This is a genomic window from Algorimicrobium echini (assembly GCF_900115185.1).
Classification (GTDB): domain Bacteria; phylum Bacteroidota; class Bacteroidia; order Flavobacteriales; family Flavobacteriaceae; genus Algorimicrobium; species Algorimicrobium echini.
The window spans coordinates 7,501-122,843 of record NZ_FOVN01000004.1 but is presented as its reverse complement, the minus strand read 5'-3'; the positions used below and the strand labels follow the sequence as shown (position 1 = coordinate 122,843).

The window sequence follows — 115,343 nt, the reverse complement described above, 5'->3', positions numbered from 1 at the left end:
TTTAATGTGATGTTTTATAACGTACTAAACTTTCCTTTGGAAAACGCTGTACCCAATCGTTTAGCATATTTAGAGGTTATTTTAAACGATTACCAACCAGACATTTTCATGGTTTGCGAACTCAATAATGCCTTTGGTGCTAATAGCATTTTGCAGATGATTCAAGATCGGGTAAATAGCAATTTTGAAATGGCAACCTTTCAGCTAAACACTTCGGATGATACCATAGGAAATCAGAACGATTTGCAGAATTTGATATATTTTAACAGTTCTAAATTCATATTAGAAAGTCAGACAATTGTACCTACTATCTTTAGAGATTTCAACCATTATCGCTTAAAATTAAACACAGTAAATCAAGCTAGTAATCCTATTTATTTAAATGCTATTGTCTGTCATTTAAAAGCCTCTAGTGGCACCGAAAATCAGGCTTACCGCTTACAAATGGTAAACGACTTAACAAGTTATTTAAGCACGTTGCCTGCAAATAGCAATGTGCTGCTTGCAGGCGATTTTAATGTGTATACCAGTTCGGAACCTGCTTTTCAGGAATTGATAAACCCTACCAATACAATTACATTTACAGATCCTGCTAACAAAATTGGCAGCTGGCATAACAATACTAACTTTGTGGATGTATTTACACAATCTACCCGAACACAAACTGGTTTTGGTGGCACAACTGGTGGTTTTGATGACCGTTTTGATTTTATCATGACATCAGAAAACATGCTTTCCAATACAGACCTGTATTATGAACCTAATTCCTATCAGGTTTATGGAAACAATGGTAATACTGATTGTTTTAATCAATCCATAATCGATTCTGAATGTGCTGGTATTAAGTTTTCATTTAATATCCGTGAGGCACTTCATTATTTTAGCGACCACTTACCGGTAACCTTACAAATTTCAACAAATGCCTCATTATCCATTCCAGAGTTTTCAACAACACTATCAAAATCTATTGAAATAGTGGGTTCAAATTACATTCAAAATAGTTTAACACTAAAAGTAAATAAGCTTTTTCATGACACAGATATCCTAAAAATATACAACACACTAGGACAACAAGTAAAAACCATTCCTGTTCAAACTGCGTATACTTATAACGTATCCTTAACAAATTTATCAGCTGGCATCTATTATATTGTAGCCAGCAACACACAGGTTGAACCTTTAAAGTTTATTAAAACACATTGAGCATTAAAAATCTATTTAGTAGCATCTTTTTATTTTTTGGCATTGTAGTATTTGGACAAAATACCATGGATGTTAAAGCAACCTTTGATGTGACTAAAAATCAGATCCGAATTTCTCAAACCATTACCTATTTTAATAAAACGAACGATACACTTCAAAGTATTTATTTAAATGATTGGAGTAATAGTTTTGCTACCAAAAACACACCGCTGGCCAAGCGTTTTTCAGAAGAATTTAAAACAGAATTTCACTTTGCAAAAAATGAAGATCGTGGCTATTCCGTAATTACTTCCATTCACCAAAACGAAGTAGAATTAGAGTTTGACCGTGTTAAAGATCATATTGATGTTGTTAAAGTTGAATTAGAAACTCCTTTACTACCAAAGAACTCTTATACCATCCATTTAAATTATATTGTACAAGTTCCTAACGATAAGTTTACAAGATATGGCGTGAGCACATATGGAGACTACAACCTTCGGTATTGGTATGCAACACCTGCTGTATACAATGGCGAATGGCAATATAGTAGCCATAAGGATTTGGATGATATGTTTGTACCTGAATCAGATATTCGGCTAGAAATTACTTGTCCTTTAAATTATTATATAGAATCTGAATTAGATAAAATTGATTATTACCACGTTAAAGACAATCAAACAGTTGTTTTTTCAGGTAAAAACCGCTTGAACTCCAAATTGTTTCTAAATAAATTATCCCTATATCGAGAAATTGAAACCGATAACTTTACATTAATCTCCAATGTAGATGATGAGAATTTAAATGCCATGAACAAGGCTTTGGTAACAGACAAAATAGTACAATTTTTAACCGACAATTTAGGAGACTATCCGCATGAACGCTTATTAATATCAGATATTGATTACAGAAAAAGCCCTATTTACGGTTTGAATTTATTACCAAGTTTTATCAGACCGTTTCCCGATCACTTTCAGTATGAATTGAAAATTTTAAAAACAGGACTTCGCAATTATTTAGAGAATATATTATTAATTAATCCGCGAACGGACCAATGGTTAATGGATGGAATTCAAACCTACTATTTAATGAAATATGTAGATGAAAATTATCCAGACATGAAATTAGCTGGAACACTTTCCAATATCTGGGGTATTAAATCTTTTCATGCTATGCAATTAGATTTCAATGCTCAATATAGTTTTCTGTACATGCACATGGCGCGCCAAAATATAGACCAACCACTAACCATGCCGAAGGATTCATTAATAAAATTTAATGAAAATATAGCTAACAAATACAAGGCTGGTGTAGGTTTAAAATACATGAATGATTATTTGGGAAATCAACTGGTTGATTCTATACTCACCGAATTTCTAATTACAAATAGACATAAAGAAGTCAATACCGAACGTTTTGAACGCTTTGTAAAATCAAAAACTGACAAAGATTTAGAGTGGTTTTTTACCGATTATATTCACACCAAAAAATATATTGATTACACCATTTCTAAAGCCATTCGCGAAAACGATTCCATACATGTAACCATTAAAAATAATAGTGATATAAGTGTCCCTATTTCCTTGTTTTCATTTACCGATAAAACGGTCACGTCTAAAATTTGGTTAAATAGTATTAAGGATTCCCTAACCGTTACAATTCCCGATACCCAAACAACCAAGGTCGTATTAAATCACGATCAAATTGTGCCTGAATTTAATGTCCGGAATAACACCAAGACACTTACCAAAGCTCTTTTTAACAGACCCTTACAAATTAGATTAATAAAAGATATTGAAGATCCTGATTACAATCAGATTTTCCTAATGCCAATTGTGGAGTTTAATAATATTTATGATGGTATTGTTTTAGGTGTTAAAGCTTACAATAAAACCGTGTTACGAAAACCTTTTTATTACAAAATAGCACCACAATATGGTTTAAAATCACAATCACTTACAGGATCTGTAACATTAAATTACATTCAGTATATTGATGATTCCTCACCATTATTCAATATTAATTATGGTGTAGGTGCAAGCTATTCTAGTTATGCAGAGGATTTGTTTGTCAGAAAATTCACACCTGCTGTTCAGCTTTCGTTTAGAGATAAAAATAATTTACGCTCTAACAAACGTCATTACTTAAACTTACGTTATGTAGATATTAATAGAGATTCAGATCCTTCTGCTTTATTAACTTCCGAAACCAACCAACCAAACTATGGCGTTCTTAATTTACGTTATAATCATATAGACAAAGATTTGGTAAATTATTCCTCTTGGTTTGCAGACACGCAGTTTTCTGAAAAATTTGGAAAGGTCGCCTTAAACTATGAGTACAGAAAGCTAACCAAAAATAATAGGCAGTATAATTTACGTTTTTTTGCAGGTGTTTTTCTGTACAATAAAACGTTTAGGGATTCTGATTATTTTAGCTTTGCTCTAGATAGACCAACCGATTATTTATTCGATTACAATTACTATGGACGCTCGGAAAGTGATGGATTATTTAGTCAGCAACTTATTATAGCTGAAGGCGGTTTTAAGTCGCAATTACAACCAAGTTTTGCAAACCAATGGATAACCACTTTAAATGGCAGCATGACTATTTGGAAATATATTTTGGCTTATGGTGATGTTGGTTTGGTAAAAAATCATGACACTGGTGCCGAATTTGTTTACGATACTGGTGTTCGCGTGAGTTTAATTGAAGATTATTTTGAACTCTATTTTCCTGTTTATTCAAATTTAGGATGGGAAATAGCTCAACCGCAATATGCCGAGAAAATCAGATTTATTGTCACCTTAGATTTTAAAACCTTGTTAGGATTATTTACCAGAAGATGGTATTAAACAATTTCCCAATCACTACAGAATCTGTAACAGATTTCTAATTTAAGCTTATTTACTGATAAAAATGCAATAAAAACCCCTTTTATTTCATAATTAATCAATTTTATAACAGTTCAGGTCGTTGTAAATATTAGTTATAATAACTACCTTTGCAAAAATACCTAGTCACCTATGAAAGCAAATCCTGAAATAAATAAAGACCTGTCTTTTGAAGATTTTAAAACCGAAGTTTTAAACGATTATAATCTAGCCGTTACTTCCCGTGAGTGTAGTTTGTTAGGACGTCGTGAAGTATTGACAGGTAAAGCAAAATTCGGGATTTTTGGCGATGGTAAAGAAGTTCCGCAATTAGCCATGGCAAAAGCGTTCAAAAATGGCGATTTTCGTTCAGGATACTATCGTGATCAAACCTTTATGATGGCCATTGGCGCTTTAAACATTGAACAGTTTTTTGCCGGACTTTATGGGAATACGGATTTAAAAGAAGAACCAATGTCTGCTGGTCGCCAAATGGGTGGACACTTTGCTACACAGAGTTTAGATGAAAATGGGAACTGGAATAACCTGTTAGAGCAAAAAAATTCGAGTGCCGATATTTCACCTACAGCTGGACAAATGCCTCGTTTGTTAGGATTGGCACAAGCATCAAAAATATACAGACAAGTTACAGGCATTGATACCACCAATTTTTCAAACAAAGGCCACGAAGTAGCTTGGGGAACTATTGGAAATGCCAGCACTAGTGAAGGTTTGTTTTTTGAAACCATTAATGCAGCTGGCGTATTACAAGTGCCGATGGTTATGAGCGTTTGGGATGATGAATACGGTATTTCGGTTCATGCAAAACACCAAACAACCAAAGAAAACATATCAGAAATATTAAAAGGCTTTCAGCGCGAAAACGACCAAAAAGGATTTGAAATTTTACGCGTTATGGGTTGGGATTATCCAGCTTTAATTGAAACCTACCAAAAAGCCTCTAATGTAGCTCGTGAAGAACATGTACCTGTTTTAATTCATGTTCAAGAATTAACTCAACCTCAAGGTCACTCTACCTCTGGTTCGCATGAGCGCTACAAAAATGAAGCACGACTATCTTGGGAAGCTGAATACGACTGTAATGTTAAATTTCGTGAATGGATTATTGCTAATGGTATAGCAACCGATGATGATTTAACAGCTCTAGAAAAAACCATAAAAAAGCAAGTTCGCGATGGTAAAAAAGCAGCCTGGACCGCATTTTCACAACCTTTAAAGAACGAACAAAACGAATTGATAGCTTTATTAGAAACCGTTGCTACAGCAAGTTCTAACAAAGTATTTATTGAAAAACTAAAAAATGATTTGGCTGAAATTTCAGAGCCAATCCGAAAAGATATACTATCTACAGCTCGTAAAGCCTTACGTTATGTTGTGCATGAAACATCGGAAACTAAAGATCAATTAACCTCTTGGATTAATAATTATATTGATGTTGTTCAACCTAAATACAGCTCGCATTTATATTCACAATCGGAAAAATCAGCTTTAAATATTAAAGAAGTAAAACCAACTTATGATGATTCTAGCGAAAACGTAGATGCTCGTTTAGTAATCCGTGACAATTTTGATGCTATTTTTAGCAAGTATCCAGAAGCGCTTATTTTTGGTGAGGATGCTGGCCATATTGGCGATGTCAATCAAGGTCTGGAAGGTATGCAGGAAAAATATGGTGAATTGCGCGTATCAGATGTTGGTATTCGTGAAGCTACTATTTTAGGGCAAGGTATTGGTATGGCTCTTCGTGGTTTACGTCCAATTGCCGAAATTCAGTATTTGGATTATATTCTATACGCCTTGCAAATTATGAGTGATGATTTAGCAACGTTACAATACAGAACTAAAGGTCGTCAAAAAGCACCTTTAATTATTAGAACAAGAGGACACAGATTAGAAGGTATTTGGCATTCTGGCTCACAAATGGGTGGTGTAATTCATTTAATTCGTGGCATCCACGTTTTAGTGCCACGTAATATGACTAAAGCAGCTGGATTCTATAATACCTTATTGGAAAGTGATGAACCTGCTTTAATAGTAGAATGCTTAAATGGCTACCGTTTAAAAGAGAAAATGCCAACCAATATCGGTGAATTTAAAACCCCTTTGGGTGTGGTAGAAACCATTCAAGAAGGTAATGATATTACGTTAGTATCTTACGGCTCCACACTTCGCGTAATTGAGCAAGCTGCTAAAGAATTACTAGAAGTTGGTATTAGTGCCGAAATTATTGATGTACAATCGTTATTACCATTCGATTTAAACCATGACATTGTGAAAAGCGTAGCGAAAACAAATCGGTTAATGGTAATTGATGAAGATGTTCCTGGAGGTGCTTCAGCCTTTATTCTAAACGAAGTTTTAAACACACAAAATGCCTACAAATATTTAGACAGTAAACCTGAAACACTAACAGCTAAAGCCCATAGACCAGCTTATGGAACTGATGGCGATTATTTTTCTAAACCATCTGTTGAAGATGTTTTTGAAGCTGTTTATAACCTGATGCATGAAACAAATCCGCATGAATTTCCAAAATTAAGATAAACAATATTTTATAAAACAACTATCTAAAGACCTGATTGTAAAAATTTACAATCAGGTCTTTTTGTTTTAGTATATTTAAGCTCTAACTCTAACTAAAACAATGATGCTTTTATTTTAATAATCGCTTCACAAAAAAATTTAACCTATGCTGACAAAAAATTATACCAATTTAGCTCTAGCTATTTTAAGAATTAGCATTTCTGGCATGATGCTCGTTCATGGCATTCCTAAAATAGAACGCCTGTTTACAAGTCCTATTGAATTTGGCGACCCTATAGGTGTTGGCCCAACAGCATCTCTAATTTTAGCCTTAATTGGTGAAGTAATTGCTCCTATATTTATTATCATTGGCTATAAAACCAAATTAGCAGCTATTCCTGCAACCATAACCATGTTGGTAGCTGCATTTATTGTTCATTTAGAAGATGATTTTTATACCAAAGAAAAAGCCCTTTTATATCTTGTTGGATTTTTAGTGCTATTTTTAACTGGACCTGGAAAGTATTCTTTGGATAAGCACTAATTTTAAACCGAATAAAAATAAACAATCTTTTTTCTTTCGAGAGATTACATGCATTTAATAAAACTAAAAGATTCCCGTTTTAACGGGAAATTAATATGAAAGCTGTTTCTGTAGTTACCATAAAAAAAGAGTTACAACATAAGTCCAATAAAGATTTGATGGAATTGGTGCTACGGTTGTCTAAATTCAAAAAAGAAAATAAAGAGCTACTCACCTATTTATTATTTGAATCTCATGATGAAACAGGTTATATAGAATCGGTTAAAAACGAAATCGATTTACAGTTTTCAAACATAAATACCAGCAGCTATTTCTATATTAAAAAAAGTGTTCGTAAAATCTTGCGACTCATAAAAAAGTACGCGCGTTATTCCTTAAAGAAAGAAACCGAAGTTGAGCTTCTGCTCTATTTTTGTGAATGTTTAAAAAACATGACACCTTCTATATCACGAAATGTAACGCTTACCAATATTTACGAAAGACAAATTTTAGCTATTGAAAAGATTGTGAAAACGTTACATGAAGATTTACAGTATGATTATAATTTAGTACTGGAAACTTTAAAGTCATAAAAAAAACGCAAACCGTTTGGTTTGCGTTTTTTATAAGATTGACAAAAATATTATGCCATCTGTTCTTCATGTTTACCTTCATAAACCTCTTCAACTAATTTAGAATTAAATGCCGGTAAATCTTTTGGTGAGCGGCTTGTTACTAATCCGCTGTCTACAACAACTTCTTCATCTACCCAATTAGCTCCTGCATTAATAATATCTGTTTTAATTGAGTCATAAGAGGTTACTTTTCTTCCTTTTAAAACACCTGCTTCGGCTAATAGCCAAGGTGCGTGGCAAATAGCTGCTACTGGCTTGTGATTTTCAAAAAATGATTTCACAAAATTCACCGCATTTTTATTTTTTCTCAACAAATCAGGATTAATAACACCACCTGGTAGCATGAGCGCGTTATAATCGCTATGAGATACACCATTTAATGTTTTATCGACTTCATAGGTTTTACCCCAATTTCCATCTGTCCAAGATTTTATAGTTCCAGATTCAAGACTCACTATATCAACATGAGCACCTGCTTCTTCCAATGCTTTTTTTGGTTCTCTTAATTCACTTTCTTCAAAACCATTCGTAGCTAAAATTGCTACTCGCTTTTTATTTAAATTCTCCATTTTAAGTATTTTTAAGATTATTAATTCGTTTACCTTAATATAATAGATATCTAGGCTTTCAACGAATTTGAAAGACTGTTTAACGGAAGTTTAATAAAAAATGTTAAAGGATGGGGTTATCATGTTAAAAACAAAGAAAACTGTTAATACATGATACGAACCATGAGCTCTTTTAATAAGTCGCTTTGAGGCACAGCATTAGCACCGACACCTTTCCCCTTGACATCAAATGCACGTAAATCCGAGATAATTGCACTTACTTTTTTCATAGGATAATTACGCGCTGCAACAATATATTCCTCTGTAAAATAGGGTGATATTTTTAATGCTGCTGCCACGCTTCTGGATGATTTATCCTTCAAACCATGCAAATGTAATACACGGCTAAAATAGGTGTATAAAAACCCAACGGTAAGAACCATAGGATTATCCTTGGGGTTTTCTCCAAAATATTTAATAATCTTATTCGCTTTAACCACATCACGATAACCAATGGCTTTGTGCAATTCAAAATTATTATAATCTTTACTAATTCCTATGTTTTCTTCTATCAGCTCTGGCGTTATTTGAGTACCTTCAGGCAAAACGATTATTAATTTATCTAATTCGTTACTAATTTTACTCAAATCTGTTCCTAAAAATTCTGTAAGCATTTGAGCACCTTTTGGTGTGATACTATAATTTTTACCGGACAATACACGGTTTATCCAACCCGGAACTTGGTTGTCGTATAATTTTTTGCTTTCGTAAACAATAGCAGTTTTATTTAGTGCCTTGTACAACGATTTACGCTTATCAATTGTTTTGTATTTGTAATTAAAAACCAAAATGGTTGATGGCTGCGGGTTTTTTGCATACTCTACTAAATTTTCAATAGTTCGGGATAAATCCTGTGCTTCTTTAACAATAATAACCTGATATTCAGCCATCATGGGAAAACGTTTGGCGTTTCCTACAACTTCATCAATAGTAACATCACGACCATATAAGACCATTTGATTAAAACCACGTTCATCTTCTGTTAAAACGGTTTCTTGAATATAATCGGAAATTTTGTCAATATAATATGGCTCTTCACCCATTAAAAAATAAATGGGTTTAAAGTTCCGTTTCTTGATATCGGTTACTAATTGTTTGATTTCGTCCAAAATACTGACTTTTCGAAATTTAATATACCTGTTCTTAAAAAAGAGGCCAGGCATTTGGTTTTTGATTATTGAACGTTAACTTTGGCAAAATCATAAGCGGCAACCATGCAAGCACTCAATTTTCCGAAGTTTTCGTTTCGTTTCAAAAATAGCGAAAATAAAGTTTCTATATTCGATCCTATTCGGAAAAAATTTGTGATTTTACAACCTGAAGAATGGGTGCGCCAAAACTGTTTACAAGTTCTATTACAAGAAAAAAAATATCCTAAATCGCTTATAAACGTTGAGAAAGAATTGCGTGTCAACGATTTAAAAAAGCGCTACGATATTGTAGTTTATAATCCAGATGGTAGTATTCACTTAATTGTTGAATGTAAGGCTCCTAGTATTCCCATTACGCAAAGCACATTTGACCAAATTGCACAATATAATTTAACCTTAAATGCCACATATTTAATGGTAACCAACGGTTTAAATCATTATTATTGCCAAATGGATTTCAAGGCAGAATGCTACACATTTTTAAAAGACATACCTGATTATATTTAATGAAAATAGCAGTTGTTATATTAAATTGGAATGGACAAAAGCTTTTAGAACAGTTTTTACCAGCCGTTTTAGCTTTTTCTAAAGAAGCTATTATTTATGTTGCCGACAATGCATCAACCGATAGGTCTGTCATGTATATTAAGGAAAACTTCCCAACTATTCAGATAATTGAAAATTCTGAAAATGGTGGTTATGCCAAAGGCTATAATGACGCTTTAAAACAGGTAAACGAGGACATCTATTGCTTATTAAATTCTGATGTAGAAGTTACTGAAAACTGGTTAAACCCAATTCTTAAGGAATTTGAAAACAGTCGGGAAACAGCTATTATTCAACCAAAAATTTTAGATTATAAAAACAAGGATTATTTTGAATATGCTGGTGCTGCAGGCGGATATATTGACAAATACGGTTATCCGTTTTGTAGAGGTCGTGTGTTTAACACTGTTGAAAAAGACTTTGGACAGTATAATAATAAAGCCAAAATATTTTGGGCATCGGGTGCCTGTTTATTTATTCGGAAATCCGTTTTTGATACTTTAAATGGTTTTGACGAATCATTTTTTGCTCATATGGAAGAAATTGATTTATGCTGGCGAGCTTTTAATCGAAATTTAAAAACGGTTTATATCGGAGCCTCAACAGTGTTTCATGTTGGAGGCGCAACACTTAAAAATACAAACCCAAAGAAAACCTATTTAAATTTTAGAAATAGTTTATTTGCTTTGACAAAAAATGCATATGGCAATTTATTCATTCTGATTTTTACGCGACTTTTATTAGATGGTATAGCAAGCGCCATGTTTCTAATTACTTTTAAGTTTCATCATATTTTAGCCGTTTTAAAAGCGCACATAAGCTTTTATAAACACCTACCATTACTGCTAAAAAAACGTAAAAACCTAAAACAAAAAACACACTACTTTAATACAAAATCTATTGTTTGGGATTATTACATCAAGCGTAAATACCAAGTTTAAAATTAACGATACTTTTTTAGAGTCCGTTTCTTTAGCTTTTAAGTTAAAATTTACGTATTTTTTAATTTATTATGTTGAAAATTAATTGTTTATAAATTTGTTAAAGTTTTTGTTAATAGAGACAAGATGAACTAATCTTTTGTATAATTTTGATCTGTTAATAAATAACATCTAAAATCACATTAAGTATTATGAAAAAACTAATTTTATTGAGTATTTCCGCCATGTTTCTACTTGGCTCATGCGTTTCTAAAAAAGAATATGCAGCTCTTGAAGCCAAGCAAAAAGAAACACAAGATTTATTAAATACTGCAACGATAAAGTTAAACTCCTGCTTATCTAAAGCACAAGGTTTAGAAGATCGTATTGCCGATTTAAAACGAACCAACGACAACCTTATTACCAGCAATGAAGCTTTAACAATGCTTACATCTAAAGGTGCTAGTAATGTTGAAAAAACACTTGAAAGTTTAAAAGAGAAAGATTTAAGAATATCTCGTTTACAAGACGCTGTTAGCAAAAAGGATAGTGTTATGTTAGCGCTGGTTACCAGTTTGAAAAAAGAAGTTGGTATCAACGATCCAGACATACAAGTGAATGTTGAAAAAGGTGTCGTATTTATTTCTATAGCTGATAAAGTATTATTCCAAAGTGGTAGTTACAGTGTAACAACTAGAGCTCAAGAAATTTTAGGAAAAGTAGCTACAGTTGTTAAGAGCAAGCCTACATTTGAATGTATGGTTGAAGCGCATACAGATCCTGTTCCTTATAACAAGCCTCCATTAATTGATAACTGGGATTTAAGCGTTAAGCGTGCCACATCTGTTGTTCGTGTATTAGAAGATTTAGGCGTAGCACCTAAACAACTTATTGCTGCTGGTCGTGGTGAATACCAACCATTAGTAGATAATGACACAGCTGAAAACAGAGCTAAAAACAGACGTACAAGAATTATTGTATTACCAAAAATTGATGAATTCTACGAAATGATTGATAAGGAAATGAAAAACCTTGAAGCAGACGGCAGATAATCGTTAAAATCTAAACCTATTAAAGCTCAATCTAACCGATTGGGCTTTTTTTATTGCCAGGATTTAAAAAAAACTCACTAAATGAGTCAATAATTACTATCATTTATGTTAAATAAATAAGATATTTATTATAATTTAACTTAAACATAAATAGTTTAACAGATAAATTGTACAATTTGTAGACTTTTTATTATTTAAAGATTATAATAACTTAAATTTAATTAACCCAAACCTACTGCAACACGTTTTTTGTAAAAGATTTTTGAAAACCTACTTAAAATCTAATTTACTATGAAACAGACATTACACTATCAGTTTAAAAGACGCTCTAAAAACCATTTAGATTGGCTCATTAATGTTATTAAATCTGAAAAGTATTTTCAGGCAGATTCAATAATTTTAACCAATAATCAAACAAACCGATTTTCAAGAAATTTAAAATCAGCTTAATAATTAAAAAAGGTAGTTTATAGAATTCTAAAAAATCTCTAAACTACCTTTTCCTTCTCTAACAATTATTGGAGATTCTTCCGATAAATCGATAACGGTAGATGCTACATTATCGCCATAACCAGCATCAATTACTAAATCTACTAGATTATCCCATTTTTCAAGAATTAATTCGGGATCTGTAGTATATTCTAAAACATCATCTTCGTCACGAATGGATGTAGAAATAATAGGGTTTCCTAATTGCTTCACTATTTCAAGCGCAATATTATTGCTAGGCACACGAATACCTACTGTCTTTTTCTTTTTAAAAACAGAGGGCAACGATTTGGCTCCTGGCAATATAAATGTATATGGACCAGGAAGCGCACGTTTTAAAATTTTAAATGTCGTGGAATCTATCTGCTTAACATAGTCGCTTAAATTACTTAAATCATGACAAATAAAGGAGAAATTAGATTTTTCTAGTTTCACCCCTTTTATTCTAGCTATTTTTTCTAACGCCTTCACATTTGTGATGTCACATCCTAATCCATAAACGGTATCGGTTGGATAGATAATTAAACCTCCCTTTTTTAAAACTTCTACAACACGCTTAATCTCTTTTGGATTAGGGTTTTCTTCATAAATTCTAATAAATTCTGCCATAATAATTGGGTAAAATGATGCTATACAAATTAAATATTTTTATTTGAATTACCTATCACCATCATAACATTTCAAAAATTAAACTTAAATTTATAAACTGTTGGGTAAATTCTGTAACATTTACCTTTTTTTTCAGTCTTAATAATATGCCAAGAATACTATTATTTATACTAATTACATGCTATTCAAGCTTATTGAAAGCTAATGACATAAAGAGTAAACGGTCTATTATTTTTCCAAAATCTGAAAAAATCAATGAGTACACGACACGAATTCCTTTTAAACTTGTGGATCATCTTATTGTTGTAGAAGCTCAAATTCACGGTCAAAATGGAAATTTCATTATTGATACGGGATCAGAAACCATGATTTTAAACAAAGTACACTTCAAAAACCTTTATAAACACCAGAAAAAAGACAATCAATCATTTGGCGTATTGGAAGCAATTGATAATCCATATGAAAAACAAGTAAAGGATTTTGTACTTCAAAACTTTAAACTGGAATCATTAAAGTCAGATGTTATCAACCTCTCACATATAGAAAAAAGTAAAAAAATAAAACTATTAGGGATTATTGGCTATTCTGTATTAAAAGATTACGAAGTTTTTGTTGATTTATATTTGAATCAAATTACATTATCAAAAGTTAATAAAGACGGAAATAAGCTCGATAAAAAAGTTTACATTGAAAAAATTGTTGATAGTTTAAATTTTTCATTAAAAAATCATACTATAACACTGGTTGGAAATATCAACAATAAAAAAGTGACGTTTGGGCTGGACACCGCAGCAGAATTCAATCAAATAAGCAAAAACCTTAATAAAGAAATACTCAAATACTTTACACCAAAAAAACGCTTAACTTTAATTGATGCTAGCAACAATAAAAAAGAAGTTATTGCTGGAAAACTACATCGCGTAAAATTAAGCGAAACTATATATTTTGGCCCTATGGATACTGTTTTAACAAACTTGCGAGGTATTAACCAAGCTTTCGGCACAGATTTGGATGGTGTTTTAGGCTATGAATTCTTCAAACAAAAAAGAACCATTATAAATTATCAGAAAGAGAAATTGTATTTTATAAATTATCCCATACAAAAACATTGAAACTAGTTATATCACAAATTATCAGTATTTTTTACTTTCTCACTTGCGCCTCAAGCTTTTCACAAGAAGAAAAAATTTTAGGCTACAAGATAGAAGGCGATGATATTGTATTTGTGTTTGACATTAGCAATTACAACAGAATCACTTCAGACGACGAAGGCAGCATTAATGACTTTGACGATTTAAATATAAAAGAAGTTATTGTGTCTGGGCAATTTAACGATTGGACTCGTGACAAATGGAAAATGAAAAAAATTGGCATTAACACCTTTGAATTAAGAAAAAAAATAGCCGATTTTACTAATGAATTTTCTTGGGAATTTAAATTCTTAATCAACGGAAAATACTGGGCTGAACCTAACGATAACATTGCCAATATAGCACCAGCAAAAACCCCAAGCGGAAGCCCCTTAAATGTCTATAATTTAAAGTTTTATACAGCCTATCAAAATGAAGATGGTAATGCTTGTTTTAAATTATATGGTCATAAAAATGCAAAAAAAGTAATTCTGGCAGGCTCATTCAATAAATGGGATGAAAACCTTTTTTCTATGAAAAAAGTTGAGAATGGCTGGGAAATAACATTAGAAATTAAACCTGGATCCTATCAATATCGTTATATAGTTGACGGAAATTGGATTGAAGACCCTTATAATCCTAATAAAGTTGAAAATGAATATGGCGAATACAATTCGGTAATTAATATCACCAAAGAAGTAACCTTTGAATTACGGAATTTTTTGGATGCTGAAAAAGTCATCTTGTCTGGTAGTTTTAATAATTGGTCTGAAGATGCTCTAAAAATGAAAAAAACAGATTTTGGCTGGACACTAAACTTGACATTAACTGGAGGAAAGCATCATTACAAATTTATTGTGGACAATGAATGGATAACAGATCCTGACAATCCAGTAAAAGAATATGACGGGAAAGGCAACATTAATTCTGTTTTTATGGTAAAATAGTTTTTTTTAACTGATTACCTCCAATTTAGCAAAACGTAACAATAGTTTTTTAACACCACCATTATTGAATTTAATTTCGGCTTTCGTATCAGCGCCTGCACCTTCAATTTTTAAAACTTCACCTTTTCCAAAGCGCAGATGCTCCACCATATTACCAACCACTAAATTACTATCAAATAAGTTGGTATTCCCTTTGGTTTGACTAACAGGTTTTAAATTTTTAGAGGCAGGCAATACTTTCTTTTCTACTTTAGAAACTGGCGCACCTTTCTTTTTGAAAGTTGGTTGAACTGGTTTTTTAAAGCGGACTTTATTCGGTTCTGGATCGCCAAAAATATCAGCATCTAGCATCGGATTAAAACGGCGTTCCTCAATAGGTGTAATAATATCTAGATATTCCTCGTCTATTTCTTCAATAAAGCGACTAGGTTCCGAATCAATCAGTTTACCCCAACGGTAACGCGATAAAGCATAAGTTAAATAAGCCTGTTTTTCTGCACGTGTTAAAGCCACATAAAATAAACGACGCTCCTCCTCCAACTCACTACGAGTTCCCATACTCATAGCTGAAGGAAACAAATCTTCCTCTAGACCTACAATATAAACATACGGAAACTCCAAGCCTTTAGCCAAGTGAATGGTCATTAAGGCAACATGATCAGCATCACCTTTATCTGCATCTAAATCGGTCGCCAAAGCCACATCTTCTAGAAATTCTGCTAATGAAGCTGTAGCATCCACAATTTCTTTTTGCCCTTCAACAAAATCTTTAATACCATTTAAAAGCTCCTCAATATTTTCCATTCTAGCAACACCTTCAGGCGTGCTGTCTTTATTTAATTCACGAATAACACCACTGGCTTTTACCACGTGGTCCGCTAACTCAAACGCATTGGCTGTTTGATTCATAACTTGAAAACTCTCAATAAGCGTGGTAAAATCACGCAATTTGTTACGCGCACCAGAATTGACATTTATTTCTACTTGATCAATATTTTGTAAAACTTCAAATATGGTTTTACCATAACTGTTTGCTGCTACTACCAACCTATCCATGGTTGTTTGCCCAATACCGCGAGCCGGATAATTAATCACTCGTTTTAAAGCTTCTTCGTCAGCTGGGTTAATAATCAAGCGCAAATAGGACAAGACATCCTTAATTTCCTTTCGTTGATAAAATGACAAACCACCATAAATACGATACGGTATATCGCGTTTGCGTAAGGCATCTTCAATAGAACGGGATTGCGCATTAGTTCTGTATAAAACAGCAAAATCGCTATTTGGTAATTGATTTTGCATTTTATTTTCAAAAATAGAACTCGCTACAAATCGCCCTTCATCACCATCGGTTAACGAACGGTTAACTTTTATTTTAGCACCTTCATCATTAGCTGTCCAAACAATTTTATCGAGCTTGGTTTGGTTTTTATCGATGATGGAATTAGCCGCATTTACAATATTTTTTGTAGAACGGTAATTCTGTTCTAATCGGAATAACTTCACATCATCATAATCTTTTTGGAAGTTTAAAATATTATTAATGTTAGCACCACGGAAGGCATAGATACTTTGCGCATCATCCCCTACCACACAGATATTTTGAAAACGATCTGATAAAGCACGAACAATTAAATACTGTGAATGGTTGGTATCCTGATACTCATCCACCAAAATATAACGAAATTTATCTTGATATTTTGCCAAAACTTCTGGAAAACGCGTGAGCAATTCGTTGGTTTTCAACAACAAATCATCAAAATCCATTACACCTGCTTTAAAACAGCGGTCTACATAATTTTTATAAATATCGCCTAATCGTGGACGTCTAGCCATTTTATCGGCTTCCATTAATTCTGGATTCCGAAAATAAGCCTTTACGGTTATTAAGCTGTTTTTGTAAGATGAAATTCGGGAACGAATCTGTTTGGTTTTATAGATTTCCTTATCCAGATTCATTTCTTTAATTATGGCCGCAATTAGCCGATCGGAATCTTGGGTATCATAAATGGTGAAGTTGCTTGGATAGCCTAATTTATCAGCTTCAAAACGCAAAATTTTAGCAAAAACCGAGTGAAAAGTTCCCATCCATAGATTTTTCGCTTCGCTTTCACCTACAATAGTTGCAATACGTGCTTTCATTTCACGTGCTGCTTTGTTGGTGAATGTTAATGATAAGATATTAAAGGCATCCACACCTTGACTCATGAGGTACGCAATACGATAGGTTAACACACGTGTTTTGCCAGAACCAGCTCCTGCAATAACAATCATCGGTCCATCTTTCTGTAATGTTGGCGCAAGCTGCGCTTCATTTAACTGGCTTAAATACTTCTCCAAACTTCTATAATTTTTTAAAGTGTAAAAATAACTATTGTTAGCCGTTTAGGCAGTCGGATATATGATTAATTATAAACAAATTTTAATAGAAAAGTGGGAATCCTACTCAAACGTCATGGCTTTAAGCAAACCTGCTCGTGTATTAATCCAGATATAATTGAAAACGGATTGATTTTTATTTCTTTCAACTCCTTGTTTGGTTACTTCTACAAATTGAGATTTTCGTTTGTTACTATTTTTGGAAACAAAAATATTGACTACATCCGATAAAAATTTATTCTTCTCTTTTCCATCTTCGCGAAGCACTACCACATCAAAATTTTCATATTTCGTTTTGAAATCAATTTGCGATGAGTTGTCGTTACCATCAATTGTTAGATAGGTTTTTTCCAATTCGCCTTCCAAACGGACGTTTAAATTAGGTTGTAAAAATGTATTTAAATAGGAGGCTTTCAATAAATCTATTTCAGCCTGAAATAAAAACCTATCCTGCATATTATTTACATCAAACTCCCAATTAGCATGCAATGGAGCATGATTCATGAACTCTGTACGTATATCCAATGTTGTTTTGGCTGGTGACACATAGGTATTACTGACATTTTTGATTATGGCTTGAAAATCGTTAAAATTAACCGTTCCGGCTTGACGGTCTGCCTTTACTTTTTCCGAATAACTAATTTTGGTATCTACAATTTTAACCTCATCAATTGCTAAATCAAACTTCAAATCGCGTAACATTTTACTGTAAAGTGGCTTGATAGACATATCGTCGGCCACCAGTTTATCACGATAAATGTCTGCATCAATTTCGGTTATCAAAACCTGTGGACTTTTAATTTGAAGGATGGAATCCTGACGGAAACCATAATCAAATTCGTTTAGCTCTATGGATGCCATTCTTATATTATAATGGTCACGCTCTTTAGGGATAATACGAGATAATTCTTTTTTAGCGTATTTTGTTTTTATGGTTACATCTTGCAAGTTAATTTGCTTATTCTCAATTTCAGATTTTCCTATTCTTAAGTCATCGTAATCACTCATTCTAAAAAACAAACTATCAAACATCAAATGCAAACCGTTATAAGCTATTGGAATTTTTTGTTTTTGTGTCTTTGCATCAAAACGAATATTTTTCAATGAAAAATGGGTGTTTTTCACATGAAGCATTAAGGAATCTGTTTCCAAGTTGTACATATTAATATGCCCATTTTCCATATTAAAACCATCCACAATTACCGTTTTTTCAAACGAATTATTGGATTCCGATTTATAAGCTGATTTTTGAACTTTAGGATTGTGGTTGTAGTAAACAGTTGGATTCTCTAATGCAACATCTGAAACATGAATTGTATTTTTCACCAAATAACTCCAGTAGCCAACATTTTTAACTAATAACTGATGTAGTTTCAACTGCATTAGCGTATCATTAGTAGTTTGGCCTATTCTAAAAAATTGAAGCTCATTAACCTCCAGACTACCTGAAAAAATATTAACACTTAAATCCGAATAGGAGACTTTCATGGTTTTTGGAAGGTCGTTTTCAATATAGCTTGTTAGTTTGTTTTTTATATACCATTGCGCAATAAACAACATTATAAAAACGCCAATTAATATTCCCAAGCCTATTTTTAACCACTTTTTTCCAGTATTGCCCATTTCATAAAGATATCTAATTTTTAAGATTAATTTTAAATATATTTACCTAAAAATTTAAATCTATGAATGCTTTCCTTGATTTTTTGGCCAATATATCTTGGTGGATGTGGATCTTAATTGCTTTAACTTTAATTGCTATTCGCGATGTGTTTTTACAAAAGCGACACACTATTAGTCATAACTTCCCTATAATTGGTCATTTTAGATATATGTTGGAGAAAATTGGCCCTGAATTAAGACAGTATTTAGTTGCCAATAATAGGGAAGAATTACCATTTAATCGTATAGAACGCAGTTGGATATACGCCTCGGCAAAACACGAAAACAACTATGAAGGTTTTGGAACCGATCGAGACATTTATGCCCATCAGCATATTTTTATTAATAATGCCATGATGCCTTATAAAGTTTCAGACAACCATCCCAACGCAACGGACAACACATTTTTACCATGCGCCAAAGTTATGGGCCTCCATAACAATCGTAGAAAACCGTTTAGACCCGCTTCTGTTATTAATGTAAGTGCTATGAGTTTTGGTTCGTTATCTGCTAAAGCTGTAGAATCAATGAATAAAGGCATAAAAATTGCTCATGCCTATCATAACACAGGAGAAGGTGGTTTATCACCATATCACTCTCATGGAGGCGATGTTATATTTCATTTTGGCACTGGATATTTTGGTGTTCGTAATGATGATGGCACGTTTTCTTTAGAAAAATTAGTGGCATTAGTTAATAAAAACCCGTTTGTAAAAGCTATTGAGATTAAGCTTTCACAAGGTGCCAAACCAGGAAAAGGAGGTGTTTTACCTGGAGCTAAAATCACACAAGAAATATCAGACATACGAAGCGTTCCGTTAGGAAAAGACGTCCTCTCTCCTCCTAATCACTCTGCGTTTTCAAACGTTTCAGAAATGTTAGAGTTCATAGAGCAAATTGCAGAAGCTACAGGGCTACCTGTAGGTATTAAAGCAGCTATTGGAAAACTAGACCAGTGGGAAGAACTTGCCGATTTAATGGTAAAGACTGGAAAAGGTCCAGATTTTATAACAGTTGATGGTGGCGAAGGCGGAACAGGCGCTGCACCTCCTAGCTTTGCGGACCATGTATCTTTACCATGGGTTTATGGATTTAGTGATTTATATAAAGTGTTTAAAAATAGAAATATTACCGAGCGGATTGTTTTTATTGGAAGTGGCAAGTTAGGTTTCCCTGCAAAAGCTGCTATGGCATTTGCCATGGGAGCCGATTGCATTAACGTGGCTCGCGAAGCTATGATGAGTATTGGTTGTATTCAAGCCCAAGTGTGCCATACTAATAGGTGCCCAAGTGGTGTTGCTACACAAAACAAATGGCTACAAAGTGGTATAGACCCAACACTAAAGTCAGAAAGATTAGGCCAATATTTTAAAACATTCAGAAAAGAATTTATTGAAATAACCCATGCTGCAGGCTACGAACACCCTTGCCAATTTAAAATGAGTGATGTGGCTGTAAATGTTGACGATCATAATTTAACCAAAGAATTGGACAGAACATACATGTACAACAAAACAACAGTTCCTTTTAACGGTATGCAGGAATTAAAAGATTGTATATATTTGGGCGGTCACATAAACAAATTAGAAAATTAATAAACAGAATACCTATTAAGATGGAGATTGAAAAATTATTTGAACTTTTTTTATATGCCGTTCCAACAGTTATCACAGGAATGATTGCCTATTACTTTTTTAAAGAACATACCAAAAATGAAGATGGGAGACGCCGATTTTTATTACATAAAGACATGCAAGCCAACACCATGCCTATCCGTTTACAAGCTTATGAGCGAATGGCACTTTTTTTAGAACGCATTACACCATCAAAATTACTAATTCGTGTGGCTCCACTTTCTGCCAATAAGGAAGATTATGAATCGTTATTAATTCAAAGTATTGAGCAAGAATTTGAACACAACTTATCCCAGCAAATATATTTGACGGACGATTGTTGGAATATTATTACAGCAGCAAAAAACGCCACTATGCAACTTATTAGAAAAGCTGCCTTGCTAGAAAAAACAGACTCTGCCAACAAACTACGTGAAGTAGTCCTAACAGAAATGATGGAAAAGCGTGCGCCTAGTGATGCCGCTTTATCATTTATTAAACAGGAAGTTGCCGAAATGTGGTAGATAATTATTGTAAGAGGCGTTGTAAAACATTTAAAATGAGAAATACAACGTCCCTTTGATAATTATTCATTGCTCCTTATTTTATAAACATGTTATATTAAGTGCTTTTTAGCAACACAAGAAATAGACTACATAACAATTTTGTAAAAAATTTAAACTTACCAAAAGCCATATAGTTAATAAATAAAGGCCGATAAAAAAATAAACTAACTTCACATATTATAACGTCTTAAAACAACTTTATTCCTTAAAATTTGTATGCCGTTTTTCTGCATACTCATAACCTTGCTGCCACCATTTGGTCATGAGTCGCTTACTAAATATTAAGGAATTTTCTGTTAAACTGGATGGTGTGTAATACAAGTTAAGCTTTACACCTCTATTTTTAGCAGCTAACTTACCAATAAGAATATCATTCCGTTCCACCTGATTTAATAAATGCCCAAATAGATTAATCATTAATGAAAATGGATTTTTCCCAAGCACTTTTTTATGTTCAATATTTTCAGCTTCTAAAATAATGGCATCCACTTCTGTAGCACCTCTATTTATGGCTTCCCGAATTGGCACCACACATCCTAAACCGCCATCAGCATACTCAAATCCGTTGACTTTTGTAATAGACATAAACGGAATATAATTACAGGAAATCCAAATCCAATTACAAAATTCATCATAAGTACAATCATTAATCGACTTATATTCCACCGAATTTTTAGATAAATTGGAAACCGTGGCAACAACGTCTTTTTTTTCAGATCGGATTTTAAGATACTCATCTTTAGTAAAATTTCGCTTAATATGGCGCCTTAACGCTTTACTTTCTCCAAAGGTTCTTTTTCTGCGAATAAACTGCCAGATAGAATTCACAAAATCAATAGACACATACTCCCTATCGCCTTTTTTACGTTGAACAAACGGACTAACGCTAAAAATATCATGCTGCTGCACATTCGTGTACATGTCATAAAGCTTTGGAATATCTCCTAATGCCAAATGCGGGATTAATAAACTTCCAGTAGAAGTTCCTAAAAACATATCATACGTTTTACCCTTTTCCTCCATTAAATATTGTGCTACACCTCCTGCATATGCACCTTTACTTCCTCCTCCTGATATAACTAATGCTTTCATTATTCTGGTTTCGTTTCGGTTTCTATTTCTAACGGGCTTGTTTCTTGGTTTTTATATTTAGCAAATTCAAAACCACTTTGCCACCATTTGGTCATTTTTTCCTTATCAAAAACAAGCGAGTTGGTTGTTAAAACAGTTGGTGTGTAATAAAAATTGATAATCGCATTCTGATTATTTGCAACAAACTTACCTATTCGCACATTTTGACTTTCAATTCTATCTAACATAAACGCAAACATATTAGTAAGTAAAGAAAAAGCATTAATAGATGGCATTCTATTAAAAGCTGTTACTTCTGTTTGTAAAATAATAGCATCCACCGTTGTTGCACCACGCTTAATAGCTTCTTCTATAGGAACCATAGAACCTAAACCACCATCAGCATACTCACAACCATCCTTTTTAACCAATGTCATAAAAGGCGTGTAATTGCACGAAATCCAAATCCATTCGCAAAATTCATCGTATGTAAAATCGTTAATCGACTTATATTCCACTTGGTTTAAGGATAAATTTGAAACCGTTACCACCACATCTTTCTGTGATGCTTTTAAAATATCAAACTCGCTTTCAGAAAGTGTTTTCTGTATCAATTTCTTTAAATGGTGACTTTCGCCGAACGTCTTACTACCACGCAACAAATTTCGAAGGACATTAAAGTGATTAATCCCAATAGTTTCAACCCCTTTTTTCTTCTTGATGGTGAATGGACGACGATTAAAAATAGCATGTTGATTGACATTGGTATATACGTTTTTTATTTTCTCGACATTTTTCAACCCTAAATGCGATACGAGCAAACTCCCTGTTGAGGTACCTATAAGCAAATCATATTCATGTCCTTTTTCTTCAATTAAATATTGTGCCACTCCTCCTGCAAATGCACCTTTACTTCCTCCTCCTGAAATAACTAAAGCTCGCATATTTATTGATTTTTTTTAGTTAATCGCTGTATAATAAGCTCATATTCTTCTGTGTTTGACAACTGATTTAATACATTTTTAGCAAACGATTTAAATTGCCAACTATGATGATTGGTAGCCTCTATTAAGTTTACAATAGCGGTTTCTGGAAATACCTGTAAAGCATTTAGATACGAAAATGCACCTTGACGTACTTCGAAGCCATAATCTGCCGATGTATATGCTACTAACTCATCAAAAAAAAGCTTTTTGTTTTCGGCTTCATAATCTGGCGTAGAAAGCGCCAAAACCAACCATAACAAACGTACATTTTTATCGGGCAACCCAACTATTGATTTTGTCTTATTTAAATAGTCTGCGCGGTTCTCTGGAAAATTAACCCATAAATTATAAAGCGCAGATTCTATCGTAATGTAAGATTTATCAGTCAATAGCGATTCATATTTCGACTTTAATGTTAGTGGAATTTTTACAAGGTTTTTAGCAATGGCTTGACGCACTTTTAAACCCTCATTAAAAACATCTCCTGAAATCAGTTCTGGTACTTGAGCAACAATTTTAGCTTTTGCTTCAGCAGACAATGGTGCAATTAGGTAATAATCGCATTTAGCGTTTTTAGCTTCGCAATCCGCCATGAGAAATTCCTGCATATATTCCAATTGCTCCAAACTTGCCATAGCTACATTATATGGAAATGTATCTGCCTCCAACCAAATAGCCACAAAAGCATCTAGATTTTGACCACTTACCTTTTCAACTTCTTGAATAAAGTTGGTTGTTTCTACGTTTTTAAACTGATAGATTTGTAAATAGTTTTTAACGGCTGTTTTAAACGCCTCATTACCTATTTTTTCGCGTAAGGCGTGTAAAACCCAAGCCCCTTTTTTATAAAAGGTAGCGCTACTGGATTTCGGATTCAACAAAGAAGTTCCTTCATTACGACTATCTTGCTCTAATAGTTCTTGAGCGTATTCATACAAACGCATATAGTAATAATTCTCGCCAAAAACATCCTGCTCAACTAATAGTGCATAATACGTAGCAAAACCTTCTTGCAACCAATGATGTGTTCCAGAGGTTTCTGTAACCAAGTTCCCAAACCATTGATGTGCTAATTCGTGCGCATTAACATTTACATAATTTCTGTCGTTAAACGCAATAGAATCTATGACAAACGAATCTGCAAAAATGGTAGTTCCTGTATTTTCCATACCGGAATACAAAAAATCATGAACAGGAACTTGCTTATAATTTTGCCATGGATATGGAACACCAATTTCAGTTTCTAAAAAATGAAACATTTGCTTGGTATATCTGTAGGTTGGTTCTACCTTAAGAGAATCTTCAGGATAATAATACATTTCTAACGGAATGCCACTTCCTGATAGGTCTTCATTTTTATCATATTTTCCAATAGCTAAAGCCACTAAATAACTAGCCATTGGTTGATTCATATTATAACTCCAAATAGTGTTAGCACCATTAATCTGCTTATCAATTAGTTTTCCATTTGAAATAACGCTAAAGTTTGAATCGAATTCAACGGTTAAATCAAATTCTATTTTATCATTCATATCATCTATACTTGGCAACCAATTACTGGTGTATTTACCTTGCCCTTGTGTCCAGACTTGATTTGGAGCGTCGTTATCCCAACCAACAAAATACAATGCTTTTTTTGGTGTAGCCGTATATTGAAACGTTACAATATTTTCTTTTGAAACTTTAAAAAGATTAAATAAAATGAGCTTTTTTCCATCATTCTTATAGGTAATTGTGCTTCCATTCAACAGCACATTAGAAAATGTGATGTTTTGAGCATCTAAAAAAATAGAATCAGTAGATTTTAAAACATCAAAAATAATGGTGAGATTTCCCGAAACACTTTTAGTGGAAACATCTGGCACAATGCGTGCTTGAATCTGTTTAAAATCCACAAAATCTGTTTGTTGCGAAAAAACAATACTGCTGAATAAAAAACCTAAAAGAACAAATACATATTTCATAGCATAATTTAAGCAAATACTGCTCCAAAATACAAAAATTTGCATTTTATGAATTGATTGAAATGACTTAAATTCGCTTTTATGAATACCCATTTACAAACTCCCATCGATTACCTCAAAGGCGTTGGTCCTAATCGTGCTGATTTACTTCGGAAAGAACTCGGTATTCATACCTATCAAGACTTAATAAATTTATTTCCAAATCGGTATTTAGACCGAACCAAATACTTCAAGATAAACGAACTACAGCAAAACAACGCTGAAGTCCAAGTAATTGGAAAACTGATAAAGTTTGAGGAGATTGCCCAAAAACGCGGTAAACGATTAGTCGCCACATTTCAAGATGAAACTGGTACTATGGAATTGGTTTGGTTTCGTGGGCAAAAATGGATTCGCGACAGTTTAAAGCTTCAAACACCTTATGTTATTTTTGGAAAAACAAATTTCTACGGTGGCAAATTTAGTATGCCACATCCTGAAATGGAACTTTTAACGGAACACCAAACCAGTTTACGTTCGGCCATGCAGCCCATTTATCCATCTACTGAAAAATTGAATAATAAGGGAATCACGAATCGTGTGGTTAATAAAATAATGCAACAATTGTTTGTTGAAACCAAAGGCAGATTTATTGAAACCTTATCACCAGAACTTTTAGAAAGTCAGAAATTAATCTCAAAAAGTGATGCACTTTTCAATATCCATTTTCCGAAAAATCAAGACCTTTTAGCTCGTGCCCAATACCGATTAAAATTTGAAGAATTATTCTATATTCAACTCCAATTAATTTTAAAAAACCTTATTCATAAATCAAAAATAAAAGGACTTCCTTTTGAAAAAGTTGGAAACTATTTTAACACCTTTTACGAGACCTATTTACCCTTTGAATTAACCAACGCACAAAAACGTGTTTTAAAAGAAATTCGTCAAGATTTAGGTAGCCACGCACAAATGAACCGGCTTTTACAAGGCGATGTGGGTTCTGGAAAGACCATTGTAGCCTTCATGTCAATGCTCATGGCACTTGACAACGGTTTTCAAGCCTGTTTAATGGCTCCAACTGAAATTTTGTCAGTACAACACTATAACGGATTACTTGAATGGTGTAAACAATTAGATATCAGTATAAAAATACTAACAGGCTCAAGCAAAACTTCAAATAGAAAAGAAATTCATCACGCGTTAGAAAATGGCGAATTACAAATACTTATTGGCACTCATGCCCTATTAGAAGACAAGGTGAAATTTAAGAATTTAGGTCTCGCAATTATCGATGAACAGCATCGGTTTGGTGTAGAACAACGGAGCAAATTATGGCACAAAGGACCAAAAATAAGCCCTACTCAATCCTCCGAAAATAATGAACCAAAAGGCGCTATTCCACCACATGTTTTAGTTATGACAGCCACGCCTATTCCGCGTACTTTAGCGATGTCTGTTTATGGCGATTTGGACATATCAGTTATAGATGAATTACCTCCAGGAAGACAAGCTATAAAAACGGTACATCGCTATGATAAAAACAGGTTAGACGTCTTCCGTTTTATACGTGATGAAATTGAAAAAGGACGACAAATTTATATCGTTTATCCACTTATTCAAGAAAGTGAAAAAATGGATTACAAAGATTTAATGGATGGCTATGAAAGTATTTCACGTGATTTTCCAATGCCAAAATATCAAATTTCCATTGTACATGGCCAAATGAAAGCTGCCGATAAAGATTTTGAAATGCAGCGCTTTATAAAAGGTGAAACTCAAATTATGGTTGCCACAACCGTTATAGAAGTGGGAGTAAATGTTCCAAATGCTTCTGTTATGATTATTGAAAGTGCGGAACGCTTCGGGCTCTCGCAACTTCACCAATTAAGAGGTCGTGTTGGTCGTGGTGCCGAACAGAGTTATTGCATCCTCATGACGAGCCATAAATTAAGTAACGACAGCAAAACGCGTTTAGAAACAATGACCAGAACCAACGACGGTTTTGATATTGCAGAAGTCGACTTAAAACTACGTGGTCCAGGAGACATTATGGGTACGCAACAAAGTGGTGTTCTAAATTTACGTATTGCCGACATTGTTAAAGATGGTAACATTTTAAAAACAGCACGCTACTATGCTAAACACGTTTTAAACTCAGACCCCAATTTATCTAAACCCAATAACCAAGCTATTTTATTTACATACCAACAAATGAGTAAATACAAGAACATCTGGAACTATATTTCTTAATTTGAAATAAAAACTCAAATAAAAAGCACTTTTATCCAAACTAAAAAACACATTAAAAAATGCCTTTAAATATTGTACTCATAGAACCTGAAATACCAAATAATACTGGAAATATTGGACGATTAGCATTAGCAGCTGGATCCAATCTTCATTTGGTAAAACCGTTCGGTTTTGAAATTACAGATTCACGACTGAAACGAGCTGGTTTAGATTATTGGCAGCATTTAAATCTTCACTATTATGAGAGTTTAGAGGACTTCTTCATAAAAAATAAAGATGCTAACATGGCATTTTTATCCAGTCATGGCGAAAAAAACCATTGGGATATTCCTTATGAAGATCATATTTTTTTAATATTTGGCAAAGAATCGGTTGGTTTACCAAAAACACTTTTAAAAAAACATGAAGACAACCTGTTTAAAATACCTCTTTTTAGCTCACAAGTAAGAAGTTTAAATCTAGCTAACGCAGTGAGCATAGTCGTTTACGAAGGGATTCGGCAAATTACCTCTTGATATAAAATGCTAGTTTACGAACTTCATATTTATACAAACAATGTTTGAATGCTAGTGTCAATATTTTATCTTTGCAGACTTAATTAACCCATGATTCATGAAGATTTCTTACAACTGGCTTAAACAATTCATTAAAACGGATTGGAGTCCAGAACAAACTAGTGAGCTTTTAACCGATTTAGGTCTTGAAGTAGAAGGCCTTACCAGCTTTCAATCTGTAAAAGGTGGACTTGAAGGTATTGTTGTTGGTGAAGTATTAACATGTGTACAACACCCAAATGCTGATAGATTAAAGATAACAACTGTTTCTGTTAGCACAGATGCACCGTTGCAAATTGTTTGTGGTGCACCTAATGTAGCTGTTGGACAAAAAGTACCTGTTGCAACTATTGGCACTACGCTATATACAGAAACTGGAGAAGCATGGACCATTAAAAAAGGTAAGATTCGCGGCGAGGAAAGTCATGGAATGATTTGCGCAGAAGATGAGCTAGGTTTAGGAAAAGGGCATGATGGTATCATGGTCTTGGATGAGAAGTTAAAAACAGGCACCCTATTAGCAGAGGTGTTTAAAATTGAAAATGATCAGGTTTTCGAAATTGGCTTAACACCAAATCGCGCTGACGCTATGAGTCACTATGGTGTAGCTCGCGATCTACGTGCTGGTTTCACGCAAAAAGACATTAATACAGAACTTATTACCCCTTCAGTTAGCGCCTTTCATGTGGACAACCGCTCATTACGTATAGATGTAGACGTTGTTGATAAAAATTTAGCACCACGATATTGCGGTTTAACCATATCTAATATTAAAGTAGCCGATTCTCCTGCTTGGTTACAAAACCGACTTAAGGCCATTGGCCTAACACCTATAAATAATGTGGTTGATGCCACAAATTATGTCCTTCACGAATTAGGACAACCACTTCATGCTTTTGATGCTAATAAAATTACAGGCAATAAAATAATAGTAAAAACCCTACCTAGTGGCACCAAGTTTACTACGCTAGACGGTGTTGAACGTGAACTTCATGAAGAAGATTTAATGATTTGTAATGCTGAAAAACCTATGTGTATTGCTGGTGTTTTTGGCGGAATGGATTCTGGTGTTACTCAAAGTACTACCAGTATCTTTTTAGAAAGCGCATATTTTAATCCTGTAAGTGTTAGAAAAACAGCCAAACGCCATGCGTTAAATACCGATGCATCCTTTCGTTTTGAACGTGGAATAGACCCAAATATTACAGAATACGCTTTAAAACGGGCAGCACTTTTAATTGAAGAACTTACAGATGGTGTGGTTACGAGTGATTTAATTGATTTTTACCCAAATAAAATAGAAGATTTTCAAGTACGCTTAAGCTTTGATAATGCCAAAGATTTAATAGGCGAAGAAATTCCCAAAGACATCATCAAACGCATATTAATGTCTTTAGATATTAGAATTAATAATGTTACAGAAACCGGATTAGGCTTAACGGTTCCTGCCTTCCGTAATGATGTTCAGCGCGAAGCTGATATTATTGAAGAAATTCTGCGTGTATATGGTTATAATAATATTAAAACCACTGAAAAGCTGAATGCATCTATTTCAAATACATCTAAGTTTGAAGATTATAAGCTTCAAAACATTGTTGGAAATCAGTTGGTATCTCAAGGCTTCTTTGAAACCTTAACCAACTCTTTAACAACACCAGATTACATTAAATTAGATTCAGACTTAAAGCCAGAACATCATGTTGAAATGCTGAACCCCTTAAGCGCAGATTTAAGTGTTTTAAGACAGTCTATGTTGTTTTCGGGTCTTGAATCCATTCGCCACAATGTTAACCGTCGTCGTGAAGATTTAAAATTATTTGAATTTGGAAAAACCTATCATAACTTCACTAATAATCGTGAAGAATTCAAACACTTATCAGTTCTAATTACAGGTAATCGGCATGAAAACCGTTGGAATACAGAAACTAAACCAAGTGATTTTTATTATATGAAAGGAACTGTTGAAGCTATTTTAACACGTTTAGGAATTCATAAATTAAAAGCATCTCCAATCCAATCTCAAGTATTTAGCGAAGGCTTAACCCTGTCTTTTGGTAAAACGAAATTAGTTGAATTTGGCTTGGTTAAGAAAGCCATTTTAAAGCATTTTGGTATTTCTCAAACCGTTTTATTTGCGGATTTTAAATGGGACGCCATCATTGAAACCGCTAAATATAATCGGATTTCATTTACTAGTATTTCTAAATACCCAGAAGTACGACGGGATTTTGCGCTATTAATAGATCAATCTGTTAGTTTTGAAAGCATATATAAAATAGCGAAACAAACAGAAAAACAATTACTTAAAGGCGTGAATCTGTTTGATGTATATGAAGGTAAGAATTTACCAGCTGGCAAAAAGAGTTATGCGGTTAGTTTTACCATTCAAGACGAAAGCAAAACGCTTACCGATAAACAAATAGATAAGATTATGAATAAGTTGCAAACTAATTTTGAAAAACAATTAGGAGCAGAGTTGCGTTAAATAGTAAAAACAAATAGGCATAAAAAAACCTCGAATTTAATTCGAGGTTTTTTGTGTTCAATAAGTTAAATATAAATTATATTACTTTAACGTTTACTGCATTCAGTCCTTTTCTTCCTTCTTCTAAATCAAATTCTACTGCATCACCTTCACGAATTTCGTCAATTAATCCAGAAATGTGAACAAAATGTTCTTTGTTTGTGTCATCTTCAACGATAAATCCAAATCCTTTAGAATCGTTGAAGAATTTTACTGTTCCTTTACTCATTGTAATAATTTAAAAATTTTAATATTAAACAAATATAATTATATAAAATGACGTTCTGAACTTTTTAGAACATTTTTTTACAGGTGAAACGTTTAAATTGATGAAATTAGTCGTTTATTTCATTGCTTATTTTAGCCTAAAATCAAATAATAACAAGGTTATTTTGTATCTTTAAGCGTATTAATTTTGAACTTATAATTATGGATTCTGACTATAAAAAAATTTACACTGGTAGCTTTATTATTGCTCAATTGATTGTTGATAAACTAGAAGCTTTAGGCATTTCAGCAATTGTTAAGGATGAAAGTGAATCTGGACGACTAGCTGGTTTTGGAGCTTCTATTTCTGGTTCGCAAGATATATATGTTAATATTGAAGAGTTATCTGAAGCCATCCCTATTGTAGAAAGTGTGACTTCGGAGCTTGAAGCTCATTAGTGAAAAATACATTTAAAATCAAAACAAAAAAAATCTCTAGTTAAACACTAGAGATTTTTTTAATTATACTGTAACTGCGTACATTTTCTGACGCATTTCCTTAATTTTAGGATCCTGCATGTATTCATCAAAAGTAGTATACCTATCAATAACACCATTTGGAGTTAATTCTACCACACGGTTGGCAACAGTTTGGGCAAACTCATGATCGTGAGTTGAAAATAACACAGTACCCTTGAAGTTTTTAAGCGAATTATTAAAGGCTGTAATACTCTCTAAATCCAAATGATTTGTAGGTTCATCCAACATTAGGACGTTAGCACGCATCATCATCATGCGGCTTAACATACAGCGTACCTTTTCACCTCCTGATAAAACATTCGATTTTTTCAAGGCTTCTTCACCGCTAAAAATCATTTTCCCAAGAAAACCACGAATATGTACTTCCTCCCGTTCTTCCTCTGTTTTTGCCCATTGACGTAACCAGTCAACTAAAGATAAATTATTTTCGAAAAACTCACTATTATCAAGTGGCAAATAAGATTGTGTGGTTGTTATACCCCAATCAAAAGTTCCAGCATCTGGTTTTTCTTTATTATTTAAAATTTGATAAAATGCTGTTGTTGCTCTAGAATCTTTAGAATACAATACAACTTTATCGCCTTTATTTAAGTTTAAATCTATATTTTGGAAAAGAACTTCTCCATCTATAGAAGCAGCTAATCCTTGTACATTTAAAATCTGATCACCAGCTTCACGTTCCCGTTCAAAAATAATAGCAGGATAACGACGACTAGTTCTTCTAATTTCAGATATATCTAATTTATCAATCATTTTCTTTCTACTGGTAGCTTGCTTACTTTTTGCTACGTTGGCAGAAAAACGACGAATAAATTCTTCTAATTCTTTCTTTTTCTCTTCAGCTTTTTTGTTTTGTTGGGCATGTTGCCTTGCTGCTAGTTGAGAAGATTCATACCAAAATGTATAATTTCCTGAAAAATGATTTATTTTCCCGAAATCAATATCCGATATATGCGTACAAACTGCGTCTAAAAAGTGCCTATCGTGAGATACAACAATGACACAGTTTTCATAGTTTGCCAAAAAGTTTTCTAGCCAGGAAATGGTTTCATAATCCAGGTCGTTCGTTGGCTCATCCATAATTAACACATCAGGATTTCCAAATAAAGCTTGAGCTAATAATACACGTACTTTTTGTTTACCATCTAAATCTTTCATTAAGGTATAGTGGTGCTCTTCTGAAATTCCTAAATTAGATAACATGGCAGCTGCATCGCTATCTGCGTTCCAACCGTTCATTTCTTCAAACAATACTTGGAGTTCACCAATTTTTTCGGCATTCTCATCGGTATAATCTGCATAAAGAGCATCAATCTCCGTTTTTAACTTATAGAGTGGTTTATTACCTTTTATTACAGTTTCTAAAACGGTATCATCGTCATGTAAGTTATGATCCTGTTCTAAAACTGACATACGCTTACCAGGCTCCAAATGCACATGTCCTGAAGTAGGATCTTGCTTTCCTGATATAATTTTTAAAAATGTAGACTTTCCGGCTCCATTAGCACCTATAATTCCATAGCAATTACCATTATTAAAAGTAGTACTAACTTCATCAAAAAGGACGCGCTTACCAAATTGAACCGATAAATTTGAAACTGATAACATGTATTGTTCTTTAATTTTTGCAAAAGTAAAAAAAAGCATCCATAAGGCGAAACAAATCCCAGTATATTAATATTTAACAACGAATTAACAACATGTCACAAGTACAACTTTTACATTTGTGATTATAAGTCCACTATCTATTTGATTACAAAATTATGAAGGAATTAAAACTTATTTGTGCTTTAATTGTAACGACTCTTGTCTTTTTATCTTGTGAAAAAGATTCTAAAACAGATGAAGGAGCTGCATATTTTGGTGGCGAAGTTGTAAACCCTAAAAATAATTTTGTAATTCTATCCAAATCAGAAAACGTTTTAGATACCATTCGTTTGGATGAAAATAATCGGTTTCTGTACAAAGTTGATCATGTTGAAAAAGGACTCTACACCTTTCGCCTTTGGGCATCTGAAGGTTTGGAATACCAAATGGTATTGTTGGAACCTAATGATAGTTTATTATTTAGATTAAACACATTGGAGTTTGATGAATCTTTAGTTTACACTGGTAATGGTGCCAAAAAAAACAACTACCTAATAGATTTGTTTTTAGATGGCGAGGCTGAAGATAAAACCATATTGGGTTTTAGTCAATTACCACCAGTGGAATTTGAGCGTCTTTTGGACTCTATTAGAAACCACAAGTTAATGAGGTTAAAACAGTTTAATAGTAAAAACCCGTCTTCAGACACTTTCAACAATTTAGTAAAAGGCAATATTAATTATGATTATTACTTAAGCAAAGAAGTATATCCATTTGTAAATTATGGAAATACTGAACGCGCTAACTTTAATGACCTTCCTGATGATTTTTATGACTACAGAAAAGATATTGACTATAATTACTGTGAATTAATGGATTATTTTCCATATTATTCCTTTTTAAAACATCATTTTGAAAATTTAGCCCTTTCCGAACATTTTAAAAAATCCGACGATAGCGTTTTTGATTTAAAGTCTTTAAACTACAACCTAATAAAGTTGAATTTAATTGACAGCTTAATGGTTAATGACTCTATTAAAAATTCATTATTAGTTCAAACTGCTGTTGAGTTTATCAGTAATAGTAAGAATACAGATGATTATGATTTAGTATTACAATCTTACACCGCAAAAAACACCAATAAGAAAAACCATCAATACGTTACCAATATGGTAAATTCTTTAAAAGGGTTGAAAGCAGGACAACGCCTGCCAGAAATTACAGTTTTAAACTACAATAATAACGAGTTATCTTTAAATAAGATTATTAATAAACCAACTGTTGTTTATTTCTGGTCTTCAGCCTATCGGTCGCATAATGATAGCCATAGAAAAGCAACAGAATTAAAAATTAAGTATCCAGAAGTCGATTTTATAGCTATAAACGCAAATGCTAAAAATGTAACGAATTGGAAAAAACAATTATCTCAATTTAATTACTCCAAACATGACGAGTTTATGTTTAAAGAACCCGAAATAGCTAAACATAAATTAGCTATTTCACCAATAAATAAAGTGATGATTATTGATCAGGATGGTAAAATTGTTAATGCACATACCAATATGTTCTCTATTATGTTTGAAGAAGAGTTATTAGGACTACTTAATAAATAACATACAAATAAAACCCATAAAAAAGCCTTAACGTAACTGTTAAGGCTTTCTTTATTTTTTAGATCTTTGAAATTAGTTTCCTTTTTTAAAATCTTCTAGAAATTTGGCTAACCCAATATCGGTTAATGGATGTTTTAATAAGCCTTCAATAGCACTCAATGGCCCAGTCATAACATCAGCTCCTAATTTAGCACAATCAATAACATGCATGGTATGACGAACAGAAGCTGCTAAAATTTCTGTTTCAAACATATAGTTATCATAGATATGGCGAATTTCAGAAATCAGATTTAGTCCATCTGTAGAAATATCGTCTAGACGACCAATAAATGGCGATACATAAGTGGCTCCAGCTTTAGCTGCTAAAAGTGCTTGACCTGCTGAAAACACTAAAGTCACATTAGTCTTTATCCCCTTATCTGAAAAATATTTACATGCCTTAACACCATCTTTAATCATTGGTAATTTCACGACAATCTGCTCATGTAGTTCTGCTAGTGCTTCGCCTTCACGAATCATACCTTCAAAATCTGTTGCAATAACTTCTGCACTTACATCACCATCTACAATGTTGCAAATGTCCACATAATGCTTCATAATATTGTCATGTCCTGTAATGCCTTCTTTAGCCATTAATGATGGATTTGTAGTAACACCATCTAAAACACCTAAATCCTGTGCTTCACGAATCTGATCTAAATTGGCTGTATCAATAAAAAATTTCATAAGTAATTGTTTGTCTATTCTGCTTAAGCAGACATATTAATAGTTTGTTGTAAGTAGTTCCTTAATTTGCGATTACAAAATTACAATTTATAATGATTCATGAGGAGTTTTTCATAAACTTTATCTGGTAAAATTCGCTTTAAAACAATGGAAAACTTCTGCATAAATTCCCCAACTTTATAATGCACTTTAGGGTTGGCAGTATTGATAATTTTATGAATAGCTTTTGCCATTTCTAAAGGATCTTTTCCTGCGTCTACATGCGAATCCATTAACTTTAAAGTGCTACCATAGGGTCCCTTATATGGCGAACCATCTAATACTGGCGCATGGTAACGACCCGATGCTATATTGGTTGCAAAATCGCCTGGAGCAACATTTGTCATATGAATATTAAAAGCCTTGACCTCCATACGAAAAGCTTCCGTAACCAATTCCAAAGCCCCTTTACTTGCTGAATAGATACCACGATAAGGCAGTCCCATATAACCAGCTATGGATGTAACATTAATAATTAAACCAGATTTCTGCTTACGCATCTGTGGCAAAACTGCTTTAATGACATTTATTGGTCCAAAAAAATTAGTTTCAAAATTGCTCTTAATTTCTTGTTCTGGAATTTCTTCAATGGGTCCTGTAATTCCAACACCTGCATTGTTTATAACCACATCTAACCTACCCGTTTTAACAATAACTGTTTTAATAGCTTCAGTAATGGTTTCTGGTTTGGTAACATCCAGTCTTACAATTGGGAAATTACTTGAAGCGTGTTTTTCTGGTGAACGACTTGTACCAAACACCATAAATCCTTGGAGTGTTAAATAATCACCTACTGATTTTCCAATTCCAGATGAACCACCAGTAATTAAGACAACTTTAGACATATATATTCTAACTATAATTTAATGACCGTAAAATTAAGAATGTATTGTGTAAAAAGTCTATAAAATGAAAAAGATTTGTAAACTAACAGCTTACAAATCTTATTTATAAATGAATCCCTTCTTAATTTTGAAAGGAAAAAGTAAAGGCACAAAAAAAGGCAAGCTACCTACATCACACCGCTACGACCGTCTACCTTTGCTGCGTTCCCGCCCTGGAGGATTCAACAGGAGCTGGTTGTGTAGGACTTGCCCGCGGCAAAGATACAATCTTTTAAATTTTTCACAATGATTTTTTAAACTGAATTTTAATAAATATCTTGCTACAAATAATTAACTAATCATGAAGCTTTATAAGTCTCTTACTATCATAATTTTATGCCTTACTTTAACATCTTGTGGCACCAATATTAATGAAGAAAAAAAAGATATTTCAATCAAAACAAATGCGTCAAATGATGCTTTTACACTTGGTAAAGACTTGAAATTATCCATTTCAAATCCTAAAAACCATAAAATTGGCTCCGTAAGTTATACGTTGGACGGAAAAGATATCCAATCATCGGAGACACTTAACAACATGAAACTAGGGATACATGAATTAGTGGCTTCTTTCAGTTTGAATGGTGAAAGCACGAGCATTTCTAAAAGTATTACCATTTTAAATAATCAAACACCTAAAATTTACACCTATACTATTATTAACGAATATCCACATGACCAAACGTCCTACACACAAGGGTTGGAATTTCATAATGGCGAATTATATGAAGGTACTGGACAATATGGTGGCTCCAAGCTTCGAAAAGTAGACTATAAAACTGGTGAAGTTTTAAAAAACATCAATTTATCAAACGAATATTTTGGCGAAGGTATTACCATACTTAATGATAAAATATATCAACTTACGTGGAAAAAAGGCACAGGCTTTGTTTACGACGTGAATACCTTTGAAAAAACAGGCAGTTTTAAATATGGTGAAAGTTTAGAAGGCTGGGGAATTTGTAACGATGGCTCTAAATTATATAAGAGTGATGGCACCGAAAAAATTTGGACGCTTAATCCAGAAACTTTAGCCGAGGAAGGTTACATTCAAGCTTACCATAACAAAGGAAAAGTAGTAGAGTTAAACGAATTAGAATGGGTAAATGGCAAAATATATGCAAACCGCTGGAACAAAAATGGTGTTGCAATAATTAACCCTAAAAATGGCGCTGTAGAAGGTGTGATAGATTTTACACCACTTCATAATATGGTAACCAAACACCCGAAATTAGATGTATTAAATGGAATTGCCTACAATCCAGACACCAAGACCATTTTTGTAACGGGAAAATATTGGGATAAACTCTTTGAGGTTGAAATAACTGAAAAGTAATTTGAAATTTGTCCATTAAACGTTTCAGGTTTGCCTTATGCTACAATGGATGCATTAGCTTTGCCAGGAAAACAACATAAAACTATGCAAATTTTTGAAACTAAAATTATAGTCACTTCAGACGATATTGACAATTTAAATCACGTTAATAACGTACGGTATGTGCAATGGGTTGAAGATATTGCTAAAATGCATTGGTTTACAAAAGCACCTAGTTCCATAACAGATCATTATTTATGGATAATGTTATCGCACCATATTACCTATAAAAAACCAGCGTTTTTACAGGATGAAATCACACTAAAAACTTACGTTCCAAACTCTGAAGGCGTAACATGCACACGTGTTGTTGAAATATTAAATAACGACATATTATTAGCAAAATCTGAAACTACATGGTGTTTTATGGATAGCAACCGTATGCGGCCTACAAGGATAACGGATGAAGTAAAAAACATATTTCTCTAATTTTTATAGTTTTCATACGAAATCATCAATACAAAAGTTATATTTTTGAACAAATTGATATCATCTTATGAAGCGTATTATTTACTTTCTTTTTTGCCTTGGCTTTCTAATGCTTTGGAGCTCTTGTCGTAAAGATTTGGAATTTTCTCGAAGCACTGGTAATTTAGAATTCTCTAAAGACACTGTTTATTTAGACACCGTTTTTACAAACATTGGCTCTAGCACATACAATTTAAAAGTCTACAACCGCAGTAATGAAGATATTAGTATCCCAAGTATTACACTGGCAGCTGGTATCAATTCTGAATACCGACTAAACGTAGATGGTATGTCTGGAAACTCATTTGAAAATGTTGAAATTCTTGCTAAAGATAGTATGTTCGTTTTTATCGAAACCACAATAGACATTAACAACTTACCAAATTCGGGTGAGTTTTTATATACTGATAAAATTGTATTCGATTCTGGAGCTAATATGCAAGATGTGGATTTAGTAACCTTGGTTAAAGATGCCGTATTTATTTATCCAAACCGCGATAATAGTACTGGGATTATAGAAACACTCACCTTAAACGTTGGGGGAGAAATAATAGAAACAGATATCCAAGGACGTTATTTAATGCCTGATGAACACACATTTACAAACGAAAAACCATACGTTATTTATGGCTATGCAGCCGTTCCTAATGGGGAAACACTAACAATAAATGCGGGAGCACGTGTTCATTTCCACGCTAACTCTGGGTTATTGGTTTCGGAAGGCGCCTCACTTAATGTGAATGGTGCTTTAAGTTTGGACCAAGACCTACTGGAAAACGAAGTCATTTTTGAAGGCGACCGATTAGAACCAGGATTTAGCGATGTTCCTGGGCAATGGGGAACGATTTGGTTATTTCAAGGAAGCGTAAACAATAACATTAACTATGCAACTATTAAAAATGCAGGAGTTGGTATTTTAAGTGATAGTAATCCCAATGATCCAACAGCGAAATTAACCATAACCAATTCCCAAATTTATAACAGTAGTAATTTCGGAATTTTAGGAAGAAACACCTCCATTGCAGCAGAAAACGTTGTCATTAATAATTCAGGTCAATCCTCATTTGCAGGAACCGAAGGTGGCAGCTACAATTTTACGCATTGTACCATTGCTAATTACTGGAACAATAGTTTCAGACAGTTCCCTTCCCTACTCCTTAATAATTTTCGCGAAACAGAAGATGCTATTTTGTTATTCGATTTGACTGAAGCTAACTTCAACAATTGCATTATTTACGGTAACGATAATCCAGAATTTATTTTAGATGAAGTTGCGGACCCTGGAAACATGTTCAATTTTAAATTCACTAATTCGCTGGTACGCTTCCAAGATCCGAATAATAATTTTTCAGATGATAATTATGATTTTGATAATGTAACTCATTATGAAAACATGCGCTTTAATAATGATCCGGATTTTAAAAACCCAAACAATAATGAAATGATTATTGGTAATAATTCTGGAGCTATTAACATTGGTGTGAATCCATTTTCAAACAATGTGCCTCTAGATATTTTAAATGTAAGTAGAACAGCTACTCCAGATGCAGGTGCTTATCAACATACCGAGTTTTAATAGCTAAAGTTAACAAAACGTTTTATTCACATATTCAGAATTCAGAAGAAAACTACTATATAGATTCTTCATCACGTTCTAAACAGCAAAAAACATCAAAAAAAAACCTGCTTAAATCAACAAGCAGGTTTTTTATTTTTATAATATAAATTGTCTTAAACAAATAGCGGTAAGTCGCTCATCATGGCATTTACTTTGTCGCCAATAGCTTCTAGTTTTGCTTCGTCTTCATAATTCATGATCACCTCATCAACCAAGGCAACAATAGCATCCATATCAGCTTCTTTTAAACCACGAGTAGTAATAGCTGGAGTTCCAATTCGGATTCCAGACGTTACAAATGGACTTTTATCATCAAATGGCACCATGTTTTTATTAACCGTAATATCCGCTTTAACAAGTGCTTGTTCAGCATCTTTTCCTGTAATATTTTTATTACGTAAATCAATTAACATCATATGGTTATCGGTTCCACCAGAAATAATATGGTAATCACGCTCTACAAAAGCTTTTGCCATAGCAGCTGCATTTTTCTTCACTTGTAACATATAATGCATAAACTCATCCGTTAAAGCTTCACCAAAGGCAATAGCTTTAGCTGCAATAATATGTTCTAATGGTCCACCTTGATTTCCTGGAAACACACCAGAATCTAGTAACGAAGACATTTTACGCAGATTGCCATTTTTCAATTTTAAACCAAAGGGATTATCAAAATCTTGACCCATCATAATCATTCCTCCACGAGGACCACGTAAGGTTTTATGGGTGGTAGTGGTAACAATATGACAATGCGGTAAAGGATCATTAAGAATTCCTTTTGCAATTAATCCTGCAGGATGTGAAATATCTCCTAATAATAGAGCACCAACACTATCTGCAATTTCGCGAAAACGTTTAAAATCCATATCACGAGAATAAGCAGAAGCTCCACAAATAATCATTTTAGGTTTTTCGCGTTCTGCAACTTCTGCCACATGATCATAATCTATTAGACCCGTTTCTTTTTTAACACCATAAAAAACAGGATTGTATAGTTTTCCAGAAAAATTAACAGGCGATCCATGTGTTAAATGACCTCCATGGGATAAATCGAAACCTAAAATAGTATCACCAGGTTTCAAACAGGCTGCAAAAACAGCTGTATTAGCCTGACTTCCTGAGTGCGGCTGCACATTAACGTAAGCAGCACCAAATAACGTTTTGGCTCTATCTATAGCTAATTGCTCTACTTCATCTACTACTTCGCAACCACCATAATAGCGCTTGCCTGGATAGCCTTCAGCATATTTATTAGTTAAAACAGAACCTGCAGCTTCCATAACTTGATCGCTTACAAAATTTTCTGATGCTATAAGTTCTATTCCGTGAAGCTGTCTCTGTTTTTCGGCTTCAATTAATTCAAAAATCTGTTCGTCGCGTTGCATAAATTTTGGTTATTGTTAAATAGAATTCAAAAATAAGAAATACATTAGTTTAATTCATCAAAAAACATATATTTACTTGACTGATATAATTTTTTTTAAAGGATTAAGGAATGCTATATTTTACACCTTAAATTAGTATAAATAGGAAAAGTTATGTAGGTTTGAGTAGAATTTTTACAAACACAAAACCACAATTAGTTATGCCACTTACAGCTAACAATCCAGACAGAAAATCCTGGTTACACGTCGATAAAAACTCCGATTTCCCAATTCAAAACATTCCCTTTGGTGTGTTTTTAACTCGTGATGATATTATTACCATCGGTACACGAATTGGAGATACCGCAATAGATTTAGGTGCTTTACACCAGTTAGGATATTTTGAAGGTATTCCACTAACAGATGATATCTTCCTACAAGATACGCTAAATGATTTTATAGCAGACGGTAGAAAAACATGGCGTGCCGTTAGAAATAGGATAGCCAAAATATTCGATGCTGAAAACAATGAATTAAAAGACAACAAAAAACATAAAGAAATAGTTTTGTTTCGTTTGGATGAAATTGAAATGCAATTACCAGTTCAAATTGGTGATTATACTGATTTTTATTCAAGTATAGAACACGCAACGAATGTAGGTACCATGTTCCGTGATCCTGAAAATGCATTAATGCCAAACTGGCTTCATATTCCAGTTGGATACCATGGTAGAAGTTCTTCAATAATTCCGTCGGGAATTCCAATACACAGACCTCAAGGACAAACTTTACCAGCTGGAAGTGACACACCTGTATTTGGCCCGAGTAAATTGGTAGATTTTGAACTAGAAATGGCTTTTATTACAACCGATGCAAATGACCTAGGCGAACCAATTCCTATTAATGAAGCCGAAGAATACATATTCGGATTGGTTTTATTTAATGACTGGTCGGCTCGCGACATACAAAAGTGGGAATATGTTCCTTTAGGCCCTTTTTTAGCTAAAAGTTTTGCATCGTCTATTTCACCTTGGATAGTAACTTTAGATGCTTTAGAACCTTTTAGAGTAGAAAGCCCAAAGCCTATAAAACCACAATTACCGTATTTACAATATAAAGGAAAAAAGAGCTACGACATTAAATTGGAGGTTGCTATAAAACCGAAATCGGCTAAAGAAACCATAGTTAGCAAGTCTAACTTTAAATATATGTATTGGAATATGTCGCAACAACTTGCGCACCACACCGTTAATGGTTGCCCAGTAAATTCTGGCGATATGATGGGTAGTGGTACCATATCAGGACCAACACCGGATTCCTTTGGCTCCATGCTAGAATTGAGTTGGCGAGGTGAAAAACCTGTTAAATTAAAAGATGGTAGCGAACGTAAATTTATTAATGACCATGATACCGTTATTATGCGCGGATATTGTGAAAAAGATGGCACACGAATTGGTTTTGGTGAAGTTTCAACAGAACTGCTCCCTATTTATACCCCTAAAAACAATAAATAAACCACCGATAATAAAAAATAATAAAAAGTCCACAAATTACAATCTGTGGGCTTTTTTTTATAAATCAGTTAACTGTCTTGATTTAGACTACCCTATACCTACAATACCAATACAAAATCTAACTAAATCTTAAACGTATGGGTTTAAATCCAAACTATTAATAGCTCCATGACTTGCATGAGCTACTGCAACACCATTTTTAATAATTAATAATTGTGGAGATTCATGAAGCACCTGAAACTTATAACCTGTTTCTTGACTTACATCACGATAATTTAATAAGTCTAAATAATATAAATCCACGTTTAAATCTACATTAAATGCATCAACAAATTGGTTCATTACCATTTTACTAATCCCACAACGTGTAGAGTGTTTAAATATAACTTGTGTTTTAGTATTCGACTTTGTGGCAATATTATCTAATTGAGACATACTTGTTAAAGCCTTCCATGGCAATATCTTCTCCTCTTTAGGTTCATTTGAACCTCCAAATAACTTATTAATAAAACTCATTTATTCTTTTTCTATAATTGTATTGTAAAAGATAAGTCGAACTAATTTAAAAATCTTACAAACTGACTAAAAGTCACGCTATAACTCAAGTAAACAGACATTTTGTCGCTAAATTCATACTGGTAAGATTATTGACTTTAAGCTAATAAACACAACTAAAATCATTAAAAAAACTTAAAAACACATCCCTAAAACGGGATTATATACAATTATGAATTTAAACAATTTTACAATAAAATCGCAAGAAGCCATACAGCAAGCGCAGCAGCTAGCACAAGGCTTTGGACATCAACAAATTGAAAACGAACATATTTTTAAAGCACTTTTCAATATCGATGAAAACGTTTTGCCATTTGTTTTAAAAAAATTAAATGTTAACGTTTCCTTATTACAACAAGCTTTAGATAAACAATTAGAAAGTTTTTCTAAAGTATCTGGCGGTGAGATTATGTTATCTCGTGAGGCTGGAAAAACGTTGAATGAAGCGTCAATAATAGCAAAAAAAATGACCGATGATTATGTATCTATCGAACATTTAATTTTAGCTATTTTTAAATCGACTAGCAAAATTGCACAAATGCTAAAAGATCAAGGTGTAACTGAAAACCATTTAAAAGCCGCTATTGAAGAATTGCGCCAAGGTGATCGTGTTACATCTCAAAGTCAAGAGGAAACCTATAACTCATTGAATAAATACGCCAAAAACTTAAACCAATTAGCTAAAGATGGCAAATTAGATCCCGTTATTGGTCGCGATGAAGAAATACGACGCATTCTTCAAATTTTATCCCGAAGAACCAAAAACAATCCAATTTTAGTAGGTGAACCAGGAACTGGAAAAACCGCTATTGCAGAAGGTTTAGCGCATAGAATTGTAGATGGTGATATTCCTGAAAATTTAGTCGATAAGCAAATTTTTGCTTTAGATATGGGAGCTCTTATTGCTGGAGCTAAATACAAAGGTGAATTTGAAGAACGCCTAAAAGCTGTTATAAAAGAAGTAACTACTAGCGAAGGCGATATTGTACTTTTTATCGACGAAATCCATACTCTTGTTGGTGCTGGTGGTGGTCAAGGCGCTATGGATGCTGCCAATATCTTGAAACCAGCTTTAGCTCGAGGTGAACTACGCGCTATAGGAGCCACAACTTTGGATGAATATCAAAAATACTTTGAGAAAGACAAGGCATTAGAACGTCGTTTTCAAAAAGTCATGGTTGATGAGCCAGATACTGAAAGCGCCATTTCTATTTTACGTGGCATTAAAGAAAAGTACGAAACACACCATAAAGTTCGTATAAAAGATGAAGCCATTATTGGAGCCGTAGAGTTATCAGAACGCTATATAACTAACCGCTTTTTACCAGACAAAGCTATTGACCTTATGGACGAGGCCGCTTCAAAATTACGAATGGAAATCAATTCCAAACCTGAAGAGCTAGATGTATTGGATAGAAAAGTCATGCAATTGGAAATTGAAATAGAAGCCATAAAGCGTGAAAAAGATGAAACAAAATTAAAAACGCTGCGTTCTGATTTAGCAAATTTAAAAGAAGAACGCAACGAGCTAAATGCGAAGTGGAAAAGCGAAAAAGACGTGGTTGATAATATTCAAACCGCTAAATCAAATATTGAGGAATTTAAGCTTGAAGCTGAACGCGCAGAACGCGATGGCGACTACGGTAAAGTAGCGGAAATTCGTTATGGAAAAATAAAAGAAGCTCAAGAACGTTTGGAAACCCTTCAAAAGGAATTGCAGACCAATCAGAGTGAAAACTCATTAATAAAAGAAGAAGTAACATATGACGATGTTGCCGAGGTAGTAGCTAAATGGACAGGAATTCCAGTAACTAAAATGCTGCAAAGTGAACGCGAAAAGCTTTTAAAATTAGAAAGTGAATTACACAAACGTGTTGTAGGCCAAGAAGAAGCCATTGTTGCTGTTAGCGATGCCGTAAGACGTTCTCGTGCTGGTTTACAAAATCCACAAAAACCAATAGGTACGTTCTTATTTTTAGGAACAACAGGTGTTGGCAAAACGGAATTAGCAAAAGCATTGGCCGAGTATTTATTTGATGATGAAGCAGCTATGACCCGAATTGATATGAGCGAATACCAAGAACGACATGCAGTTAGCCGATTGGTTGGTGCACCTCCAGGATATGTTGGTTACGATGAAGGTGGCCAATTAACGGAAGCCGTAAGACGTAAACCATATTCCGTAGTATTGTTAGATGAAATTGAAAAAGCGCATCCAGATACCTTTAACATATTATTACAGGTTTTAGATGAAGGACATTTAACAGACAACAAAGGTCGCTTGGCAGATTTTAAAAATACCATCATTATTATGACATCTAATATGGGTAGCCAAATAATTCAAGATAAATTTGAAGCAACCAAAGATGTAGACTCTGCAATGGAAATGGCAAAAATTGAGGTTCTTGGTTTGCTAAAACAATCTGTAAGACCTGAATTTTTAAACCGTATTGATGATACAATTATGTTCACGCCATTAACACAGGATAACATCACTGAAATTGTAGGGTTACAACTAAAAGGTATTACTAAAATGATTGGAAAACAAGGCATCACGTTTGACGCAACTCCAGAAGCTGTAGAATACCTAGCCAAAAAAGGATATAACCCTGAATATGGCGCAAGACCAGTAAAACGGGTTATTCAGAAAGAAGTTCTAAATGAATTAAGTAAAGAAATATTATCTGGAACCGTTTCAACAGACAGCATTATTTTATTAGATGCTTTTGATGACAAATTAGTCTTTAGGAATCAAGGCGATTTAGTCTCGGAAGAATATTAAAGTTTCGTTAAAACAAAAATAAAACTTGAACTAAAACGTTTTCATGAATAAGTTGGTTAGTTAGTTTGAAAAAGCAACGTAAATCTTTATAGATGCACGTTGCTTTTTTGTTTGTAAAACTCTTACTTAACCACCAAACGTTTCGTTTCTATTTTTTTACCATCTACATATAGTGTGTAATAATATATAGCAGATTGCAACTGTGCCTTTTGAATAGATATAGTACCAGATTTTCCAAATTGGGTGATTGGAGCTGATGAGATAATTTGCCCTAAAGATGAAGTTAAAACAATTTTTGCTGTTTGGTATTTTGAAGGAATAAAATAGGAAATTTCAGATTGCGTGTTAAAGGGGTTTGGGACATTTTGCCCAAGTTGAATACCTATTTCACCTGTTTCTATTTCAGGAATCTGAAGGGTTTCACAGGCACAATCTTCAAGAGCCGTCATTCTAGCTAGCAAATCGTCTATTTGTGCTTGCTGCGCTACATTTTCGGCTTGCAAACTTGTTAACAAAGGAGCCAAATCAACATCTACAGATGTACCATTTTCAATGGCAACCGTTAAGGTTGTACCACTTAATGTTGCTGACGCCATGTTTTGACTATCACTTCCTGGTAGCACCCAAGCAGAACCATCCCAAGTATAGGTAGCATTATCTTCCGTATCATAAACCATCATACCTGCCACAGCACCACCTGATAAAGTTGCTCTATCAGCGTTTGTTAACCTATTCAATATTAAACCTTTATTGGTAGCACCCAAATCTAAAGAAGCATTTCCGTTTGGTGCAGCATTGTTAACACCCAATGCGCCTGTTTCTGCAATAAAAATGACATTATTCGGTGCACCAGGTTTTATTTTGAATGGCAGAGTACTTCCTCCTGTTACATCTCTAATAAAGAAATTAGTTTCATTTCCTGCTACATCCCAAGTTTGCGATGTCCAGCCAGAAGCACCATTTTGTTCCAAACGTAAAGCAGGAGAATCTCCATCTGTTATATGCAGTTCTACAAGAGGAGCATTCGTACCTAAACCAACATTTCCTCCTGTTCCGCTAACAAATAAGGCATCATTTCCTGCACCTGCCATAATTTTAAATGGACTTGTATTGGCTGTAACATCCGTTACGCCAAAATAATTAGCACCTCCATTTCCTGTATCATTAATAGTAATTTCCCAATCGTTTGCGGGAAATGTTCCAGAAGAACTCGTATCATCAAAAGCAATGCGTAAATTATTTTCCATTAAACGAATGGTATGAAAGCCAAAAGAAGGCGCATCAGGACAGTCCATACCGATGCAGCCACTTCCCTTAACCATAAGGTCTTCATTAACGATTAGTTGATTTACAGGAAAATCGGTGTCAGAAATTTGAGCTTGAAGGCTAACACTTAAAAATAGCATAGCAAGCAGGTAATAGGTTTTTACATGTTTCATAAATATAAAGTATTAATTAATAGCAGCTTCAATATACGTTTTAATAATTGGAATGGCTTAAAATGCATTAAAAAACAGAAAAAAACACTACAACAATAAACTGTTTTATAAATAAAAAACTATTTTTAACCTTGAATAGATTTATCGCAATATGGGCATGTTTCATTATTACAGTTTACCTCGTGCTGAACTTTTTGTCTTTGACGAGTTTTTGGTTTGCCAAATACGCGAAGGCATGGAAATTCATCCCGAGCACAACATAAAATTAAATGAAATTATACAGAAGCATTTTACCGGCAAAAACATTGTATATGTTTCAAATCGTATTAACTCCTATTCAGTTGATCCGCTGACTTATGTAGAAACAGAAAAAATTCCAAATTTAGTAGCCATTGCCATGATTCCGGACACTCCTATTATGAAACAAAACGCCGAATACGAGCGTAATTTTTTTGATAAACCCTATGAGATTTTTGATACCTTAAGTGAAGCGATTCAATGGGTTCATAAAATAATAAAACAGGAAACTAAATAAATAAAAAAAACCGCACTAAAGCGGTTTTTTTCATCTTACCATTTTGTTTATTTAAAATTTTCTGCCAATACCTAAACCAACTACAAGTGGATTAATATCTACCTCAACTGGTAAAACACCCACACCTGTGTTTACTTCTACATCTGTAGATATAAGTAATTGTTTAATGTCTAAATTTAAAAACCATTTATCATTAAAGCTATAATCTACACCTGCTTGAAACGAGAATCCAAACGTATTATCATAGTCCATTCCTACAACATCACCTTCATCAATGCCATAAAAAATAGTATAATTAATACCAGCACCTAAATAAGGTTTAAAATCTCCTAAATAAAAATGATACTGTAAATTTAATGTTGGTGGCAATAACCACGCATAACCTAAATCAGGACCATTTTCTACTTCAACGTCATGTTTAGTTGTTGCTAAAATTAATTCGGCAGCAATATTTTTAGTAAAGAAATAGGTAAAGTCTAACTCCGGAACAAAGGTTGTAGAAATGTCTACTTCCGCACCAGGTAAATTATCTCCAGGTTGAGGAACTACGGCAATAACTCGAAAACGCGCTTGCCATTTACTATAATCATCTGATGATGTTTGTTCGTCCTGGCCTTGAGCATTAAATACAACTACAAACAGTAATAATGCGCTAAAAATTATTTTTCTCATGATTTATAAGTTTTAAATTATACTTCAAAAGTAAATTCAAAAAAACCTTTAAATACTGATAAAAATCATAGATGAAAAAGACCTGTTGTAAAAACCTATCAGTCAACATAATAAATTAATAAAAAAAGTTAATGGGCTGGTTTCATTTAAAAATCTCCTAAAATTTTAATAAAGTTTTAGGGATTGAGGTAAAAAGATACGCAGTTAATCGTATTTTTACCGCACCTTAACCTATTTTTTTATCATTATGAATATTAATAACTACATAGACCACACGCTCCTTAAACCAAGTGCTACCCAAAAAGAAATTAAAACACTTTGTGATGAAGCCAAAGAACATCGCTTTTACAGCGTTTGTGTCAACGGATTTTATGTGCCTTTAGCCAAAGAACTTTTAACAAATTCCAATGTAAAAGTATGTGCTGTTGTAGGCTTTCCATTAGGAGCCATGACCACAGAAGCTAAAGTTTTTGAAGCACAGAAAGCCCTAGAAGATGGTGCCGATGAAATTGACATGGTTATCAATATTGGTATGTTAAAAAGCAAAAATTACGTAAATGTTTACACAGATATTCGAGATGTAAAGGTAGCTATTGGAGCTAAAACCCTTAAAGTTATTCTAGAAATTAGCGAGCTTTCTAAAAATGAAATCATTAAAGCCTGTCAAATTTGCCTAGATGCTAAAGCCGATTTTATAAAAACCTCCACTGGTTTCTCCAAAGGTGGTGCCACATTGACTGCTGTTAAAATGATAAAAAAAACGGTTAAAGATGGAGCAAAAATAAAAGCATCAGGAGGAATACGTAATTTGGAAACCGTTAGAAAATATATAGAAGCTGGTGTAGATAGAATAGGCGCATCGGCAGGTGTTTCTATCATGGAGGAATTAGCAAAAAAAGAACAAAAAAAATAACCACATTATGAGTGTACATATTGAAGCTAAAAAAGGTGATATAGCAGAAACTATTTTGTTACCTGGTGATCCCCTCCGCGCCAAATGGATTGCCGAAACTTTTTTAGATAATCCTAAATGCTTCAATAAAGTTCGTAATATGTTTGGATATACTGGAACTTTCAATGGAAAACCCATATCAGTAATGGGTACTGGAATGGGTGTTCCAAGCATTTCTATTTATGCCCATGAACTTATTAATGAGTTTGGCGTAAAAAACTTAATCCGTGTTGGGAGTGCTGGCTCCTATCAAAAACACGTAAAAGTTAGGGACATCGTTTTAGCTATGGCTGCATCTTCTAATTCTGGAGTTAATGAATTACGCTTTGGCGGTGCAGATTATGCTCCTACAGCCGATTTTAATTTATTTCAAAAAGCAGTTGACATTGCAAAAAACAAAAACATCCCTCTTAAAGCGGGTAACGTTTTTACATCTGATGAATTTTATGCCGATAACTTTGAGTCCTATAAAAAATGGTCAAAGTTTGGTGTGCTTTGTGTTGAAATGGAAACCGCAGGATTGTATACTATAGCAGCTAAACATAACGTAAATGCCTTGACAATTTTAACCATTTCCGACTCGTTAGTTACTGGTGAGCGCACCACAAGTCAGGAACGTGAAACCACGTTTAAAGACATGATTTCAATTGCTTTAGAATTGGCGTAACCAAAATTAGAATATCTTATGAGGTTTTTTCTACCACTTGTTTTTAGTGCATTTTTATTAGTATCAAGTTGTACTAATAAATCTGACGATACAACGCTAACCACGCTTTATTTTATTCGTCACGCAGAAAAAGACAGAAGTAATCCTGAAAATAAAAATCCGCATTTAACTACAACTGGGCTAAATAGAGCGCAATACTGGTCGGAAATTTTTAAAAACGTAAAATTTGATGCCATCTATTCAACAGATTACAACAGAACTATTGAAACCGCAAAACCTACTGCTAACAGTAATAATTTAACCATTCAGATTTATGATGCCATTCAATTAGATACTAGAAATATTCTAGAAAATAACAAAGGAAACAATGTCCTCATTGTTGGACACAGTGATACGACGCCCAAATTTGTAAATAAGTTTCTAGGAACTGAAAGCTATCTGGATATTGATGATAGCAATAATGGCAACTTGTATATTTTAACAATTACAGATACTATGGTTACGGATTTACTTTTAACGGTGAACCCTCAACAATAGTTTCCAATTTTATTTTAGAAAGTAATTTCAACTGTTGTTTTTCAAACAAATCATCTAAATCTTCCACTGAAATCCCTTCGGCTTCTGGCTTATAATTATTGTAATCCACAAAACGTAAACCTAAAACATAACGTTCGTTAAAAGCTTCACGAAAACGAAATCCAACACCATCCTCTTCTTCATAAGAATAAGCTAAATAATCCACTTTAAAAGTTTCAGTTTGTATCCAATAAACGAATTCGTCTTCAAAATCTTCACCACCACCTTCTTTTTCAAAAGTGACTTTAATTTTATAATATGGCACGTCATTTACTGTAACCTTTCCTATTAATTGCTTATTTACTGCAGCATCATTTAAACCATAAGGTAATATGGCAAAATAATGAACTGAATTTACGGAAGCACTTAATTTAGCCGCAGTAGAATCTGCTAGGTTTACACGTTTTTTATTAATGTACCGTTCAAAACCGCTATTACTTATGTAATCTTGAATAAAACCAACAGAATCCTGATTAAACTCCCTAACTAAAGAATAATAACCATTATAACGAGCGGCATGATATTGTTTGTCTCTAAACTGAAAAGAATAGGACGTTGTATCAAATTTATCACCTCCAGCCACTTCAATAGCGTTATTTACAATATCATCAGCAGACAAATTTTTATTACTTGTTTGGCAACTAGCTAATAGAATAGTTATAAGAAGAATGGGCAGGTATTTCATATTCATTAAATTTCTAAATTCTGTCGTAAATCTAATGAATACTTACAGCTTATATTCGAAAAACAATCATAATTTATTTACCTTTGAATTCTATGCAAAACACCATAAACATAAAGAATAAAAAGGCTAAATTTCAATATGAAATTTTAGATAAATATACGGCTGGAATTGTACTATCTGGAACCGAAATAAAATCAATTAGGGCGAGTAAGGCTTCTATTGCAGAAAGCTTCTGCGAATTCAATGAGGACGGCGAACTGTTTGTTGTTAACATGACCGTTGAGGAGTATTTATACGGCACATATTATAACCACAAACCCAAAGCAGAGCGTAAGTTATTATTAAATAAACGTGAACTGAAAAAGTTAGAAAAAGAGGTTAGAAACACAGGTTTAACCATAATTCCTTTACGTTTATTTATTAATGATAAAGGGTATGCCAAATTAGTGATTGCTTTAGCTAGAGGGAAAAAATTATTTGATAAGCGCGAAACCATTAAGGATCGTGACAACAAAAAAAGATTAGACCGTATTAAAAAAAGTTTTTAAAATATGCTTAATAAAAAAATCCTATTTGTTTTAGCTCTTTGCCTAACTATTTCGCAAATACAAGCACAGCTTTTGTTGGATCCTAGTTCTAGAAAAGTAGGAAGTGTAGATGCCATTATCAATGAATTGTATAGCGTTACTTCCGGCAAAAAAGGATACGAAAGGGATTGGAGTGATTTTAAATATTTGTTTTATCCTGGCGCAAAAATTATTCCAACAGGTACAAGTTTAGACGGAAACCATTTGGCCAAATTCTTGACACCAGACGACTATAAAAAATCTTCAGATGAATGGTTAAAAGAAAATGGCTATTTTGAAAAAGAAATAAATCGTAAAATAGATGTTTATGGTAATATAGCGCAAGTTTTCAGCACCTTTGAAGCTTATCATGACCCAACCGATCCGTATCCCGCTTTACGTGGCATTAAAAGCATTCAACTCCTTAATGATGGCACGCGTTGGTGGATTATTAATGTGTATTGGATGCAAGAAACGCGAACAAAACCCATTCCACGAGATTATTTACCAAACTAATTTATCCATTAAAAATGTTTGATGAAAATCGACCTAAAATTGCTTTGGAAAAGACGACACTCGATAATTTTTTAGATATCTTTTCCTTCGGAATTCTTGCAGTTGCATTATTCTATACTATTTTAAGTTATAATGCGCTTCCAGAACAAGTTCCCATGCATTTTAATTATTCAGGAACAATAACACGTTATGGTGATAAAAGTAGTATTTGGTTCCTTAATATTATAGGTTTTGCAACCGTTTACGGCTTGTATTATTTAAATAAATTTCCGCAAATTTTTAATTACCCTCAAAAAATCACGCTTGCAAACGCTAAAAAGATGTATTCTAATGCTACACGGATGATTCGGCTTTTAAGCCTTAGCATAGCACTACTTTTTAGTATTATAACTTTTGAAATTATTCAAGTTAGTTTAAACCAAACAAAAGCAATAAGCACAGTAGCTAATTACCTACTCATGGGAATTGTTATCTTAATGACTATTGGCCCAATAATTTATATGGTTATAAATTTAAAAAAGAAAAAGATCTAACTTTTAATTTTTATCCTCCAAAAGCGGCACAAACCGAAATTCTCCAAACTCATGCTTTTCAAAATCTTTTGCCCCTTTTCTTATAAATAAAGTCATGGTTTGAACTGAATCACCAACAGGAATAACCAAACGCCCTCCAATAGCCAACTGGCTCAATAACGGACTCGGAACAAAAGGTGCACCAGCCGTAACTATTATACCTTGGAAAGGCGCTTCTTCTTTTAAACCTATGTAACCATCACCAAAAATTAACTTTTTAGCACGATATCCTAATTTTGGTAAAAATTTGCTTGTTTTCTTAAACAGTTCATGTTGACGCTCAATACTATAAACTTGAGCGCCAAGTTCACATAAAACAGCAGTTTGGTAACCACTTCCAGTACCGATTTCTAAAACTTTATCGCCTTTTTCTATTTGAAGTAATTCTGATTGAAATGCAACCGTATACGGTTGTGAAATAGTTTGGTCTGCTGCAATTGGAAACGCTTTATCTTGATAAGCATGATCTAAAAAACTGGAATCCATAAATAAATGACGTGGAATTTTTCCAATAGCATTCAGCACCTCTTTATTTGTAATTCCTTTATCTTTAATAACCTGAACCAGTTGTTGACGCAAGCCTTTATGCCTAAATGTATCCTTCAAGGTAGTTTGTTTTTTAAAGTCTAAAATTACACAAACATTTCATGGGTCAAAATTAAAATTCATCTAAATTATCCACATTTTAGCAACCGATATTTTATGTCAATTTTTACAGAAATAAATAGCGAAAACCTTATTTTTGTTCAAAACGATAAAATAATGATAAAAGCTGGTGTTTTAGGAGCAGGCCATTTAGGTAAAATTCATTTACGGCTATTAAACCAATCTGACAAATATGAATTAGTCGGATTTTATGATGCTGATGAAGCAAATGCGAAGAAAGTTGAAGCTGAATTTGGTTACAAATACTTCAATACTATTGAAGCACTTATTTCAGCTGTTGATATGGTTGATATTGTAACACCTACACTTTCGCATTACGATTGTGCCAAAAAAGCCATTGCTCAAGGCAAACACATTTTTATTGAAAAACCCATAACGAATACGGTAGAAGAGGCTGAAGAAATTCGTGAACTCCTCTCCCATCATAATATTCGTGGACAAGTTGGACATGTGGAACGTTTTAATCCGGCTTTTACAGCAGTAAAAGACCAAATTGAAAACCCTATGTTTATTGAAACCCATCGTTTAGCAGAGTTCAACCCTCGTGGAACCGATGTTCCTGTCGTTTTAGATTTAATGATTCACGATATTGATATTATCTTGAGTGTCGTAAAATCTAAAGTTAAACATGTTTCGGCAAGTGGTGTTTCGGTAATTAGTGATACACCGGATATTGCTAATGCCAGAATTGAGTTTGAAAATGGCTGCGTTGCTAATTTAACAGCTAGTCGTATTTCATTAAAAAACATGCGAAAAACGCGTTTCTTTCAGCGTGACGCCTACATCTCTGTAGATTTTTTAGAAAAAAAGTGTGAAGTGGTAAAAATGAAAGACGCACCAGAGGTTCCAGGCGATTTTGACATGGTTTTACAAAATGCCGAAGGTGTTAAAAAACAAATCTATTTTGATAATCCAGATGTAGCTAACAATAATGCCATTTTAGACGAGTTAGAAACCTTTGCGGATGCTATAACCAACAACACAAAACCTGTTGTGACACTTCACGATGGCACGGAAGCTTTGCGCGTAGCTACCATGATAATCAACCAATTCTAATCTCTTATTTGGGATACAAACGAAAGAAATGAAAATTGGGAGTTACACACACAAGAAATTCATATTAAAAACAAATATTAACTATAAATAAAAAGTCCTTCTCGTTTGGAGAAGGTTAGGCAGAAAAAATGAAAAATATAGCAGTAATAGGTGCCGGAACAATGGGAAATGGTATTGCACATACATTTGCCCAAAGCGGTTTTAAAGTACAATTAATAGATATTAGTGAAGCCTCATTAAAAAGAGGTATGGAAACCATTTCTAAAAATTTAGATCGCATGGTTTCTAAAGAAAAAATTTCAGAAGCTCAAAAAGAAGAAACCTTAAATAATATTACCACGTTTACAGATATCGTTGAAGGCGTTGAATATGCAAGTTTGGTTGTAGAAGCTGCTACAGAAAATATAGACTTAAAACTGAAAATTTTCAAGCAATTAGATGAAGCCTGCTCTGAAGACACGATTTTAGCAACAAACACATCATCAATTTCTATTACTCAAATTGCAGCTGTAACCAAAAGACCTAGTCAAGTAATTGGGATGCACTTTATGAACCCAGTTCCAATCATGAAGTTAGTAGAAATAATTCGTGGTTATAACACCAGTGATGCTGTAACACAAACCATTATGGACTTGTCTAAAAAACTAGGTAAAACACCTACAGAAGTTAATGACTATCCTGGTTTTGTAGCCAACCGAATTTTAATGCCTATGCTAAATGAATCTATTGAAACACTCTATAACGGTGTTGCAGGTGTTGAAGAAATTGATACCGTAATGAAACTAGGAATGGCTCACCCAATGGGTCCACTTCAATTAGCCGATTTTATAGGATTAGACGTTTGTTTATCCATTTTAAATGTAATGTATGATGGCTTTAAAAACCCAAAGTATGCGCCATGTCCTCTATTAGTAAATATGGTAAGAGCTGGAAAATTAGGTGTTAAATCTGGTGAAGGGTTTTATGATTATTCTGAAAGCCGCAAAGCTGAACATGTGGCGAAGCAGTTTTTGAAATAGAGTTTATAGTAACTTGATATAACAATAAATTACTAACTATTAAAATGAGATTTCCGCTTTCTCGGAAAGTAAATATGGCCAAAATAATTCCTTTTAAAGCGGTTCGTCCTACTCGAGACAAAGTTAGTCTGGTAGCAGCGCGTTCCTACCAGAGCTATACCAAAGATCAGCTGGAGGCTCGTTTGCGAGATAATCCATTTTCGTTTTTACATATTGTAAATCCTGGTTATCGTTTTGACAAGGAAATATCAGGTATTGAACGCTATTCGTTGGTAAAAAATAGGTATTTGGAGTTTAAAGAAGATATTATATTTGTTCAAGATGAAAAACCCTCATATTACGTATACAGAATTGTTGATCGGGAAAACCAAGAATTTAATGGCATTGTAGCCGCTGTAAGTGCCGTAGATTATGAGAATAATGTAATTAGGAAGCATGAGGACACTATTGAAAACCGCGAAGTACTTTTTAAAGATTACCTTAAAACGGTTGGTTTTAATGCAGAACCCGTACTCTTAACCTATCCAGATAATTCGGTTATTAAAGGTATCATTTCAAAAAAACAAAAAGAACGTGCGGAATACGAGTTTACCACTACTTACAGAGACACACATTATTTATGGAAGGTTGAAAAACCAGAATTACTTGAAGCAATAGAAGCCGAATTTAAAAACATGCCGCATATTTATATTGCAGATGGTCATCATAGATCTTCGTCGTCCTATTTGTTATACAAGGATTTGAAAGCCGCAAATCCAGAACATCAAGGGCATGAAGCCTATTGCTATTTTATGAGCTATTTGATTCCTGAATCCGATTTACGCATACATGAATTTAACCGTCTTATAAAAGATTTAAACGGCCTTACAAAAGAAGCCTTTTTAATAGAGCTAGACACCATGTACCGTATAGAAAATCGTGGCACCATACCTTATAAACCTTCCAAAAAACATCATTTTAGTATGTATTTGGATGGCGAGTTTTATTCGCTTTACTTAAGAAAAACAGCTTATAATACGGAAACATCGTTAGATGGATTAGACGCGCAAATTCTTTTTAAAACCATTTTAGAACCCATATTAGGAATAAAAGATTTACGTAACGATAACCGTATTATGTATATCAATGGTAAAAAGGATATTGTAAATATTAAAAGTAATGTGGATAGTGGCAATTTTGCTGTTGGTTTTGGTATGGTTCCTGTTACTATAGAAGAAATGAAACAAATTGCAGACGACGGTTTGAAAATGCCTCCAAAATCGACATTTATTGAGCCCAAACTACGCAGTGGTGTCACCATTTACGAATTTTAATGAAACACTTTTTTTTCTTTATATGTTATTTTTCGGCAATTGCTTTATATCCTCAAAATGAACGCGATATAGCAATTCATGAAACTATATACCCTTCATTACATACTAATTATGAATTAGCTAAAAGTGAAATTTTAAAGCTTGAAAAAGTCTATGGTTATGAAACCAATTTAAAATATTTTCTTTTAAACCGTAGCTTTGAAAATGATGACATTGATTTTTTTAAAGCAGAGTTAACAATCCTAGTTAGAGATTATGGTTTTAATTTGGCTTACGAACCTCAAGAGAAAACTTATTATGAAGCCATTACAACTGGTAATTTGGCAAATTGGTTTAAAACCATGTACCTTAAAAACCATTTTATTTGGTTGGAAAACAATTTTTTAAAGCAAACCGATTTATATCAGTTAAATAACTTAAAAACCAAAACAGATATATATTCCAAAATACGGTTTACTTTAGATCAAAAAACAACACTAGATTCTGTACAAAAACAAGAACAGAAAAAAGTGTTTGAGGATATAGCCTTCCAGAACTTATCAGAGCTATATGCACTCACGCGAAAAATTGATAAATATCCTACGGGAAAAAATTTTGCCTTAATTCAAAATAGCTTTGCACAATTGGAATATCAAAATTTTGGAATTGAGCCTAATTTTGAAAGAACTTGGATACTCTTTGAACCCTTTTATAAAAAGGCGTATCAAGAACATGCTATAGATTACATTATTTACAAAAACTATGATAACTATAGCTTCTTACATTATAAAAACCAACGTTATGGATTAATTTCCATTTTTGACATTCCGGAAGATTATCAAAACGATTTGTTTTCAATACCCATTCGCGATTTAGAGTTTGCCAATAAAGTTAAAGCCGATTTTAATTGGAAAAAATAAAAAAATATTATGTCCATTAAACAAAACTTACAAGATATAAAGTCGAAAATCCCTGAACAAGTTACTCTGGTTGCTGTTTCTAAAACAAAACCAAATAGTGATATACTGGAAGCTTACCATGCAGGACAACGTGTTTTTGGCGAAAATAAAATTCAAGAAATGGCTGAAAAACATGAAGCCTTACCAAAGGATATTTCTTGGCACATGATTGGACATGTACAACGTAACAAAGTAAAATATATGGCGTCCTTTGTGAGTTTAATTCATGGAGTAGATAGTTTTAAACTGCTTAAAGAAATAAATAAACAAGCCAAAAAAGAATCACGTGTTATTGACTGTTTGCTACAGATAAAAATTGCTGAAGAAGACTCTAAATTTGGCATGACAAAGGCAGATGCAATAAATTTATTAGAGTCCGAGGTTTTTAAAGAACTTCAAAATGTGTGTATAACTGGTGTTATGGGAATGGCAACTTTTACCGATGATGAAAATCAAGTTTCGGCTGAATTCAACAAACTAAAAACAATTTTTGACGACCTCAAACCCCTTCACCATAATTTGAAAATTATTTCTATGGGTATGAGTGGTGATTATGAGTTAGCAATTAATAACGGAAGTAACATGATTCGTGTTGGAAGTAGTATCTTTGGGGAGCGCAATTATTAAAAAACAAACGCGTTAATTAAAACAAACTTTACCAAATATAAATATCCTAATAACAGACTTATTTACGCAATTCTTGACATAGAAACCACTGGTGGCAAATACAATGAGGAAGGTATAACAGAGATAGCCATTTATAAATTTGATGGCCACAAGGTTGTAGATCAATTTATAAGCTTAATAAACCCAGAACGTGAGATTCAGCCTTTTGTAGTTAACTTGACTGGTATTAACAGTAAAATGCTGCAAACTGCGCCAAAGTTTTATGAGGTTGCCAAACGTATTGTTGAAATGACTGATGATTGTATTATTGTAGCGCATAACTCCCAATTTGATTATCGGATTTTAAAAACAGAGTTTAACCGTTTAGGGTTTCCATTCAAGCGAAAAACCCTTTGTACTGTAGAATTATCAAAAAAATTAATTCCTGGTCAAGACTCCTATAGTTTAGGTAAATTAGCACGTTCACTAGGTATTCCTGTTAGTGATAGACATCGTGCTAATGGTGACGCCATGGCAACGGTCAAGCTATTTAAAATGCTATTGTCCAAAGATTTAGAAAAAGTAATTGTTAAAGATGCCATTCAAGTTGAAGCCAAAAAGGAAATTTCAGCCAACTTAAAAAACATCATTAAAGAACTTCCGCACATTACAGGTGTTTATTATATCCATAATGCAGAAGGCGCCATAATTTATATTGGTAAAAGCAATAATATTAAAAACAGAATTAGTCAGCATTTTACTAATAGCAGTACAAAATCTAAAAAAATTCAACGTGATGCTGCAGCTGTAACCTATGAACATACCGGAAGCGAACTTGTAGCTCTGCTTAAAGAAAGTGAAGAAATTAAGCGAAATAAACCCATATTTAACAGAGCGCTTCGCCGAAACATTTTTACGCATGCGTTATATTCATATACCGATTCTAATGGCTACATTAATCTAGTCATTGAAAAAGCCGATGGACGTAAAAAACCAATTACAACGTTTACAAACAGACAAAGTGCAAAAAGTTTTCTATTTAATGCGGTTGAAGAGTTTCAACTCTGTCAGAAATTAACAGGATTATACCCAACTAAAACAAGTTGTTTCAATTATGATATCAAACAGTGTTTAGGTGCCTGTATAGAAGCAGAATCTCCTGAATCTTATAATAAGCGTGTGTTGCAGTTAATTGCTAAAAACAGCTATAACGATCAAAATATGGTTATTATTGATCGTGCTCGAGACGTGGATGAGCGCAGTGCTATTTTAATTGAAAAAGGAATCTTTAAAGGTATTGGTTATTTTAATTTAAATTATCAAATAACCAATGTTGAAGTACTTCAATCCATAATTACACCAATGGAAAACAATCGGGATGCACAACACATTATTAAAAGCTATTTGAGAAAAAACAAAAAACTAAAAATTATAAAATTCGATAATTAGAAAGTTTCTATAAACTTTTAGTATTTTTAAGATTATGGGCAAAAAACAATATAAAAATTGGCAAGCTAAACTGCATGAAATAATTTATGAAGCAGATACACCTGCAGGAAAATTATTTGATGTTGTTTTGTTAATTGTTATTCTTGCCAGTATTGTTCTAGTCATGCTGGAAAGTGTAAAAAGTATTGATAAAGATTATCATGATTTTTTAAATATCTCTGAATGGATTATAACAATCCTTTTCACTATTGAATATATTTTACGAATTATTACAGTAAAAAGACCCATTAAATATATTACCAGTTTTTATGGTATTATTGACTTACTATCCACATTACCAAAATATTTATCATTAATATTTGCTGGAACTCACGCATTAGTTGCCTTACGTGCTTTACGATTATTACGTGTATTCCGGATTTTAAAACTCGCTCGTTTTTTAGGAGCCTCTAATCATTTAGCTTCTGCCATTAAAGCCAGTCGTGCTAAAATATCCGTATTCCTTTTTGCTGTAATTATTGCAGCAACTATATTTGGAACTATTATGTATTTGGTAGAAGGAGAAGCTAGTGGATTTAGTAATATTCCAAAAAGTATTTATTGGTGTATTGTTACGCTAACCACAGTAGGTTTTGGCGATATTGCTCCCGTTACACCACTAGGCCAGTTTATTGCAACCATCATAATGATTTTAGGTTATGGAATTATTGCTGTTCCAACCGGAATCGTTTCTGCTGAATATACCCGAAAAGCGAACAACGAAGACTCTGACAAAAAAAAGGATTCAGATTTACCACCACCAGTTCCGCCACATCCAAGCGATGTTCACTTAAATTCACAATCTTGCCCAAGTTGTTTGGCACACAACCATAAAGATCAGGCTGATTTCTGTTATAAATGTGGACATTCTTTACATTTAAAACCCTAGTAAATTTAGACGATCGCCTTTATGTCAGAGAAATATCTAATATCCATAGTAGGACCAACAGCAATTGGTAAAACGTCTTTAAGTATTACACTAGCCCAACATTTTAATGCCGAAATCATATCGGCAGACTCTAGACAGTTTTTTAAAGAGATGCAAATTGGAACAGCCGCTCCTAATTCATCGGAACTTAAAGCTGCTAAACACCATTTTATTCATCATAAATCGGTTGAAGATGATTACAGTGTCGGTGCTTTTGAAAAAGACGCTATTCAGACGTTAACAAAGTTGTTTTTAAACCGAGATGTTGTTATTATGGTAGGAGGTTCTGGATTGTATGTCGATGCTGTTACTTGTGGCCTTGATGAGTTTCCAAAAGTAGATAAAAACATCAGAATTTCATTAAATGCACAGCTTATAGCCAATGGTATAGAAACCTTACAGTCCCAGTTAAAACATTTAGACGAAGAAACTTATAATAAAATAGCCTTAAATAATCCACAACGCATTATTCGTGCATTAGAAATTTGTATTGGAACAGGTAAACCCTATTCTTCTTTTTTGAAAAAATCTAAAATTAAGCGAAACTTTAAAGTCCTAACCGTTGGATTAACTGCTGATCGCGAAATAATTTACGAGCGTATAAATAAACGCGTAGATATTATGATAGAGCAAGGACTACTTGAAGAAGTGAAAACACTTAAACCAAAAGCACATTTAAATGCCTTAAATACAGTAGGGTATAAAGAACTTTTTAATTATTTAGAAAAGGAATGGACGTTAGACTTTGCCGTTTCAGAAATTAAAAAAAATAGCCGTCGTTTTGCAAAACGGCAATTAACATGGTTTAAACGTCGTGAAGAAACCCTCTGGTTTAATTATGACACAAAGCATGAAACCATTATTTCTGAAATAGAATCTACAATTAAAGCATAAAAAAACCAGCTCATTTTTGCTGGTTTTTTTATTAGAACTTAATCTTCCGAATCCGAATTTACTACCAATCTAAATCCTTCTCCATGAATATTAAGAATTTCTACATTTTCGTCTAATTTCAGGTATTTACGCAGTTTAGCAATATAAACATCCATACTACGAGATGTAAAATAATTATCGTCTCGCCAAATTTTGGTTAAAGCTAATTCACGAGGCATTAAATCGTTTTCATGCAAGGCTAGTAAACGTAATAACTCGTTTTCTTTTGGTGATAATTTAATTTGCTCACCACCATTATAAGTTAAAAAACGTAATTTGGAATTTAATTCAAACCCACCAATTGTAAATTGAAATTGCTTGCTATCAGCAACTGTTTCAGTAGCTTTACGCTGCATAATTGCTTTAATTTTCATAAGCAATACTTCACTATCAAAAGGCTTATTTAAATAATCGTCTGCTCCTACCTTGTACCCTTTTAAAACATCCTCTTTCATGGCTTTTGCTGTTAAAAATACAATTGGCACTTCCGTATTTTTCTCGCGAATTTCTTTAGCTAATGTAAAACCATCTTTATAAGGCATCATAACGTCTAAAATACATAAGTCGAAATCGTCTTTTTTAAACTTTTCAAAGCCTTCCATACCATTTTTGGCGTGGGTTACTTCGTAATCATTCATCATTAAATAATCCTTAAGAATGGTTCCAAAATTTGGATCATCTTCTACCAATAATATTTTTTTGTTTTGTTCTGTCATAGCTTTTACGATATTAATGGAAGTTTTATAATAAAAGTACTTCCTTTTTCTTTTTCACTTTCTACGGAAATGTGTCCTTGGTGATCTTCTACCATACGTTTTACATATGCTAACCCCAATCCATGTCCTTTTACATTATGTATATTACCTGTGTGCTCTCTATAAAATTTTTCAAACACATGTTTTTGAGCGGCTTTACTCATACCGCTTCCTTGATCTTTAATTTTTAAAAATATATTTGTACCTACATTTTCGGTATAAACATCAATTTTTGGTGATTCTGGCGAATACTTAACAGCATTATCCAGAATGTTTACAATAACATTAGTAAAATGTGTTTCATTGGCTAAAACTGATGTTTGTTGAGCATCTAAGTGTGTATGAATATAGCCTTTCCTGTCTTCCACTATTAATTCAATATGCGTGATGGCATCTTCAATTAATTCATGAAGGTCTACACGATCTTTACTAATATTTAATTCGTTTTTTTCAAGTTTAGATATTCTTAATACATTTTCTACTTGTGCATGCATACGTTTATTTTCATCCCGAATCATTTGCAAGTATCTTGCTACACGCTCTTTATCTTCAATAACTTTCGGGTTTTTAATGGCATCTAAAGCAAGGTTTATTGTTGCAATAGGTGTTTTAAATTCGTGTGTCATGTTATTGATAAAGTCTGATTTTATTTCAGAAATTTTACGCTGCCTAAATAATTGTAATAACGCACTAGAATAAGCAATGATGATGATTGATGTAAAAATAATTGACAATAATGTCATCCGGATAATAGACGACTGTATAAACTTATTACGTGTTGGAAAATTAACTAGTAATTTATAATTATTTTTATCGTACTCATTGGAAAAAATAGGAATACTAAATGTTCCTGGTTGAAATTCAAAATTGTCTGTTTGTATTTTTGTTGCTAAATCATTACTGTATATAGCAAACTCATAATCCAAATCAATATTGTCATCTTTAAGTTTTTTTGATAACAATCTTTGAATTTGCGATTCTTTAACCCGTTTATGTATTGGAATTCTACTCCCTAGAGCTTTGAATGCTTCATCAAAATTAATTCGTTCAGCCACGGACATCCTACCGTTTTTCATTAAGCTTAAAACGGGATTACTGGAAGACAAATCATTATCTAGACTAGTTTGATTACTAAAAACTTTAGTTTCTGAAGTTCCTATAATCCGCTTAATATTAAGGCTATCTAAACCGATGTCAAAGAGCGACGAAGATAATTTATGGTTTTCTTCTAAAATGCCACTTCTATAAATAAAAGTTTCATTGGTATCATTAATTTGCGAAACAATAAATAGTTTAGAAATTGCTACTGTATCCGCTTGTTTCTTTTCATCAATTAGCGTTTGATACCTGTTATAGTAATTAAGCACTTCCTTTTCTTCAATTTCGCGAGACGCATAACTTAATGCTTTTTTTACATTAAAATTAAACTGGTCTTCTTCATTTTTAATGGAATTATTAATATAGTAAGCTTGAACAAATATTATACCAACGAGGGACAAACTCATTAATAACACCAGTATGATGAATAGCTTTTTGCTCATCGTTCAAAATTAACATTTTAACATTTAGCTATCTTAGCATTTAACCTTACATTAACAAAAATGTTAAAATTTAAGACACTTTAGAAGCTTTGACAAGTTTCTTATGGACTTTAAAGACTTGATTTTTAGTTGCTTCCATATCCGTGTTTTCTATAACAAAACTAGCTTTCTTTATTTTAACCGCATCAGGCAATTGGTTATTAATGATGGCTTGAACTTGATCTTTGCTTCTTTGATCGCGATCTACAACACGCTGAATTCTAACTGCTTCTGGAGCAGTTACTAAAATAGTGAAATCACAATCTTTATCACCGCCATGCTCAAATAAGATTGCTGATTCTTTTAAAACATAATCCGATTGCTGCTTTTCTTTCCATTTTATAAAATGACTGGCTACTTTTGGATGAACAATACTATTCATAGCTTTTAGTAAGCTTTTATCATTAAATATAGCCTGTGCAATAAATGTTTTATTATAAGTATTACCTAAATAAGCCTGGTCTCCAAATAAATTTATAAGTTTGCGTTTTATTACTTTGGAACGGTTTATTAGAGCTTTTGCCTCATCATCAGCAATGTAGGTTGGTACACCTAATTCTGAAAACATTTTTGCAACCGTTGTTTTCCCACTACCAATTCCACCAGTTAAACCGACTATTTTCATTCTGTTATAATATATTCAATTTGATCATGATTAATTTTAACATGTCTTAAAACTTTTGGCTGTCTTGTTAGCCTTGGTATCAAAAACGTTTGATTTTTTGATACCTCCGAAAAATCGCAAACAATTTCAAAATCGGACGCTGTTATCGAGTTATAATTTGATAAGCTGGTATAGTATGAAACGTTTATTTTCTTTGGATAATATTTCAGATTTATGTTTTCTGGAACATTTATAACTTTTACCGGAATTTTCAATTTACCTTCTGTAAATTTAGTTACCGTAGCTACAACGTGTGTTTCCTTACTAGAAAATTTAATTTCTTGTTCATCGGTTGGTAACTTTAAGGATATAGTAGATTTAATATTGTCCTTGACATCCTGAAGTTTCAAGGTGTCTGTTTCTATAAAATCTATTTCAGAAATCAACACTTTAGGTCCAATTATTTTAATAGAATCTGGGCTTAATATAAAAGCATCTAAAATGTCATAACCTATAGCGTAATTTATTTTGGCGTTTAACTTTATAGGTACTTTTTTAATGGCGTTTACATCATATTTAAAGTGTAAAGTATCTGGATTAATATTAACAACCTCAACCGATTTATCAAACTGCGATAGAATATCTAAATAGGCTGTGTTTTTATTCCAAATATAAAGACTATCTGTTTTTGTTATATTGTGGCTGAAATCAATATTAATTTTGGGCTTGTTAAAATAATATTTTAATAAGCTGAATCCTTGTGCTTTTATTCCTACTCGTAATGTTTTTTGATGATCATCAAAAACAACATGAGCTTCAGGAACATTAATTTTAGTAACCTGAAACGTAATTGTGTTTACATAGGTTTTAGAAAGCTTAAGCAAAATAAGGACACCAAAGGACATCAGTAAAAACAGAAAAAATACATTAATTTTCTTATTTTTTAGTGCTTTTAATATTTTCACTTTTAGTCTACCCATCATTTAGTTTTAAAAAATAATTCAGGAAAAATATCTTCCGGCTTTTGGTTGCTTAACTTTAATATACTAATAGATTTTATAAAACTGAAACCATACCCAGTAAATTGTATTAAAGTGGCAAAAACAGACTGAAAAGCAATTATCAGACTTTTCGTAGAGATTAAAGCCAATATAAAAACCAACGAAAAATAAATTCCATAAAAAATTATTATTGGATAAACACTAAAAGCCATTAGAAACAAAGCTATAGCAAAACCTATAATAAACACGGATGGAAACCAATATGTAATTTTTTTTGATTCAGGGTGCCATTCATTTAATATAGGACGTACCAAACCAAATTTTGAAACTTGCTTGTAAAAATTTGACCAAGTTATTCGTCGTTTGTGATATACAAATGCTTTAGGAATTAAAACAGTTTGAAATCCTAGTTTCCAAAGTCTTAAAGACAAGTCAGGATCTTCACCAGGATGAATATTGCCAAAACCACCCGTTTTAAGGAATGCTTCTTTAGACAATCCCATATTAAAGCTTCGTGGTTGAAATTTGTTAATTTGTGTTTTGTTACCTCTAATTCCTCCTGTGGTTACAAAGGACGTCATGGCAAAATTAATAGCCTTTTGCAAATTACTAAACGTTTCATGAGCCGCATCTGGACCGCCAAAACAATCAAAATAATTATCAGTTAGTGATGTTTTTACAATATTTAAATAATTTGAAGGCAGGATACAATCTGAATCTAAAATGATAAAATAATTGCCTTTTGCACGCTGCATTCCATAATTTCTAGAATCACCAGGTCCTGAATTTTCTTTAACTAAATAAGTTATGTTCAATTTTTCTTGATAATTGGATACAATCTTATTGGATGGTTTTGTTGAACCATCTTCAATAATAACAATTTCAAAATTTTTGTCACCATTAAGAACACTAAAGCTTTGTAATAACTCATGTATCTCACTTGGACGGTTATAAACAGGGATAATAAAAGAAAACTCTAAATTCATATAACAAATGTAATTAAACCCAAAAAAAAACCACTCAATTGAGTGGTTTTTAAAAAAATAATATTTAAACTATTTTAATTCTTAATAATTCTAATCGTTTCAATAGTATTTGCAACTTTAACTTTTACGAAATAAGTTCCAGCTTGCAAAGACGTCATGTTCATTTCACTTGAAACGGTATTAGGTGTTACACGCAATACCTCTTGACCTAACATATTATACACAGCAACATCTTGAATATTCTGTTGTGCTTTTAATGTTAAAGAGTTAGTTACAGGGTTTGGATAGTATGAAAACAGATTTTGATTTTGAAAATCTTCAACACTTAAAGTAGCGCTATAGGCAGATACTTGAAAATTAATGGTTGCGTTATTACCATATTCCCAAACTCTAAAATAAATGGTTTGACCAGCTAATGCAGGATCTGAAATAGAAATTATTGGATATAATCCATCATCACTATCATCATCATTACAGCTAATTAGTGTTAATGAACCACAAGTACCTGAATAGGCTGCTGCTCCAGCATCACCTCCTCCACCAGTTGGATTAGAATTCATTTCTAAAGTAATGTTTCCATCAGCAGGAACAATTACAGAGTACCACATATCACCACCATTATAACTTGCACATCCTGGCGCAGGTGCACCTGAAGATGTTGTAGCTGATATATTTGTACCCACTACAGGGTTATCGGTAAAAACTACGCCTGGCGTTAATGCAATTGCACCCGAGCAGTCATCATTTACTGGCGGACAACCATTAACAATAAAGCTTCCTAAATCTATATTACAAGCTGTATCTGAATGAACTATCGTTAAATCAACAGTAGTTCCGAACGCATAAGGACCAGCTTGGGTTATACCTGTTCCTGTTATTGGATATGAGTTTGTACCATCAAAAATTTCAGTAGCATCCCCTATGTCAGATATATCTACATCTATAAAATATTGATTGTTTGTACAATCAATATTAGTTGATGAACTCTCAACAATAGCACCAGTACAAGTTAGTTGAGTAATATCTAACGTATATGGCGTTGACTGTGGTGATGGCCATGAAGAAATTACCACGTAGTAAGTAGTTCCAGCTGTTAAATTTATAGCTGGTAAACTTCTGGTAGTTCCTGAAGTTGCAGTATGGTATGCAACAACTGAAGAAAAAGGACAACCTTCAAATAACCAAAAACCAATCCAATCATCTAAAGTCTCACTTAAGTCAAAGTTATAAGTTCCATTTGAAGTTGGTGTAAATTCATATACTACATCATCTCCAGTAATATAAAAAGCACTTCCTGTTCCATTGGTAAATTGCGCACCTGCTAAAGGAGGCACATCCGTATTTTCGTAATCATCTCCATAGGCACTTGTATCTCCAGTAGTGTTGTATGGAATTGTGTTAACTACTATGGCATCTTCACAAATAGCACCAACTGGAGCTGATCCAGTTGTAAAACTCCAAACTGGACATCCAGTAGCTTCGGTAGTTTCATTTACTGGTTTTATAATCCAATATAAGAGCGTATCATAGCCTGTAAGCGTAATTGCTGCATTGGTATCAGTAAAATTTCCAATTAATCCATAATCATCACCTGAAGGTGTTTCTCCAGCATACAAATTGTAGGAAGTTGGGGTTGGCCCTGAAGTTGGTGCCTCCCATGAAAATGTAACATTTCCAGTTGCAACATCTATAGCACCATCAGCTGGCGTTGGATTGATGGCACAATTTGGCTCTAGAGCCAGAGTTCTAAAACTCAATACTGCAGACCAGTTACTTAATCCATTGGTATCACAATTTCCTCGAACATAAAAATCGTAATCTGTTGCCTCTGTTAACCCAGTAGCACTATCAGATATCACGCCAGCTGCTGTTGTTCCTGAATCTATTGCAGTACCAGCATCTGGAGCTGAACCTGAAGCCATAATTACCCATTCGTAGCCTAAAGTTGCTTCCGCAACGGCATCCCAACTAACATCAGCAGTCGTTTGCGTTGGAACCACAACACTGTTTTCTGGTGTTGGACAGGTTGGTGTTTCTTCTACTAATATATCATCTAAATATAAGGCAGCGCCATCAAGTCCACTGTAATTAAATAAAATTTGCACATTACTTTGGCCAGCATATGCTGCTAAATTCAATTCAACTTTAATATAAGTATAATTATCAAACACGCCTAAATCTGTTTCTTGCCAAATAACAGTTTCTGTTGTACCATCAGTAGCACTTACTATAAAATCATAATTTTCATTTGGATCAATAGACCAGAAATAACTCATACTAACCCAAAATATCAATCTAGGGTTAGTTGCCGAAGATAGATCAATAATAGGTGTTGTTAACGTCTCGTCTTGGGCTACAAGAGCTGGATCGTAATTTACCTCGGCTGCTCCTGCACCAGTATGAAAGACAGGGGATGCTTGCCAAGTTTCAGAAGCATTAACTTGCGTTAAAGTCCAACCTGCTGGCGGAACAGCAGTTTCAAAACCTTCAGTAAGATATTGTCCATAGCTTATTGTGCTAAAGAGACTGAAGATGAAAAGCATTAAAGTAATTTTTTTCATAATAAAATGTTTAAAATTAATAACGGTTAATAATACTAAAAATACTTATTAAGAATTGCTATTTGAAACAAAACCAGAGCAAATCGATTAAAATCAAATTTAACCGATTAAAGTAAACTGTTAACTCTAAAGAAAAGTAATGAAGGACTATTTTATTATTCTTATTGTTTCGCTTCCCTTTCCAAAATCTATTTTAGCAATATAAATACCTGATTCAAAATTAGATGTGTTAATATCAACTTTGGCACTATTGAATGATTTGCTAAATACTTCCTGACCTAAAAGTGAATAAATACGGACAGAACGAATGGGATTTTCTGACTTCAGATGTAACGTGTTTTGAATTGGGTTTGGATAATAAGAAAATCCAGTTTCAACTGTATGATTTAAACCCAAACTGTAGCTTCCTTCTGTAATCTCTAACAACTGATTTGCATTCACATTCTCAACATAATCAACAATACCACTTAACCATGTAACTTTCACATAGTCTACTACATCATTTGTTCCCAGACCAAAAACTTCCGTATTGGAGTTTTGAGATAAATAGCCTTCACCACAATGCGTGTATCTGTATTGCTTGTCACCATTTATTGAAATTTCTAATCGCGAACCTATACCGTCTCTATTACTTTGTACACCAGTAAGTTTTACTTTTAGCCAATTGTTTGTATTCACAGTTTGATTCTCCCATAAATACATATTTTCATAATTTATATTACTAACAGCAATATCAGGGAATCCATCATTATTAAAATCACCCACAGCGTTTGAATAACTTTTAGCGGCATCGCCTTCAAATCCTGAATTACGTGAATTTTCAAAGGTATTATTATTTCTATTTTTATAAAAAGCCGATGAGCGATATGCAGGATTAGAACCATCAAATTCGCAACTCACATATATATCTAAATCCATATCATTATCAGCATCTAAAAAAACAGCTCCCCAAGAGTAACTGTTTAAACGAGTACCTGAAAAAATGGCAAGATTACTAAAAGTTCCATCACCATTATTCCTAAATAAAACATTCCCATCAGTTGGTGTATTGGTGACATAAATATCAAACCAACCATCATTATTAAAATCACCAATAGTTGTGGTCATAGCGTCTATAAAAATACCTGTTCCAGATGCCGTGCTAACATCGGAGAAAGTCCCATCGCCATTATTATGATAAAGAAAGTTTTGATTAAAATATTTATCACTAGAGAGGTATATATCTTGCCATCCATCATTATTGTAATCGAAAAAAGCGGAACAAAACGTCATATGACTGTTGTTATCGAATCCTGCTTCAGCAGTGACATCAGTAAATGTATTATCGCCATTATTTCTATAAAAGTAGTTAGGCTGCACATCGGTTTCACTTCTATTAGATATAAACACATCTAAAAAGCCATCATTATCATAATCTCCCCAAGAAGCGCCATAGGATTCCATGTTTTCAGTTGGTAAACCAGAAACTAAAGTAATATCCACAAAATTAGAATTACCACTGTTGGTATATAATTTATTGCCATCCGTATTGGATGTGACAAATAAATCTTTATCGCCATCATTATCAATATCGACCCAAACTACTTGTTTATGCTGGCTTGTATTGTTAGGTATGCTAATTTCTTCGTCTTCAATAAAATGACCATTTACATTCTTGAAAAAATGTATTTTATACCCTTCACGTGTAGCCATAGTAATGTCATCCCATCCATCATTATTATAGTCGCAAAATGAAATTCCATTTCCTGCATAGGTATCACCTGCTGTAGCGACAAGCCCTAGAGTAGTGGCTCGATTTACAAAATTCACTTGTGCAGACAAGAGGTTGGTAATAAATAATAAAGAATAAAATAAGTACTCTTTTTTCATAGGAGATAAGCTAAAAATTGACTCTCTAATATAAGAAAAAAAGCACAGGATTCTACGCTAATTTTATTTACAAAAAAAAAGCGTCAATCTTAAAATAAGAATGACGCTTTTTGATACTTAATATTTTTAAAATTATTCTTTAGTAAAAGTCTCCATTACAGCATCACTTACACCCATATTACTGAATCCACCATCATGGAATAGGTTTTGTAAAGTAACTTTACGTGTTAAATCACTAAACATAGTAACCGTGTAATTGGCACAATCTAATGCCGTTGCATTTCCTAAAGGCGACATTTTTTCAGCATATGAAATAAATCCATCAAAACCTTTTACGCCACTTCCTGCGGTGGTTGGTGTTGGCGATTGCGAAATGGTGTTAACACGTACTTTTTTATCACGACCAAAGAAATAACCAAAACTACGTGCTATACTTTCTAATAGGGCTTTATTGTCTGCCATATCATTATAATCAGGAAAAACACGTTGTGCGGCCATATACGTTAGGGCAACAATACTTCCCCACTCATTCATGGCATCTTTTTGGTAAAGGGTTTGCATAACTTTATGAAACGAATTTGCCGAAACATCAGTTCCCTTTTGTGTCCAATCGTAATTTTGATTCGTATAGTGGTTGCCTTTTCTAACATTTATTGACATACCAATGGAGTGTAAAACAAAATCAATTTTACCACCTAAAATCTCCATAGATTTTTCAACCAAATTTTCTAAATCTTCAACAGAGGTTGCATCTGCAGGAATAATTTGAGACCCTGTTTTTTTAGCCAGTTCATTAATTTGCCCCATTCTCATGGCTACTGGTGCGTTAGTGAGTACAAATGCACCTCCTTCTTCATGAACACGTTCTGCTGTTTTCCATGCAATAGAGTTTTCATCTAAAGCTCCAAATATGATTCCTTTTTTTCCTTTTAATAAATTATATGACATAGTTTCTTGTGTTGATTCGTGTTAAATGATTTTCAAAGATAGTATTAATTCAACAATTGTTTAGCATGTGCCATTGCCGAAGTGGAAATTTCTACTCCTCCTAGCATTTGTGCTATTTCTACAATCCGTTCGTCGTGGTTTAGAAGTCTTAAATTAGTTTGGGTAACCTCGCCTACATCTTCTTTATATACTTTAAAATGCGTATTGCCCTTGGCTGCTATTTGCGGAATATGCGTAATAGTAAAAACTTGCATGCTCTGACTCATACTTCGCATAATTTCACCCATTTTATTTGAAATTTCTCCGGATACACCTGAATCAATTTCATCGAACATTATGGATGGTAATTGTACATAATTAGATAAAATAGATTTAATTGCTAACATAATTCGTGATAGTTCGCCTCCAGATGCTGCTTTTTTTAGTTCGTTAAAAGCTCCACCTTTGTTAGCCGAAAACAAAAATGATAAATTATCCTTTCCATTAAATTGATAGGTTTCAGTAGTATTTAAAGTAATATTGAATTTTGCATTAGGCATTCCCAATTGTTGCAAAATAGCTTCTAATTCTTTAGTTAAACTAGGGATAGCTGCGAGTCTTTTTTTATGAATAGTTTCTGCCAAATCATCAATCTCCTTTTTAGCTGTAGCCACTTCATTTTGCTTTTCCGTAATTGTATCGTCTAATTTTTCAGTAACACTGACTTTTTCTGCCAAATTGGTTTTAATGGCAATCAATTCAGAAACATCTGTAACTAAATGCTTTTTAAGAAGCATATTTAGTAGTTCTAACTTATTACTAACCAATAATAATTGTTCAGGATCTAAATCCAATTGGTCTTGTAACGTTTCAATTTCTGTAAAAATATCGTTTACCTCTATAGAACTGCTAGTAATTCTATTATAAATATCATTATATTTAGATGAAAATTTCGTTATTTTCTGTAAACTATTTTTTGCGGTTAGCAAAGCAGTCATTACACCTATTTGCTCATCACTTAACACATTATTTACTTGAGCTAATTGCTCTTTTATATCTTCAACGTTATTAAGCGTTTCGTAAGTTTCCTCTAACTCTTCAAGTTCCCCCTCAATTAGTTTTGCATCCTCTAACTCTTTTAATAAATAGTAATTATAATCATGTTCTTTTATGGCTTCTGATTGAAACTTTAAAAGATCATCATACTCTTTCTGTAAGGTTTTAAAAGCTTTAAAAGCTGCTTTGTATTTTTGTAGTTCTGAACTTGTTTTAGCTAAAGCGTCGATAACTTGAAATTGATACGCGTCATCTATTAATTGCATGGTTTCATGCTGGGAATGAATGTCAATTAACTCTGCACCTAGAACTTGTAATCCACTCAAATTTACTGGAGAATCGTTAACAAAAGCTCGTGATTTGCCCGAAGGTAAAATTTCTCGTCTGATAATAGTTTGCGAATCATAATCGAAATCTAATTTTTTAAATAACGATTCTAGCTTGTAATTAGAGATATTAAAAGTAGCTTCAATGACACATTTAGTTTCTACATTCTTCAAGGCACTTAAGTCGGCTCTTTTACCTAAAATTAGAGATAATCCACCTAATAAAATGGATTTCCCAGCACCTGTTTCACCGGTAATAATTGTAAGTCCTTGATTGAAATTTACCTGAAGGTGGTCTATTAATGCGTAATTTTTTATGGATAAAGCTGTTAGCAAGACTTTTTAGATTAAGAGGTTACTAAAATTATAACAACTACTTTTTTTAGACGATTTCTTAAAATTTAATATTTCGCCATTTACTTGAATACATAGGTGCTACCCGGTTTAAAGTAGACAGTAATTTAGTGATTTCTACATTAGGACCACTTGAAAATATCTGCTCAATTTCATCACCTTTTGCATCAAAGAAGGTTCGTAATAAGAACGAGTTCGGACGGCGTCTGTTCATAGCTTCAAACTCTTCAACAGCACTTGCAATAATAGTTTTAGCGGTTTTTTGATCAGCACTCATGGTATCTAAACCTAAACGATGGTAATCGTACATCACTTTTCTGTATTCCTTAAATGTTTGTGATAATAAGTTATCTATCAAGGCAAACCGGGTTTGTAAACCATCTTCAAGCTTCCACCCTTTGGCATTTTCCTGTTGTGAGTAATTAACAATAGTTTGTGCTTGCTTTAAGTAAGGATCACCTCCCTGAAATTCAAATGTGTCTGCATCTAAACCTAATATCATATAGACATGAAAGGCTATGACTGAAATAAGGTTGGATTCAAATTGATTTTGATTGTACAATAAATTTTCAAATTCTACATAGCGAAAGGTAAAATCTTTGTCGTTTATATTATAAACTGGTGTTGAATATGAAGATCCATAAACCGGACGAGACGATTGTACTTGAATGGTAGCTTTAAAGATATCACCAGAATATTCCGTTATATTTATAAACATACCACATTCTATACGTTCTTGAGCTCCGTACTCTTTAGCAGTCCATTTGGTATTATTTACAAACTCTTTTAGCTGATTTTCTAGTGTTTTAAATACAGGTACATTTTCGTTTCCAGTAAATTGTGCATTGACTACAACATTACAGTTTAACTCCTGACTATAAACTGATACAGAAATAAAAACTAAAAAAAATAGGAAAATTCTATGCATGCAATTTGTTTATTATAGCATTTAAAATATCTACGGCTACGGCTTCTTTACTCTTTAAATTGAAGGTTGTAATGGTTTCGTTTTCATCAATAATTGTAACTTTATTGGTGTCCGATTTAAATCCAGCGCCTTTATCTTTAAGCGAATTTAATACAATTAAATTTAAATTCTTGGACTTAAGTTTACCTTTTGCATTTTCAATTTCATTATTTGTTTCCAAAGCAAATCCAACTAAAAACTGTTTATCTTTCATTTGGCCCAAAGAAGCTAAAATGTCTTTAGTTTTTTCTAACTCTAAAGATAACGTTTTTTCTTTCTTTTTTATTTTTTGATTTGCTACATTTTTGGGCTTATAATCTGAAACAGCTGCTGCTAAAATTGCTATATCAATGGTTTTAAAATGTGTATGTACTGCGTTATACATTTCTTCTGCTGATATAACTGGAATTATCTTAACAGAACGGTGTTTTAGTATTTGATGTGTTGGGCCAGAAATTAAAATAACTTCAGCGCCTAAATTAGCAGCTGCTTTGGCAATTTCATAACCCATTTTTCCACTAGAATGATTGCCAATAAAACGAACAGGATCTATAGCTTCATATGTTGGGCCTGCAGTAATTAATACTTTTATATTTCGTAATGGCAATTTATTTAAAATATCATTTTCAATAAAGGTAGTAATGTCTTCTGGTTCTGCCATACGACCTTCGCCTACCAATCCACTAGCCAACTCGCCACTAGTAGCTGGTATCATAGCATTTCCAAAACCTTTTAAAATTTTAAAAGTTTCAACAGTTGAGGGATGTTTGTACATATCCAAATCCATTGCTGGCGCAAAATAAACTGGACATTTAGCAGATAAGTATGTTGCTAGGAGCAAATTATCGCAAACACCATGCGCCATTTTAGACAAGGTGTTGGCTGTTGCTGGTGCTATAATGAATAAATCGGCCCAGAGGCCTAATTCCACGTGATTATTCCAGGTTTCATTATCATCATCAAGATTTGTAAATGATGAATAAACTGGATTTTTGGAGAGTGTAGAAAGGGTTAAAGGTGTAATAAAATCTTTAGAAGCAGGTGTCATTACAACTTTTACGTCTGCACCTGCTTTTATAAATTCTCTAACCAATGTCGCTGTTTTATAAGCAGCTATACCAGCACTAATGCCAAGTAATATTTTTTTACCGCTTAATAGTGACATATAGTTATTATTACTGTGTGTCTTCCTCTGTGTTCCTGTAATAAATTTTATCGTCTAACCATTCCTGAACTGCTAATGCATGTGGCTTTGGCAATTTTTCATAAAATTTAGAAACTTCAATTTGCTCTTTATTTTCAAAAATCTCTTCAAGACTATCATTATATGTTGCAAATTCTTCTAATTTTTCAATTAGTTCTTTTTTAATTTCAGAATTTATTTGTTCTGCGCGTCTCGATATAATAGAAATCGCTTCGTAAATATTATCAGTAGGTGCATCAACTTTATTTCTGTTATAAGTTGTTGTGTTTACTGGCGCATTAATCTTCTTTAAATCCATATAGTAAGTTTATTAACTTTTTGTACTGTAATTTTCTAATTCTTTTTCAATCACTTCAATCATTTCATTTGCTTTTTCTAAATATTCAGAATTGGCATAAGACTGTTTGAAACTATAATAATATGAACGTGCATCTTGTAAACGCTGTTCTTTTTTGCTGTATACACTATTAATGGCTAATTGATAGGCCGAGTCAAATCTTAAAAAATAAGCTTCCTCACGATAAACCGTTCCTGGAAAATCGAAAATAAAATTATCAATTGCCTTAATAGGTGCTTGAAAATCTCTGGTATATCCTGCAATGGTGTTAAATTGCTTGGCAATACTAAATGCTTTTTTCTCTAACTTAAAATCTAATTCCTTAACTAACTTATTAGCTTCTGGTAAAAATTCTGATTCAGGGTATAAATTAATGAAAGTCTGAAATTTCTCGATAGCTTCTTTTGTTTCTTGTTGTTCTTTTGAAAAAACTGGTGACAACATATAAGCACTTTTAGCACTTAAAAAAGCAGCTTCTTCAACTTTTTCACTATTTGGATAAGCATCAACAAAACGCTCAAAATGATAACTTGCTAAATACCATTCTTCTTCTTCATAATAACTTTTGGAATTAAGATATGATAATTTTTCCGCTTGTGGTTTACCTCTATAAACGGGTAGTATTTGCTCAAACAGTTTATTAGCTTTAGCATATTTACCCTCATTATAGAGTTTTTCACCCACAGTATATTTAGTTCCTGTATCAACAGACTTTAGCGCCTTTTGATATTCACTACAAGAACTTAATAACGTGCATGTTATAATAATGTAAAAAAATTTCTTCATAGTTTTTAAACAGTTGGCAAAATTAAGTTAATAAAATGGATTTTAAAAATATTTATTTTGCTAAAATACAAGCTAAATTAAGGTAAGCATTAGGATTAAGTATTATTTAACGCTTAAGCATAATTATTAACAAACTCACTAATGTTTTTCTTTAGTTTGTCAGTCGCTTCTACAAGAGGCAGTCTAACAATTGGCTTACATAAGTTCATAACTTCTAATACAGCTTTAATACCAGACGGGTTATTTTCTGAAAAAATCAAACCCGTAATATCCATTAACTTATTGTGCAGTTTAAAAGCCTCCTTATTATTCCCGTCTAATCCTAATTGAATCATTTTCGCAAAATCTTTAGGAAATGCTTGGCCTATAACAGAAATAACACCTGAACCTCCTGCAAGGGTAACTGGTAAAGCCAAATCATCATCACCAGAAATAATCATAAAGTCCGATGGCTTATCGTTTAATAAACGTAGGTATTGTGCCATATTTCCAGCAGCTTCTTTTACAGCAACAATATTCTTGCAAGTGTTTGCCAATGCAAGAGTCGTTTCTGGAAGCATATTTGAACCCGTTCTTCCTGGAACATTGTATAAAATAATAGGTAAAGGACTAACTTTAGAAATCGATTCAAAATGTGCCTTAATTCCTTCTTGGGTTGGTTTGCTATAATAAGGCGAAACAGATAAAATGGCATCTATACCTGAAAAATCTGTACTTTGAATTTCAGCAATAACCTGTGCTGTATTATTACCACCTATTCCAAGAACTAATGGAACACGTTTATTATTTGCGGTTATAATGGTGTTAATAATTGCTTGTTTTTCTTTGGAGGTAATGGTTACACTTTCACCTGTAGTGCCAGAAATAACGATGTAATCCATTCCGTTTTCAATATTGTAATTAACAATACGCGTTAAGGCTTCGTGATCAACAGACAAATCCGCTTTAAAAGGTGTAACAATAGCTATTCCAGCTCCAGTTAATTTATGTTTCATGTTTGAGAGTCTTAAAAACTTGTAAATATTTTAGTAATTCGGTTTCAAAAGCATCAAAATCATTTAAAGGTATTTGAATAATCAAATCATTTAATCTGTTATCTTCCTGAAAAATGCTGGTTTTAAAATGAGCTTTAGATTTAGCCGTCATTAACTTTAACCCAAGAATATCAGTTTTGTAATAACTAATAAGTAAATCAAATTCAGTGTTTAAAAATGTTAATAATTCAGTATTTTTTATGACTCCTTTCCAGCCAATATCGTCGGCACTAAAACACGTCTGCCACGACATCAAATCTTGATTCATAGTTTCTGAAAAAGCAACAATTTTTAATTTACTAGGTAAAATTTGCAAACTTTTTGTTAACGATTTAAATGTTTCTAAATTCGTTTCTTCATCCGCATTCACGATAACACCAACACTTTCAACCATTTGCGCTTTGGATGTTCCTTTGGGATTTTTTAGTATTGCTTGTAAGTGTTTTTTAATAGAATTTTCTTTAAAACCCTTTAAAATCATTATATCTTTATGCTTTCTACAAAGATACTAAAAGTACACTCAATTGTGTCTTAATTTTTTTGATTAAATATATGAAAATACCGCATTTATTAATAGCCATTTTCACCCTAGCCCTATTTAATTGTAAGCAAGAAGTATGGCAAATAAAACAAATTAAAGGCAAGCAAATAGCCATTACAGACTCCTTAAAAGCTGATCCCGAAATTGAAGCTTTTATCAAACCTTTCCGCGAACATGTTAATAAGGATTTAGATAGTGTTTTAAGTTATGCAGTTGACACCTACTCTAAAAGTGATGGCGAATTTAATACTGCTATTGGAAACCTATTTGCCGACGTTGTTTACGAGCAGGCTAACCCTATTTTTTTTAAGAAAACTGGAAAAAACATCGACATGGTTTTGTTAAACCATGGTGGTATTCGCTCTATAATTTCTAAAGGACCTGTTACATCTAGAACCGCTTATGAAATTATGCCTTTTGAAAACAGCATTGTTGTTGTAGGCCTAAAAGGGAGTCAAATTAATCTTTTGATAGATTATTTAATCAAAGCAAAACGCGCACATCCTATAGCCAAACTAAACTTGATATTAGATATTAATGACCACTTAAAGGAAGCTACAATTTCTGGTAAACCAATTGATGTAATTAAAACCTATTATGTGGCTACTAATGATTACTTGTACAGTGGTGGCGACCATATGACCTTTTTTAAACCAGAAGAATCCATAGTATTTTTAGATTATAAAATACGAAATGCGTTCATTGATTACTTTAAAAAAACGGACACAATAAGTCCTGTTATTGATAATCGCTTTATAAAATTAAAAAAATAATCCTATGAAACGTCGCGAATTTATTCAACAAACATCAGCATCAGCAGCATTGGTTGCAACTGGTGGTTTAGGGTTAACATCATTTACATCTGGTGAGAAAACAACCAAAATTACTATTTTACATACAAATGATGTACATAGCCATATTGATCCATTTGGCCCTGAAAATGGAAAAAATCCAAATCAAGGTGGCGTAGCAAGACGTGCATCATTAATTGATGCCATCCGGAAAGAAAATCCAAATACCTTATTATTAGATGCAGGTGATATTTTTCAAGGTACACCTTACTTTAATTATTATGGTGGTGAATTGGAGTTTAAACTTATGAGTAAATTAAAATATGATGCTGCTACTATTGGAAATCATGATTTTGATAATGGTATTGACGGTTTATTTGCTCAATTACCTCATGCACAATTTGATTTTCTGTCGGCCAATTATGATTTTTCAAATACCGTTATGGACGGTTTAGTAAAACCTTATAAAGTTTTCGAAAAAGGTGGCGTTAAAATAGGTGTGTTTGGCTTGGGTATTGAGTTGGATGGCTTGGTTAATAAAAATATGTACAAAGAAACAAAGTATTTGGATCCTCTTGAAGCTTCTCAACATATGACTCGTATATTAAAGGAAGATGAAAAATGCGATTTAATAATCTGCCTGTCGCACATTGGTTATTATTACAAAAATAATCCAGATAAGATTAGCGATTTAAACTTGGCTGCTAAAACAAAGGATATCGATTTAATTATTGGAGGACATACACATACATTTTTACCAAAACCTACCATTGTTAAAAATAGTTTAGGCAAAAACATGCTCGTCAATCAAGTTGGCTGTTATGGAATAAATTTAGGAAAAATAGACTTTCATTTCTATAAAGGAAAACCTATAAGTAGCGAAGGGACTTCTATTTTAGTTTAAACAACAATTTGCTCTGCCGTGGAGGAACTCTGTAATACGATACGCTTTTTTCTCTTTCTATTATATTCAATGATGTAATTAAAAAGGAAAAACAATCCTAAAACATGTAACAATCTATCTAAAACAACAAAACTGTAATGGTATACGTAGTAATTACTAATGTAATATAGAACATCTGCAAAAATAAAACATAATGCTGTGGATAGAAATAATATGGAAGCTTTGGTATCTTTATTTAAGTATGTAGCAAAAGCCATAAAAGCCAACACCATTAATGCCATACTTTTTACACCAAATAATGCAATTTCCGTGGTGTCTGAAATTTTTATTTGTAATACTTCAAATAACTGATACATTAAATAAGCGTTTATTGTAAAAACTAACAACAAACAAATACCAACTACTTTATCTATATTAAAAAACCGAATTCTAGAAACAGCTGCATAAGCTAATGATAAATAACTTAAACAATAAAACATACTGGATAAACTTACCATTAAAGGATTCTCGAAAAGCACAGAAGAAAAATCTCCTAAAAAGGAAAAAACCAAAAAAGTAATCATAACAACATTTATGTATTTATTTTTAATTAAATAATACATAAATAAAAAAGGAATAAACATTGGTTTGGTAACTTGAATCAACAAATCATATTCGCTTAAAATTGCGAAAACATTTATAAATACAAGAAAAAACAGAACGAATATAAGATTCCTATTGTAACTAATTTTTAGCCAATTTTTCACAGTAGATATTCATAAGTAGGTTGAAACAAATATACTAAAAAAAAGTTATTTTATCGTTTCAAACGTGCATTTCATCGAATATTAAGTTAAATTTTAATATTAAGAACTTATTTTCAATAAAAATCTTAACTAGCAAATGGTATTTATTGAAAAGAAATAGAGTTATGCAAAGAAATGAACTTTCTTATTTTTGACTTTAGATTGAAAATAAAAGAAAGAAAAAGCCAATACAAATAAAATTGTTTGTGCAATATTAAGTAAGTCTTGATCGGCTATGTAGAAATATGCAATTTGAATGACTTCTGAAAAAACAATACATATTGAACCAAAAAACAGAAGTAGTGTTTTTCTATTATCATTGTAAAAATAACTTATTAAGGCTAGGGTTAGTAGTAGCAACATAATAATATTATAAACCAACTCCACTCCTATTAGGTATTCGGAATCTACTTGAAATTTGGGATTTACAATAGTAATTAATACATAAACTATATAAATATTTAATGCCAGTAGAACAATAACATGAATAAAATAGTTTTTTAATACTTTTCGTAAGTTAATAGTCTTCAATACCTCAAGTATTAAAAAGAAATAAGCCAAAATATAAACAGAATTTCCAATTATATAATACGCATCTAAATACTCTTGACTCCAATCTATTGTAAAGTATTCAAAGACTGTAGAAATTTCGGCAATAGAAAACAAAATTAAAAATAAAGAAAAATACCGAGACCTTTGTGTTACATTTATAAAGTACAAGGCCGTAAATAAAGGTGCTATAAGTGATTTACTTCCACTAGATAGAAACTCCTGCCCATTAATTTGAAAAATGGTAAACAACACGCATAAAGCAATTATAAAAAAAATTATAATGTTGGTAATCTTCATTAATTATTCCATAGATATTAAAAACAAATATAGCCAATAATAACAATTAATCGTAATTATTAGCACTTAATCGATAAAAAACATCAAGTTTGAACAAATTTAATCAATCATATTTAAAAAATCTTGTTCAGAAATAATTAAAACTCCTAAAGTTTCTGCTTTTTCTTTTTTACTTGGCCCCATATTATCGCCTGCAACTACGTAATTTGTTTTGGATGATATAGAAGATGAAACTTTACCACCATTATCTTCAATCAGTTTCTTTAATTCATTTCTAGAAACTAAATGAAAAACACCAGAAACAACAAACGCTTGACCGGCTAATTTATTAGTTTGATTGGCTAATTTTTCTGCTGAAATTTCCATTTGCACGCCAAATCGGGTTAAACGTTCAACAATTTCAATATTTGTTGGTGTTTGGAAAAAATCGGTCACACTTTCAGCTATTCGTGCACCAATTTCATCAACAGTAACTAAATCAATAATTGTTGCACTAGCTAAAGCACCAATTGTTTTATAATGTTTAACTAGTTTTTTAGCAACAGTTTCACCTACATACCTAATGCCTAGTGCAAATAAAACACGTTCAAAGGGAACATCTTTACTGGCCTGAATACCATTTAATAAATTTTCAGCACTTTTTTGCGCCATACGCTCTAAAGGCAATACATCTTCAAGGGTTAATTCATATAAATCCGAATAATTTGAAATCAATCCAGCATTAACTAATAAGGCAACAGTTTCCCCTCCCAACCCATCAATATCCATTGCTTTCCTGCTAATAAAATGTTGGATTCTACCAATAATTTGTGGTTTACAGCCGTTGTAATTTGGACAGTAATGTTGCGCTTCGCCTTCTTGCCTAACTAATTCCGTGTTACATTCTGGACACTGTGTAATATATTGAGTAGGTTGTGAATCTGCTGGACGCTGACTTAAATCGACAGCAATTATTTTAGGAATAATTTCACCGCCTTTTTCAACAAAAACCATATCACCTTCACGAATATCTAATTTTTCAATTTGATCTGCGTTATGCAGTGATGCTCTTTTTACGGTAGTTCCAGCCAATTCTACAGGTTCTAAATTAGCAACTGGTGTGATAGCACCAGTTCTACCAACTTGATATGTAATTTCATTGAGCCGTGTGGAAACTTGTTCGGCTTTAAATTTATAAGCCATAGCCCAACGTGGTGCTTTAGCTGTATAACCTAATTCCTCTTGTTGTTGCAAATCATTCACCTTAATAACAACACCATCGGTTTCATAAGGCAAATCGTGACGATGAACATCCCAATGTGCAATAAACTCTAAAACAGCATCCATGGAATTTACTTCTTTTGCTATTTCAGGAACTTTAAATCCCCAAGAGCGTGCTTTTTCCAGGCTTTCAGATTGGGTTTTTATATTGAGGTTATTTCCTGTAATATTATATAATAAACATTCTAACGGTCGTTTAGCAACTTCACTACTATCTTGCAACTTTAAACTTCCTGAAGCTGTATTTCGCGGATTTCTATAAGGCTCCTCACCTATTTCTATCCGCTCTTCATTCATTTTAATAAAACCTTCAAAAGGTAAAACTATTTCACCGCGAATATCAAATTTCTCCGGATAATCACCCTTCAATTGTAAAGGAACAGATTTTATGGTTTTAATATTAGCCGTTACATTATCACCTTGAAAACCGTCACCTCTTGTAACTGCTTTCAGTAATTTTCCCTTTTCATAGGTTAGACTAATGGAAGCGCCATCATATTTTAATTCACAGGTATAACTAATAGCGCCATCCACCATTTTTTTAATTCGTGTTTCCCAATCTAGCAAATCCTCTTTAGAGTAGGAATTCTCTAGGGAATACATACGATGCTCATGAGCTACAGTTTCAAAATTTTTGGTTATTGCACCACCAACTCGCAAGGTTGGTGAACTAGCATCATAAAACTCTGGATGTTTGGCTTCAAGTTCTTGAAGCTGTTTGAGTTTAACATCAAATTCAAAATCGGAAATTGTAGGATTATCTTGAACATAATAATTGTAATTATGCTCACGCAATTCGTCTCGTAATGCTTCTATTTGTTCTTGTACACTCATAAACTTATTTCATTCCTTTTAGCATGCGCTGATTTCCAAACATATCTTTATTTAATTCAATACTTTTATAAGTATATGCTTTCAGCAACGTTTCCATTTCAGCCCCAAGATATTGATTAATTTCAAAAAACAACAACCCATTTTCCTTCAATGCCGACAGGGCATAATCTGAAATTGCTTCATAAAACTGCAGCGGATTATCATCTTTTACAAACAAAGCCAAATGAGGCTCGTGCTGTAGGACATTATTTTTAATTTCTACTTTTTCAAGATTTCGCACATAGGGCGGATTGGACACAATTACATCAAAAAAACCTGTTGCCGTTTTCAAGATGTCATTTTGAATATCTAAAATACTATCTTCAATATATGTAATAGATACGTTGTTCCATTTTGCATTTTCTTGAGCTACTTTTATAGCTTCTGGACTTACATCAACAGCATAAACATGTGCGTTTGGTAAATGCTTTGCCAAACTAATTGCAATACAACCCGTTCCTGTGCCAATATCTAATAATTTTAATGGTTGATCCTTTTTTCCGGTAAGCGATTTTAAAATCCAATCCACCAACTCTTCAGTTTCTGGCCTAGGAATTAAAGTATGTTTGTTCAACTTAAATGGCAATCCATAAAATTCAGTTTTACCAATAATATGCTGAATGGGTTCTTCTAACTTCAGGCGACTTAAAGCTTCAAATAGCGGCTGCTCCTCTTCTTTTGTTATGGTATAATTTGGCTCTAGAACTAATGTTATTCTATTTAGTCCTAAATAAAAATCGATAAGAATATTAAAAAAACTACGCACCTCATCGGTTCCATATATGGAATCAAGTTCTTGATGAAATATGTTTTGAATATCTTTTAAAATCAAAATGGATTTATTTCGTGGTTTATAATTGCTTTAGCATCCAAACATTACATGAATAGTGACCTGTGCGTCCCATGGAAGTAGACAAAGGCTGAAAACCAACCTTTTTATAAAGCTTTTGTGCGCCAACCATAAATGGTAAGGTTTCCAAATAACAAGATTCAAAACCAAATTCTTGTGCTTTTTTAAGACAAATAGTAATCATTTTAGAGCCCAAACCCAAACCACGAGCTTCCGGCAAGAAATACATTTTCTGCAACTCGCAAACAGTTTCAGCTTCTCCTTCTAAAGGCGCAATGCCACAACCGCCAATAATTTTTTGGTTATTAACAACCACAAAATAGGCCATTTTAGGTTTGTTATAGGTTTCCGTCATCACATCTAATGCCGCATCTTCATAAGCTGTTCCCACTTTAGGTGCATCTAACTCCTCAAAAACAGAGCGAATTACAGCTGCAATTTGCGCATTATCTGCTTGGGTAATTTCTCTAATAACAATATTATTTTGACTCACTTTAATGTCTTATTTTTACATCTTGAAATTCTGGGATGAAGATACATGAAAAATACATAAATCGTTGCATTGAAATTGCCAAAAATGGATTAGGAACTACTGCTCCAAACCCTATGGTAGGCTCGGTAATTGTCTATAAAAATCAAATAATTGGCGAAGGTTATACAAGTCCCTTTGGCGGACCACATGCCGAAGTAAATGCCATTCAATCGGTTACAGACAAAACACTTTTAAAAGAGGCCACGCTATATGCAACTTTAGAACCTTGTAGCCATTTCGGGAAAACACCACCTTGTAGTGATTTAATTATAAACCACAACATTCCAAATGTTGTTATTGGAACGACAGACACCCATAGTAAAGTAGCTGGTAATGGCATTAAAAAGTTAATAGAAGCTGGATGTCGTGTTACCGTTGGCATTTTAGAAGATGCCTGTAAAGAACATCACAAACGTTTTTTCACGTTTCACAATAAGAAACGGCCTTATATTATTTTAAAATGGGCTGAAACGGCCAATGGTTTTATAGCGCCAAAAACTCGTAACAACCAAAAACCCGTTTGGATTACGAATGAATTTTCACGTCAATTAGTTCATAAATGGCGCACTGAAGAACAAGCCATTTTAATAGGAACCAATACAGCTTTGGCGGATAATCCAAGCTTAACAGTTAGAGATTGGACAGGAAAAAATCCTATCCGGTTTGTAATTGATAAAAAGCAAAAGCTTTCCAATAATTTAACCGTTTTTAATAACGAAGCTGAAACCATTCGGATTACGGAAAGCGATATCGATTTCAATAAACCAATTGCCATTCAAATTGGTGAATTTTTACATAAAAAGAACATTCAATCCATAATTATTGAAGGTGGCTCGCAAACACTGCAAACCTTTATTGATGAAAGTTTATGGGACGAAGCTCGAGTATTTTCTAGTAAAGTAATTTTTTCTGAAGGAATTAAAGCTCCTATTTTTAAAGGAGAATTATTAGAAGAAACCGATATATTAGACGACACATTGCGTATTTACAAAAACACAATATGATTAAAACATTAATTTTCGATTTTGGCGATGTATTTATCAATTTAGATAAAGTTGGCGCTATGCAAAATGCTTTAAATTTATTTCAATTAAAAGAATTTTCACCAGATATGATAGCTTGCAACGAAGCCTATGAACAAGGAAAACTGACTTCAGAAGCCTTTTTATCTTTCTACACTAAAAAATTTCCCAATTTAACTGAAACCGAAATTTTAGATGCTTGGAATTTTATTTTAAGAGATTTCCCCACACATAGACTCGCTTTTTTAAAACAATTAGCAATAGATAACCAATATCAACTTATTTTATTAAGCAACACCAACGAACTTCATATAAAATGGATTCAAGAACGTGTTCCATTTTACCAAGATTTTAAAACTTTGTTCCATCAGTTTTATTTATCCCATGAAATTCAATTACGAAAGCCCAATCATTCTATTTATAAATTTGTTTTAAACCAGAATAATTTAAATGCTAAAACGTGTTTGTTTATTGATGATACGGAAGAAAATATACTTGCAGCTTCGGAATTAGGTATTCATACCTGGCACATTAATCCCGAAACAGATGATATTGTTAATTTATTCAACGTTAAAAAAGACCTCTTTTGATTTATTTACTATTAAGCATATTAGCGTCCACTATTATTTTTGTGCTGTTTAAGTTATTTGATAAGTATCAGGTAAACACGCTTCAGGCTATTGTTTTTAATTACATTATAGCTTTTTGTGTCGGTATTTTAGCATATAACGAACCTGTGAACATCAATACCATTGTTTCAACCGAGTGGTTTTATGGCGCCATTTTTTTAGGTTTTTTATTCATTGCCATTTTTAATGTTATGGCCATCACATCACAACGAGTGGGCTTATCGGTTGCGAGCGTTGCCACAAAAATGAGTGTGATTATTCCGGTAGTTTTTGGGATATATGTGTATCAAGAAAGCGCTGGTTTATTTAAAATTATTGGAATTATTGCTGCGTTATTAGCTGTATATATGGCTTCTGCGAAACCAGGAACACGAATAAAAAACAAAAGCAACTACATTTTTCCTATTATTATTTTTTTAGGTTCTGGAATTATAGATACATCCATTAAATACATAGAAACAACCTATTTAACCGAAAATGGTATTCCAATCTTTTCTGCAACCATTTTTGGTTTTGCCGCTTTAATAGGAATGGGCACACTATTAATTAGAAAACTACAAGGACATTTTACATTTGATCCTAAAAGCCTAATAGCTGGACTAGCTTTAGGTGTGGTGAACTATGCATCTATATATTATTTACTGAAAGCATTGGACCATGAAACATTAGAAAGCTCTACCATTTTCACAGTTAACAATGTAGCTATAATTTTACTCACATCTCTTTTAGGATTATTGCTGTTTAAAGAAAAGCTCTCGACAAAAAATTGGATAGGTATTAGTTTAGCCGTAATTTCGATTTTGTTAGTAACTGCAATATAAATGATGCAAAAAGACACGTACAAAACCATTTCAAAACCTTCCGATGAAGTCTTATTTAAAGATAAAAACAGCAAGTTTTTTGGTTACGCCTTTCCTATTAAACATGAAAATGATGTTAAAGAACATATAGACGTTTTAAAGAAAAAACATCACACAGCTGGACATTGGTGTTATGCTTACCAAACTGGCATGGATGAAGCCAATTTGTATTTTAGAGCCAATGATGATGGCGAACCTAACAATAGTGCAGGCATGCCTATTTACGGTCAAATACAATCGTATGATGTTACTAATGTATTGGTTGTTGTTGTTCGGTATTTTGGAGGTGTAAAACTAGGTGTTGGTGGTTTAATTAACGCCTACAAAACAACAGCTCAAATGGCTTTAGACGCCTCTAAAATTGTAAAACGAACCATAAACCAGCAATTTCTTATTCGGTTTGATTATAAAAACATGAATAAAGTAATGCGTGTTATCAAAGAAAATAATTTAAAAATTCTTGACCAAACATTAGAGTTAGACTGCCAAATTGTTATTTCCGTTCGATTGAAAGACAGTACAAAAATTGCAAAAAAATTTGAAACTATTTACGAGGTATCTATTACCGAACAAAATTAAAGCGATTCAATTTTTTTTAAAATATAATCTGGGCATTTCATAGGTCGTTTAGTAGTCATATCAATAAAAGCTAAAACGGTGTTAGCAGTCACCAAAATATCTCCAGATGCATTGGCAATTTCATAGTCAAATTCTATCTTAACTGAAGGCATTTTTTTTAGCTGTGTTTTCACTTTAATCACCTCATCATAAAGTGCTGACTTCTTATAATTTAAGCTCATAGAAATTACAGGAAGCATCACACCACTTTTTTCCATTTCATTATAAGAAAGCCCCATCTTTCGAAGCCATTCTGTGCGTCCCATTTCTAGATATAACGCATAATTACCATGATGAACCACACCCATTTGGTCGGTTTCACCATATCTCACTCTTATAGGTATTTCATCGAAAAAGAACATTCTGTTTAAATATTTTTTTGTAGTTTAGGCAATGCAATAAACATGCGAAAAAATATCTTAATATTCAATAGAGATACATTTTTTTTTTAAGATTTTTGTTCACATATTTGCCAAGCTAAAGATCAACATGAGAAAATCATTTCTCTCATCAACTACTAACAAATAAATTTTTATTTTAATAATGAGTGTAACTGCGCAAACGGTATGGGGAAATTGTCTTGAATTTATAAAGGATAATATACAACCGCAAGCATATAAAACATGGTTCGAACCTATAGTTGCAGTAAAATTCACTGATAATGCTTTAAGTATTCAAGTCCCTAGTAAGTTCTTTTATGAGTGGTTAGAGGAGCATTATGTTAAAATCTTAAAAGTTGCTTTAACAAAACAGCTTGGAGAAAATGCCAAATTGGTTTACATTATTAAAATGGAAAACACTTATGGTAACAAGCAGCCTTTTACAGAACGCATTCCAAGTTCTAATCGTTCAGCCGTAAAAGCTCAAGATGTTGATATTCCTTTAAATAATAAAAATCCAGAATTGCGAAACCCTTTTATTATTCCAGGTATTAGGAATGTAAAAATAGAATCGCAATTAAACCCAAATTATAGTTTTGAAAACTTTCTGGAAGGTGACTCTAACCGATTAGCACGTAGTGCAGGTTTAGCTGTTGCTGCAAAACCAGGTGGCACATCGTTTAATCCCCTATTAATTTTTGGTGGAGTTGGTTTAGGAAAAACGCATTTAGCTCATGCTATTGGTGTTGATATAAAAGATAAATATCCTGAAAAAACGGTTTTATATATTTCAGCTGAAAAATTTACGCAACAATATATTGATGCGGTTAAAAAGAATAATAGAATTGATTTTATTCACTTCTATCAAATCATTGATATTTTAATTATTGACGATGTTCAATTTTTATCTGGAAAATCTGGTACTCAAGATGTCTTTTTCCACATTTTTAATCATTTACACCAGAATGGGAAGCAAGTTATTTTAACCAGTGACAAAGCACCTGTAGATATGCAAGACATTGAACAACGTTTATTATCACGTTTTAAATGGGGCCTTTCAGCTGAATTACAAAGCCCTGATTTTGAAACTCGTGTTTCTATATTGAAAAATAAACTTTATAGAGATGGTGTTGAGATGCCAGAAGAAATTATTGAGTACGTTGCCAAACATATTAAAACAAACATTCGTGAATTGGAAGGTGCCATAATATCATTAATAGCACAATCTTCTTTCAACAAAAAAGAAATTACCGCAGACTTGGCAAAACAAGTGGTTGAAAAATTTGTAAAAAACACCAAACGCGAAGTTTCTATAGACTATATTCAGAAAATTGTGTCTGATTATTTCCAAATGGATGTCGATACCTTACAATCTAAAACACGAAAACGTCACATCGTTCAAGCGCGTCAATTGGCCATGTTTTTTGCTAAAAAATACACCAAAGCATCATTAGCTAGTATTGGTTCGCAAATAGGAAAACGTGATCATGCTACAGTTTTACACGCCTGCAAAACAGTTGATAATTTATCATCCACCGATAAGCAGTTTAAAAAATATGTGGACGATTTAACTAAAAAACTGTCTGTTTAATCCTCTAAATACTATTTCCGATGTCTCGGGATCCTCATACAACTAAAATTCTCATGGTTTGCCTAGGCAATATTTGCCGCTCACCACTTGCAGAAGGAATTTTAAAATCCAAACTCCCAGAAACAGGTTTTGTAGTAGATTCTGCTGGAACTGGAAATTATCATGTTGGTGATTCTCCAGACCCGAGATCCATAACCACGGCTAAAAAATATGGATTAGATATCACCACACAACGAGGTAGACAGTTTACGGTTTCAGATTTTGATACTTTCGATTTTATTTATGTTATGGATAGTTCTAATTTTGAAAATGTAGTTAAACTAGCTCGAAATGCAAACGACATTGCAAAAGTACATTACATTTTAAACGAAATTTATCCCAATCAAAACCACAGTGTTCCCGATCCTTATACAGGTGGCATTCAAGGCTTCGAAAATACATTTAAAATGTTAGATGAAGCCTGCACAAACCTAGCCATGAAACTTGTTAATTAACGCTTTTTCAATATTTAATATTTATACAGCTAGTTTTTTTGTAATTTGTAATGATATACAAGAAAACACCTGAAATATGAAAAATATATTAAGCCTACTCGTCTTTTTAATATTCACTATTTTCACCCATGCACAACAAATTGGTATAGATTTATATGCTGATGGATTTAATAATCCAGTAGGTATTAAGCATGCCAATGATGACCGCCTCTTTATTGTTGAAAAAGCAGGTGTTATCAAAATAATTAATGGACAACAAAACGTTGTTACAACAGCTTTTTTAGACATTAATAGTTTAGTAAGTAATAGTGGTGGCGAACGTGGCTTATTAGGATTAGCGTTTCATCCGAACTTTACTTCCAATGGTTATTTCTTTGTAAATTATATTAATAATTCAGGAGATACGGTCGTTTCGCGTTTCACTGTAAATCCCACAGATAGTAATTTGGCTGATGTGAATTCAGAACTCATTTTATTAACCATTGAACAACCTTATGGCAATCATAATGGAGGCGATTTAGCTTTTGGTGAAGACGGCTTTTTATACATTGCAACAGGCGATGGTGGTTCAGGTAGTGATCCCGAAAATAGATCACAGGACTTAACAACGCTTTTAGGCAAACTTTTACGAATTGATGTTAACAATTCAGGCAACGGATTAAATTATGCCATTCCAGCTGATAATCCTTTTATTTCAAACGCAAATGCTTTGGATGAAATTTGGGCTTATGGACTTCGTAATCCATGGCGCTTTTCATTTGATAGAACTAATAACGATTTATGGATTGCCGATGTGGGACAATTTGAAATTGAAGAAATTAATAAAGTTAGCGCTACCGAAGGTGGTATAAATTATGGCTGGCGATGTTATGAAGGTAACGAACCCTTTATTACAGGAGGTTGCCCAGATGCCTCAACCATGGTATTTCCAGTATCACAATACACACATTCCAATAGTGGTGAATTTAAATGCTCCATTACAGGTGGCTACATTTATCAAGGTAGCCAATTTCCAGCTTTTATTGATACTTATTTTTTTGCTGATTATTGCAGTGATGAAATTGGAACATTAGTGTTTGAAAATAACACATGGACCATGTCTTTTACTACTCCTTTCAGCAATAAAGGTTGGACAACATTTGGTGAAGATACGGATGGAGAATTATATATTGCCGCAGCTAGTACAGGAGAAATTTTTAGGATTGTAGACACCAACTTAAGTATAAACGAAAATAGTTTATACACCATTAAAATATATCCAAATCCTGTTGCCGATTACCTAACTATTGATGCATTATCATCTACAACAACATTACTAGATGTTGTAATTTATGATGCTCGTGGTAAACATATAAAAACTATTTCAGGCATTAACAAACAGCAAATCAATATTTCTGTTGCAACCTTAACGAGTGGTATATATTTTATGGAAATAAGCGATACCAATAACAATAGCGTTACCAAAAAACTTATAATAGACTAATGACAACCTCCAAACTCGGAAAATTATATTTAATTCCTACAACTTTAGGCGACACTAACCCATTAGATGTTTTACCTGTAACCATTAAAAATACCATTGAATCGATTGATATTTTTATTGTTGAAAATGAAAAAACAGCAAGACGTTTTATTAAAAGTATAGCACCAGAAAAAAAACAACCTTCTTTAGAGTTATTTTTACTTAATAAGTTTACAGAATTCACGGAACTTCCTGAATTCTTAAACCCATGCTTAAGCGGTAAAAATGTTGGCTTATTGTCGGAAGCTGGTTGTCCTGCTATTGCAGATCCAGGTGCTGACGTTGTAAAAATTGCCCATGCAAAAAATATTCAAGTTGTTCCGTTAGTAGGCCCTTCCTCAATTATTATGGCTGTAATGAGTTCAGGAATGAATGGACAAAGCTTTGCGTTTAATGGCTATTTGCCTATTGATAAACAGGAACGTAAAGCAGAATTACTGCGTTTAGAACGCTTATCGTTTCAACACAATCAGTCTCAATTATTTATTGAAACACCCTATAGAAATAATGCCATGTTAGAAGATATATGCAAAGTACTACACCCTGAAACGGATGTTTGTGTAGCCTGTGATATTACGTTACCTACCGAATTTATAAAAACGCAATCCGTACAAGCTTGGAAAAAAAACAGTGCAGACCTTCATAAAAGACCTGCACTTTTTATAATTCACAAACACTAATCAGTTTAAGCGGTAAGCTTGACTTTAGCCTTTCTGTTAGATTTTACTTTAGAGGTATCATACCCAGAAAACTTCTTGATATAATATTCAATTGATGTTCCGTAAGCATCGGTAAAACCCTGCTCGCCATAACTTCTTAAGTACTTTTTCACGTTTCCTGGACCTGCCAAATGTGCTGCAGCCAATATGCCTGATTCTGTAATCAGGACACCATTAATTGTTTTACCATTAAAACGCTTAATATCCTTTCTTAAAATCCATTTATTTCGCTCGGCATTGGCCAAGAATGCTTTTTCCTGCATTTCAGGATTTTTCAAAAAATGAACTGGATTATAAATACCTATCAATTTTAAAGTTTCTTTACCAAATTGGTATTTTCCAAGGTATCCAAACGTATTAACGGTAAAATAATCACCTCTGGATTCTTTAAAACCTAAAGCCTCTTTAAAGCCCACAAACGATTTTCCTAAAGTTGGTGAAAATGGTTTATACGCTTTTTCTAATGGTAAGTAGTGGTCAGATTCAGATGAAGTTTCAGTTGTTTCAACAGTATTAAATGCTAAATCATTCTCTGAAAAATCATTTTCTGTTATGGTCTTGTTCGATGTAAACGAACCAACAATTAAGACACATATTATAAGTACTAGTACTAGGTAATTTAAAATACTTTTTCTCATAATTTTTGAATTTTTTAAACACATTTCTTTGTGGGAAAGGGTTGTAAAATTTCAGCGTGCAAATATACGTCTTTTTTTTAATATCTGAAAATTAATCGATTAAGTGGCTTTAAAAGTAGATTCCGTGAAAGCTTATGCCATTTTCTTCGTTAAACTCCATAGTTGGAAATGGCACTTTTATGGTATTAAAAAGTGCAAAAACGGTCTTTAAAACATGAGAATTTGTTTTAATTCGTGTAAGATCAATATCTAAACTTAAGTAAAATTGACGTACCCTATTTTGATTTTGAAACAGATTATTTTCAGGTTCATCTTGTCCCGTTAACATACCGTCAGCTCCATAACCAAAAGCCACGTTTAACCAAGTTGGTATTTTACTTTTCTTAAAAAATGATTGGATATTGACACTCAACCAATACGTTTGACCATTATAATCTTTTAAAAATTCTTCCGCTAATCCATCACCTAATTTATCTGGACGTTGACTAGCGTATTGAGTTCTATGAAAAGAATACTTCATGGTAATTCGTTGTTCATGCCATAAGAGTTCTTGACCAATAAACAAACCCGTTCCAGTAGCATTTGCAGCCATGTCACCCCAGGAAAATCCCCATTCTTCAGAAAAACCATCTAGAATTTCTACCGCTGTTAAAAACGTAAAACCCAAAGTGCCTCCATAAATAAGTTGGTTTTTTTCACTAACACCACTCCAATTTAAAACATCTGCTCCTACTCTTCCCAACTGATAAGCAGAATATACATGACCTAATTTATCCATTTGAAGCCATTCGTTAGTATCATCAAGTGTGTGAAAATTAGAACGTGGATAATCTGCATACCACAATTCATTTAATGCCAAAAGCGAAACGGTTCCAAGTGCTGTTTCTGAAATTATTACGGCATTCCGTCTAGATTTAATAAGTGAGTCACTAGGCTTTAAAAAGGCATTGAGTCCCGATTGAGAATATACAATCAGGGTCCATAATCCAAAAACAATATGTAGTATTTTTTTATTCAAGTTTATTGATAAATACCTTGTTGAGATAGATATCTCTGGTATTCACGCGCATTAGCGTTATGTTGACTTAACGTTTTGGCAAACTTATGATAGCCCAAACGTTTGGCATCTGCTGCAAAATATAAATAATTGTGGTTTTCATGATTTAAAACCGCATTTATAGCAGAAATATCAGGCATGGTTACTAATCCTGGTGGAAGGCCTGCGTATTTATAAGTATTGTAAGGTGATTCAATTTCTTTGTGTTTATTCAGCACTCGCTTGATAACCGTATTTTGATATTCTGGTAATTGATAGGCTGCAAATTTTAAAGTTGGATCTGCTTGCAACGGCATTTTAATTCGCAGTCTATTAATATAAACACCTGCAACACGAGGCTGCTCGTTAGCCTGCTTAGACTCTTCATAAACAATAGAGGCCAAGGTCATAACTTCATTTTGCGACAAATTGAGCGCATCGGCTTTTGCTAATCTATCTTCTGTCCAAAACCGATTATATTCAGTTAACATCCTATCTCTGAACTGCTCTGCAGAAGTATTCCAAAAAAATTCATAACTATTAGGAAGATACATGCCCAATGCAGTTGCATTCGAAAAATTATTAGCTTTTAAAAACTCGGGATCTCTCATAGCTGTAATCAGTGAAACACTGTCTGCCTCTATTTGCATGCTAACTCTTCCTGCTAGATCCTCAAGAGTTTGTTGGTTATTAAAGGACAAATTAAAGGGCAAATTATTACTACGAATAGAATTTATAATATCGTTGTTATTCATTCCCTTTTTAATAGCATATCGTCCTGCTTTAATATTTGTCGTGTATTTTTTCTGATTTGCCAATGCGTCAAATGACGACATATCTTTTAATAATGGTTGTAGCTGCTCACGAACATCAGAATATTGTGCATTTGTTGGAATATAAATATATGCCTCTTGATTATTAAATGCTGTATTAGGTGCAAACATGGCACTATAAACAAAGTAAGCAAAGTAGGCTGCCACTAACAATCCGATTAGTGAAATAGCCCAAAGTATTTTTTTGATATACATGTTAAAAAATTCGTTGTAATAAATATTCGTTTTTAAAGGAACCGTTTATAAAATTCCAATCTTTTTTTAATCCTATTTTTTTAAACCCATTATTTTCAAACAAATTTAAACTTACATTATTGTCTTCAGAAATATTACAAAATAACTGATGTAAATCTAAATGTGATTTAGCATAAGACATCAAAAGCTTCAAAGCTTCGTCACCAAATCCTTTTTGCCTACTTGGTTTGCTGTAAATAAGTATGCCAATACCAGCACGTTTATTTTTAAAATCGCAATCAAATAAATCTATTAAACCAATGGATTCATGATTATCATTGGCAATTAACAAGCGTAATTGTTTTACCTCGTAAATATCTTTATGCGCATTCTCAAGATATTCTTTTATTAAATATCTAGAATAAGGAGTTTGAGTACTACTCAATTCCCAGATAGATTCGTCATTTTCTATTGTGTAAATAAAATCTAAATCTTCTGGTTCTAAAGCTCTTAAGTAGATATGCTTACCATTTAGTGTTAACATACAATTTCGCCTTTAAAAACATAATTTGCAGAACCAATAAGCCAAATATTTTGATATTCAGAATTATTGTTTTCAAACGAGACCTGAAGTTTACCACCTTCAGTTTCTAAAGTAATCAGATTTTTTTCTGTCTCTCCAATGGCGTGCATTGCAATGGCCACAGCAGTAACACCAGTACCACAGGACAATGTTTCATCTTCAACACCACGTTCGTAAGTTCTAACAGAAAAATTAGATTCGTTATTTTTTGTAACAAAATTCACATTAGCACCTAACGCATTATAGGGCTCACCATGTCTAATTTGTGACCCTATTTTTTTTACATTTAAATGGGCCAAATTGGTTTCCATTTGAACATGATGTGGTGAACCTGTATTTAAAAATACGTGTGTGTCAAAAAGGCTCACTTCAGGTACATTTTGCATTTTGAGTTTTATGATATCATCTTCAATTAAGGCCTTATGCTCGCCATCTACAGCCATAAATTGCGTGCTGTTATTTATAATACCTAAAAAATGAGCAAAAGCCACAATACACCTACCACCATTGCCGCACATAGAACTTTCATTTCCATCAGCATTATAATACACCATTTTAAAATCGAGTGTATCATGTTGTTCTAACAAAATTAAACCGTCTGCACCAATGCCAAAACGTCTGTTACATAACAATTTAATAGTTTTGGTATTGTTTTTGCAAAACTCTAGTTGACGATTATCAATCAGAATAAAATCGTTTCCTGTTCCTTGATATTTATAAAATGTGTAAGTCATAAGCAGGGCAAATATATGAATTAATGATGGTTTTTTTCTATGTTAAATAGCCGTTAAAATAGGCGTTAAAAAAAGTTAAACTTGAAAATACCATTCAATAATAAATTAATTTTAAACGTTATTCATTTAATTAAAACAATTATATAGATTATGAAAAAGTTACTAACTCTCGTTTTTGTTTCCATTTTAGGTGGTATATTAACTTTATCGGCCTATAAACTATTTTTAGAACCAGAAACTTTAACGGTTACAGCAGAAAAACAACAAGACCAAACAACCTATTTTCCAACAAATTACAATAGTGCTCATTTATTAAATCCAGCTGAAGCTCCAGACTTTGTTCAGGCAGCTGAAGAAACAGTTCACGCTGTTGTACACGTTAAAAACACAGCAGTCGTTTCTGCACCCACAACTTTAGAGGATTTCTTTTATGGCAGACGTTCTCAACAAGCACAAGTTGGTACAGGAAGTGGAGTTATTATTAATAAAAACGGATATATTATTACCAATAACCACGTGATTGCTGGAGCCAAAGAGTTATCCATTACAACTAATGATAATAAAATTTATAACGCTACTCTAATAGGAACAGATCCTAAAACTGACATTGCATTACTAAAAATTGAAGCTGATGAAGATTTACCATTCATAACGTTTGGCGATTCAGACACAGCTAAAATTGGTGAATGGGTTTTAGCTGTTGGTAATCCATTTAACTTAACATCAACAGTTACTGCCGGTATTATTTCAGCTAAATCTCGTGATTTATCCGGACAAAATTACCAGTCCTTTATCCAAACAGATGCCGCAGTAAACCCAGGAAATTCTGGAGGTGCTTTAGTAAATAAAAATGGAGACTTAATAGGGATTAATACGGCTATCAGTTCTCAAACAGGATCTTATATTGGCTACTCCTTTGCCGTTCCAAGTAATATAGCTCGCAAAGTCGTCGAGGATATTATGGAATTTGGAAATGTCCAAAATGGTATATTAGGGGTAAGTGGCATTAGCTTAAATGGAAGAACGTCTGAAGAATTGGAGGTTAATCTAACCGAAGGGTTTTATGTTGGTGCCGTGGAAGCCAAATCGGGAGCAGACCTAGCAGGTATCCAAAAAGGAGATATCATTACAAAAATTGACAATGTTAAAATTTCAAAATTTGCAGATTTAACTGGCTACTTAAATACCAAACGCCCGAATGATGTAGTTAATGTTATGATAATGAGAAACAATTCTGAAGAATTAGTTCCTGTAACCTTATCAAAATTTGAAATTTTAACGACCGAATTTTTAGATATTCAAGTAAAAAATATATCAGACGACATAAAAGAAAGGTATGAAATAGATCATGGCGTTTTAGTTACTAAAAGTGACAATTACTGGTTATATCAAAAAATTGGTTTAAATAAAGGCTATATCATTACAGATATTAATGACAATCAAATTAATAGTATTGATGATATTACAAATCTTAAAAAGAAATACGGTTCCGATTTTGAAAAGCGAATTGAAAAAATAAGCATTATTAATACTCGAGGCCAAAAGCAAAGCTTTATTTTTAGATAACAAGCTGCAAACCAAAAAAATCCCTACAGTATAAACTTATATTATAGGGATTTTTTTATTTAAAAAAACACTACGAAAACGTTTGAAATATACTATTTTTGCACTCAAATTCAAGAACCTTAAAAACAGCTTGGATTGATATAATTTAACAACACACTAAAATTAATACACAATGAGTTTTAACGAAACTTATGAAAGCGAATTAGCATTTCAAGCCGATAGACGACGAGCTACGGTAGAATTTATTAAAATTATTAGCGATCTTTGGTATGACAAATCTATCGAGCTGGTCCTATTTAGAAATCAATTAATTGACCGTAACGTCAGTGAAATTCTAAATTTACATGAATATGCAGGCGAGTTTGTTCAAAAACCAATTTCTATTTTCGACTCTGTAGAAATTGCCCAAGCCATTAAAACTTTGGATTTGCCACCAGCTAAATTGGATATTGGTAAATTAACCTACGAATACCATTTAGAAGAGAAAAAATTTAGTAATGCGTTAGCATTTGTTGCAGATAAATTACAAGATGCTAAAACTGAAAATACCATACAACCAAAAGATGTGGTGCTGTATGGTTTTGGCCGTATTGGTCGTTTAGTAGCACGTGAATTGATGACAAAAACTGGTAAAGGTAGCCAGTTACGATTAAGAGCTATTGTTACACGCGGTAAAATAGATGAAACGGTTCTAGAAAAAAGAGCATCCCTATTACGTAACGATTCGGTACATGGTGATTTTTCAGGAACAGTTGTTGCAGACCTTGAAAATAGCGCTCTAATTATAAACGGAACAACAGTTAATATCATCTCTGCTAATGCACCAGAAGATATTGATTATACAAAATATGGCATCAATCATGCTTTAATTATTGATAACACTGGCGCATTTAGAGATCATGACGCTTTAAGCAGACATTTAAAATCTAAAGGTGCTGATAAGGTATTATTAACAGCACCAGGCAAAGGCGTTCCAAACATTGTTCATGGTGTTAATCATCAAGAGCACAGTCCTGATACTGTTGATATATTTTCAGCCGCCTCCTGTACAACCAATGCTATTACACCTGTTTTAAAAGCTATTGAAGATACGTTTGGTGTAAAAAGTGGGCATTTAGAAACCATTCATGCCTATACAAATGACCAAAATCTTGTAGACAACTTCCACGGCAAATACCGTCGTGGCCGTGCAGCTGCCTTAAATATGGTAATTACAGAAACTGGAGCTGGAAGTGCTGTATCAAAAGCTTTACCAAGTCTAGAAGGTAAATTAACATCCAATGCTATTCGAGTTCCCGTTCCTAATGGTTCTCTAGCTATTTTAAATTTAGATTTAGAAAAAGCAACTTCTTTGGAAGCTATTAATACCACACTAAAAAAATATGCTTTAGAAGGCGATTTAGTGGAACAAATTAAATACGAGTTGAGTGATGAATTAGTTTCAAGTGACATTGTAGGCTGCTCTGCACCAGCAATTTTTGATAGTAAAGCAACTATTGTACGTCCAGACGGTAAAAACGCCATATTATACATATGGTATGACAATGAGTATGGCTACAGTCATCAAGTAATTAGACTTGCAAAATATATTGCAAAAGTTAGACGTTACACCTATTATTAATCGGCAATATTTAGGTAAAAAAAATCTCGCTTATAATTAGCGAGATTTTTTTTTGAAAAAACCACAACCCTAACATCTAAATTTTAAAGCTGTTCGTATATTAATTGGCCTCCAAACGAGAGGCTTTTCAAGTATTGTGTTTTATACTAAACATATTTTCTTATTTTAGCAACAACATATCTTTACAACTAACAAATGAACAGCCTAAAAAAAATTCTATTACTTTTATTTATAGCTAGTTATGCAACTATAAATGCTCAAAGCACATCAGAAGATGACGATCAATTATCTTTAGACAACGGAACCATTGACAACCAATTTGAATACGTAATAAAACGCTCTAACAACTATCAAGATTATAAGGTTGTAAAAGAAACCTGGTTGTATAAATTAAAGGCTCATACATTAGATTCCTTAAAATCAATTCATTCGGAATTAGAAACTGCCGAAGGAACCATCTCCAATCAGAATAGTGAAATAGCCAGTTTAAAAAGTAGTTTAAAAAATTCTGAAGAAGCCCTAAATAAAACGACCAACGAAAAAAACAACATGGAATTATTTGGTTTACAAATGACTAAACCAAGCTATAATGCACTTATGTGGTCCATAATAGCTATTCTTCTTGGTTTATTACTACTATTTGTATACAAATTTAAGAATAGCAATGCTGTAACACGAGAGGCTAAAAAAAACCTATCGGAAACCGAAGAAGAATTTGAAGAACACAGACGTACAGCTTTAGAACGAGAGCAAAAAGTTAGACGCCAACTTCAAGATGAATTGAATAAGCAAAAAGGAATTAATTAAAATTTCTTGACACAATAGCCAAAAAATCTACAACCTTCCGTTTGTAGATTTTTTTTGTTTTCAAACAAACGCAATTTGCTAAATAACTTCAACTAAAAACTTAAAATTCCCACAAACATTTCAATTATATTTGCAATATAAAATTTTCATCATGCGTATTGACATAATAACCGTTTTACCAGAATTATTAAAAAGCCCGTTTGAAGCGTCAATTTTAAAACGCGCTATAGATGCTAATTTGGTAGAGGTACATTTTCATAATTTACGTGATTATACATCCGATAATTACAAAACCATAGACGACTACCAATTTGGTGGTGGCGCTGGTATGGTCATGATGATTGAGCCAATTGATAAGTGTATTACACAATTGCAATCTGAACGTAAGTATGACGAAATTATATATATGACACCTGATGGTGAAACCTTAAATCAAAGTATCGCCAACCAAGTTTCATTAAAAGAGAACATTATTATTTTATGCGGACATTATAAAGGCGTAGATCAACGTGTGCGTGATCATTTTATAACACGTGAAATTTCCATTGGCGACTATGTCCTTTCAGGAGGTGAACTTGGCGCAGCTGTTTTATGCGACGCAATTATACGCTTAATCCCTGGTGTATTAGGAAATGAAACCTCTGCTTTAACAGACTCCTTTCAAGACAACCTATTGGCACCGCCAATTTATACTAGACCACGGGAATACAAAGGCTGGAAAGTACCCGAATTATTGTTTAGTGGTAACTTTCCAAAAATTGAAAAATGGCGTGAAGAACAAGCCTATGAACGTACTAAAGCACGTAGACCTGACTTATTAGACAGGAAATAAATATTTTAATAATACACTTTTAAAAAGTAAAATTATTAATTGCAAGTTATTTATAAATAGTTATCTTTGCACCCAATTTCGAGTTAACCTCTGGCGATAATCGTGAATGTTGTTTCGGATTAATTAAGTTAAAAATAAAAGATATGGAATCTTTAATCAAATTTGTACAACAAGAGTTTGTACCAAAAAAAGATTTTCCAGAGTTTAGTGCTGGAGACACAATTACAGTTTATTACGAAATTAGAGAAGGTGAAAAAGTTCGTACACAGTTCTTTAGAGGTGTTGTTATTCAAAAAAGAGGAACAGGTACTTCTGAAACATTTACAATCAGAAAAATGTCTGGTACAGTAGGTGTTGAACGTATTTTCCCTATTAATATGCCAGCTTTACAAAAAGTTGAAGTTAACAAACGTGGTAAAGTACGTCGTGCACGTATCTACTACTTTAGAGGCTTAACTGGTAAGAAAGCTAGAATAAAAGAAAGCATGAAACGTTAATTATTTGTTGATAACGTTGAAAAGCCCTGTTTTTACAGGGCTTTTTTTATTAACAAAAGTTAATAACTAAAGTTAGTAAATTGTTGATATATAACGCTTTAAATATTTTTACAAATATGTATTTCGCTTTATATTAGCTACAGAATTAATAGACACTTGAGTTGGTTTTGCTTGAAAAAGCAAATTTACTTTTAATTCTTGTAAAGAAACGTTCTTAACATTTTATTGTTTTTTGAGGTTTTGAGGTAAGCGTTTTACAGCGCCTAACTAAAAAATCATGATACTTTTTAATATGCTAAATGTTTAAGCAGTTAGTAATAGAAAAAGTTGAAAGTTTTCAAAATGTCTCTTTTAAGCGAAAGTAATAAGGAGTCTATGAAACAATGTTTTGAGTGTACGCAATTCATAGTGATGATTTGCTAAAAGACAAAACATCAAGAAAAACAATAACCGAAACATTTTCACAACATGTCAATACATTTTGAAAGTTGTATTTAAAAAATGTTTCTTTTTTTGAAATAGTCTTGCTTGAATTGAACCATGTACTTTTGTTGCATGTTGCAATCGGAAGATTGCATAGATCATGTTAAAAACTGTTTCAAAAGAAAGCCATGTCAAACCAGACATTCGTCTGATGTGATATGGCTTTTGTTTTTTAAACTATTGATTTTTTAAGTAATTTGGCAGAATTCAAATTTCATAATATGAATTTACCTTTCATTTGCGATAAAACGTTTAAAAAACAAACCTATACAATTAACCCTTTACCTAAAGCGGAATATAACAATTGTCAATTTATAGATTGTGAGTTTTCGGAAGCGTTTCTTTCATATATAGCGTTTACGGAATGTGAATTTATAAACTGCAATTTAAGTTCAGCAAAAGTTAAAGATACCTCATTTAACGATGTTGTGTTTAAAGGTTGTAAACTCCAAGGTGTGTTGTTCCAATATTGTAACCCCTTTTTACTCGCTCTTTCGTTTGAAAATTGCGTATTGAATCTATCAACATTTAATGATTTAAAATTAAAAAAAACACTATTTAACTCATGTATGTTAAAACAGACAGATTTCTCCAATACAGACCTCTCCTATTCAACTTTTTTAAAATGTAATTTAGAGCATGCTAGTTTTTATAACGCAAATCTATCTTATACAGATTTTACAACCTCTCAAAACATTACATTGAATCCCGAATTTTCTAATTTAAAATCTGCAAGATTTTCAAGCGAAAATGTTTTAGGTCTTTTAAAATGTTACAAACTTATAATAGAATAGTTCCTATCTCTTATTGCCCATATTCTACATCCTAACTAAATTTTTATGATTTTTTTAAGACAAGTAGATTAAACTTAAAGATAGTTTTGCCATCTAATAACCACACCTAACCAGTTCCAAATGCGAAATATTATACTTTCTATTTTAGGAGTCATACTTATAATAGGCTCTTTTTTTATTGCTAAAAATTTAATTGATAATAAATCCAAGCCTAAACCAGTAGTGGATAAGGTTGTTAAAACAGTTTATACAGATACTGTTTCAAACACTACCATTCCTATTATAATTCCAGCAAATGGCAGCCTAGTTGCCAAACAACGCGTGGAACTGTATGCGGAAGTTCAAGGAGTTTTTAAATCTGGAAATAAATTATTTAAACCAGGTCAGCACTATAAAAAAGGTGAAACCCTTATTCAAATTGATGCTTCAGAGTACTATGCTAGCGTGCAATCGGCTAAAAGTAATTTGTATAATACCATTGCGGCTATCATGCCAGATTTACGCTTGGATTTTCCAAATATGTTTCAAAAATGGCAAAATTATTTAAATAGTTTTGATTTAAATAAAACGACACCAACACTACCTAAAATGACTTCCGATAAAGAAAATTATTTTATTACAGGTCGCGGTATTGTTTCAAGTTATTATACCGTTAAAAATTTAGAACAACGACTTGCAAAATATAATATGTCGGCGCCTTTTGATGGAATTCTTACAGAAGCACTAACAACTGAAGGTGCCTTAATTAGAAGTGGCCAAAAACTAGGTGAATATATAGACCCATCTGTCTATGAAATGGAAATAGCATTAAGTAAATCCTATGCTAGTCTTTTAAAGGTTAATGAAGAAGTCGAACTTCAAAATATAGAACATACCGAAAAGTATAAAGGTAAAATTTCCAGAGTAAATGGTAGCATCGATGCAGCTACTCAAACAATTACGGCTTTTATTGAAGTTAAAAATGAGCAGCTTAAAGAAGGCATGTATTTAGAAGCCAACTTAAATGCAAAAGAAGAGCCAAATGCCATAGAAATTAACAGAAACTTACTACTTGATGATAATAAAATTTTTATAGTAAAAGATAATGTTCTTGATATTATGGCTGTTAAACCTGTTTTCTTTTCTGAAACAACGGTAGTATTAAAAAACATTCCTAATGGCACTATTATATTAAACAAACCTGTAATTGGTGCCTATTCAGGGATGCTTGTAAAACCATTTACTGAAAACCCTACAACCACAAAGGATAACTAATAAATTATGAGAAAATTAATTGCTTATTTTATTCGTTACCATGTGGCTGTTAATGTATTTATTATAGCCTTTTTTGCTTTTGGAATTTTAGGTATCATGTCTTTAAAATCGTCATTTTTTCCCCTTGTCGATTCCAAAATAATTAACATAAATATTGTCTATCCTGGCGCATCACCCCAAGAAATTGAAGAAGGTATTGTGCTTCAAATTGAAGATAACCTTAAAGGTTTAAAAGGAATTGACCGCGTTACCTCCGTATCCAGAGAAAATAGTGGCAGTATTACCGTTGAAATTGAAAAAGGTGAAAACATAGACTTCATGCTATTAGAAGTTAAAAACGCTGTAGACCGTGTGCCTTCTTTTCCAACGGGAATGGAGCCTTTAGTCGTTTCTAAACAAGAAGCTATTCGGGAAACGATATCCTTTGCCTTAAGTGGTAATAATGTCCCATTAGCTACTTTAAAACAAATTGGTAGACAGGTTGAAAATGATTTACGAGCCATAGATGGTATATCTCAAGTTACTGTAACTGGATATCCAGAAGAAGAAATTGAAATTGCAGTAAACGAAAATAATTTATTAGCATACAATTTAACATTTTCAGATGTTTCTAAAGCTATTGCTTCTTCAAATATTTTAATTACTGGTGGAAACATTAAAACAAGTGCTGAAGAATATCTTATTCGAGCTAATAATCGGTCTTATTATGGTGATGAACTTTCTAATATTGTAGTTAAAGCTACTCAAGATGGTAAAACAGTTCGCTTAAAAGATGTCGCTATCATACGTGACCGCTTTTCAGAAACTCCAAACGCCACCTATTTTAATAAAAACTTATCCGTAAATATTTCTGTTACAAGTACTAATAATGAAGACTTAATGTCCTCGGCCGAAAAAGTAAAAAATTACATTAATGAGTACAACCAAAAACATGAAAATGTCCATTTAGATGTCGTTAGAGATTTATCTGTTACATTAAACCAACGAACTAAACTCCTAACCGAAAATGCCATAGTTGGTATGATATTGGTGTTGATTTTTCTATCCTTATTTTTAAATACACGATTAGCCTTTTGGGTAGCATTCGGACTACCTATTTCATTTTTAGGCATGTTTATTTTTGCTGGCCAGTTTGATGTAACAATTAACGTTTTGTCCCTTTTTGGTATGATTATCGTAATTGGTATTTTGGTTGATGATGGTATCGTTATTGCCGAAAACATATACCAACATTATGAAAAAGGTAAATCACCCATACAAGCAGCCATTGATGGAACTATGGAAGTTATACCGCCTGTTGTTTCTGCAATTATTACAACCTTATTAGCGTTTTCATTATTTCTGTTTTTAGATAGTAGAATTGGTGAGTTTTTCAGTGAAGTTTCGGTTGTTGTCATTTTAACACTAGTAGTTTCTTTAGTTGAAGCTTTAATTATATTACCTGCACATTTAGCACATTCCAAAGCATTAAGAAAGGAAATCCCACAGGAAAACCCGTCTAAAGTTAAACAGTTTTTTGCAAAAATGCGCGGCATAAATGCTTATGGTGACAAAATCATGAAATACTTGAGAGATAAGTTCTATGCTCCCATATTACTATTTGTTTTAAAATTCAAAATTTTGTCTTTAGGTATTTTTATTGCCTTATTAGTTTTAACGTTTGGAGCCATAGGCGGAGGCGTCATTGGAGTTACAATATTTCCATCAATAGCCAGCGATCGAATTGCAATTGAATTAGATATGCCGAACGGAACCAATGTAAAAGTAACGGATTCTATAATATCTATGATAGAAGAAAAATCTTTCATTGTAAATCAAGAATTCACTGAAAAATATTTAAAAGATACAGATAAAGTCCTTTTTGAAAACACCATATTAACTCTAAAGAGTAGTTCCAGTGCAGAATTAGTAATTAACCTATTACCAGGTGAAGAGCGACCTGATGAAATTAATTCTTCATTAGTAGCAAACCGATTACGTGAATTAGTAGGTCCTGTTATTGGTACAGAACGGCTAATTTATGGTTCTGGTGGCAATTTTGGAGGCAGCCCTGTTTCTGTTGCTTTATTAGGAAATAATATTGAAGAGCTTAAAGCAGCTAAAATTGAATTAAAAAATATTTTAGAAGAGAATCCTTTATTAAAAGACATTGAGGACAATGATCCTGCTGGAATTAAAGAAATAAGATTAGAGCTAAAAGAAACTGCTTACCTATTAGGTTTGGATCTTACAACTGTTATGAGTCAAATACGTGCTGGTTTTTTCGGATCGCAAGTGCAACGCTTTCAAAGAGGTCAAGATGAAATTAAAGTATGGGTGCGGTATGATCGGCCAAACAGAGAGTCTTTAAATGATTTGGAAGATATGCGAATTTTAACACCTACTGGCAACCGTATTACTTTAAAAGATATTGCAACCTACACGATTGTTCGAGGCGATGTTGCAATTAATCATTTAGAAGGCAAACGAGAAATTCGAGTATCAGCAGATTTAAAAGACCCAAGCACAAGTGCTACAGACATTTTGGATGACATTAAAAAAGTAACTATTCCAGAGTTACAGTCCAAATATCCAACAATTTCTGCCTCCTTTGAGGGACAGAATAGAGAAGCTCAAAAGTTGTCGTCTTCAATTGCTAGCGCAGGTACCATCATTTTGTTGCTAATATATATCACTATTGCATTTACTTTTAGAAGCTACAGTCAACCACTATTATTATTGCTATTAGTACCATTTAGTTTAACTTCTGTAGCATGGGGACATTGGTTGTTAGGGTTTCCTGTTAACGTTTTATCGTTATTGGGTATCATTGCGTTAATTGGAATTATGGTGAACGACGGTTTAGTATTAATAGGTAAGTTTAATACTAATTTAAGAGAAGGCATGTCTTTCGATTTAGCACTTTCTGATGCAGGAAAATCAAGATTTAGAGCTATTTTCTTAACATCGCTAACTACCATTGCTGGATTGGCACCTCTTTTATTAGAAAAAAGTAGACAAGCACAATTTTTAAAACCAATGGCTATTTCAATTTCATTTGGTATTGCGTACGCTACTATTTTAACCTTATTAGTATTGCCGTTATTTTTATCCTTTAGTAATAACATTAAGAAAAACGCTAAATGGTTATATACAAATAAACCTGTTACAAAGGAGGAAGTTGAACGCGCTATTAAAGAACAAAATGAAGAAAATGAGCACTAAAAACTTAATTATATACAGCCTTATATTATTCTCATGTCCAGTGTTTTCGCAAAAAACACTAAACCCAGAAGAAGCATTTTCTATGGCATTGGAATATAATTATGGAATTAAAATAACTAATAATTCGTTAGAAATAGCAGAAAACAATACAAGTATTCTTAATTCAGGTTACCTTCCCACCTTAACTGGTAATGCTGGTGCTACATTTAATTTAGACAACACCGAAGCTCAATTTTCAAATGGACAATCTACTGTTTTAAATGGAGCTGAAAGTTCCCGTTACAACGCATCTGTAAACTTAAATTATGTGGTTTTTGATGGCATGGGCAGGCAATATAATTTTAAACGCCTTAAGGAAGAATATTATTTATCTCAACTAGAGGCAAGAGAAACTATAGAAAATGTCATCATTCAATTATTTACCATTTATTATGAACTTGCCAAAACCTACGAAAACTCGTTAGCTTTAGAACAAACACTAACCATTTCAAAAGATAGGTTATTGCGAGCTGAATATCAGTTTGAATATGGACAGAATACAAAATTAGGTGTTTTGAACGCGCAAGTAGATATAAATAATGACAGCATTAATCTGATTAATATAAATCAACAATTAAAAAACACCAAACGCGATTTAAACGTCGTAATTGGTAATCAAATTAAGGAAAATTTTAATGTAAAAACCGATCTTAAATTTTTGTTAGATTTAGACAAGGATGAACTATTAACAAAAACCAAGGCTAATAATGTTGCACTTCTTCAAGCCGAAAGAAATATTTCTATTGGCGAAATAGATATTAAATCTCGAAAATCACAATATTTACCTAGTATTGGATTAATTGGAAGTTATGGTTGGAATAAAAACAACAACAATGCAGCATCATTTGCTACTACAACGCTAAATACAGGTCTTTCTGGTGGTATTAATTTCGCTTGGGACTTATTTGATGGTGGCAGCACAATAACGCAAGTAAAAAATTCTAAAATAATTTTAGATAATCAAAAATTACAAAAGGAACAACTCATCATCAATATAGAACGTGATTTTTATAATGCCTGGGAAGATTATCAAAACAAACTGGTTATTTTTAATGTACAGGAAGATAATATCATTACATCACAAAATAATTTTGAACGTACACAAGAAAAATTCAAATTAGGCCAAGCAACTTCCATTGAATTTAGACAAGCGCAACTAAATCTTCGAAATGCAGAATTAAGTAGAAACCAAGCCAAATATGACGCTAAATTAGCCGAATTATACGTTTTACAAATAAGTGGCGATTTATTAAATGTGGAATTCTAAATAATCCCTTCTAAAAATCATAAATAACACAGTTATTACTCCTCAATATGCAATAAAGGCAATAATATAATGGCTCTCAAAATACCTGTAGGATTTTTGTATATTTGCATTGCTAAATTAACAGGTGAAATAGCCTACTAAAAACTATATATACAATGACAGACTCTTCTACAATAATTTATACTAAAACAGACGAAGCACCAGCATTGGCAACAGCTTCTTTTTTACCAATAATTGAGGCATTTGCTAAACCGTCTGGAATAACTATAGAAACTAAAGATATTTCATTAGCTGCCAGAATTTTAGCAGTTTTTCCAGATTTCTTAACAGAAGATCAACGTGTAGAAGATGCACTAGCTATTTTAGGTGATTTAGTTAAAAAACCCGAAGCAAATATTATAAAACTACCCAATATTAGCGCTTCTATTCCTCAATTAAACGAAGCTATTAAAGAGCTTCAAGATAAGGGATATAAATTGCCAAACTATCCTGAAGAAATAAAAAACGACCAAGATAAAGATATAAAAAGTCGTTACGATAAAATAAAAGGTAGTGCAGTAAATCCAGTACTTCGCGAAGGGAACTCTGATCGTCGAGCTCCAAAAGCTGTTAAGAATTTTGCTAAAAAACACCCACACTCCATGGGTGCATGGAGTAAAGATTCTAAAACAAATGTTGCCACAATGAGTTCTGGTGATTTTGCTCACAATGAAAAATCAGTAACATTAGAAAATGCTACTACTGTCAATATAATCCATACAGATACTACTGGTAACAAAACCATTTTAAAAAATAATTTACCATTATTAAAAGGAGAAATTATTGATGGAACTGTAATGAGTAAAAAAGCACTTTTAAACTTTTTAGAAACAGAAATTGAAGATGCCAAAGCTAATAATGTACTGTTTTCATTACATATGAAAGCTACCATGATGAAAGTCAGTGATCCAATTATTTTTGGACATGCGGTTCGAGTTTTCTTTAAAGATGTTTTTGAAAAATATCAAGATGAATTTGAAAAAATTGGTGTCGATGTTAAAAATGGCTTCGGAAATCTAATCAAAAATTTATCTGAATTACCAGATGCCAAACGTCAAGCTATTGAAGCTGACATTGAAGCGACTTTTAATAGTCGTCCAGATTTAGCCATGGTAAATAGCGACAAAGGCATTACTAATTTACATGTTCCTAGCGATGTAATTATTGATGCATCTATGCCTGCCATGATACGCACTTCAGGTAAAATGTGGAATAAAGATGGGCAATTACAAGATACTAAAGCAGTAATTCCTGATAGTAGTTATGCAGGAATCTATTCTGCTACAATTGACTTCTGTAAAGAACATGGTGCTTTTGATCCAACAACCATGGGAACCGTTCCTAATGTAGGACTAATGGCTCAAAAAGCTGAAGAATATGGATCTCATGATAAAACTTTTGAGATTACAAACCCTGGAAAAGTAAGCATTGTTGATGTATCTGGAACCGTTTTAATAGAACATGACGTGGAAACTGGTGATATTTGGAGAATGTGTCAAGTTAAAGATGCACCAATTCAAGACTGGGTTAAATTAGCAGTAAATCGCGCTAAAGCATCACAAACACCAGCAGTTTTTTGGTTAGATGATGAACGAGCTCATGATATCGAGCTGATAAAAAAAGTGAATACTTATTTAAAAGATCATGATACCTCAAATTTAGATATTCGAATCCTATCGCCTATAGAAGCTACCAAGTTTACATTAGAACGCGTTAAATCTGGGAAAGATACGATATCCGTTTCTGGAAATGTATTGCGTGACTATTTAACCGATTTATTTCCAATTTTAGAGTTAGGAACAAGTGCCAAGATGCTTTCCATTGTACCTTTAATGAATGGTGGTGGTTTATTTGAAACAGGTGCTGGTGGTTCTGCTCCAAAACATGTGGAGCAACTTATAGAAGAAAATCATCTACGTTGGGATTCTTTAGGAGAATTTTTAGCTCTAGCTGTTTCTTTAGAACATTTATCGGAAGTTTCAAAAAACCCAAAAGCACTAATTTTATCAGAAGGATTAGATGAAGCAACTGAAAAGTTATTAGATAATAACCAATCGCCTTCCCGAAAAGTTGGCGAGTTAGACAATAGAGGCAGTCATTTTTATCTAGCAAAATATTGGGCTGAAGCACTGGCTAATCAATCCAAAGATATGGACATGAAAAACACTTTCGAAAAAATTTCTCTTTTGTTTAATGCTGAAGAAAAAAATATTCTTAACGAATTAATTGATGTTCAAGGAAAACAAGTCAATATTGGTGGTTATTATCAACCAAATGATACGCTTACAAGTAAGGTTATGCGTCCAAGTGAAACGTTAAACAAAATACTGAAGACTTTATAATTTACTTAAAGTTTATGATAAAAGCTCCTGTGTTAGGGGCTTTTTTTTATATTTTTAGTAAAAATTGCTATTAATGAACATACGTATATTCTGGTTAGTTCTGATTTTCACTTTCAGTATTAATTATATTTGGTCTCAAAATAATGTTACCTTAAATGGTGTTATTTCAGATATAGAAAGTAGCGAAACGCTAATTGGTGTAAATATTTTGTTTCCTGAATTAAAAACAGGTGCAACCACAAACGAATATGGTTTTTATTCCATAACTCTACCAGAAGGAACCTATAAAATAGTGATTAGTTATTTAGGTTATAGTGAGGTTTCAGAAACAATAACACTATCTGAAAATCTTACTAAAAACTTCGCATTAGCAGAATCGGTTGAAAGTTTAAACGAGATTGTTATAAAAGAAGACGTTGAAAAACTCAATATAAGAAAACCACAAATGAGTTTAAATGCCATGTCTGCAAGTACCATTAAAGAAATTCCGGTTGTGTTTGGCGAAGCAGATGTTATAAAATCTATTACACTTTTACCTGGAGTAACCACAGCTGGTGAAGGCGCTTCCGGATTCAATGTTCGTGGTGGAGCAGCCGATCAAAATTTAATTCTTTTAGACGAAGCCACCATCTATAATTCATCGCACCTCTTTGGGTTCTTTTCTGTTTTTAATCCAGATGCCATAAAAGATTTAAAACTCTATAAAGGTGGTATTCCTGCAAGATATGGTGGCCGTGTTTCTTCGGTTTTGGATATCTATCAAAAAGAAGGTAATAAAAATAAATTTCACATGAATGGCGGCATCGGCTTAATATCAAGCAGACTTTTAGCGGAAGGACCAATTAATAAAGGAAGAGGTTCATTTCTTTTGGGTGGTCGAGCAACCTATGCACATTTATTTTTACCACTTTTTGATTTAGACAACAAAGCCTACTTCTACGATTTGAATACCAAAATTAGCTATAAATTGAATGATAATAATAACATCTATTTATCAGGTTATTTTGGACGCGATGTATTAAGTTTTAGTGATAGTTTTGAGAACACTTATGGAAATACAGTTTTGAATTTCAGATGGAATCACTTGTTTTCTGATAAAATATTTTCAAACCTCTCGCTAATCTATTCAGATTACTATTATGGTTTAGATCTAAATTTTATTGGATTTAATTGGGATTCCGGAATCCGTAATTTTAATGTAAAGTATGATTTCAAACATTATGTGAATAATAATATTACACTGCAATATGGGTTAAATAGTATTTATCACAAATTTAATCCAGGGGAAATTAAACCATCTTCTGAAGAGTCTGGAATCAATCCAGATAAATTAATAGATAAATATGCCTTTGAAAATGCACTTTATTTAGATGTCGAACAGAAATTGTCTGACAGGATTCAACTATCATATGGCTTAAGGTATAGTAGCTTTTTAAGACTGGGACAAGATGAGCTAAATACCTATGCTAATAATGAACCCGTAGTTTTTAATCAAGAATTACAGATTTACGAAAAAGCAGAACCCATAGGTGTTGAAAATTATAAACGTAGTAAGGTATTGAAATCCTTCGGTAATTTTGAACCACGATTAGCTATTGCCTATCAATTACAAAGTAACTCATCTTTAAAAGCAAGTTACAATCGTTTAAGTCAATATTTACATCTGCTATCTAATACAAGTTCACCTACACCATTAGACATTTGGACACCTAGTGGAAACTATGTAGATCCTCAAATATTAGACCAAGTAGCACTTGGTTATTTTAGAAACTTTAAAAATGATATATTCTCTTTAGAACTTGAAACATTTTATAAAACCATTAAAAACAGAATTGATTATATTGATGGAGCAGATTTAATAGCGAATGATGCTATAGAACAAGTGATTTTAACTGGTGAAGCTAGAGCATATGGGTTGGAAATTCTTTTCAGAAAAAATACAGGTCGCTTTAAAGGCTGGATTGCTTATACACTATCTAAATCCGAACAGAGAACGCCTGGAAGAACAGCTAACGAACCAGGAATAAACAATGGCCAATGGTATAAAACAGCCTATGATAAAACACATGATGTTTCTATTACATCTAGTTATGATTTTTCTGATAAATGGCGATTTAATGCCAATTTTATTCTTCAAACCGGGCAACCCGTCACGTACCCTAATGCACAATATGAATATAACGGTATTTCGATACCTAATTACGGCTTACGGAATGAATTCCGTTTACCAACATACAATCGATTAGATATATCTGCAACCTATACACCGAAACCAAATAAAACTTCAGGATGGCAAGGGGAATGGGTTTTTGGAATATATAATGTATATAATAGATATAATGCAGCATCCATTACATTTTCAGAAAACAGAGATACGGGTGTCAATGAAGCTACTCGTTTATCTATTTTTGGAATTGTACCGTCTGTTACTTACAATTTTAAATTTTAATATCATGAAGCAAGTTATAATTTTATTAATATCCTTCCTTATGTTTTCCTCCTGTGAGGATGTCATTGATGTAGAAGTTCCTACCTCTGAACCAAAATTGGTAATCGATGCCTCAATAAACTGGATTAAAGGAACCTCGGGTAATGAACAATCTATAAAATTAACATTAACCGCACCATATTTTGAGTCTTCTGTTCCTCCGGCAAATAATGCCGAAGTATGGATAACAGACGAAGCAAATAATACATATGAATTTATGGAAGATGCTAACACAGGAGTTTATAAAAACTCGACATTCGTACCTATATTAAATACTGAATATAATTTAACTGTTGTTTATGAAAATGAAATATATACTGCAACTGAAACGCTTTTAGCAGTAGCCGATTTTGATTTTGTAGAACAAGACCTTGAAGGCGGAATTA

Annotated in this window: 104 protein-coding genes and 1 other RNA gene (2 of these 105 only partly in view); 60 read left to right on the top strand and 45 right to left on the bottom strand. The window is 32.9% G+C overall.

Annotation, left to right across the window (positions count from 1 at the left end):
• The 5 genes from BM239_RS10620 to BM239_RS10600 form a co-directional block, all read left to right on the top strand.
• On the top strand, positions 1-1,203 hold the 3' portion of the coding sequence (locus BM239_RS10620; protein WP_092208388.1) for an endonuclease/exonuclease/phosphatase family protein. 72 nt of this gene lie to the left of the window's left edge; the window shows 1,203 of its 1,275 coding nt (coding positions 73-1,275); its start codon lies off the left edge, out of view; its stop codon occupies positions 1,201-1,203.
• Entirely contained in the window at positions 1,200-4,037 is a 2,838-nt protein-coding gene (locus BM239_RS10615) for a gluzincin family metallopeptidase (protein WP_177209028.1), read from the top strand. The genes BM239_RS10620 and BM239_RS10615 overlap by 4 nt, the downstream gene beginning before the upstream one ends.
• A 171-nt stretch (positions 4,038-4,208) precedes the next feature.
• A complete protein-coding gene (locus BM239_RS10610; RefSeq protein ID WP_092208386.1) occupies positions 4,209-6,620 on the top strand; it encodes an alpha-ketoacid dehydrogenase subunit alpha/beta in 2,412 nt (803 codons plus the stop codon).
• Between the two features lie 145 nt (positions 6,621-6,765).
• Complete coding sequence (locus BM239_RS10605) at positions 6,766-7,143, top strand: DoxX family protein (RefSeq protein ID WP_177209027.1); 378 nt, start codon at positions 6,766-6,768, stop codon at positions 7,141-7,143.
• A gap of 95 nt (positions 7,144-7,238) precedes the next feature.
• Positions 7,239-7,715, top strand: coding sequence for a hypothetical protein (locus BM239_RS10600; RefSeq protein WP_092208384.1), 477 nt, complete (start codon positions 7,239-7,241; stop codon positions 7,713-7,715).
• A gap of 50 nt (positions 7,716-7,765) precedes the next feature.
• Here the strand turns inward: BM239_RS10600 and BM239_RS10595 are convergent, their stop codons facing one another.
• Together BM239_RS10595 and holA are read right to left on the bottom strand one after the other, a co-directional pair.
• Complete coding sequence (locus BM239_RS10595) at positions 7,766-8,326, bottom strand: type 1 glutamine amidotransferase domain-containing protein (RefSeq protein ID WP_092208382.1); 561 nt, start codon at positions 8,324-8,326, stop codon at positions 7,766-7,768.
• Between the two features lie 143 nt (positions 8,327-8,469).
• On the bottom strand, positions 8,470-9,474 hold the full coding sequence (holA, locus tag BM239_RS10590; protein WP_092208668.1) for a DNA polymerase III subunit delta: 1,005 nt from the start codon (positions 9,472-9,474) through the stop codon (positions 8,470-8,472).
• Between the two features lie 105 nt (positions 9,475-9,579).
• Between holA and BM239_RS10585 the strand changes: the two genes are divergently transcribed.
• From BM239_RS10585 to BM239_RS15435, 4 genes are all read left to right on the top strand, one after another.
• Positions 9,580-10,023, top strand: a complete 444-nt coding sequence (locus tag BM239_RS10585; protein ID WP_092208380.1) for a type I restriction enzyme HsdR N-terminal domain-containing protein — start codon at positions 9,580-9,582, stop codon at positions 10,021-10,023.
• Entirely contained in the window at positions 10,023-11,003 is a 981-nt protein-coding gene (locus BM239_RS10580) for a glycosyltransferase family 2 protein (protein WP_092208378.1), read from the top strand. The genes BM239_RS10585 and BM239_RS10580 overlap by 1 nt, the downstream gene beginning before the upstream one ends.
• A 191-nt stretch (positions 11,004-11,194) precedes the next feature.
• Positions 11,195-12,034, top strand: coding sequence for an OmpA/MotB family protein (locus BM239_RS10575; protein WP_092208376.1), 840 nt, complete (start codon positions 11,195-11,197; stop codon positions 12,032-12,034).
• 291 nt (positions 12,035-12,325) lie between these two features.
• Positions 12,326-12,484, top strand: coding sequence for a hypothetical protein (locus BM239_RS15435; RefSeq protein WP_177209026.1), 159 nt, complete (start codon positions 12,326-12,328; stop codon positions 12,482-12,484).
• 27 nt (positions 12,485-12,511) lie between these two features.
• Here the strand turns inward: BM239_RS15435 and BM239_RS10570 are convergent, their stop codons facing one another.
• Entirely contained in the window at positions 12,512-13,132 is a 621-nt protein-coding gene (locus tag BM239_RS10570; RefSeq protein WP_092208374.1) for an L-threonylcarbamoyladenylate synthase, read from the bottom strand.
• A gap of 146 nt (positions 13,133-13,278) precedes the next feature.
• Between BM239_RS10570 and BM239_RS10565 the strand changes: the two genes are divergently transcribed.
• Both BM239_RS10565 and BM239_RS10560 read left to right on the top strand, forming a co-directional pair.
• Positions 13,279-14,244 (top strand): pepsin/retropepsin-like aspartic protease family protein, encoded by a 966-nt coding sequence (locus BM239_RS10565; RefSeq protein WP_143094914.1) that lies wholly within the window; start codon positions 13,279-13,281, stop codon positions 14,242-14,244.
• Positions 14,241-15,209, top strand: a complete 969-nt coding sequence (locus BM239_RS10560; protein WP_092208370.1) for an early set domain-containing protein — start codon at positions 14,241-14,243, stop codon at positions 15,207-15,209. Before BM239_RS10565 ends, BM239_RS10560 begins: the two co-directional genes overlap by 4 nt.
• 6 nt (positions 15,210-15,215) lie before the next feature.
• On the opposite strand, the gene BM239_RS10555 is transcribed toward BM239_RS10560, so the two are convergent.
• Entirely contained in the window at positions 15,216-17,549 is a 2,334-nt protein-coding gene (locus BM239_RS10555) for an ATP-dependent helicase (RefSeq protein ID WP_092208368.1), read from the bottom strand.
• Positions 17,550-17,651: 102 nt separating this feature from the next.
• Positions 17,652-19,211 carry a hypothetical protein gene (locus BM239_RS10550; protein ID WP_092208366.1) on the bottom strand — a complete coding sequence of 520 codons (1,560 nt, stop codon included), beginning with the start codon at positions 19,209-19,211 and terminating at the stop codon, positions 17,652-17,654.
• A gap of 62 nt (positions 19,212-19,273) precedes the next feature.
• Between BM239_RS10550 and BM239_RS10545 the strand changes: the two genes are divergently transcribed.
• Together BM239_RS10545 and BM239_RS10540 are read left to right on the top strand one after the other, a co-directional pair.
• Positions 19,274-20,845, top strand: coding sequence for an FMN-binding glutamate synthase family protein (locus BM239_RS10545; protein WP_092208364.1), 1,572 nt, complete (start codon positions 19,274-19,276; stop codon positions 20,843-20,845).
• A gap of 20 nt (positions 20,846-20,865) precedes the next feature.
• On the top strand, positions 20,866-21,387 hold the full coding sequence (locus BM239_RS10540; RefSeq protein ID WP_092208362.1) for a DUF7935 family protein: 522 nt from the start codon (positions 20,866-20,868) through the stop codon (positions 21,385-21,387).
• A gap of 240 nt (positions 21,388-21,627) precedes the next feature.
• Here the strand turns inward: BM239_RS10540 and BM239_RS10535 are convergent, their stop codons facing one another.
• The 3 genes from BM239_RS10535 to BM239_RS10525 are packed head-to-tail and all read right to left on the bottom strand — an operon-like array spanning position 21,628 to position 25,450.
• Positions 21,628-22,521, bottom strand: coding sequence for a patatin-like phospholipase family protein (locus tag BM239_RS10535; protein WP_092208360.1), 894 nt, complete (start codon positions 22,519-22,521; stop codon positions 21,628-21,630).
• Positions 22,521-23,444 (bottom strand): patatin-like phospholipase family protein, encoded by a 924-nt coding sequence (locus BM239_RS10530; protein WP_092208358.1) that lies wholly within the window; start codon positions 23,442-23,444, stop codon positions 22,521-22,523. The genes BM239_RS10535 and BM239_RS10530 overlap by 1 nt, the downstream gene beginning before the upstream one ends.
• A 2-nt stretch (positions 23,445-23,446) precedes the next feature.
• On the bottom strand, positions 23,447-25,450 hold the full coding sequence (locus BM239_RS10525) for a M1 family metallopeptidase (protein ID WP_092208666.1): 2,004 nt from the start codon (positions 25,448-25,450) through the stop codon (positions 23,447-23,449).
• A gap of 81 nt (positions 25,451-25,531) precedes the next feature.
• Between BM239_RS10525 and recG the strand changes: the two genes are divergently transcribed.
• The 3 genes from recG (at position 25,532) to pheT (ending at position 30,721) form a co-directional block, all read left to right on the top strand.
• Positions 25,532-27,682: an ATP-dependent DNA helicase RecG gene (recG, locus tag BM239_RS10520; protein WP_092208356.1), complete on the top strand. Its 2,151-nt coding sequence runs from the start codon at positions 25,532-25,534 to the stop codon at positions 27,680-27,682.
• Between the two features lie 59 nt (positions 27,683-27,741).
• Positions 27,742-28,197, top strand: coding sequence for a tRNA (cytidine(34)-2'-O)-methyltransferase (locus tag BM239_RS10515; RefSeq protein WP_092208354.1), 456 nt, complete (start codon positions 27,742-27,744; stop codon positions 28,195-28,197).
• 97 nt (positions 28,198-28,294) lie between these two features.
• Positions 28,295-30,721, top strand: a complete 2,427-nt coding sequence (gene pheT, locus BM239_RS10510) for a phenylalanine--tRNA ligase subunit beta (RefSeq protein WP_092208352.1) — start codon at positions 28,295-28,297, stop codon at positions 30,719-30,721.
• Positions 30,722-30,797: 76 nt separating this feature from the next.
• On the opposite strand, the gene BM239_RS10505 is transcribed toward pheT, so the two are convergent.
• Complete coding sequence (locus tag BM239_RS10505) at positions 30,798-30,989, bottom strand: cold-shock protein (RefSeq protein ID WP_092208350.1); 192 nt, start codon at positions 30,987-30,989, stop codon at positions 30,798-30,800.
• A gap of 200 nt (positions 30,990-31,189) precedes the next feature.
• On the opposite strand from BM239_RS10505, the gene BM239_RS10500 reads away from it, so the two are divergent.
• The gene (locus BM239_RS10500) at positions 31,190-31,426 is read left to right on the top strand and encodes a DUF2007 domain-containing protein (protein WP_092208348.1); all 237 of its coding nucleotides are present in this window, start codon (positions 31,190-31,192) and stop codon (positions 31,424-31,426) included.
• A gap of 63 nt (positions 31,427-31,489) precedes the next feature.
• On the opposite strand, the gene BM239_RS10495 is transcribed toward BM239_RS10500, so the two are convergent.
• A complete protein-coding gene (locus BM239_RS10495) occupies positions 31,490-33,115 on the bottom strand; it encodes an ABC-F family ATP-binding cassette domain-containing protein (protein ID WP_092208664.1) in 1,626 nt (541 codons plus the stop codon).
• 155 nt (positions 33,116-33,270) lie between these two features.
• Here BM239_RS10495 and BM239_RS10490 point away from each other — a divergent pair, with 155 nt between their 5' ends.
• Positions 33,271-34,707, top strand: a complete 1,437-nt coding sequence (locus BM239_RS10490; RefSeq protein ID WP_092208346.1) for a TlpA family protein disulfide reductase — start codon at positions 33,271-33,273, stop codon at positions 34,705-34,707.
• A gap of 72 nt (positions 34,708-34,779) precedes the next feature.
• On the opposite strand, the gene fsa is transcribed toward BM239_RS10490, so the two are convergent.
• The 3 genes from fsa to ffs all read right to left on the bottom strand — a co-directional run bounded on the left by fsa (position 34,780) and on the right by ffs (position 36,569).
• The gene (fsa, locus tag BM239_RS10485) at positions 34,780-35,433 is read right to left on the bottom strand and encodes a fructose-6-phosphate aldolase (RefSeq protein ID WP_092208344.1); all 654 of its coding nucleotides are present in this window, start codon (positions 35,431-35,433) and stop codon (positions 34,780-34,782) included.
• A gap of 80 nt (positions 35,434-35,513) precedes the next feature.
• On the bottom strand, positions 35,514-36,317 hold the full coding sequence (locus BM239_RS10480; RefSeq protein ID WP_092208342.1) for an SDR family oxidoreductase: 804 nt from the start codon (positions 36,315-36,317) through the stop codon (positions 35,514-35,516).
• Between the two features lie 153 nt (positions 36,318-36,470).
• Positions 36,471-36,569, bottom strand: an RNA gene (ffs, locus tag BM239_RS10475) — signal recognition particle sRNA small type.
• Positions 36,570-36,657: 88 nt separating this feature from the next.
• On the opposite strand from ffs, the gene BM239_RS10470 reads away from it, so the two are divergent.
• From BM239_RS10470 to BM239_RS10460, 3 genes are all read left to right on the top strand, one after another.
• A complete protein-coding gene (locus tag BM239_RS10470) occupies positions 36,658-37,692 on the top strand; it encodes a glutaminyl-peptide cyclotransferase (RefSeq protein ID WP_092208340.1) in 1,035 nt (344 codons plus the stop codon).
• Positions 37,693-37,722: 30 nt separating this feature from the next.
• Positions 37,723-38,160: an acyl-CoA thioesterase gene (locus BM239_RS10465; protein ID WP_317042739.1), complete on the top strand. Its 438-nt coding sequence runs from the start codon at positions 37,723-37,725 to the stop codon at positions 38,158-38,160.
• A 67-nt stretch (positions 38,161-38,227) separates the two neighbouring features.
• Complete coding sequence (locus BM239_RS10460) at positions 38,228-39,775, top strand: hypothetical protein (protein WP_092208336.1); 1,548 nt, start codon at positions 38,228-38,230, stop codon at positions 39,773-39,775.
• A gap of 155 nt (positions 39,776-39,930) precedes the next feature.
• Here BM239_RS10460 and glyA read toward each other — a convergent pair whose 3' ends face one another.
• Complete coding sequence (glyA, locus tag BM239_RS10455) at positions 39,931-41,202, bottom strand: serine hydroxymethyltransferase (protein ID WP_092208334.1); 1,272 nt, start codon at positions 41,200-41,202, stop codon at positions 39,931-39,933.
• Between the two features lie 200 nt (positions 41,203-41,402).
• On the opposite strand from glyA, the gene fahA reads away from it, so the two are divergent.
• A complete protein-coding gene (fahA, locus tag BM239_RS10450; protein WP_092208332.1) occupies positions 41,403-42,695 on the top strand; it encodes a fumarylacetoacetase in 1,293 nt (430 codons plus the stop codon).
• Between the two features lie 129 nt (positions 42,696-42,824).
• On the opposite strand, the gene ytxJ is transcribed toward fahA, so the two are convergent.
• Positions 42,825-43,211, bottom strand: coding sequence for a bacillithiol system redox-active protein YtxJ (gene ytxJ, locus BM239_RS10445; protein ID WP_092208330.1), 387 nt, complete (start codon positions 43,209-43,211; stop codon positions 42,825-42,827).
• Between the two features lie 211 nt (positions 43,212-43,422).
• Between ytxJ and clpB the strand changes: the two genes are divergently transcribed.
• Positions 43,423-46,032, top strand: a complete 2,610-nt coding sequence (clpB, locus tag BM239_RS10440) for an ATP-dependent chaperone ClpB (RefSeq protein ID WP_092208328.1) — start codon at positions 43,423-43,425, stop codon at positions 46,030-46,032.
• A 122-nt stretch (positions 46,033-46,154) separates the two neighbouring features.
• Here the strand turns inward: clpB and BM239_RS10435 are convergent, their stop codons facing one another.
• Complete coding sequence (locus tag BM239_RS10435) at positions 46,155-47,471, bottom strand: T9SS type A sorting domain-containing protein (protein ID WP_092208326.1); 1,317 nt, start codon at positions 47,469-47,471, stop codon at positions 46,155-46,157.
• A gap of 151 nt (positions 47,472-47,622) precedes the next feature.
• On the opposite strand from BM239_RS10435, the gene BM239_RS10430 reads away from it, so the two are divergent.
• A complete protein-coding gene (locus tag BM239_RS10430; protein WP_092208324.1) occupies positions 47,623-48,006 on the top strand; it encodes a hypothetical protein in 384 nt (127 codons plus the stop codon).
• Positions 48,007-48,057: 51 nt separating this feature from the next.
• On the opposite strand, the gene BM239_RS10425 is transcribed toward BM239_RS10430, so the two are convergent.
• Positions 48,058-48,678 (bottom strand): OmpW/AlkL family protein, encoded by a 621-nt coding sequence (locus BM239_RS10425; protein ID WP_092208322.1) that lies wholly within the window; start codon positions 48,676-48,678, stop codon positions 48,058-48,060.
• Between the two features lie 247 nt (positions 48,679-48,925).
• On the opposite strand from BM239_RS10425, the gene deoC reads away from it, so the two are divergent.
• Genes deoC through BM239_RS10410 form a run of 3 tightly spaced genes read left to right on the top strand, consistent with a single transcriptional unit; the run spans position 48,926 to position 50,834 of the window.
• Complete coding sequence (gene deoC / locus BM239_RS10420) at positions 48,926-49,591, top strand: deoxyribose-phosphate aldolase (RefSeq protein WP_092208320.1); 666 nt, start codon at positions 48,926-48,928, stop codon at positions 49,589-49,591.
• A 7-nt stretch (positions 49,592-49,598) separates the two neighbouring features.
• The gene (deoD, locus tag BM239_RS10415; RefSeq protein WP_092208318.1) at positions 49,599-50,297 is read left to right on the top strand and encodes a purine-nucleoside phosphorylase; all 699 of its coding nucleotides are present in this window, start codon (positions 49,599-49,601) and stop codon (positions 50,295-50,297) included.
• An 18-nt stretch (positions 50,298-50,315) separates the two neighbouring features.
• Positions 50,316-50,834, top strand: a complete 519-nt coding sequence (locus BM239_RS10410; RefSeq protein WP_092208315.1) for a phosphoglycerate mutase family protein — start codon at positions 50,316-50,318, stop codon at positions 50,832-50,834.
• On the opposite strand, the gene BM239_RS10405 is transcribed toward BM239_RS10410, so the two are convergent.
• Positions 50,797-51,558, bottom strand: a complete 762-nt coding sequence (locus tag BM239_RS10405) for a DUF6503 family protein (RefSeq protein WP_177209025.1) — start codon at positions 51,556-51,558, stop codon at positions 50,797-50,799. The genes BM239_RS10410 and BM239_RS10405 overlap by 38 nt on opposite strands.
• A gap of 92 nt (positions 51,559-51,650) precedes the next feature.
• On the opposite strand from BM239_RS10405, the gene smpB reads away from it, so the two are divergent.
• The 3 genes from smpB to BM239_RS10390 are packed head-to-tail and all read left to right on the top strand — an operon-like array spanning position 51,651 to position 53,173.
• The gene (gene smpB / locus BM239_RS10400; RefSeq protein ID WP_092208313.1) at positions 51,651-52,106 is read left to right on the top strand and encodes an SsrA-binding protein SmpB; all 456 of its coding nucleotides are present in this window, start codon (positions 51,651-51,653) and stop codon (positions 52,104-52,106) included.
• Positions 52,107-52,109: 3 nt separating this feature from the next.
• Complete coding sequence (locus BM239_RS10395; RefSeq protein WP_092208311.1) at positions 52,110-52,640, top strand: hypothetical protein; 531 nt, start codon at positions 52,110-52,112, stop codon at positions 52,638-52,640.
• Positions 52,641-52,654: 14 nt separating this feature from the next.
• Positions 52,655-53,173: a DUF1648 domain-containing protein gene (locus BM239_RS10390; protein WP_092208309.1), complete on the top strand. Its 519-nt coding sequence runs from the start codon at positions 52,655-52,657 to the stop codon at positions 53,171-53,173.
• A 3-nt stretch (positions 53,174-53,176) separates the two neighbouring features.
• Here the strand turns inward: BM239_RS10390 and BM239_RS10385 are convergent, their stop codons facing one another.
• Positions 53,177-53,818 (bottom strand): protein-L-isoaspartate(D-aspartate) O-methyltransferase, encoded by a 642-nt coding sequence (locus tag BM239_RS10385; RefSeq protein WP_092208307.1) that lies wholly within the window; start codon positions 53,816-53,818, stop codon positions 53,177-53,179.
• 156 nt (positions 53,819-53,974) lie between these two features.
• On the opposite strand from BM239_RS10385, the gene BM239_RS10380 reads away from it, so the two are divergent.
• The 8 genes from BM239_RS10380 (at position 53,975) to miaA (ending at position 62,120) form a co-directional block, all read left to right on the top strand.
• Positions 53,975-54,934 (top strand): Gfo/Idh/MocA family protein, encoded by a 960-nt coding sequence (locus BM239_RS10380; RefSeq protein WP_092208660.1) that lies wholly within the window; start codon positions 53,975-53,977, stop codon positions 54,932-54,934.
• A gap of 128 nt (positions 54,935-55,062) precedes the next feature.
• Positions 55,063-55,953 (top strand): 3-hydroxyacyl-CoA dehydrogenase family protein, encoded by an 891-nt coding sequence (locus BM239_RS10375; protein WP_092208305.1) that lies wholly within the window; start codon positions 55,063-55,065, stop codon positions 55,951-55,953.
• Positions 55,954-56,027: 74 nt separating this feature from the next.
• Positions 56,028-57,266 (top strand): DUF1015 domain-containing protein, encoded by a 1,239-nt coding sequence (locus BM239_RS10370; protein ID WP_092208303.1) that lies wholly within the window; start codon positions 56,028-56,030, stop codon positions 57,264-57,266.
• On the top strand, positions 57,266-58,165 hold the full coding sequence (locus tag BM239_RS10365; protein ID WP_092208301.1) for a hypothetical protein: 900 nt from the start codon (positions 57,266-57,268) through the stop codon (positions 58,163-58,165). Before BM239_RS10370 ends, BM239_RS10365 begins: the two co-directional genes overlap by 1 nt.
• A 9-nt stretch (positions 58,166-58,174) precedes the next feature.
• Complete coding sequence (locus tag BM239_RS10360) at positions 58,175-58,831, top strand: YggS family pyridoxal phosphate-dependent enzyme (protein WP_092208299.1); 657 nt, start codon at positions 58,175-58,177, stop codon at positions 58,829-58,831.
• Between the two features lie 60 nt (positions 58,832-58,891).
• Positions 58,892-60,259: an exonuclease domain-containing protein gene (locus BM239_RS10355; RefSeq protein ID WP_092208297.1), complete on the top strand. Its 1,368-nt coding sequence runs from the start codon at positions 58,892-58,894 to the stop codon at positions 60,257-60,259.
• Between the two features lie 34 nt (positions 60,260-60,293).
• Positions 60,294-61,187 carry an ion transporter gene (locus BM239_RS10350; RefSeq protein ID WP_092208295.1) on the top strand — a complete coding sequence of 298 codons (894 nt, stop codon included), beginning with the start codon at positions 60,294-60,296 and terminating at the stop codon, positions 61,185-61,187.
• A 21-nt stretch (positions 61,188-61,208) separates the two neighbouring features.
• Entirely contained in the window at positions 61,209-62,120 is a 912-nt protein-coding gene (gene miaA / locus BM239_RS10345) for a tRNA (adenosine(37)-N6)-dimethylallyltransferase MiaA (RefSeq protein ID WP_092208293.1), read from the top strand.
• Between the two features lie 38 nt (positions 62,121-62,158).
• Here the strand turns inward: miaA and BM239_RS10340 are convergent, their stop codons facing one another.
• The 15 genes from BM239_RS10340 to BM239_RS10270 all read right to left on the bottom strand — a co-directional run bounded on the left by BM239_RS10340 (position 62,159) and on the right by BM239_RS10270 (position 78,987).
• Positions 62,159-62,875: a response regulator transcription factor gene (locus BM239_RS10340; protein WP_092208291.1), complete on the bottom strand. Its 717-nt coding sequence runs from the start codon at positions 62,873-62,875 to the stop codon at positions 62,159-62,161.
• Between the two features lie 5 nt (positions 62,876-62,880).
• Positions 62,881-64,455, bottom strand: a complete 1,575-nt coding sequence (locus BM239_RS10335) for a sensor histidine kinase (RefSeq protein ID WP_092208289.1) — start codon at positions 64,453-64,455, stop codon at positions 62,881-62,883.
• 70 nt (positions 64,456-64,525) lie between these two features.
• Positions 64,526-65,119 carry a dephospho-CoA kinase gene (gene coaE, locus BM239_RS10330; protein WP_092208287.1) on the bottom strand — a complete coding sequence of 198 codons (594 nt, stop codon included), beginning with the start codon at positions 65,117-65,119 and terminating at the stop codon, positions 64,526-64,528.
• A complete protein-coding gene (locus tag BM239_RS10325) occupies positions 65,116-66,078 on the bottom strand; it encodes a CdaR family protein (protein WP_245758229.1) in 963 nt (320 codons plus the stop codon). Before BM239_RS10325 ends, coaE begins: the two co-directional genes overlap by 4 nt.
• Positions 66,078-67,085, bottom strand: a complete 1,008-nt coding sequence (locus tag BM239_RS10320; protein WP_092208283.1) for a glycosyltransferase family 2 protein — start codon at positions 67,083-67,085, stop codon at positions 66,078-66,080. The genes BM239_RS10325 and BM239_RS10320 overlap by 1 nt, the downstream gene beginning before the upstream one ends.
• A gap of 74 nt (positions 67,086-67,159) precedes the next feature.
• Positions 67,160-69,646 (bottom strand): T9SS type A sorting domain-containing protein, encoded by a 2,487-nt coding sequence (locus BM239_RS10315; RefSeq protein ID WP_092208281.1) that lies wholly within the window; start codon positions 69,644-69,646, stop codon positions 67,160-67,162.
• Positions 69,647-69,793: 147 nt separating this feature from the next.
• Positions 69,794-71,515: an FG-GAP-like repeat-containing protein gene (locus BM239_RS10310; protein WP_092208279.1), complete on the bottom strand. Its 1,722-nt coding sequence runs from the start codon at positions 71,513-71,515 to the stop codon at positions 69,794-69,796.
• A 132-nt stretch (positions 71,516-71,647) separates the two neighbouring features.
• A complete protein-coding gene (locus BM239_RS10305; protein ID WP_092208277.1) occupies positions 71,648-72,463 on the bottom strand; it encodes an enoyl-ACP reductase FabI in 816 nt (271 codons plus the stop codon).
• 44 nt (positions 72,464-72,507) lie between these two features.
• Positions 72,508-74,160: a DNA repair protein RecN gene (gene recN / locus BM239_RS10300; RefSeq protein WP_092208275.1), complete on the bottom strand. Its 1,653-nt coding sequence runs from the start codon at positions 74,158-74,160 to the stop codon at positions 72,508-72,510.
• Between the two features lie 58 nt (positions 74,161-74,218).
• Positions 74,219-75,106 carry a type IX secretion system protein PorD gene (gene porD, locus BM239_RS10295; protein ID WP_092208273.1) on the bottom strand — a complete coding sequence of 296 codons (888 nt, stop codon included), beginning with the start codon at positions 75,104-75,106 and terminating at the stop codon, positions 74,219-74,221.
• A complete protein-coding gene (gene coaBC / locus BM239_RS10290; protein WP_092208271.1) occupies positions 75,099-76,310 on the bottom strand; it encodes a bifunctional phosphopantothenoylcysteine decarboxylase/phosphopantothenate--cysteine ligase CoaBC in 1,212 nt (403 codons plus the stop codon). The genes porD and coaBC overlap by 8 nt, the downstream gene beginning before the upstream one ends.
• Positions 76,311-76,320: 10 nt before the next feature.
• The gene (locus tag BM239_RS10285; RefSeq protein WP_092208269.1) at positions 76,321-76,647 is read right to left on the bottom strand and encodes a DNA-directed RNA polymerase subunit omega; all 327 of its coding nucleotides are present in this window, start codon (positions 76,645-76,647) and stop codon (positions 76,321-76,323) included.
• Positions 76,648-76,659: 12 nt separating this feature from the next.
• Entirely contained in the window at positions 76,660-77,472 is an 813-nt protein-coding gene (locus BM239_RS10280; protein ID WP_092208267.1) for an outer membrane protein assembly factor BamD, read from the bottom strand.
• Between the two features lie 113 nt (positions 77,473-77,585).
• Positions 77,586-78,467: a 4-hydroxy-tetrahydrodipicolinate synthase gene (gene dapA, locus BM239_RS10275; RefSeq protein ID WP_092208265.1), complete on the bottom strand. Its 882-nt coding sequence runs from the start codon at positions 78,465-78,467 to the stop codon at positions 77,586-77,588.
• Positions 78,457-78,987 (bottom strand): DUF6913 domain-containing protein, encoded by a 531-nt coding sequence (locus BM239_RS10270; RefSeq protein ID WP_092208263.1) that lies wholly within the window; start codon positions 78,985-78,987, stop codon positions 78,457-78,459. Before BM239_RS10270 ends, dapA begins: the two co-directional genes overlap by 11 nt.
• A 71-nt stretch (positions 78,988-79,058) precedes the next feature.
• On the opposite strand from BM239_RS10270, the gene BM239_RS10265 reads away from it, so the two are divergent.
• Together BM239_RS10265 and BM239_RS10260 are read left to right on the top strand one after the other, a co-directional pair.
• The gene (locus tag BM239_RS10265) at positions 79,059-79,820 is read left to right on the top strand and encodes a 5'-nucleotidase C-terminal domain-containing protein (RefSeq protein WP_092208261.1); all 762 of its coding nucleotides are present in this window, start codon (positions 79,059-79,061) and stop codon (positions 79,818-79,820) included.
• 4 nt (positions 79,821-79,824) lie between these two features.
• Positions 79,825-80,742 (top strand): bifunctional metallophosphatase/5'-nucleotidase, encoded by a 918-nt coding sequence (locus tag BM239_RS10260; RefSeq protein ID WP_092208259.1) that lies wholly within the window; start codon positions 79,825-79,827, stop codon positions 80,740-80,742.
• On the opposite strand, the gene BM239_RS10255 is transcribed toward BM239_RS10260, so the two are convergent.
• From BM239_RS10255 to BM239_RS10235, 5 genes are all read right to left on the bottom strand, one after another.
• Positions 80,739-81,305: a hypothetical protein gene (locus BM239_RS10255; protein ID WP_143094913.1), complete on the bottom strand. Its 567-nt coding sequence runs from the start codon at positions 81,303-81,305 to the stop codon at positions 80,739-80,741. The genes BM239_RS10260 and BM239_RS10255 overlap by 4 nt on opposite strands.
• Before the next feature lie 345 nt (positions 81,306-81,650).
• The gene (locus BM239_RS10250) at positions 81,651-82,376 is read right to left on the bottom strand and encodes a hypothetical protein (RefSeq protein WP_092208255.1); all 726 of its coding nucleotides are present in this window, start codon (positions 82,374-82,376) and stop codon (positions 81,651-81,653) included.
• A 99-nt stretch (positions 82,377-82,475) separates the two neighbouring features.
• Positions 82,476-84,470: an NAD-dependent DNA ligase LigA gene (ligA, locus tag BM239_RS10245; protein WP_092208253.1), complete on the bottom strand. Its 1,995-nt coding sequence runs from the start codon at positions 84,468-84,470 to the stop codon at positions 82,476-82,478.
• A gap of 4 nt (positions 84,471-84,474) precedes the next feature.
• Complete coding sequence (gene prmC / locus BM239_RS10240; RefSeq protein ID WP_092208251.1) at positions 84,475-85,341, bottom strand: peptide chain release factor N(5)-glutamine methyltransferase; 867 nt, start codon at positions 85,339-85,341, stop codon at positions 84,475-84,477.
• A gap of 19 nt (positions 85,342-85,360) precedes the next feature.
• The gene (locus BM239_RS10235; RefSeq protein WP_092208249.1) at positions 85,361-85,852 is read right to left on the bottom strand and encodes a GNAT family N-acetyltransferase; all 492 of its coding nucleotides are present in this window, start codon (positions 85,850-85,852) and stop codon (positions 85,361-85,363) included.
• Between the two features lie 35 nt (positions 85,853-85,887).
• Here BM239_RS10235 and ribD point away from each other — a divergent pair, with 35 nt between their 5' ends.
• The 4 genes from ribD to BM239_RS10215 are packed head-to-tail and all read left to right on the top strand — an operon-like array spanning position 85,888 to position 88,981.
• Positions 85,888-86,895 (top strand): bifunctional diaminohydroxyphosphoribosylaminopyrimidine deaminase/5-amino-6-(5-phosphoribosylamino)uracil reductase RibD, encoded by a 1,008-nt coding sequence (gene ribD, locus BM239_RS10230; RefSeq protein ID WP_092208247.1) that lies wholly within the window; start codon positions 85,888-85,890, stop codon positions 86,893-86,895.
• Positions 86,892-87,503, top strand: coding sequence for an HAD family hydrolase (locus BM239_RS10225; RefSeq protein WP_092208245.1), 612 nt, complete (start codon positions 86,892-86,894; stop codon positions 87,501-87,503). The genes ribD and BM239_RS10225 overlap by 4 nt, the downstream gene beginning before the upstream one ends.
• Complete coding sequence (locus BM239_RS10220) at positions 87,500-88,363, top strand: EamA family transporter (RefSeq protein WP_092208243.1); 864 nt, start codon at positions 87,500-87,502, stop codon at positions 88,361-88,363. Before BM239_RS10225 ends, BM239_RS10220 begins: the two co-directional genes overlap by 4 nt.
• Positions 88,364-88,981: an IMPACT family protein gene (locus tag BM239_RS10215; RefSeq protein ID WP_092208241.1), complete on the top strand. Its 618-nt coding sequence runs from the start codon at positions 88,364-88,366 to the stop codon at positions 88,979-88,981.
• Here BM239_RS10215 and BM239_RS10210 read toward each other — a convergent pair.
• Positions 88,978-89,382, bottom strand: a complete 405-nt coding sequence (locus BM239_RS10210; RefSeq protein ID WP_092208239.1) for an acyl-CoA thioesterase — start codon at positions 89,380-89,382, stop codon at positions 88,978-88,980. The genes BM239_RS10215 and BM239_RS10210 overlap by 4 nt on opposite strands.
• 181 nt (positions 89,383-89,563) lie before the next feature.
• Here BM239_RS10210 and dnaA point away from each other — a divergent pair, with 181 nt between their 5' ends.
• The 4 genes from dnaA to BM239_RS10190 all read left to right on the top strand — a co-directional run bounded on the left by dnaA (position 89,564) and on the right by BM239_RS10190 (position 93,687).
• Positions 89,564-90,991, top strand: a complete 1,428-nt coding sequence (gene dnaA / locus BM239_RS10205; protein ID WP_092208237.1) for a chromosomal replication initiator protein DnaA — start codon at positions 89,564-89,566, stop codon at positions 90,989-90,991.
• A gap of 53 nt (positions 90,992-91,044) precedes the next feature.
• On the top strand, positions 91,045-91,485 hold the full coding sequence (locus BM239_RS10200) for a low molecular weight protein-tyrosine-phosphatase (protein ID WP_092208658.1): 441 nt from the start codon (positions 91,045-91,047) through the stop codon (positions 91,483-91,485).
• 76 nt (positions 91,486-91,561) lie between these two features.
• Positions 91,562-92,968 carry a PQQ-dependent sugar dehydrogenase gene (locus tag BM239_RS10195; protein ID WP_092208235.1) on the top strand — a complete coding sequence of 469 codons (1,407 nt, stop codon included), beginning with the start codon at positions 91,562-91,564 and terminating at the stop codon, positions 92,966-92,968.
• Positions 92,968-93,687 carry an SAM-dependent methyltransferase gene (locus BM239_RS10190; protein WP_092208233.1) on the top strand — a complete coding sequence of 240 codons (720 nt, stop codon included), beginning with the start codon at positions 92,968-92,970 and terminating at the stop codon, positions 93,685-93,687. The genes BM239_RS10195 and BM239_RS10190 overlap by 1 nt, the downstream gene beginning before the upstream one ends.
• Before the next feature lie 5 nt (positions 93,688-93,692).
• On the opposite strand, the gene BM239_RS10185 is transcribed toward BM239_RS10190, so the two are convergent.
• The 5 genes from BM239_RS10185 to dapF form a co-directional block, all read right to left on the bottom strand.
• Positions 93,693-94,364 carry a peptidoglycan-binding protein LysM gene (locus BM239_RS10185; protein ID WP_092208656.1) on the bottom strand — a complete coding sequence of 224 codons (672 nt, stop codon included), beginning with the start codon at positions 94,362-94,364 and terminating at the stop codon, positions 93,693-93,695.
• 109 nt (positions 94,365-94,473) lie between these two features.
• Positions 94,474-95,388, bottom strand: coding sequence for a DUF2279 domain-containing protein (locus BM239_RS10180; RefSeq protein ID WP_092208231.1), 915 nt, complete (start codon positions 95,386-95,388; stop codon positions 94,474-94,476).
• Positions 95,385-96,428 carry an endolytic transglycosylase MltG gene (gene mltG / locus BM239_RS10175; RefSeq protein WP_092208229.1) on the bottom strand — a complete coding sequence of 348 codons (1,044 nt, stop codon included), beginning with the start codon at positions 96,426-96,428 and terminating at the stop codon, positions 95,385-95,387. Before mltG ends, BM239_RS10180 begins: the two co-directional genes overlap by 4 nt.
• Position 96,429: 1 nt before the next feature.
• Positions 96,430-96,951, bottom strand: coding sequence for a GNAT family N-acetyltransferase (locus BM239_RS10170; RefSeq protein ID WP_092208227.1), 522 nt, complete (start codon positions 96,949-96,951; stop codon positions 96,430-96,432).
• Complete coding sequence (gene dapF / locus BM239_RS10165) at positions 96,945-97,724, bottom strand: diaminopimelate epimerase (protein WP_092208225.1); 780 nt, start codon at positions 97,722-97,724, stop codon at positions 96,945-96,947. The genes BM239_RS10170 and dapF overlap by 7 nt, the downstream gene beginning before the upstream one ends.
• 150 nt (positions 97,725-97,874) lie before the next feature.
• Between dapF and BM239_RS10160 the strand changes: the two genes are divergently transcribed.
• From BM239_RS10160 to BM239_RS10105, 12 genes are all read left to right on the top strand, one after another.
• Positions 97,875-99,290: a trypsin-like peptidase domain-containing protein gene (locus BM239_RS10160; protein ID WP_092208223.1), complete on the top strand. Its 1,416-nt coding sequence runs from the start codon at positions 97,875-97,877 to the stop codon at positions 99,288-99,290.
• A 172-nt stretch (positions 99,291-99,462) separates the two neighbouring features.
• Positions 99,463-100,911, top strand: a complete 1,449-nt coding sequence (locus BM239_RS10155) for a glyceraldehyde-3-phosphate dehydrogenase (RefSeq protein ID WP_092208221.1) — start codon at positions 99,463-99,465, stop codon at positions 100,909-100,911.
• 195 nt (positions 100,912-101,106) lie between these two features.
• Positions 101,107-101,718 carry a tRNA (guanine-N1)-methyltransferase gene (locus tag BM239_RS10150; RefSeq protein WP_092208219.1) on the top strand — a complete coding sequence of 204 codons (612 nt, stop codon included), beginning with the start codon at positions 101,107-101,109 and terminating at the stop codon, positions 101,716-101,718.
• 151 nt (positions 101,719-101,869) lie between these two features.
• Entirely contained in the window at positions 101,870-102,550 is a 681-nt protein-coding gene (trmD, locus tag BM239_RS10145; protein ID WP_092208217.1) for a tRNA (guanosine(37)-N1)-methyltransferase TrmD, read from the top strand.
• A gap of 143 nt (positions 102,551-102,693) precedes the next feature.
• Positions 102,694-103,047 (top strand): 50S ribosomal protein L19, encoded by a 354-nt coding sequence (gene rplS, locus BM239_RS10140; protein ID WP_092208215.1) that lies wholly within the window; start codon positions 102,694-102,696, stop codon positions 103,045-103,047.
• Between the two features lie 704 nt (positions 103,048-103,751).
• A complete protein-coding gene (locus BM239_RS10135; protein WP_092208213.1) occupies positions 103,752-104,324 on the top strand; it encodes a pentapeptide repeat-containing protein in 573 nt (190 codons plus the stop codon).
• A 120-nt stretch (positions 104,325-104,444) separates the two neighbouring features.
• The gene (locus tag BM239_RS10130; protein ID WP_092208211.1) at positions 104,445-105,578 is read left to right on the top strand and encodes an efflux RND transporter periplasmic adaptor subunit; all 1,134 of its coding nucleotides are present in this window, start codon (positions 104,445-104,447) and stop codon (positions 105,576-105,578) included.
• A 6-nt stretch (positions 105,579-105,584) separates the two neighbouring features.
• Positions 105,585-108,782, top strand: a complete 3,198-nt coding sequence (locus tag BM239_RS10125) for an efflux RND transporter permease subunit (protein ID WP_092208209.1) — start codon at positions 105,585-105,587, stop codon at positions 108,780-108,782.
• The gene (locus BM239_RS10120; RefSeq protein WP_092208654.1) at positions 108,772-110,088 is read left to right on the top strand and encodes a TolC family protein; all 1,317 of its coding nucleotides are present in this window, start codon (positions 108,772-108,774) and stop codon (positions 110,086-110,088) included. The genes BM239_RS10125 and BM239_RS10120 overlap by 11 nt, the downstream gene beginning before the upstream one ends.
• Positions 110,089-110,243: 155 nt before the next feature.
• Positions 110,244-112,469: an NADP-dependent isocitrate dehydrogenase gene (locus BM239_RS10115; protein ID WP_092208207.1), complete on the top strand. Its 2,226-nt coding sequence runs from the start codon at positions 110,244-110,246 to the stop codon at positions 112,467-112,469.
• Between the two features lie 73 nt (positions 112,470-112,542).
• Positions 112,543-114,918, top strand: a complete 2,376-nt coding sequence (locus tag BM239_RS10110; RefSeq protein ID WP_092208205.1) for a TonB-dependent receptor — start codon at positions 112,543-112,545, stop codon at positions 114,916-114,918.
• Between the two features lie 4 nt (positions 114,919-114,922).
• A protein-coding gene (locus tag BM239_RS10105; RefSeq protein WP_092208652.1) for a DUF4249 domain-containing protein crosses the window boundary here: on the top strand, positions 114,923-115,343 show its 5' portion. 395 nt of this gene lie beyond the right edge of the window; the window shows 421 of its 816 coding nt (coding positions 1-421); its start codon is at positions 114,923-114,925; its stop codon lies off the right edge, out of view.

What these genes read in the sequence shown, in the direction of transcription:
- BM239_RS10405 (WP_177209025.1), bottom strand. Translation starts at nt 51,558, where the DNA reads ATGAAATACCTGCCCATTCTTCTTATAACTATTCTATTAGCTAGTTGC.
- BM239_RS10575 (WP_092208376.1), top strand. Translation starts at nt 11,195, where the DNA reads ATGAAAAAACTAATTTTATTGAGTATTTCCGCCATGTTTCTACTTGGC.
- BM239_RS10600 (WP_092208384.1), top strand. Translation starts at nt 7,239, where the DNA reads ATGAAAGCTGTTTCTGTAGTTACCATAAAAAAAGAGTTACAACATAAG.
- glyA (WP_092208334.1), bottom strand. Translation starts at nt 41,202, where the DNA reads ATGCAACGCGACGAACAGATTTTTGAATTAATTGAAGCCGAAAAACAG.
- miaA (WP_092208293.1), top strand. Translation starts at nt 61,209, where the DNA reads ATGTCAGAGAAATATCTAATATCCATAGTAGGACCAACAGCAATTGGT.
- BM239_RS10320 (WP_092208283.1), bottom strand. Translation starts at nt 67,085, where the DNA reads ATGAATTTAGAGTTTTCTTTTATTATCCCTGTTTATAACCGTCCAAGT.
- pheT (WP_092208352.1), top strand. Translation starts at nt 28,295, where the DNA reads ATGAAGATTTCTTACAACTGGCTTAAACAATTCATTAAAACGGATTGG.
- BM239_RS10430 (WP_092208324.1), top strand. Translation starts at nt 47,623, where the DNA reads ATGGGCATGTTTCATTATTACAGTTTACCTCGTGCTGAACTTTTTGTC.
- BM239_RS10380 (WP_092208660.1), top strand. Translation starts at nt 53,975, where the DNA reads ATGATAAAAGCTGGTGTTTTAGGAGCAGGCCATTTAGGTAAAATTCAT.
- BM239_RS10495 (WP_092208664.1), bottom strand. Translation starts at nt 33,115, where the DNA reads ATGTTATCAGTTTCAAATTTATCGGTTCAATTTGGTAAGCGCGTCCTT.
- BM239_RS10530 (WP_092208358.1), bottom strand. Translation starts at nt 23,444, where the DNA reads ATGCGAGCTTTAGTTATTTCAGGAGGAGGAAGTAAAGGTGCATTTGCA.
- BM239_RS10115 (WP_092208207.1), top strand. Translation starts at nt 110,244, where the DNA reads ATGACAGACTCTTCTACAATAATTTATACTAAAACAGACGAAGCACCA.
- BM239_RS10120 (WP_092208654.1), top strand. Translation starts at nt 108,772, where the DNA reads ATGAGCACTAAAAACTTAATTATATACAGCCTTATATTATTCTCATGT.
- BM239_RS10155 (WP_092208221.1), top strand. Translation starts at nt 99,463, where the DNA reads ATGAGTTTTAACGAAACTTATGAAAGCGAATTAGCATTTCAAGCCGAT.
- porD (WP_092208273.1), bottom strand. Translation starts at nt 75,106, where the DNA reads ATGCATAGAATTTTCCTATTTTTTTTAGTTTTTATTTCTGTATCAGTT.
- BM239_RS10550 (WP_092208366.1), bottom strand. Translation starts at nt 19,211, where the DNA reads ATGGGCAATACTGGAAAAAAGTGGTTAAAAATAGGCTTGGGAATATTA.
- BM239_RS10580 (WP_092208378.1), top strand. Translation starts at nt 10,023, where the DNA reads ATGAAAATAGCAGTTGTTATATTAAATTGGAATGGACAAAAGCTTTTA.
- BM239_RS10195 (WP_092208235.1), top strand. Translation starts at nt 91,562, where the DNA reads ATGAAAAATATATTAAGCCTACTCGTCTTTTTAATATTCACTATTTTC.
- BM239_RS10370 (WP_092208303.1), top strand. Translation starts at nt 56,028, where the DNA reads ATGGCCAAAATAATTCCTTTTAAAGCGGTTCGTCCTACTCGAGACAAA.
- BM239_RS10490 (WP_092208346.1), top strand. Translation starts at nt 33,271, where the DNA reads ATGAAGGAATTAAAACTTATTTGTGCTTTAATTGTAACGACTCTTGTC.
- dnaA (WP_092208237.1), top strand. Translation starts at nt 89,564, where the DNA reads ATGAGTGTAACTGCGCAAACGGTATGGGGAAATTGTCTTGAATTTATA.
- BM239_RS10310 (WP_092208279.1), bottom strand. Translation starts at nt 71,515, where the DNA reads ATGAAAAAAGAGTACTTATTTTATTCTTTATTATTTATTACCAACCTC.
- BM239_RS10305 (WP_092208277.1), bottom strand. Translation starts at nt 72,463, where the DNA reads ATGTCATATAATTTATTAAAAGGAAAAAAAGGAATCATATTTGGAGCT.
- BM239_RS10350 (WP_092208295.1), top strand. Translation starts at nt 60,294, where the DNA reads ATGGGCAAAAAACAATATAAAAATTGGCAAGCTAAACTGCATGAAATA.
- BM239_RS10200 (WP_092208658.1), top strand. Translation starts at nt 91,045, where the DNA reads ATGGTTTGCCTAGGCAATATTTGCCGCTCACCACTTGCAGAAGGAATT.
- BM239_RS10170 (WP_092208227.1), bottom strand. Translation starts at nt 96,951, where the DNA reads ATGTTAACACTAAATGGTAAGCATATCTACTTAAGAGCTTTAGAACCA.
- fahA (WP_092208332.1), top strand. Translation starts at nt 41,403, where the DNA reads ATGCCACTTACAGCTAACAATCCAGACAGAAAATCCTGGTTACACGTC.
- BM239_RS10185 (WP_092208656.1), bottom strand. Translation starts at nt 94,364, where the DNA reads ATGAGAAAAAGTATTTTAAATTACCTAGTACTAGTACTTATAATATGT.
- BM239_RS10325 (WP_245758229.1), bottom strand. Translation starts at nt 66,078, where the DNA reads ATGGGTAGACTAAAAGTGAAAATATTAAAAGCACTAAAAAATAAGAAA.
- BM239_RS10500 (WP_092208348.1), top strand. Translation starts at nt 31,190, where the DNA reads ATGGATTCTGACTATAAAAAAATTTACACTGGTAGCTTTATTATTGCT.
- BM239_RS10335 (WP_092208289.1), bottom strand. Translation starts at nt 64,455, where the DNA reads ATGAGCAAAAAGCTATTCATCATACTGGTGTTATTAATGAGTTTGTCC.
- dapA (WP_092208265.1), bottom strand. Translation starts at nt 78,467, where the DNA reads ATGAAACATAAATTAACTGGAGCTGGAATAGCTATTGTTACACCTTTT.
- ytxJ (WP_092208330.1), bottom strand. Translation starts at nt 43,211, where the DNA reads ATGAGTTTTATTAATAAGTTATTTGGAGGTTCAAATGAACCTAAAGAG.
- BM239_RS10265 (WP_092208261.1), top strand. Translation starts at nt 79,059, where the DNA reads ATGAAAATACCGCATTTATTAATAGCCATTTTCACCCTAGCCCTATTT.
- BM239_RS10315 (WP_092208281.1), bottom strand. Translation starts at nt 69,646, where the DNA reads ATGAAAAAAATTACTTTAATGCTTTTCATCTTCAGTCTCTTTAGCACA.
- BM239_RS10595 (WP_092208382.1), bottom strand. Translation starts at nt 8,326, where the DNA reads ATGGAGAATTTAAATAAAAAGCGAGTAGCAATTTTAGCTACGAATGGT.
- BM239_RS10470 (WP_092208340.1), top strand. Translation starts at nt 36,658, where the DNA reads ATGAAGCTTTATAAGTCTCTTACTATCATAATTTTATGCCTTACTTTA.
- recG (WP_092208356.1), top strand. Translation starts at nt 25,532, where the DNA reads ATGAATACCCATTTACAAACTCCCATCGATTACCTCAAAGGCGTTGGT.
- trmD (WP_092208217.1), top strand. Translation starts at nt 101,870, where the DNA reads ATGCGTATTGACATAATAACCGTTTTACCAGAATTATTAAAAAGCCCG.
- BM239_RS10340 (WP_092208291.1), bottom strand. Translation starts at nt 62,875, where the DNA reads ATGACAGAACAAAACAAAAAAATATTATTGGTAGAAGATGATCCAAAT.
- BM239_RS10480 (WP_092208342.1), bottom strand. Translation starts at nt 36,317, where the DNA reads ATGTCTAAAGTTGTCTTAATTACTGGTGGTTCATCTGGAATTGGAAAA.
- BM239_RS10505 (WP_092208350.1), bottom strand. Translation starts at nt 30,989, where the DNA reads ATGAGTAAAGGAACAGTAAAATTCTTCAACGATTCTAAAGGATTTGGA.
- BM239_RS10460 (WP_092208336.1), top strand. Translation starts at nt 38,228, where the DNA reads ATGAAGCGTATTATTTACTTTCTTTTTTGCCTTGGCTTTCTAATGCTT.
- BM239_RS10130 (WP_092208211.1), top strand. Translation starts at nt 104,445, where the DNA reads ATGCGAAATATTATACTTTCTATTTTAGGAGTCATACTTATAATAGGC.
- deoD (WP_092208318.1), top strand. Translation starts at nt 49,599, where the DNA reads ATGAGTGTACATATTGAAGCTAAAAAAGGTGATATAGCAGAAACTATT.
- BM239_RS10160 (WP_092208223.1), top strand. Translation starts at nt 97,875, where the DNA reads ATGAAAAAGTTACTAACTCTCGTTTTTGTTTCCATTTTAGGTGGTATA.
- BM239_RS10135 (WP_092208213.1), top strand. Translation starts at nt 103,752, where the DNA reads ATGAATTTACCTTTCATTTGCGATAAAACGTTTAAAAAACAAACCTAT.
- BM239_RS15435 (WP_177209026.1), top strand. Translation starts at nt 12,326, where the DNA reads ATGAAACAGACATTACACTATCAGTTTAAAAGACGCTCTAAAAACCAT.
- BM239_RS10565 (WP_143094914.1), top strand. Translation starts at nt 13,279, where the DNA reads ATGCCAAGAATACTATTATTTATACTAATTACATGCTATTCAAGCTTA.
- BM239_RS10150 (WP_092208219.1), top strand. Translation starts at nt 101,107, where the DNA reads ATGAACAGCCTAAAAAAAATTCTATTACTTTTATTTATAGCTAGTTAT.
- BM239_RS10390 (WP_092208309.1), top strand. Translation starts at nt 52,655, where the DNA reads ATGTTTGATGAAAATCGACCTAAAATTGCTTTGGAAAAGACGACACTC.
- coaE (WP_092208287.1), bottom strand. Translation starts at nt 65,119, where the DNA reads ATGAAAATAGTCGGTTTAACTGGTGGAATTGGTAGTGGGAAAACAACG.
- BM239_RS10395 (WP_092208311.1), top strand. Translation starts at nt 52,110, where the DNA reads ATGCTTAATAAAAAAATCCTATTTGTTTTAGCTCTTTGCCTAACTATT.
- BM239_RS10260 (WP_092208259.1), top strand. Translation starts at nt 79,825, where the DNA reads ATGAAACGTCGCGAATTTATTCAACAAACATCAGCATCAGCAGCATTG.
- BM239_RS10435 (WP_092208326.1), bottom strand. Translation starts at nt 47,471, where the DNA reads ATGAAACATGTAAAAACCTATTACCTGCTTGCTATGCTATTTTTAAGT.
- BM239_RS10515 (WP_092208354.1), top strand. Translation starts at nt 27,742, where the DNA reads ATGCCTTTAAATATTGTACTCATAGAACCTGAAATACCAAATAATACT.
- BM239_RS10190 (WP_092208233.1), top strand. Translation starts at nt 92,968, where the DNA reads ATGACAACCTCCAAACTCGGAAAATTATATTTAATTCCTACAACTTTA.
- BM239_RS10255 (WP_143094913.1), bottom strand. Translation starts at nt 81,305, where the DNA reads ATGATTACTTTTTTGGTTTTTTCCTTTTTAGGAGATTTTTCTTCTGTG.
- BM239_RS10360 (WP_092208299.1), top strand. Translation starts at nt 58,175, where the DNA reads ATGTCCATTAAACAAAACTTACAAGATATAAAGTCGAAAATCCCTGAA.
- BM239_RS10270 (WP_092208263.1), bottom strand. Translation starts at nt 78,987, where the DNA reads ATGATTTTAAAGGGTTTTAAAGAAAATTCTATTAAAAAACACTTACAA.
- rplS (WP_092208215.1), top strand. Translation starts at nt 102,694, where the DNA reads ATGGAATCTTTAATCAAATTTGTACAACAAGAGTTTGTACCAAAAAAA.
- coaBC (WP_092208271.1), bottom strand. Translation starts at nt 76,310, where the DNA reads ATGTCACTATTAAGCGGTAAAAAAATATTACTTGGCATTAGTGCTGGT.
- BM239_RS10540 (WP_092208362.1), top strand. Translation starts at nt 20,866, where the DNA reads ATGGAGATTGAAAAATTATTTGAACTTTTTTTATATGCCGTTCCAACA.
- BM239_RS10425 (WP_092208322.1), bottom strand. Translation starts at nt 48,678, where the DNA reads ATGAGAAAAATAATTTTTAGCGCATTATTACTGTTTGTAGTTGTATTT.
- clpB (WP_092208328.1), top strand. Translation starts at nt 43,423, where the DNA reads ATGAATTTAAACAATTTTACAATAAAATCGCAAGAAGCCATACAGCAA.
- BM239_RS10535 (WP_092208360.1), bottom strand. Translation starts at nt 22,521, where the DNA reads ATGAAAGCATTAGTTATATCAGGAGGAGGAAGTAAAGGTGCATATGCA.
- BM239_RS10365 (WP_092208301.1), top strand. Translation starts at nt 57,266, where the DNA reads ATGAAACACTTTTTTTTCTTTATATGTTATTTTTCGGCAATTGCTTTA.
- BM239_RS10585 (WP_092208380.1), top strand. Translation starts at nt 9,580, where the DNA reads ATGCAAGCACTCAATTTTCCGAAGTTTTCGTTTCGTTTCAAAAATAGC.
- BM239_RS10210 (WP_092208239.1), bottom strand. Translation starts at nt 89,382, where the DNA reads ATGTTCTTTTTCGATGAAATACCTATAAGAGTGAGATATGGTGAAACC.
- BM239_RS10610 (WP_092208386.1), top strand. Translation starts at nt 4,209, where the DNA reads ATGAAAGCAAATCCTGAAATAAATAAAGACCTGTCTTTTGAAGATTTT.
- ribD (WP_092208247.1), top strand. Translation starts at nt 85,888, where the DNA reads ATGAAGATACATGAAAAATACATAAATCGTTGCATTGAAATTGCCAAA.
- BM239_RS10525 (WP_092208666.1), bottom strand. Translation starts at nt 25,450, where the DNA reads ATGAAATATGTATTTGTTCTTTTAGGTTTTTTATTCAGCAGTATTGTT.
- BM239_RS10570 (WP_092208374.1), bottom strand. Translation starts at nt 13,132, where the DNA reads ATGGCAGAATTTATTAGAATTTATGAAGAAAACCCTAATCCAAAAGAG.
- BM239_RS10215 (WP_092208241.1), top strand. Translation starts at nt 88,364, where the DNA reads ATGATGCAAAAAGACACGTACAAAACCATTTCAAAACCTTCCGATGAA.
- BM239_RS10250 (WP_092208255.1), bottom strand. Translation starts at nt 82,376, where the DNA reads ATGAAGATTACCAACATTATAATTTTTTTTATAATTGCTTTATGCGTG.
- BM239_RS10225 (WP_092208245.1), top strand. Translation starts at nt 86,892, where the DNA reads ATGATTAAAACATTAATTTTCGATTTTGGCGATGTATTTATCAATTTA.
- smpB (WP_092208313.1), top strand. Translation starts at nt 51,651, where the DNA reads ATGCAAAACACCATAAACATAAAGAATAAAAAGGCTAAATTTCAATAT.
- BM239_RS10410 (WP_092208315.1), top strand. Translation starts at nt 50,316, where the DNA reads ATGAGGTTTTTTCTACCACTTGTTTTTAGTGCATTTTTATTAGTATCA.
- BM239_RS10605 (WP_177209027.1), top strand. Translation starts at nt 6,766, where the DNA reads ATGCTGACAAAAAATTATACCAATTTAGCTCTAGCTATTTTAAGAATT.
- fsa (WP_092208344.1), bottom strand. Translation starts at nt 35,433, where the DNA reads ATGAAATTTTTTATTGATACAGCCAATTTAGATCAGATTCGTGAAGCA.
- BM239_RS10375 (WP_092208305.1), top strand. Translation starts at nt 55,063, where the DNA reads ATGAAAAATATAGCAGTAATAGGTGCCGGAACAATGGGAAATGGTATT.
- deoC (WP_092208320.1), top strand. Translation starts at nt 48,926, where the DNA reads ATGAATATTAATAACTACATAGACCACACGCTCCTTAAACCAAGTGCT.
- BM239_RS10280 (WP_092208267.1), bottom strand. Translation starts at nt 77,472, where the DNA reads ATGAAGAAATTTTTTTACATTATTATAACATGCACGTTATTAAGTTCT.
- BM239_RS10110 (WP_092208205.1), top strand. Translation starts at nt 112,543, where the DNA reads ATGAACATACGTATATTCTGGTTAGTTCTGATTTTCACTTTCAGTATT.
- mltG (WP_092208229.1), bottom strand. Translation starts at nt 96,428, where the DNA reads ATGTATATCAAAAAAATACTTTGGGCTATTTCACTAATCGGATTGTTA.
- BM239_RS10125 (WP_092208209.1), top strand. Translation starts at nt 105,585, where the DNA reads ATGAGAAAATTAATTGCTTATTTTATTCGTTACCATGTGGCTGTTAAT.
- ligA (WP_092208253.1), bottom strand. Translation starts at nt 84,470, where the DNA reads ATGAGTGTACAAGAACAAATAGAAGCATTACGAGACGAATTGCGTGAG.
- BM239_RS10545 (WP_092208364.1), top strand. Translation starts at nt 19,274, where the DNA reads ATGAATGCTTTCCTTGATTTTTTGGCCAATATATCTTGGTGGATGTGG.
- BM239_RS10285 (WP_092208269.1), bottom strand. Translation starts at nt 76,647, where the DNA reads ATGGATTTAAAGAAGATTAATGCGCCAGTAAACACAACAACTTATAAC.
- dapF (WP_092208225.1), bottom strand. Translation starts at nt 97,724, where the DNA reads ATGACTTACACATTTTATAAATATCAAGGAACAGGAAACGATTTTATT.